Source organism: Geobacter sp., from assembly GCF_027327745.1.
GTDB lineage: Bacteria > Desulfobacterota > Desulfuromonadia > Geobacterales > Geobacteraceae > Geobacter.
Map to the genome: position 1 here is coordinate 56,288 of NZ_DAHVYG010000032.1, position 82,766 is coordinate 139,053.

The following is an 82,766-nucleotide window of genomic DNA, read 5'->3' on the forward strand; positions in this document are numbered from 1 at the left end:
TCCACCAGCAGGCCGCAGGTGTCGGGGCAGTCGTAGGGGCAGACGGAACGCGTGATCGTGGTGGTCATGGGAACCTCCGGGGAGAGATCGTAAATAATCCCCTCTCCTTCAGGGAGAGGGGCAGGGGTGAGGGGGAGTAAGCGCGCAATGCAAACTAACTCTGTTACGTGCCGAGGGTATCCCTCACCCGGCCTTCGGCCACCCTCTCCCGAGGGGAGAGGGTTTGTATTGAGGTTCGCTCTGAGAGACGGGGTGCATTTCCTCTCACCTTCGCGGCAAGGCGCAACTTTTCCCCTCTCCTTCAGGGAGAGGGGCAGGGGTGAGGGGAATAACAGGCTGCGTGCAATGCTTCCAGCACCGACTCGGTGTTCTTGAGTACATCATCATTCCAAAAACGAATGACTCTGATGCCGGCACCTTCGAGCACTCTGGTTCGTTCGTCATCATACGCCTTTTGGGCACTATCGGTGTGGGAGCTTCCGTCCAGTTCAATGGCCAAGAGTACTTCGTGGCAGTAAAAGTCCAGAATAAACCTTCCTACAGGATGCTGGCGGCGAAACTTGAAGCCGCAAAAGCGGCGATTACGCAGGAGCAGCCAGAGCAGGTTTTCGGCATCAGTCTGCCTCGTCCGTAACGTGCGGGCATTGTCAAGAACGTCGGATGGAACGGCCATGAATGGACCCTCGCTCTTCCCCCCTCACCCGGCCTTCGGCCACCCTCGCCCGAGGGGAGAGGGTTTGTATTGAGGTTCGCTCTGAGAGACGGGGTGCGTTTCCTCTCACCTTCGCGGCAAGGCGCAACTTTTTTCCTCTCCCTCAGGGAGAGGGGCAGGGGTGAGGGAGGGAAATCACTCAGGTAGCATACCGCAGGAGACGGCGTGCGGCAATGGGGAGGGCGCTACACCGCCAGGGTGGCGAAGAGCCCTTCGAGCTTGGCCGCGTCCAGCGGCTTGACGATGAAGCCTGCGGCCCCCAGCCGGCGGCAGCGGTCGAGCTCGTCGGGATGGTCGGACGAAGAGGCGATGACCACCGGCAGCTCCCTGGTGGCGGGGTTGTGCCGCAGGCGTTCGAGGACGTCCGATCCGTTCAGCCGGGGGAGCTGCAGGTCGAGGATGACGAGGGAGGGGAGCTGCGGCGCGGGGGGAGTGCCGTCCCCCTCCAGCCGGCGGAGGGCCTCGGCCCCGTCGCGGGCGATCTCAAGGCGTACCGGCCGCGACAGCTTCTTCATCGCCCGGGTGGCGAGATACCGGTCGTCGTCGTTGTCTTCAACCAGGAGAACGTTCAGTTCGATCATGCTTCGACTCCATCTAAATGCGGCATTGCGTCGTCTCTCTCCAGCGGGGGCGGGCAGGGGGGGAGGGAGAAATAGCAGGTGGTGCCGCGCCCCTCCGCGCTCTCCAGCCAGATCCGTCCCCCGTGGCGCGCAACCACCCGCTGGACGATGGCGAGCCCCACACCGGTGCCGGGGAACTCGTCCGGGCGGTGGAGTCGCTGGAAGGGCTGGAACAGCTTGCCGGAATACGCCATGTTGAAGCCGGCGCCGTTGTCCCGCAGGTAGCAGACCGTCTCGCCCCCCCGCCACGCCCGGCCGAAGGAGATCCTCCCCCGCTCGGTGCGGGCGGTGAACTTCCAGGCGTTCCCCACCAGGTTCTCCATGGCCACCCAGAGGAGCTCCGTGTCGGCGCAGACCATCACCTCCGGCTCCACCGTCACCTCCACCTCCCGCGCCGGCTCCCCCTCCGCCAGCGTCGCGGCGATGGCCCGGATCATGGCGCTCAGGTCCAGCTCCCGCGGCGCCAGCTCCCGGCGCTGCACCCGGAAGAGGGTCGACATGGCGGCGATGACCCGCTCCATCTGGCCGCTCACCCCCCTGATCCGCCGCAGGTAGTCGCGGCATTCCCTGCTCAGGGTGTCGCCGCACTCCTCCTCCAGGGCCTGGCAGAACCCGTTCAGGCGCATGAGGGGCGCCCGCAGGTCGTGGGAGGCGGAGTAATTGAACGACTCCAGCTCCCGGTTCGCCTCCTCCAGTTGGGCGGTCCGCTCCCGCACCCGCTCCTCCAGGCGCGCGTTCAGCTCGGCGATCCGCCGGTTCGCCTCCTCCCGTTCCCGCCGGCGCTGCCAGACCGCTTCCACCATCCGGTTGAACGATGCCGCCAGCTCGCCGATCTCATCGGAGGACTCCACCGGGATGGTGGCGCTTCCCCCCGCCTCCACCGCCCGCACCCCCTCCGCCAGGTGGGTGAGGGGGCGGGTTACCCCCCGGATCACCCCGTAGACGGCCCCGCAACCGGCCAGGAGAAAGAGCGCCGCCGCCAGGAAGGTCGTGGCGATCATGGAGCGGAGCCGCCGGTGGATCGGTTCTTCGTCCATGACGACCCGCACCGACCCCAGGGGGGCCAGGGCGCCGCCGGTCCCCCCGGTCTCGAAGAAGAGGTCCGATTCGCGGGTGGCCCTGGCGCTGCCGACGACCGGTTCGGAAAACTCGATCCGGCGCCCGGTCCGGCGCAGCCCCGGCTTGCCGGCGGATGCCGCCTCTTGCGCCGGTGCCGGCTCCGCGCTTCCGTCGGCGGAGCGGGTCACGGTCACGAGGGGACGGTTGTCGCGGTCGAAGATCGTGACCGAGAGGGCCCCGGGCGTTGCCATCGCCCCGTCGGCGATCTCCCTCAACTGCTCGACGTTGCCGGCGAAGAGGGCCACGCGGGCATGGTTGGCCAGGAGCCGGGCCAGGAGCCGCCCCTCGGTGACGAGCTTCTCCTCCTCGCTCTCACGGTGGTGGGTGATGAAGAATACGGCAAAGATGGTCGAGATCGCCACGATCATGGCGGCGGTCACGGTGAAGAGCTTGGCGCGGAAGCTTCCGCGGATGCTTCCGCAGATGCGGGAAATGGCGCCGGTTCGCGCCGTCGTTGGGGGGGTGCTCCGGGTTTCAGCAGTCATGCCGGCCTCCTGGGAGCTTCAAAACAATAATCATTCCCCGCCAAGGTCGCGGGTGATGCCGAGGTTGCGGGCCACCGCCCCGTTGACCCGGAGGGTGATCCGGGCCGGCGCTTCATCGGGCACTTCCCCCGGCGGGGTGCCGTTCATGATCCGGCGGGCCATGCGCCCCGCCTGGCGTCCCATGTCGGCCGGGTCCACCTCGAAGGCGGCCAGGGCGCCGTGCTGCAGGTACTTGGCGGCGAAGGCCAGCACCGGCACCCGGTTCTCCTGGGAGAAGAGGGCGATCGCCTCCAGGGTCTCGGCGGTCACCACTGTCGGGTCGGGGAGGAGCCAGAGGACGTCCACCTTCCCCCTGAGGGCGGCGAGCTGCTGCAGCGCCTGGCGGGGGGCGTGGACTTCGCGGGTCACGAGGGTGATCCCCAGGCGCTGCGCCGCCTGCCGTGCTTCCCTGGCCATGGCGCCGGTGCGCCCCGGGTCGAAGAGGAGCCCGACGCGGTGGGAGGCCAGGTCGGTGTGGGCGAAGGCGAGGTAGCGCTCCGCCGGGACCCCCATGGTGACGCCGGTCACGTTGCCGTGGGCGGCGGCCGACGGCGGGGCGGCCACCATGACGTAGACGATGGGGATCTCGCGGATATCCTTCACCCGGGCCAGGGCCTCGCGGCCGATGGCGAGCACCATCCGCGGCCGCGCCTCCCGCACGGAGCGGACCACGTCGGCCCCCCGCAGCTCGGAGAGGACAAGCCGCTCCACGGAACGGACCCCGGCCGTCGCCTCGAAGCCGTGCAGCGCGGCCTCGAAGGGTGCCATCCGCTCGCCCTGCACCACCACGACCTCCGCGGCAAGTGCCGGGAAGCCCCAGAGGAGCAGGAAGGCGAGTATGTGGAGGATGCGAGTCGTCATGCGTTCCTAGATCGTTTCCGTTACCACTTGATGCGGAGGCCGCCTTCCAGCCAGCGGCGCGGGTTGGTGAACGTTTCGTCCGGATATTGCCGGCCGTTGAACAGGTTATGGCCGGTGAAGAACAGTTCAGCGTCGATTTTCTGGCCGCGGTAAAAGCGCCAGCCCAGGTTGAGATCCCAGATGAAGTTCCTGTATTTGCCACCCCAGTCTTCAGGGGAGTTCCAAAATATTTTGTGGCCGGTGAGAGCACCACGGATGGTCTTGTCATCGTAATGGAGCCCCAGGTCCCACGTGTGGCGGGCGACATCCGGAAGGTCGGTATTGGTGCTGCGGCTTTTTGCATCGTCGAAGACATAACCGGCTGTGAGCCAGGTGTTGTAAAGGGAGGCCGTCTTGACTTCAACCTCCACACCTTCTCGCACCGTCCGGTCGAAGGGGTCTTCGGCTGTGGAGCGGAACCAGGTGCCCCGTAGCCAGAGGTAGGGGATTTCCGAAGTCTCCAGGCCGCCTTGGATGTTCCATCCTGTTTCCGGCGTCCGAAGCTCGGGTCTGAGCCTTGGGAGGCTGTATCCCTTGGCGGCAAAGGCGCGGAGAATGGTCTTGTCGGTGAGGTTGTAGGTTGCGCCGATGCTGGGGCTGAAATGGTCGCCGGTGGCGCTGGTGAGGTCATACCGAACGGCCGGGGTAAGGGTGAACGGCCCCCAGGCGATGGTGTCGTTCAGGAAGACGCCCCACTTGTCGTTTCTGACCGAGAATGCGCTGTTGAAGTCGGGCCAGAGTGGATAGGTAGTTGTTGTGTCGCTCGTGCCGTGGTCGAACTCAACTCCGCCGGTCAGGGTGTGGAGCCCCCCGCGCCAAGTGAGTAGGGTGGCGCCGCCGACGGTGGTCTCTTCATTTGCGATGAAGGCGCTCGCTTCACCGGTGCTGATGGTGCTTTCGTTCCTGTTGTAGTCCAGATGGCTGCCCTTGAGGATGCTGCTGAGGGTGAGCCGGTCGGTGAGGGCATAATCAAGAGAGAGGGTGGAGAAAAACTGACGGTTAATGAGTCGCGAAGTCGCGTCTCTCCAAGTAATGAGCCCCTCTTCGACGCCAATCTTCTGATAGTTGAGGGTCAGGCGAACGGTTCCACGGTTATCCGGGATGTCCCAGCGGAGCTTGGCGTAAAGATCGTTGCGTTCGGTGGCGTTATAGGCGCGGAACCCGTCTCCCCGAAGGTTCCCGCCGGACAGGTAGTACCCGAAAGGCCCTTTCGTGCCGGACATTTCCCCCCGGCTGTCTCTCGTGCCGTTTTCGCCCCCGGCGAACGATGCTGCCCCGCCGAAGGGGGAGTTCTTCTGCGGTTCCTTGGTGACGACATTGATCACGCCCCCCAGGGCGGAGCCCCACGCCGACGAGGCAGGTCCTTTGACGATCTCCACCCGCTCGATGTTCTGTACGGGGATTTGGCCGATAAGTGCGATGTTGTCCAGTTGGTCGTTGATCGTTACCCCGTCGATCAGCACCAGAACGTGGCTGGTTGTTGCACCAGCAAGCTCGAAAGTTGCCCCGATGCTTGGTGCCCCCCGCAGATCGACCTGGATGCCGGGGACCGTGCTGAGAACGTCCGCCAGGGTGTGGGCGTTCAGCTCCTCGATCTGGTCGGCGGTGATGATGGTGGTATTTTCGGCTCTCCGGGAAAGGGGCTGAGCCGAGCGGGTGGCACTGGAGACGAGGAGGTCCTGGGGTTCGTAGTAAAGGTCGAGCAACTCTTGGTCGCTCGTGGACTCGGCGCAGGCCGGGAGGGGGAGTCCCAGTATGAACTGGGCGATAATGAAGAAGAAAACGAGCCGCATCCCCAGCGCCAAAAGCCGCCGGAAATGCGTTCCGGCGGGTGCTGTCGCTATGGGAAGGCTCGGTGCTGGCATGGGGTTTGCTGTTTAATGAGAAAGTCTGGTTTGGGCAGGCGCCCCTGCTTATAACAAAAAAGATGCGGTTTTGTCCATTTCATTCTGTGCCTTCGGTGTTTATTCCGCCAAAAGGAGGTGAGAACTATGAGTGAGATCAAAGACGAAGTGGTGGTGTTGGATGCCGGGGCACCCAACGCTCCCGAGGGGCCGACGGCCTGCTGCACAACGGGACCCGTTACGTCAAGGGTGCAGCCTGCAGCGTAGCACAGGAGGAGAGGGCAAGGGGACCGTGTCCCCTTCTCTTCGCCCTCCCGTCATTTCGCGGGTCCCCTGCCGGAAAGTGGCCATGTCCGATTGCATCACCGGGGCGTTGCCCCGCCCCCCACGTACTTTCTTTGGCCGCCCAAAGTGGCGTATAACTCCCCCTGGCCCCCTCTTAAGCTAAGAGGGGGAATAACAGCATGATTTTTCCCCTCCCCTTAAGTTAAGGGGAGGTCGGGAGGGGTTATATCTTCGGCATTTCTCCTGATAGGAGCCTCCCCAATGATCCTCTCCCGTTACGTCAAGGAATTTCCCTCCCCCGAGGCGCCGGACCAGATCCTCCTCTTCTCCTGTCGCACCGGAGCGGTGGTGCGGGTCTCCCGGGCCACCCTCGCCGCGGCCCGGGCCGGCACCCTTTCTCCCACGGCAGCCGCTACCCTGGAGCGGCACCGGTTCCTCACCCCCGACCGCGCCACCGAGCGGGAGGAGATGCTCGCCTGGTTCCACCGGATCAACGCCGACAGGCGCCGGGCCGGCATGGTGGCGGTGCTCACCCGCCGCTGCAACCTGGCCTGCCCTTACTGTTTCGAAGGAGGGCAGGCACCGGAGGGGGACATGTCGGAGGAGACCGCTGATCTTCTGGTGGCGATGATCGGGCGGGAGTATCTCACCAAGGGGTGGCGGGTGGACCTCGATTTCTACGGCGGCGAGCCGCTGCTCCGCCCGGACCTGATCCGGCGGATTGCCACGCCGCTGCGGGCCGCGGGGGGCGAGCTCTTCCACGGCCACCTGGTGAGTAACGGCACGCTCCTGGAGCGGACGGTGATGGCGGAACTGGTCCCCCTGGGGATCGAATCGGTCAAGGTGACCCTCGACGGCCCGCCCCACGTCCACGACCGCCACCGCCCCTACGGCGGCGGCGCCGGGAGCTTCCGCGACATCCTGCGGGGGATGGGGGAGGTGGCGGATCTGGTGACGATCCACGTGGGGGGGAACTTCACGCGGGAGAGCTGGCGGGAGTACCCCGCGCTCCTGGACCTGCTGCTGGCGGAAGGGTTCACCCCGGCGCGGCTCGGCACGGTGCGCTTCACCCCCGCCGTCGGGGGGAAGGGGAGGGGGTGCGTGACCTGCGAGGAGCCGTGGCTGGCGGAGGCGGAGCTGACGCTGCGGGAGGAACTGGTGAAGCGGGGCTTCAGCGTGGCGAAGCCCGGCCCCTTCTCCTGCATGATCGATCTGGCGAGCGACCTGGCCGTGGATGCTGACGGCTCCTGTTACAAGTGCCCCGCCTTCATGGGCCACGCGGGGTACGCCGTGGGGACCCTGCGCGACGGTCTGCACGGCATTGCCCCGGCCTACGGGCATGATATCTGGCAGAAGGATGAGTGCTTCGACTGCGCCTGGCTCCCCATGTGCTTCGGCGGCTGCCGCTTCATGAAGCTGGCGGAGGCGGGGGCGGTGGACGGCGTGTCGTGCCTGCGGGAGTACCTGGACGCCACCCTGGAGACGACGGTGCGGCAGGCGGCTTGAACAAAAGGTCCCCTGCCCCCCTCCCGTCAAGGGAGGAGGAAAACTTTTTGCGAGGGCATCATATTTATTCGGCGGGTGACGGGTGGCGGGAGGCAAGATAGGCAACTACCGTTTCACGCAAATCCCTGGCGTTCTGGACCAGTTCACGGGCTTTGTGCTCCGGCACGGAATGCATGGTGCCATAATCGCCGATGTTGCGCAGGTCGAATGCATCCAGGAGATAACGGTGGAACCTCGGCTCCAGGATTCCGGTTTTGATAAAGTGCTTGCCGAACGCGGAAATGACGGCGCTATGCTTCGAAAACGCAAGTCCCTCTGCGAGAAGCAGGGCTTCGGCGGCGTAAAACATGGCGTAATAGGAACGGCTCGCGGAAAAGTCGATATATCCGTCCCTGAGCAGAAGTTCTGCTGCGTTGCTGCTCTGTTCGGACTTTTCCAGTAGATCCTGCACGTCCTTGTCCATCAGAGAGCCATCCCTTCATGGCGGATGTTGAGCAGCAGGGGGGAGCGGCGGGTGTGGAACGCGGTTGCTTCGTAGGGAATTACGGAGACGACGGTATCGTATTTGAGCGAGATGTCACTGATGGCCGTCAGGTACCGCTCGCGCTCGGTGACGATGTCCTGGAGAGTGTCCAGCACGATGATGATGTCGACATCCGAATCGTCCGTGAAGTCGCCCCGCGCGTAGGAGCCGAAGAGGATGATCTCCTTGAGCCGGGGGCCGTAAATTCTCTGGAGTTCGGAGCGAGTTTCCGCAAGCAGTTGGTCAATCTTGTCTGGAAATCGTTGTGCCATGGAAGCCGGGTGCCTCCCGTCAGATGCGTTCTCTCTATGTTTACCAGAAAAAACGCACTCTTTCCACCGTTATGCTTTGACAACGACCCTACCCCAGCAGCCTGTCCAACTGGTCGAAGTCCAGCACCTCTTCGGCCTGGGCCTTGATCAGGTCGATCTTTTCCGTGTCCTCGGCGCTGATCTTGGAGACGTGGTAGGTGAGGGTGGTGAAGACCTCGGCGGTGGTCTCGTGGATCCGGATGTAGGGGATGTTGCTGTCGTCGAGGATCTTCTGGGTGATGGCGGAGATCGGCGCGTGGCCGGGGATGATGAGGCCGGCGATCTTCTCGTAGTAGGACGGGATGTGGTAGAGGGACGAGAGGGTGACGAGGAGCTCGTCCCGGGAGCTGGTGCTGACGAGGAGCGTGGAGTCGAGGAGGTTGTCGATCACCTTCTGGGACGAGGCGGCGCCGAGCTGGATGTGGTGGATGATCCGCGTCCCCTGGCTCCGGTCCCCCCTGAGGGGATGGCCGAGGAGCCGGGAGAGGCTGTTGAGGGTCGGGTCGGCGAGGACGGGGGAGTAGTCGAAGGCGCCGACGACACTGATCCGGTCCGGCGCGAAGGCGCGGGAGAGGTACGAGAGGGAGGTCTCGCGCTTCTCGGGGACGAGCTTGTTGACGAGGAGCGCCCGGACGTCGGCCCCTTCCAGCCGGTAGAGGGGGAGGTTGAGCTGGACCGAGTCGATGACGTTGCCGATCCCGCCGCCGGAGACCATGATGACCGGCGCATCCACGAGCTTCGCCACCCGGGCGTTGTTGAGGCCGATGACCGAGCCGACGCCGCCGTGGCCGGCCCCTTCGATGATGAGGAAGTCGTTCTTCGCCTCCAGCGCCCGCACCGCCTCGGTGATTCGCTCCACCGGGTGGTGGACCGGGATCTCGCCGTCGATGAACTGTTTGGTGGCGCCCCGCCCCAGGACCACCGGCGACATCCGGGCGATGTCCGCTTCCAGTCCGTAGATGCGGGCCATGAGGGCGGCGTCCTTGTCGACGGTCACGCCGTTGAAATCCTGGCATTTGGGGCCGATGGCCTTGATGAACCCTACCCTGCCGTACTTCTTCCGCGCCAGGTGCATGAGCGAGACGCTGACGGTGGTCTTGCCCGAGTGCTGCCCCGTGGCGGCGATGAAAACCTTCCTGCACATATTTTGTAAGCGCTTTCCTTTCCGCTTCCGATAGAGACTCTTGCAAAACTACTGCGGGGCCGGTCTGCTTTGCTGACTCGGCCTTACGGCCTCGCCCTTCGGGCAGCCTGCGCTGTCCAATTTGCTTCGCAAATTGTGTCCGCTCGCTCGAAAGCTCAACGTACCGACGGGTACGCCTCGCTTCCTCGCTCACTTGCGCCGTGCATCCCGGCCTCCTCATGACGTTTTGCAAGAGTCTCAAAAATTCCCCGTTTATTCAGTATAATTTCAGTAACAGTCCCTCCGCAAGCGCGTATACGCATCGGGGGCGGGAACCGGGAGAACGGGGATGGGGAAGGGGATCCTGGCGGACATCGTCCGGGTGGAGGAGGAGATTCGCATCCGGCTGGAAGGGGAGCGGCAGCGGGCCGCTGCGCTCGTGGCGGAGGCCCGCCGGGAGCGGGACGCGGTGATCGCCGGGGAGGAGGAGCGGCTGCGGGAGGAGCTCGACCGGGCGGTGGCGGCGGCGCGGGAGGAGACGACCCGGGAGGCGCAGGCCCGGATGCGTGACGCCGCGGCGCGGGCGGCGCGGCTGGCCGCCCTGGACGACGGTTTCTTGCGGGAGAGGGTCCGAGCCCGTCTGGCCGCGCTTCTGCCGGGAGGGGGGCCATGATCGTCCGGATGGCGAAGATAGAGATTGCCGGCCCGAAGGAGCTCCTCCTCGATGTTCTGGCCCTGGTGCAAGAGCTGGGGCTTTTCCAGGTGGAGCCGGAGCCCGGCGGCTTCGTCGAGGCGGGGGTCGAGGCGAAGGTGCGGCCCCTGGTCCCCGACGAGCAGGTGGTGGCGGAGCGGCTCTTCCTCGAAAACCTCGGAAGCGGGATCGCGGGGGTCCTTGCGGCCCTCCCCCGGCCGGCGGTCGGTACGAGCCCCCTCGACCCCCGGGCCGCACTGGAGGTGGTTGCCGCCGCCGTCGGGGGGCATGGCGCCTGGTGCCGGGAGCAGGAGGAGCGACTCGCCGCCCTGCGCCGGGAACGGGACGAACTGCAGCGTCACGCCGTGATCGTCGAGGCGCTGGATCGGCTCCTGGCCGGGGTCTCCCTGGGGGAGGGGGTCGACTGCATCGGCCTGGTGCTGCGGGAGCCGGCGGCGGTGGAGCGTCTCCGGTGGCTGGTGGCCAATGGTACCGGAGGTGCCTCGGAGCTGCTGACGGCGGTGGCGGCCGACGGGACCACGGTCTGCCTGATCGTGACGGTGCGGGAGCGGGGGGCGCGGCTGCGGGAGCTCCTGGGGGCCGAGCATCTGCCGGAGCTGGAGCTGCCGGCGGCGTTCGCCGATCTCCCGTTTCCCGAGCGGATCCGCCGCCTGCGGGGGAGGCTGGCCGAGGCCGCGGCGGAGATGGCGGCCATCGAAGGGACGCTGGCGGATTTCGCCCGGACCTGGGGGGGCGCCTACCTCAGGGCCCGGGAGTGGGTGGAGAACCGTCTCTCCCTCCTTCGGCTCACCGCCCGGGTGCACGAGACGCTCATGTGCTTCGTTATCCACGGCTGGATGCCGGCCGCCGGCGTGCCGGGGCTGGAGGGGGAGCTGGCGGCGCGCTTCGGCGGCAGGGTGGTAGTGGAGGAGAAGGCGCTGCGGGAGCAGGACCTGCAGCGGATCCCGGTGGCCCTCAAGAACCCCCCCTACTTCCAGCCCTTCGAGCTCTTCTCGCGCATGCTGCCGCTGCCGCGCTATACCTCCTACGACCCGACGCCGTTCATCGGGGTCTTCTTTCCCCTCTTCTTCGGGATGATCCTCGGCGACGCCGGCCACGGGACGGTGCTGCTGCTGGCGTCCCTGGCGGCGCTGAGAATCTGGCCGGGGCGCCCCGCCGTCCGTGACGCGGCGCGGATACTGCTGGTCTCATCCCTTTCCGCCATCGTCTTCGGCTTTGCCTACGGCGAGTTCTTCGGCGAGCTGGGGGGGACCCTCTTCGGCCTGCGCCCGCTCATCGTGGAGCGGCGCACGGCCATCGTCTCGATGCTCTGGTTTTCCCTGGCGGTGGGAACGGTCCACGTCACTCTCGGGCTCTTTCTCGGCTTCCTCTCGGCCGTGCGCCGGCACACCGGCAAGGAGGCGCTCTTCCGGCTGACGACCATCGCCGCCATCCTCTGCCTTGCGCTGCTGGTCGTCTCGCTCTTCCAGCTCTTCCCCCGCAACCTGGCCCGGCCGGCCATCATCGCCCTCGTGGCGCTCGTCCCGCTGCTGCTGGCGACGGGGGGCTTCATCGCCCCCCTGGAGTTTCTGCGGACCGTCGGCAACATCCTCTCCTACGCCCGGATCATGGCCATCGGCCTCGCCTCGGTCCTCCTCGCCAGCATGGCCAATACCCTTGCCGGGATGACCGGCGACATCGTCACCGGCATCATTGTGGCGGGGCTGCTCCATACCGTCAATCTCGTCCTGGGGGTCTTCTCCCCCACCATCCAGTCCCTCCGTCTCCACTACGTCGAGTTTTTCAGCAAGTTTCTCGAACATGGCGGCAGGGCGTTCGATCCCTTCAGGAAATCGCGCACGGACAAGGAGGAAGAGTCATGGAAAAGGCACTGATAGCGCTGGCGGCGGCACTCGCCATCGGATTGAGCGCCCTGGCGACGGCGTGGGCCCAGTCCCGCATCGGCTCGGCCGGGGCGGGAACCATCGCCGAAAAGCCGGAGCTGACCGCTACGGTGATCATCATGGTGGCGATCCCGGAAACCATGGTTATCCTCGGTTTCGTGGTGGCCACCATGATCCTCTACCGGTGACCGGCGCCTTCCATGGGGAGCCGGGAACTGGCAGAGGCGCTTCGCGCCGCGGCTGAGGAGCGGGCGGCGGCGATCCGCCGCGGGGCCGAGGCCGATTGCGGGCGGATCCGGAGCGAGGCCGCGGACGCCGTCGCGGCGCTCAGGGAGGAGTATGGGCGCCGGGAGGCGGCGGCGGTTGAAGCGGCAAAAGGGGAGATCCGGGCCGCGGCGGAGCAGACGGTGCGGCTGGCGGGACTCCGCGCGGAACATCTCCTGGCCGAGCGCCTCCACCGGCTGGCGCGGGAGCTTCTCCCCGGTGTCGGGGCCGAGGGGGGAGAAGCGCTCTTCGCCTCCCTCGGCCGGGAGCTTCCCCCCGGCGACTGGGAGCGGGTGACGGTGAACCCGGCGGACGAAGCGCCGGCGCGCCGCCTCTTTCCCGGCGCCGCCATCGCGGCCGACCCGGCCGTTTTCGGCGGCTTGGAGGCGGAGCGGGGTGGCGGGAGGTTCCGGGTCGTGAACACCCTGGAGAAGCGTCTGGAGCGGGGGTGGGCGGAACTCCTCCCCGCGCTTCTGGCGGAGATCCGCGGCGGGGGGTGAGCGATGGAGCTGTTGCAGCCCATGGAAGGGAGGGGATATCCCGCCGACTATCTCCTGGCACGCCTTAAGGGGCGCCGGGGGTATCTCGTGGCCGACTGGGAGGGGGTTCTGGCCGCGGCCGAGCCGCTGGCGGCGATCCCCCCTTCCCCCTACCGTCCGCCGCTGGTGGACGCCACGGACGAGGGGGTATGGGCGGGGCTCCTGCGGGAGTACGGCTGGGTCCGGCGGCAGATGGACGAGGGGTTGCGCCGGCTCTTCGCCCCGGTCTTCGGCTGCGCCGAGCTGCGGACCCTGGTCCTCGCCCTCCGCGCCGTGGAGGGAGGGGAGAAGGAGCGGGCGGAGCGCCTCCTGGCCCATTCGCTCCTCCCTCGGCGGCTCCTTCACCGGTTGCGGGGGAGTGCCGACCTCGCCGCGGCCGTGGCGGCCGTGGCGGAGGAGACGCCCGGCGCCGCGGCGTGGCGCCGGCGGCTCGGCGAGGCGTTCCGGCGGCGGGGGGTGGCCGGGGTCGAGGAGACGCTGACGGACCGCCACCTGGCGGAAGGGGCCACCGCCCGCCACCCGGAGATCGGGGTGTTTTTCGCCTACCTCGTGGACGGGCGCAACATCGTCGCCCTCCATAAGCATCTCCGGTGGCGGATCGCCTTCCCCCTGCCGCTGGTGGCGGGGGGGAGGCTGCGGCCCGACCTTTTCCGGAATGCGGCGGCAGCGGGGGACCCGGCGGCGGTCTTCCCGCTGGTGGCGCGCCTCACCGGCCGGGAAGCGGGGCCGGAGGCGGGGTCCGTGGAGCACCTCCTCCTGACGGGGCTCACGCGGAAGCTGCGGCGGCGGGGGCGGGAGTCGGAGGTCGCCCAGGTCCTCGACTATCTCTGGCGCTGCGCCGTGGAGGCCCGCAACCTGAGCCTTCTCATCCACGGCGGGGCGCAGGAGCGGGCCGCGCTTCGGACGGAGGTGGTGCGGTGAAACGGATCGTCTTCATAACCCCCCCCGACGCCCGCTACGGCTTCAGCGTGAGCGGGTTCGCCCAGCACGTCATCGCCCCGGAAGAGGCGGAGGCGACCCTGCGGCGGGTCATGGCCGACCCGGAGAGCGGGGTGGTGGTGATCGACGAGCGGCTCATCGCCGGGATCGACGACCGGCTCTTCCGGGAGATGGAGCGGCGCTGGTACGGCATCCTCCTGGTTCTCCCCGCCCCGGCGGCGGGGGAGGCGGAGGGTGACTACGCCGACCGTCTCATGCGGCGGGCGGTCGGCTACCAGGTGAGGATCCGGCCGTGACCGGCCGCATCATCGGGATAGCCGGCCAGACGGTGACCGTCGACCTCCGGGGACTGAAGCTCTACGAGATGGTCTCCGTGGGGGATGCGGGGCTCACCGGCGAGGTGGTGCGGCTGGAGCGGGACCGGGCCGTGGTCCAGGTCTACGAAAGCACCGCGGGGCTTGCCGTCGGCGAGCCGGCGCGGGGGACCGCCCTGCCGCTCACGGTGCAGCTGGGGCCGGGGATTCTCTCCTCCATGTTCGACGGCCTGCAGCGCCCCCTGAACCGGCTGCGGGAGGCCACCGGCCCCTTCATGACCGGCGGCGGCGAGATCCCCCACCTGGATCCGGACCGCCGCTGGCGTTTCTCCCCCGCCGTGGGGGAGGGGGAAGAGGTCGTTCCCGGCGCCATCCTCGGCCGGGTGGCGGAGGGTCCCTTCAGTCACCCGATCACCGCCACCGCCTCCGGCCGGATCGCCCGCCTTGCCGGGGGGGAATTCTCCTTCGGCGAGCCCCTCGGGGCCTTCGCCGACGGCCGGGAGATCACAGCCACCAACTTTTGGCCGGTGCGCAAGCCCCGCCCCTGCCGGCGGAAGCTCCCGCCGGGGGAGCCCCTGGTGACCGGGCAGCGGGTCATCGATTTCCTCTTCCCCCTGGCGCGGGGGGGAACCGCCATCTTCCCCGGCGGCTTCGGCACGGGGAAGACGGTCCTGGAGCAGGGGATCGCCAAGTTCGCCGAGGTGGACATCGTGGTCTACGTCGGGTGCGGCGAGCGGGGAAACGAGATGGCGGAGCTTTTGGAGGATTTCGTCTCCCTCCCTGATGTGCGGACCGGCGCCTCGCTGATGGAGCGGACCATCGTCGTGGTCAACACCTCCAACATGCCGGTGGCGGCGCGGGAGGCCTCCATCTACACCGCGGTCACCATGGCCGAATACTACCGGGACATGGGGTACCACGTGCTGCTGCTGGCCGACAGCATCTCCCGCTGGGCCGAGGCGCTAAGGGAGATCTCCTCGTCGCTGGAGGAGATGCCGGGGGAGGAGGGGTACCCGACCTATCTCGCCTCGCGGCTGGCCGGCTTTTTCGAGCGGGCCGGGGTGGTGGAGACCCTGGGGGGCACTATCGGCTCCCTCAGCATGGTCGTTTCCGTCTCCCCCCCCGGCGGGGACTTCACCGAGCCGGTCACCCAGGCGTGCCTCCGGGCTGCGGGGGCGTTCTTCATGCTCGACACCTCCCTTGCCCACCGCCGGCATTTCCCCGCCGTCAACTGGTTCCAGAGCTACTCCCTCTACGGGCGGGGGGCCACGGAACATTTCGACCGTCTCGTCTCGCCCCGCTGGGGTGAGATGCAGCGGCGCTGCCGGGAGCTTCTGAAACGGGAGGAGACGCTGAGGGAGGTGGCGGAGATCGTCGGCGTGGAGGGGCTGCAGGACGCCGACCGCCTCCTGATGAAAACGGCGGAGCGGATCAGGCTCCAGTTCCTCAGCCAGAACGCCTACACCGGCGACGCCTTCTCCCCCCCCGAGGCGACCCTGGCGAGGATCGAGGCAATCGTATCGTTCCACGACCGGGCCGCCGCGCGGCTGGCGGCGGGGGAGTTCCTCGATGAAGTATTGAAGGAGTCAACCGGGGGGATGACGCCATGAGGCTTGCCGAACATCTCTACCGCACCATTTCCTCCATAAGGGGGCCGCTGCTGTTCGTGGAGGAGGTGGTCAGCGTCCGGAGCGGCGAGGTGGTGGAGATCGTCTTTCCCGACGGCGCCGTCATGGAGGGGGAGGTGCTGAAGATCGACGGCGCGACGGTGCTGATCCAGGTCTACGGCGAGACCCGGGGGCTCGATACCGGCTCGGCGGTGGTCTTCACCGATTCGGTGAAAAAGGCCCCCCTCTCCCGGGAGATCGTCGGCCGGGTCTTCAACGGCTCCTTCGAGCCGATCGACGGCCACCCCCTCTTCGTCCCCGAGCGGTGGGTGCCGGTCACCGGCTTTCCCCTCAACCCGGTGGCGCGGGCCCGCCCCGAGGAGTTCATCGAGACCGGCTGCACCGCCATAGACCTCCTCAATACCCTGGTCAAGGGACAGAAGCTCCCGATCTTCTCCTGTTCCGGGCTCCCGGCCCGGGAGATGGCCGCCGGCATCCTGCAGAACGCCCGCCTGGCGGGGGGCGGGGCGTTCGTGACGGTCTTCGTGGCCCTGGGGCTCACCCACCACGAGTATTCGTTCTACATGGAGGCGATCGAGGCGATGCGGAGCGGTTTCGTCGCCTTCGTCAACCGGGCCGACGAGCCGGTGATGGAGCGGCTCCTGGCCCCCCGCTTCGGCCTGGCGTGCGCCGAGTACCTCGCCTTCGAGGGGGGGATGGACGTGCTGGTGGTCATCACCGACATGACCAACTACTGCGACGCCCTGCGGGAGGTCTCCACGGCCCGGGAGGAGCTCCCCGGCCGGCGGGGGTACCCGGGGTACCTCTATTCGGACCTGGCATCCCTCTACGAGCGGGCCGGGCGGATCAGGGGGATGGCGGGGTCGGTGACCCTGCTGCCGGTGGTGACCATGCCCGAGGACGACATCACCCACCCGATCCCCGATCTGACCGGCTACATCACCGAGGGGCAGATCGTCCTCTCCCGCGACCTGCACCAGAGGGGGATCTACCCGCCGGTGGACATCCTGCCGAGCCTCTCGCGCCTCATGCAGCGGGGGATCGGCGCCGGGCGCACCCGAGAGGACCACCGCGACATCGCCAACCTCCTCTACCGTCACTACGCCACCGGCCGCGACCTGCGCCGGCTGGAGGCGATCGTGGGGCGGGACGGGCTGCTGGAGGGGGACCGGCTGCTGCTCGACTTTGCCGATGCCTTCGAGCGGGAGCTGGTGGGGCAGGAGGGGCGGCGGGGGATCGAAGAGAGCCTCGACGCCGGCCGGGCGCTGCTGCGGCGCTTCGGGCTGGCCGAGCCGCAGGAAGGGGGGCGGGGATGATCCATCCGACCCGGACGAACCTCCTGGGGCTGAAGGAGAAGGAACGCTCCGTGGCCGGCAGCGTCGCGATCCTCAAGGCCCGGCGCCAGGCGATGATCAGGGAATTCCTCGCCACCGTCGTGCCGTTCGCCCGTTCGCGGGAGGAGGTGAAGAAGCGCTACGCCGCGGCCATGGCGGAGATGCGTCTCGCCCTCGGCCACGAGGGTCGAAGCGTGGTGGAATCGCTGGAGGGAGGAGGGAGGGACCTGGGGGTGGAGATTACCGAGCGCAGCGTCATGGGGCTGCGCTACCGCGACGTGACGGTGCGGGAGTCTCCCGTGCGCGGGGCGGCGGAACGGGGGTACGACTACCGCTCCACCTCCCCCCATCTGGAGGAGGCGCTCTACCGCTTCGAGACCATCGTGGAGGAGATGCTCGTTGTCGCCGCCATCGAGAGCAGGCTCAAGCGGCTCGGCGACGAGATCCGGCGGGTGACGCGCCGGATCCGGGTCCTGGAGGAGCGGATCCAGCCGCAGCTGCGGGGGGAGGTGAAGGCTATCGCCCAGTATCTCGCCGAGCGGGAGAGCGAGGAGCACTACCGTCTCAAGAGGTTCAAGGAGATGGTTGTCCCGAATCCGTGAGGCCAGGAAACCTGCCTCCGCTCAGAGCGCCCTCTTTCTGCCGCTCTAAGGCTCATTGCGCTACAGCCGATCAAACTCACCCTTACGGGTTCGGACAAGATCGGCTGCGGTCGCTCCATGTCGCCAAGAGCGGCGACGAAAGAGGGCACATTCGCTCCGTCAGGCTCCCTGGCCTCACGGATTCGGGAGTATGGTTTTTTGCTTGTCCCTGCCGATTGTTGCCTGCTATAACCGCGGACATGGAAACGCGCGCGACACGGGTATCGCTCTGGGAAATCTTCAGGACCTTCCTCTACGTGGGAACCACCGGTTTCGGCGGGGGGATGGCGGTGGTGGCCCTGGTGGAACGGGTCTGCGTCCACGACAAGGAATGGGTGAGCCACGAGGAATTCATGCACGGCCTTGCCTTCGGCCAGTTCCTCGGCCCCTTTTCCCTGAACTCGTGCACCTTCGTCGGCAGCACGCTCCGGGGGAGGGTCGGCGGGGCCGTGGCGGCGGTTGGCTTCATCCTCCCGTCGTTCCTGATCGTCTCCTTCCTCTCCATGCTCTACTTCCGCTACCACGAGCTTCCCCAGCTCCAGGCCGCCCTGCGGGGGACGAACCCGGTCATCATCAGCCTCATCGCCGTGGCGGCCATCGGCATGGCGCGCAAGATCAGGGGTGTCGAGCGTTGGACCATCGCCATCCTCGCCTTCGCCCTCGCGGCGTTTCTGAAGATTAACGGCCTGGCGCTCCTCGTCGCCGCCGCCCTCTGGTCGCTGGCACGGGCCTATCTCCATCGGGAGCATCGCTGATGGCGGCCCTGGTCAAGATCGCCTGGACCTTCTTCAAGGTCGGCCTCGTCTTCGTGGGGGGGGGGTACGTCCTCATCCCGCTGCTGCACCGGACCATGGTCGACCAGTACCGCTGGCTCACCCTCAAGGAGTTTCTCGACGGGGTGGCACTCTCCCAGCTCACCCCCGGTCCCCTGGCCATCCTCGCCACCTTCACCGGCTACCGGGTGGGGGCCTTCACCGGCGCCCTGCTGGGGACGTTCTTCATCTTCCTCCCGTGCACCGCCCTCATGATCTTCCTCACCCGCCGCTACGAGAGGCTCCGCAACATCAGGCTGATCCGGGAGGTCCTGGACGGCGTCGTACCCGCCGTGGTAGGGCTCGTGACGGCCGCCGCCTGGGGGCTGGGGAGCACCTCCCTCGTCTCTCTCCGCGACTTCATCCTCCTCGCCGCCAGTTTCCTCCTCCTGCAGTTCACGAGGATCAGCCCGATGTTCGTCATCCTCGGAGCGGGGGCGCTGGGGTTCTTCTTCAACTTTTCATAGACATGGATCCGTGAGGCCGGGGAGCCCCCCTCCGCTCAGAGTACCCTGTTTCTGCTGATCCATGGCTCATTTCGCTGCGGCCGATCAACTCACCCTGGCGGGTTCGAACACGATCGGCCACTGACGCTCCATTCGCCGGGATCGGCGACGAAACAGGGCACATTCGCTCCGTCGGGCTCCCCGGCCTCACGTATATGGGATATCCAACGGTTTACTTTTTGCCGTGTTCCCTGTATTCTTACTTTGTGAATCAGGTAAGAAATTGAGCGGAGGTAAGAATTATGCTCTCTACGGTTACTTCGAAGGGACAGATCACCATTCCGAAGGAGATCCGCCGGCTTCTGAACATCAACCCGAACGATAAGGTGGATTTCGTGGTTGTGGAAGGGAGGGCCGTCCTGGTGCCTGTGAAAAGCCTGAAAAACCTGCGGGGCGCGGTGAAGGCCCGCGAGGGGAGCACCTTCGCCGAGGAGCGCGAGGCGGCCAAGCGTGCCGTGGCCGTGCGGGTCCGCGAGGAGATGTCATGAAACGGTGCTTCGTCGATACCAATCTGTTTATCCGGTATCTGACCAACGACGATACGGCCAAGGCCGACCGGGTGGAGAAGCTTCTGGACGACGCGGCAAAGGGAGCTGTCGCCCTGGTGACCACCGAGCTGGTCATGGCCGAGGTGGTGTGGGTGCTGGAATCTGCCTACGGGCTGAAAGGGGGTGAGGTTTCCCCCCTCATCAGGGGGATTCTCGCCACCCCGGGGCTGGAAGTCATTAATGCCCCCCTCGTCTCGCGGGCGCTTGAGTTCTACGAGACCCACCGCATCGATTTCATCGACGGCTACATTGCCGCGGTCATGGAAAAAGAGGGGATCACGGAGCTCTATTCCTTCGACCGCAAGCACATCTCCCGTCTGAAGAGCATCATGCGGAAGGAACCGCAGGATACGAACATATGAAACGGAAAACCCTCCCCAAGCTTCTCTACGCCGACGCGCAAGGGAACATCTTCGACCACCCGTACCTCTCCATGGCCGGCATGAGCGGCCCCGAAACGGTCCTTCCGGAGGGGGTGGAGCTGATCCCCCTCCCCGAGGGGAGCCGGCTCTTCACCATCCCTGATACCCCGCCGGTGGCGTGGGACGGGAAGAAACGGCAGTTTGTCACCGTGGCCACCGTCCGGGAGGGGCGCCGGAGCGTGCCGGTGCAGGCGGTCTCCGCCTTCATGGCGCCGGGGTACGTGCGGCTGCTGCTGCCGGCCTGCGACTATTCGAGGAAGAAAGTCCACCTCCCCCTCTGGTCCTACACCGCCGTGGGATGGGACGAGGAGACGGAGCGGTTCGTGGTGGCCGCCTCCCGGGTCGACACCAACGACAACTGGAACCCGCGGAACTACGACGACCGCCGGCTCGATCCCCTGGTGCGGAAGCTGCTGGCGGAGATGCCGGAGAACCGGCTCCTGGAGCAGCTGGCCCGCTGCGCCGTGGACTACCACTGCTTCGCCGCCAAGAACCTCTTCTTCCGCCGCTGGGAGGCGCCGCTCCCCACCTCGCCGGCGTGCAACTCGCGGTGTCTCGGGTGCATCAGCCTCCAGCCCTCGGACTGCTGTCCCTCCAACCACGAGCGGATCGGCTTCGTCCCGACGCCTGAGGAGATCGTGGCGCTGGCCCTGCCGCACCTGGAGCAGGCGCCGGAGCCGATCGTCTCCTACGGCCAAGGGTGCGAGGGGGACCCGATCATGCAGGCCGACACCGTGGCGGAGGCGACCCGACGGCTCAAGGGCGCCACGAGCCGGGGAACCGTGAACTTCAACTCCAACGGCTCCTTCCCCGACCGGGTGCGGATGCTTTGCGACGCCGGGATGGACTCCATGCGCTTTTCGATGAATTCGGTGCGGGAGGAGTTCTACGACAAGTACTACCGGCCGGTGGGGTACCGCTTCGCCGACGTGAAGGAGTCGGTGCGGCTGGCCAAGGAGCGGGGGCTCTTCGTGATGATCAACTACCTGGTGTCGCCGGGGCTCTCCGACAGCGCGGAGGAGGTGGAGGCGCTGCTTCGCTTCATCGGCGAGACCGGGGTCGACATGATCCAGATGCGCAATCTCTCCATCGACCCCGACTTCTACAACCGGCGGATGGGGGCCACGGGACGGGGGATCGGGATGTACCGGATGCTGGAGCGGGTGAAGCGGGAGTTTCCCCGGATCCAGTACGGCTACTACAACCGGACGCGGGAGAACTTCTTCCCGGAAGGGTTCGAGAAGGGGTGGCCCGTCCCTTGACCGTCACCGGCTGACGACTCGGTTGCGCCCCTCCTGCTTGGCCTGGTAGAGGGCGGCGTCGGCCCGCCGCAGGATGGAGCCGATCGTCTCGTCGTCGTCGGCCACGGCGGTGACCCCGGCGCTGACGGTGAGGCGCACCTCCCGCGTCCCGTCGTTGATGGCCTGTTCGCTTACCCGCCTCCTCACCCGGTCCGCCTGGCGGGCCGCCTCGTCGATTCCCGTTTCCGGCGAGACGAGGATGAATTCCTCCCCCCCGATTCTCCCCAGGATATCGTAACTCCGCAGCGCCTCCTTCATGGTCTCGGCGATCCGTTTCAGCACGAAGTCGCCGAAGGGATGGCCGTGGGTGTCGTTGATCTGCTTGAAGTGGTCGAGGTCGAAGATCGTGATGCAGAGCGGCTCGCCGAGGCGCTGCGACCGCTGGCTCTCCTCCTCTAGCCGCTGCATGACGGTGCGGCGGTTGGCGAGTCCGGTCAACTCGTCGGTGGAGGCCTGCTTCTTGAGCCGACGCTGGACCTTGTCGAGGCCGACGACCAAGCGCCAGGTGAGGAGGTAGGTGATGCCGATCAGGAGGCCGACAATGGCGATGGCCGAAACCATGATGAAGGTGTTGTTCTTGTCCGTCTCCCTGACGGCCGTCACAGCGGGGATGGTGACGCTGATGGCGCCGATCAGTCCGCCGACGTTGGTGGGGTGGCAGTCGAGGCAGCTTGCGTCGGCACGCAGCGGGTGGATGTAGCGGAAGCGGGGGGGAGCGCCGGCGTTCCGTTCGAGGCGGTAGACTTCGGGCGCACCCCCGTTGATTTGCAGCAGCGCCTCCCGTTCGAAGGGGTCGGGGGCGTTGTCCGGGTCGATGGGATTGAGGCTTACGGGGCGAAACCGGCTCCCCTTGCTGGCGGCGAAGCGCTGGGAGAGCTCCTTGACCATGACGGCGTGGTTGCGCAGCACAAAGACCCGCCCCCGGATGTCGCGGATTTCCGGCTCTTTCCCCAGTTCCTTCAGGAAGGGATTCACGTCCGCCTCGCTCCGCTTCCTGACGTAGACCCCGCCGTAGGAGGCGTTCCACGCCTTCATCTGGAGGATCAGCTCGGCGTAGTTGTGTGCCTGGTCCCGGAGGCGGCGGGTCAGCAGTTCGTTGTTGCGGAAGGAGAGGAAGGAGGCGATGGTGACGACGACGAGGGAGATGACGGCGCAGACGGTGACCAGGAAGACGCGGACCTGGTCGAAATACTTGAAAGGCTTGGGCCAGAGTCCGGTTCGCATGGGTCAGTACCGGATGTCGAAGCCGTCGAATTCGCCCCGGTACGGCTCCTCTTCGACGGTGACGCGGTCGACCCGGGCGCTTGGGGGGCCGTGGTGGCACCACGCCACGAGCTCCCGGACGTCCGGCTCGTACCCCTCGAAGCACCCCTGAACGTCGCCGTTGGGGAGGTTTCTCACCCAGCCGGCGACCTTTAGCTGCTGCGCCCTGCGGACCGTGTGGTGGCGGAAGGCGACCCCCTGCACGAGCCCGGAGACCGTCACGATGGCGCGGATCTTCATGGCGCCTCCTCCATCATCTTCAGGAATTCGTCCTCGCCGAGAACCGTCACCCCCAGCTCTCGCGCCTTATCCAGCTTGCTCCCCGCCTCGGCGCCGGCCACCACGAAGTCGGTCTTCTTCGACACCGATCCGGCTGCGTGTCCCCCTTCGCTCTCCACCATCCGTTGGGCCTCGCTGCGGGTGAAGCGGGTCAGTGCCCCGGTGAAGACGAAGGTCTTGCCGGTGAACCGACCGCCGACCCTCTTCTCCTCCGCGGTGGGGGTGACCCCGGCCTCCAGCATCCGCCGGATCGTCTCCCGGTTCCCTTCGTTGTGGAAGAAGGTGACGATGCTCCGGGCCACCTGGGGGCCCACCTCGCGGATGGAGAGAAGCTCCTCCTCGGTGGCCCGCTCCAGGTTGCCGATGCTCCCGAAGGCGGTGGCCAGGAGCTTTGCCGTGTGTTCCCCCACGTGGCGGATCCCCAGCGCGAAGATGAAGCGGGAGAGCTCCCGCCGCTTGCTCGCCTCGATGGCGTTCAGGAGGTTTTCCGCCAGCTTGTCCCCCATCCGGTCGAACCTCATGAAGTCGTCCCGCGTGAGGTCGTAGAGGTCGGCCACGTTCTTCACGAGCCCCAGGCGCAGGAGCTGCTCGATGTACTTCTCGCCGAGCCCCTCCATGTCCATGGCGTCACGGGAGGCGAAGTGGATGATCGCCTCCCGGATCTGGGCGGGGCAGGAGAGCCCCATGCAGCGGACCGCCACCGCGTCCGGGATCTTCACCACCTCGGAGCCGCACTCGGGGCAGCTCGGGGGGATCGGGAGGAACCGCTCGCTCCCCGACCTCTTCTCGGTCAGGACCCGCACCACCGCAGGGATCACGTCGCCGGCCCGCTCGATCACCACAGTGTCGCCGATCCGGATGTCCTTGCGCTCCATCTCCTCCCAGTTGTGGAGGGTGGCCCGCGACACCGTGACCCCCGAGACCTCCACCGGCCGGAGGTTGGCCGTGGGAGTGATGACGCCGGTGCGCCCCACCGACGGGACGATGTCCTCCACCACCGTCACCGCCTGGCGGGGGGGAAACTTGATCGCCACGGCCCAGCGGGGGGAGCGGCTCTTCTCTCCCAGCTCCCGCTGGAGGGGGAAGGAGTCGACCTTGGCCACCACGCCGTCGATCTCGTAGGGGAGGGTGTCACGCCGCCCGGTCATCTCGCGGTAGAAGGCGAGGATGCCGGCCACCCCCGCCACCCGCCGGGCCAGGGGATTCACCGGCAGCCCCCAGGCGGCGGCGGTGGCGAGAAACTCCTCCTGGGAGGGGAACGCCCTCCCCCGGACCTCCCCCGGCGCATAGCAGAAAATGGAGAGGGGACGCCGGGCGGTGATGCGGGGGTCGAGCTGGCGGATGGAGCCGGCGGCGGCGTTGCGCGGATTGGCGAAGGGGGGCTCCCCCTCTTCCTCCCGCTGGACGTTCAGCTTCTGGAACGCGGCAAGGGGGAGATAGACCTCGCCCCGCACCTCCAGGAGCTCCGGCGGCGCGTCGCAGCGCAGCCGCAGCGGGATGCTCCGCACCGTCTTCAGGTTGTGGGTGACGTTTTCCCCCACGAAGCCGTCTCCCCGGGTGGAGCCCACGGTCAGCTCCCCCCGTTCGTAGACCAGCTCCACGGCGAGGCCGTCCATCTTCGGCTCGCAGACGTAGGCGATCTCCTCACCGGGGGGAAGGCCCAGGAAGCGCTTCACCCGGTCGTCGAAATCGGCGATCTCTTCTTCGGTGAAGGCGTTCTCAAGGGAGAGCATCGGGATCCGGTGGGTCACCTGCTCGAACTTCTCCAGGGGGGCCCCACCCACCCGCCGGGTGGGGGAATCGGGGGTGACGAGGTCGGGAAACGCGTTTTCGAGTTCCACCAGCTCGCGGAAGAGGGCGTCGTACTCCGCGTCGGTGATCTCGGGGCGGTCCTCCACGTAGTAGAGGCGGTTGTGGCGTTCTATCTCGACGCGGAGCCCGCGGATGCGGTCTTCGGCGGCGGCTCTTTTCTCTGGATTCTCATTATGGGCCATAGGGAGCTTATAACACACGAAAGTGCCCATTACAACGCAGGTTGGCACGGATATCGCCGTCTTGATTCCTTTCCCCCTCTTCTGGTATCAAGGAACAAACGGCCGGGCCGACAGGTCCGGCTGTCGTGCGTCAGAGGAACTGTAATCATTTCGGGAGTATCTGTGTCCATGTTCGATCTTTCCACCCTCAACCCACCCCAGCGGGCCGCCGCGGAGCATACCGAGGGGCCGCTCCTGGTCCTGGCGGGGGCGGGGTCCGGCAAGACCCGGGTCATCACCTTCCGGATCGGCCACCTGCTGCTCGACCGGAAGGTGCGGGCCGACAGCATCCTGGCGGTCACCTTCACCAACAAGGCGGCCGGCGAGATGAAGGAGCGGGTCCGGGAGCTGGTGGGGCGTTCCAGGTGCAAGGGGATGGTCATCTCCACCTTCCACTCCCTGGGAGTGAAGATCCTGCGCCGGGACATCGAACGGCTCGGCTACAAGAAGAACTTCAGCATCTATACCACCTCCGACCAGCTGGGCCTCGTGCGCCAGGCGATGCGCGAGGTGAACGCCGACGGCAAAAAGCACGACGCCGAGGCGATCCTCTGGCGGATCTCCGGCTGGAAGAACGGCCTGATCCCCCCGGACCGGGCGCTCCCCCGCTACGACGACCCCGACGAACTCCTCGCCGGCGATGTCTATCCCATCTACCAGCGCCTCCTTCGGGCGTGCAACGCCATCGACTTAGACGACATCATCATGCTGACGGTGGGGCTTCTCCAGGGCCACCCCGAGGTGCTGGAGCACTGGCAGGAGCGGTTCCGCTACATCATGGTGGACGAGTACCAGGACACCAATGCCTCCCAGTACCTCTTCATCTCGCTCCTGGCGAAAAAGTACAAGAACCTCTGCGTGGTGGGGGACGACGACCAGTCGATCTACGGCTGGCGCGGGGCGGACGTGGGGAACATCCTCGACTTCGAGAAGGACTACCCCGGGTGCCGGGTGGTGAAGCTGGAGCAGAACTACCGCTCCACCGGCACCATCCTGGAGGCGGCGAACCACGTCATCAGGAACAATGTGAAGCGCAAGGAGAAGCGCCTCTGGACCGACTCCGGCGAGGGGCGCCCCATCGACCTGGTCACCGCCCAGGACGACGAGGAGGAGGCCTCCCTGGTGGTGGAGCGGATCCAGATGGAGCGCTACCGGCACAATCTCGCCTTCAGCGACTTCGCCATCCTCTACCGGACCAACTCCCAGAGCCGCGCCTTCGAGGAGCAGCTCCGCTTCGAGTCGATCCCCTACGTGCTGGTGGGGGGGATGCAGTTCTACGAGCGCAAGGAGGTGAAGGACGCCCTCTCGTACCTGAAGGTGATCGACAACCCCCTGGACGAGCAGGCGCTCCTGCGGATCGTGAACTTTCCCCGCCGGGGGATCGGCGACGGGACGGTGCTGCGGATCAACCAGTGGTCCCTGGAGCAGTCGTGCCACCTGATGGAGGCCTTCGGGCGGGTGGGGGAGATCGAGGGGATCAATGAGCCGACGCGGGAGAAGGTCCTCGCCTTCCACCGGCTCGTCACCGGTGCAGCGGAGGATTTCCGCCGCTCCGGCGACCTGGCGGGGAGGGTGAAGCGGCTCTTCGCCCGCCTCGGGATCGAGGAGGAGCTCTACCGGACCATCGAGGAGCCGGCCACGGCCCGGCGCAAGGTGGAGAACGTGGAGCAGATCATCAACTCCATGGCGGGGTACGAGGAGCGGATTCCCGGCGCCACCCTCTCGGGGTTCCTGGAGAAGGTCTCGCTCATGGACGAGGACCGCTTCAGCGGCAAGGACAAGAAGGAGCACGGCAGGGACGCGGTGACCCTCATGTCGCTCCATTCCAGCAAAGGGCTGGAGTTCCCCTTCGTCTTCCTGGTGGGGTTCGAGGAGGAGATCCTCCCCCACAAAAAGTCGATGGAGGAGGGGGGGACCATCGACGAGGAGCGCCGGCTCTGCTACGTCGGCATCACCCGCGCCCGCCGGCACCTCACCATTACCCGTTGCCTCCACCGGAAGAAGTACGGCAAGCTCCTGGAACGCCAGCCGTCGCGGTTCCTGGAGGAAATCCCGGAGCGGCTCGTCCAGTTCCACGAGGGAGGGGCGAAAAAGGCCGCCACCGAGGAGGAGCAGGAGGCGCTGGCGCAGGATTTCTTCGCCCGGATGCGGGCGAAGCTCGGGTAGGGGAAAAAGAAAAGGCCGCGGACGGCGATCCCGACGGCCTTTTCCGATGTCATGCAGCGGTGGCGCCGTTACTTCCCGAGGGTCTTCTCCCCCGGCTTCCACCCCAGGGGGCAGAGCTCGCCGGTCTGGAGCGCCTCCAGCACCCGGAGGGTCTCCTCGACGCTCCGTCCCACGGCGAGGTTGTTCACCACTTCGTACTGGACGATGCCGTTGGGGTCGATAATGAAGAGGCCCCGGAGGGCGACCCCTTCCTTCTCGTCGAGAACACCGTAGCGGGCGGCGGTCTCCTTCTTGCCGTCCGCCAGGAGGGGGAATTTGAGCCCCCCCAGATCCCCCCGCTTGATCCAGGCGAGGTGGGCGTACTTGCTGTCGACCGAGGCGCCGAGGACCTGGGCGTTGAGTTCCGTGAACCGGTCGAGGACCTTGTTGAAGCCGGTGATCTCCGTGGGACAGACGAAGGTGAAGTCGGCGGGGTAGAAGAAGAGGACGACCCATTTCCCCCGGTAGTCGGCGAGGCTTACCTTCTTGAACTCCTTGTTCATCACGGCGTCGAGGGTGAACGGCGGGGCCGCTTCGCCAACTTTCGCCACCATCGGTTCGCCGAGGACCATTCCCATGTGGTGCTGGACCATGAGTCCAGCTGCCCGCTCCATCTCCTCGGCCCGCTCGGCGGTTGCCCCGGCGACGCCGGCCATGAGAGCCACGGCCAGGAACGCGGCGGTGATCGGTGCGATATGTTTCATTGGATGCCTCCTTCCGTTGGGAACACTACTGAATCATATCCCATCCCCCCTCCATTGCAAGGAGCGGATTCCCGCCACTTCGCAGGAAAAGGGTTCTCGGCCCCGCCCCGTTTGTGGTACAAAAGCAGGATACCAGCGCACGAAAGGAGCAGAAATGAGCGAAGAGACCAATCCGCGCGTTCTCGTGGAAACCTCCATGGGAAACATCACCATCGAGCTGTTCAGGGACAAGGCCCCCATCAGCGTCCGCAACTTCCTCTCCTATGTGAAGGACGGCTACTATGACGGCCTCATCTTCCACCGGGTCATCAAGGGGTTCATGGTCCAGGGGGGCGGGCTCGACGAGAACATGCAGCCGAAAAAGACCAAGTTCGCCATCAAGAACGAGGCGGCCAACGGCCTGAAGAACACCCGGGGGACCCTGGCCATGGCCCGGACCGCCGTGGTCGACAGCGCCACCTCCCAGTTCTTCATCAACCTGGTGGACAACGCCTTCCTCGATTACAAGGGGAAGACCCCCGACCTCTTCGGCTACGCCGTCTTCGGCCAGGTCGTGGAGGGGATGGATGTGGTGGACGCCATCGCCCAGGTGAAGACGGGGAACCGGGCCGGGCACTCCGACGTGCCGGTGGAGAACGTCTTCATCACGTCGGCGAAGGTGGTGGAATAGCTTCAGCAGGAAAAAAGGGAAGGAAAAAGGCCGTCCGGTTCGCCGGGCGGCCTTTTTTTTACGGCTGGTTGCGGGCCACCTTCCTGAGGGGGGTCCCGTCGTCCTCTTCGGAGCCGCTGGCAATGGCGACGCGGTTTCGCCCCTCGGCCTTGGCGCGGTAGAGCGCCACGTCAGCCGCCTTGAGGAGGACGACATCGGTGCTGCCATCCTCGGGGTAGGAAGAGACCCCGATGCTGGCGGTGAGGCGCCCCTGGGGAAGGTTCTCCTCGTGGGGGAACTCTTCGCTCTCGATCGCCCGCCGGATCCGTTCCGCCACGAAGATCGACTCCTTCTTGGAGGTGCCGGGGAGGATGATGCAGAACTCTTCGCCGCCGTACCGGGTGACGATGTCCATCTGCCGGGCGCTGTCGGAGAGGATCCGGGCCAGCCGCTTCAGCGCCCGGTCCCCCGCCAGGTGGCCGCAGAGGTCGTTGTAGATCTTGAAGTGGTCCAGATCGACGAGCATCACCGTAAGCCCCACGTTCTGGCGGATGCTCCGGGAGAGTTCCTCCTCCATCCGGCGCTTGAGGAAGCGGCGGTTGTAAAGGCCGGTCAGGTGGTCGGTGATGGAGAGCTGCTCCAGGAAGTCGGCCCGCTCGATGGAGATGGCCCGTTCGATCATGATGGAGGCGTGATCGGCGAAGGTGATGAGGAGCTTGAGGTCGGCCTCGGTGAAGATCCCCTGGTTCTTCTTGTCCGAGAGGTTCAGGACGCCGATGATGTCGTCCCGCAGCCGGATCGGGATGCTGACGAACGACTTGGTCTTGAAGCGGGGGCGGTTGGGGGTGCCGATCCGCTTGTCCTTCTCGATGTCGTTCACCAGCAGCGGATGGCCGCTGGCCGCCACCTTGCCGGCGATGCCGGTGCCGACCTGGACCACCATGCTCTGGGCCAGCTGCATGTTCATGCCGAGGGCCGACTCGATCTTGAGCGTCTCGCCGTTGTCGTCGACGAACATGATGGAGCCGGACGAAGCATCGACGAGGTCGGCGGCCATGCCGAGGATCCGCTGGTGCAGCTCCTCCCTGTTCTCGGCGTGGGAGAGGGTGCTGAACAGGGTCAGAAGCTTCGCGGCCTGGGCGCTTTCCGCCGAATGCCGCTCGTCGGACTTCACCTGGTGGAGTCGCGACGCGGCCCGGCCGGTGAAGAGCTTCAGCAGCATTTCGTCCCGGGGGGGAAGGGTGGCGTCGAACAGCACCAGGATCCCGAGGAGTTCGTCTCCGGTGGCGAGACGGATGCAGGTGGCCCGGTCCGCCTCGACGTTCGGGAAGAGGGCGCGGCAGTCGTCCTCGCTGGTGATCGTCTTGCCGGAGTGATTGCGGGGGAAGATGCCCTGGGCCTTTGCCGCCGGCACGCTCCCCAGGTCGTCATCGAGCCCCCAGAGCCCCTTGAGGGCAAAGGAGCCGCCACCCTGGGGGACGAGGAGGGCGATCCGGGCGATGTCGAAAAGAATGCCGAGGGTCTCGCTCACCAAGGCCATGACATCGCCGGCGGTCGGGGCGTTGTCGATGCCGGCGGAGACCCCGGTGACGGCGGCGAGCCGCTGCATGGTCTTCTCGAAAACGAGGCTGTGGAGATTGCGGGTGAGAAGCGACGGGACGAGTTCCTGTACCCGCTGCGCCGTTTCCGTCACCTCCTGCTCGGTGACGGTGGGAAGCCGTTTCAGTTCCTCCAGAAGCGCCAAGGCGTCCGCATCGTCACCTTGGGCGACGGACTCCATCTGGGTGGGGTCGATCTCCCGGTCGCGGACTCCGCCGCCGATGATGCAGGAGAAGGGGAGGTCACCGCTTCTGACCGGCACGGCGAAGCTCAGCAGCCCCGCGTGGCAGCGGAAGACGACCGGTTGATGGCTGCCGATGGCGCGCTGCACCGCGTCTTCGAGGGTGTTCTGGCAGAGTCTGCAGCAGTGGGGGGGCTTTTCAGTGGCGCCGCAGATGGTGACCGGAGACTTGACACGCGGAATCACCCCCTCCTGATCGCAGCAGAAGCTCAGGTGGTACGGGGCGAGGAACGGGTATCCCTTGAGATTCTCAAGGAGTTCCACCGGCTGGATTGTCGTCAGTTCTGCATTGGACACGGTGCGTTCTCTGTTTCCGTCAGTCGTTCGGTGTGTCAGTCAACCATCTCTGCGCGTTGCCCGCGCGACACCGACGTCGCCTTCCGGGAAACGGCCCTGGTTATCCGGGCCATCCGTGGCCACTGCATACCATCCACCGTCAGGCGGCTCCCCCGACGGTAATTTCTTCGATCAGCATGGTCGGCTGGGCGTCGGAGACCGGCACCCCCTGTCCGTCCTTGCCGCAGGTGCCGATGCCGAAGCCGAGGTCGCTGCCGACCCTGACGATCTTTTTCAGCACGTCGGGACCGTTGCCGGTGAGGGTGGCGCCCCGAACCGGCTCGCCGATCCTGCCGTTCTCGATCAGGTACCCTTCGGAAACCTCGAACATGAAGTCCCCGCTGACGGTGTTCACCTGCCCTCCACCCATCTTCCGGACGAAGAGGCCGCTTTCCACCCCCCCGACGATCTCGGCGGGGTCGGACTCTCCCGGCGCGATGAGGGTGTTGGTCATCCGGACAATGGGGCGCACGTGGTACCCCTCGCGGCGACCGTTGCCGGTGGAGGCGCAGCCGTCCTTCATGGCGCTTAGCCGGTCGTAGAGGTATCCCTTCAGGATGCCGTTCTCCACGAGGACTGTCCGCTCGGCCGGCGTCCCCTCGTCGTCGAAGGAAAAGGAGCCCCGCGCGTTGGGGATCGTGGCGTCGTCGACGACCGTGACCAGCGGCGACGCCACCTGCGTCCCCACCTTGCCGGTGTAGACCGACATGCCGCTTTGTGCCAGGTCCGCCTCCAGGCCATGACCGATCGCCTCGTGGACCATGGTCCCGCCCGCCTCGGAGGAGAGGACCACCGGCATGAGCCCCCCCGGCGCCTTGCGGGCCGCGAGCATCATCACCGCCCGCCGGGCCGCCGCCTCGGCGACCTCCTCCGGGCCGCGCTCGCGGAACAGTTCGTAACCGATGAATTTCCCAACCGGTTCGTACCCGGTCTGGATCACGTCGCCGTCGGCCGCCACCACCTGGGCCAGGTAGAGGGTGCCGGTCCTGCTTGCTTCCGTGAATTCACCCAGTGAATTGGCGATCTGGGTTTTGAGCCGGCTGTCGCGGTAGACAACCATAACCTGCCGGACTTTATTGCTGAATTTGCGAGCTGCGGCATTGCCGCGATTCACCAAGTCGACCTTGTCCTGCAAAGGTACGCTATCCGGCGTAATTTCAATGGGAAACCCGGGGCCGATGACCTTGCTTCTCAGGTCGATGTCCCGGTCGAACACCTTTCCCGAGACCGCCCGGCTCACCGTCTCGGCCAGGGAGAGGAGCGCCGCCTCGGTGATCTCGTTCGTGTAGGCGTAGGCGGTGCGGAGGTCGGAGATGACCCTGATCCCCACGCCGCGATCGGTTCCGGCAAGGACTTTCTCGATCTTGCCGTCCTCGCAGATGACGGAGGTGTTAGCCCCCTCCTCGAAGTAAATGTCCGCGAATTCACCGCCTCCCGTGAGGGCGCGGCGGAGGATCCGGGTCAGGTCGAACGTGTCAAGCATGCGGTAAATTCTCCATGCCCGTCACCTCTTGCAAAGCAATTTCGGTGCCGAGCGCATTCAGTAGGGCGTCAAGATCTTCAGCGAAATGACGGGGATACGAGATGACGACGATGCCCTGTTCCCTATCCGCCGTGCTGAGGGTGGCAAGGCCTTCGTATGCCTCGACGATGAACTTGAGATAGACGAGTTCGCGGCGTTCAACCCGGAAATACCGGGTAATTTCGTCCTCTTCGATCACGGATGCCCCTTAAGGATAATTTACAATTTTTAACATGCAAGTATCGAAAAAACAAGACAAAAATCCGTGCGTGCAAATGCCTGTTCTGATGGGAGGTTAGGGAGGGGGTGGCTTGCCCGGCGCCGGTCGGCAGGGAAAGGACCGCCGGCGGGTAGAGTTCTCCGTCCGGAAATCCCCCGTTGCCTCGCGCCGCTTCTCCACGTACAATGGGCGACTGCCGCCAGAGGGCGGAGTGCCCTTTTTCATTTTTCCACTTCCGAGGAGTCTTCCATGGAGACCCGTTTCCGCACCTCTCTTGCGGCCCTTGCCGCCGTGCTCATCCTTCCCGTTGGTGCCGGGGCTGCCGGACTGCCAGGAGGTGCCCCGGTTGCCGCGACCGCCGGGAGTTCCTTCCGCGACCGGCTGAAGAGTGGCGGCGCCGGTCCCGAGATGGTGGGCATTCCCGCCGGCCGTTTCCGGATGGGGGCGATCTTCGGCGGCGGCGACCCGGACGAGAAGCCGGTGCACGAGGTGACCATCCCGCGCCCCTTCGCCATGGGAAGGTACGAGGTGACCTTCGCCGAGTACGACCGGTTCTGCGAGGCGACCGGCCGCGAGAAGCCGAAGGACGGCCGGCGCTGGTTCGGTCCCCTCTCCCGCAACTGGGGGAGGGGGAGCAAGCCGATGATGAACGTCACCTGGGAAGACGCGGTGGCCTATACGCGGTGGCTCTCGGAGCAGACGGGGCACCGCTACCGGCTCCCGAGCGAGGCGGAGTGGGAGTACGCCGCCCGCGGCGGGAAGGATACCCCCTACTGGTGGGGGGGGACCGTGGGGGAGAAGCGGGCCAACTGCAAGGGGTGCGGCAGCCGGTGGGACAACAGGCAGACCGCCCTTGTCGGCTCCTTCGCCGCCAACCCCTACGGGCTCTTCGATACGGCGGGAAACGTCTGGGAGTGGTGCCTCGACACCTGGCACGAGAGCTATGCCGGCGCCCCCGCCGACGGTAACCCCTGGCTCGGGGGGGACGACAGCCGCCGGGTCCAGCGCGGCGGCTCCTTCGGGAGCAAGCCCCGCTACGTCCGCTCCTCGGCCCGGGGCCGCGGTGCGCCGGACGGACAGTACGTCTACCTCGGGTTCCGAGTGGTGAGGGAGCTGCCGTGACCGGTTCCCGTACCCCCCTCGAAACGCTTCGCTCGGTCTTCGGCTACCGCTCCTTCCGCCCGTTCCAGGAAGAGATCGTCACCCGGCTGATTGGCGGCGGCGACGCCTTTGTCCTGATGCCGACCGGCGGCGGCAAGTCCCTCTGCTACCAGATCCCGGCGCTCCATCGTCCCGGGGTCGGGATCGTCGTCTCCCCCCTCATCTCCCTCATGAAGGACCAGGTGGACACCCTGCGGGAAAACGGCGTGGCGGCCGCGGCCTACAACTCCACCCTCGGGGAGCGGGAGGCCCGCCAGGTCCTGGCCCGGCTCCACGCCGGCGAGCTGGACCTCCTTTACGTGGCGCCGGAGCGGCTCATGACCGACGCCTTCCTGGAGCGACTGCGGGAGATCCCCATCGCCCTCTTCGCCATCGACGAGGCCCACTGCGTCTCCCAGTGGGGGCACGACTTCCGCCCCGAATACGTGGGGCTCGGGCGCCTGCGGGGGCTCTTTCCCGGCGTGCCGATGATCGCCCTTACCGCCACCGCCGATGTCCAGACCCGCGCCGACATCATCGCGCGGCTGGGGCTGCGGGACGCCGAGGTCTACGTCACCGGCTTCGACCGCCCCAACATCCGCTACACGGTGGTGGAAAAGCGCAAGCCCTTCAACCAGCTCATGGATTTCCTGGCAAGCCGCCCCCGGGAGGCGGGGATCGTCTACGCCCTCTCCCGCAAGCGGGTGGAAGAGGTGGCGGAGAAGCTGCGGGCCGCCGGGGTGGAGGCGGCCCCCTACCACGCGGGGCTTGCCGACGGCGAGCGGAGCCGGGTGCAGGAGGCGTTCCTGCGGGACGACGTGCGCGTCGTGGTGGCCACCGTCGCCTTCGGCATGGGGATCGACAAGCCGAACGTCCGGTTCGTGGTCCACTACGACCTCCCCAAGAACATCGAGAGCTACTACCAGGAGACCGGCCGGGCGGGGCGCGACGGGCTCCCGGCGGAGGCGCTCCTCCTCTTCGGCTACGGCGACATCCCGGTCTCCCGTTCCCTCATCGAAATGGGGAACAACCCGGAGCAGATCCGGATCGAGCTCCACAAGCTGAACGCCATGGTGGGGTTCGCCGAGGCGGGCACCTGCCGCCGCGAGGCGCTCCTCGGCTACTTCGGCGAGCGACTCCCGCAGCCGTGCGGCAACTGCGATCTCTGCCTCGACCCCCCCGAGAGCTTCGATGCCACCGAGGATGCCCGCAAGGCCCTCTCCTGCGTCTACCGGGTGGGGCAGCGCTTCGGCGCGGGGCACGTGATCGACGTCCTGCGCGGCTCGAAGAACGAGCGGATCCGCCAGCTGGGCCACGACCGGCTCTCCACCTACGGCATCGGCGCCCACATCTCCGCCGAGGCGTGGGGGAGCATCATCCGCCAGCTGATCCACCGGGGGTACCTGGAGCAGGATCTGGCCAACTATTCGGTGCTGAAGCTCACCCCGGCGGCCCGGCCGCTCCTCAAGGGAGAGGAGAGCCTCACCCTCGCCCGCCCCCGGGTGAAGGTGGCGGCGCCGAAGAAGGAGCCGAAGCGCAGGGCCGGCACCACCCCCCTGCCCGAGGGGGACGAGGGGCTCTTCCAGGAGCTCCGCGCACTCCGCAAACGGCTGGCCGACGAGCAGCAGGTCCCACCCTACGTCATCTTCAGCGACGCCACTCTGGTGGAGATGGCGGCCTTTCGCCCCGCCGACCCCCGGGAGCTCCTCCGTATCAACGGGGTGGGGGAGCAGAAGCTGGGGCGCTACGGCGCGGCGTTTCTCGAAGTAATCCAGAGGCATTCATAATTCTGCGTTGTCTCTTTCCCCCATAGGTTCGACAGGGGGGCCGGGGACTCTCCCGGAGAAAAAAGTCCCGCAAAAAAGCTCGATGTCCGTGCGGAAGGAAACCGGCACAACCGGCTGATCCGGTGATGCGGGCGAATGACGGTGACGCTTGAGTTTTTTCGGAGGGAGAGTCCCCGGCCCCCCCTCTCCACTGCCCTCCCGATGTGACAGGGCAGAATCCAATTTATCCCGACAGCAGAGAAAGGTTTCCCCATCATGACCCTCCAGAGCATGCTTCCCTACGTGGCGCCGCCGGTGGTCGGCGCCGTCATCGGCTACGTGACCAACGACATCGCGATCCGGATGCTGTTCCGCCCCCTGAAGCCGTGGCGTATCCTCGGGGTTCGCGTTCCCCTCACCCCGGGGGTGATCCCGGCGGGGCGCCACGAGTTTGCCACCACCATCGGCCGGATGGTCGGCACTCATCTGGTGACCGGGGCGGACGTGGCCCAGGCCCTGGGGAAGGATGCCTTCCGGCGGGAGCTGCGGGAGACGGTGAGCGGCAAGCTCGACGAGCTCCTCGACCGGGAGCTCGGTCCGGCGACCTCTCTGGTGCCGCAGGGGCTCGAACGTTGGCTCCGCGACGTCGCCGACCTCGTCCGCCGGCAGGTGACGGACGGGCTCTTCGCCCACCTGGAAGGGGAGGCCTTCCGGGGCGAACTGGCCGCCTGCGTCCGAAGCCTCGAAGAGCGGGTGATCCCCCGGGAACTGGAGCTTTTCCTGGAGGGGGAGCGGGGTGAGCGGCTTCGCCGCGACGCCGGCACCGCCCTGGCTGCGCTGCTGCACTCCCGCGGAGTGAGCCGCACCGTGGCCGAGGCGGTGGATGCAAAGGTGGAGGAGTTTCTCGTCTCGGACCGTCCCCTGCGGGAGCACCTGCCGGCGGAGATGGTGGAGCTCGTGGCCGCTCAGATCGACGAGGCGACGGTGCCGCTCCTCGAACGGCTTGGGGAGCTTCTGCAGACCCCCGAGTTCCGTGCCGGGCTGGAGGAGCGGCTCAAGGAGGGACTCCAGGGATCGCTCCACAACCTGAAGGGGGCCCTCGGCTTCATGGCGGGGCTCATCAGCGTCGACAAGCTGATGGGCTTCTTTCCCGGCCTCATGGGGAACGTGTCGGAGGAAATCGCCCGCTGGCTCCGGGAGGAGGAGACCCGGCACCAGGTGGTCGGCGTGGTCCGCAGTGAGCTCGACCGGCTCCTCGACCGCCCCCTGGCCGCCACCCTGGAGCGGCTCCCTTACCGGCGGGTCGCCGCCGGCCGGCGGGTGGTCCGCCGGGTAGTCCTCGGCCTCGTGCGGAGCCCCGCCACGGCCGAACTCATCGTCTCCCTCGCAGAGCGCCAGGGGCGCCGCCTGCTCCTCGACGCCCCTCCCGGCCCCCTCCTGGAGCGGCTCGTGCCGGAGGCGGAGGCGGGGCGGCTGCGGGAATCCCTGGTGGAGTGGCTTGCGGCACTGCTGCAGGCGCCGGAGAGCCGCGGGGCCGCGGAAAAGCTCGTGGCGGAGCGGATCGAGGGATGGCTCTTCCGCACCCCCCTGGGGCGGCTCTCGGATCGCATCCCCGCTCACGCCCGCCGCGACCTGGACGACGCGGTCCACCGCCAGGTGGCGGAGCTCCTGGAGCGGGAGGTTCCCCCCCTGGTTGACGCCATCGACATCAGCCGGATGGTGGAGGAGAAGATCAACGGCCTCGACCTCCTGGCGGTGGAGCGGCTCCTCCTCGACATCATGGAGAAGCACTTCCTCTACATCAACCTCTTTGGCGCGCTGCTCGGCTTCCTGATGGGGTTTGCCAACGTGGGGCTCATGGCCCTCGGGTGGCAGTAGGTGTTCTGACATTTCATTAAAGCTCATGAGGTACCCATGCCCGTAACGCTCGACGAGGTCAGGCAGGTGATGAACGAGGCCGACTGCCTCTTTACCGGCGAGGAGGTGGAGGCGGCCATCGACCGGCTGGCGGGGGGGATCTCCGCGCGGCTCGCCGACAGGAACCCGCTCGTCCTCTGCGTCATGTACGGGGGGCTGGTTGTGACCGGCAAGCTCCTGCCGAAGCTCCTCTTCCCCCTGGAGGTGGAGTACCTCCATGCCACCCGCTACGGCCACCATTTCTTCGGCAAGGAGCTCGACTGGCGGGTACGCCCCAACGTGGACCTGCGGGGGCGGACGGTCCTCATCGTCGACGACATCCTCGACGAGGGGGCGACCCTGGATGCCATTGCCGCCTGGTGCGGGGAGGAGGGGGCCGCCGAGGTGCTGACCGCCGTCCTCGTCGACAAGGAGCACGACCGCAAGGCCCGCCCCGGGCTCAAGGCCGATTTCACGGGGGTCGTCTCCCCCGACCGGTTCCTCTTCGGGTTCGGGATGGACTACAAGGGGTACTGGCGGAATGCGCCGGGGATCTATGCGGTGAAGGGGTACTGAAAGGGCGGGAGTGGGCGCATATTTTTTACATGCACCACTGCCATGGTGTAAAATCCGGATATTTCAGCGTGGTACGGGAGGGGCGGCGGTGGGGATTGCTCATGGCTCATCTGTTGTCCCTCACCCGGCCTTCGGCCACCCTCTCCCTCGGGGAGAGGGTTTGACTTTTCCACTCGCCCTGAGGGAGAGGGGCAGGGGTGAGGGGGAAAGTGTCAGCTTGAAAGCAATTTTGAATGAGAAGACGCGGCGATTGACAAGAGCACCTGGGGAGCAATAAAGTAACCGGGTGCGCTGGGAGGGAGCTCTCCTGGCGCACCGGAGGTTTGGATGCTGACGACGCGAACGAAAATCACGCTGGGCCTGGTGGCGACGATCGTTTTTCTCATCCTCGCGGTGACGGGGGGATGGAGAAGCCGGGGGCAGGCCGCCGACACCGATGCGGAGGCCCTGAAGCTGTTCCGCGAGGTGCTGCACCACGTCCGGACGAGCTACGTGGAGGAGGTGGATCGGAAGAAGCTCATGGAGGGGGCGGTGAACGGGATGCTCGCCTCCCTTGATCCCCACAGCGCCTACCTCCCCCCGGAACCGTTCACCGAGATGAAGGTGGAGATGGCGGGGTCCTTCGGCGGGCTCGGCATCGAGATCACCATGAAGGATGGGAAACTCACCGTCGTCTCCCCCATCGAGGATACCCCCGCCTGGCGGGCCGGGATCAGGAGCGGCGACCAGATCGTGAAGATCGACGGGACCTCGACCCATGGACTGACCATCACCGAGGCGGTGAAGCGGATGCGCGGCGAGAGGGGGACCCGGGTCACCCTGACGATCCTGCGCGAGGGTGAGGCGAACCCGCTGGTGGTGACGCTGGTACGCGACATCATCAAGACCAGGAGCATCAAGGCCCGGACCCTGGAGCCCGGCTACGGCTATCTCCGCATCGGCCATTTCCAGGAGCGGACCGGTGAGGACGTTGCCGCCGCCCTCGTGAAGCTGCGGCGGGAAAATGGCGGGAATCTCAGGGGACTCGTGCTGGATCTGCGGAACAACCCCGGCGGACTCCTCGACGCGGCGGTAGCGGTGGCGGGGCACTTCGTCGGCGACCGGCTCGACAACGGCCTCATCGTCTACACCGAGGGGCGGGAGCCGTTCGCCAACCGGAAGTTCAGCGCCACCGTCGGCGAGAAGGAGCCCCCGTATCCGATGGTCGTGCTGATCAACGGCGGCAGCGCCAGCGCCTCCGAGATCGTGGCCGGGGCGCTGCAGGACTACGGCCGGGCGGTGATCCTCGGAACGACGAGCTTCGGGAAAGGGTCGGTCCAGACGGTCATCCCGATGCGCGACGGCGCCGGCCTCAAGCTGACTACCGCCCGCTACTTCACCCCCAGGGGACGCTCCATCCAGGCCAGGGGGATCGTTCCCGACATCTTCGTCGAGAGCGCCGAACTGAAGGGGGTGAAGGACGGGGATGATTTCCACGAGAAGGACCTGGACAATCATCTCGATTCCGCGGGCGAACCGGCGGCGAGGGAAGGGGCGAAGAAGCCGCTTGCTGCTGCCGCTCCCCTCGACGAGGCGAAGAAGGATTACCAGATGGTGCGGGCCCTGGATCTCCTCAAGGGGTGGGAGGTGCTGCGGACGGTGGCGGCAAAGAAATAGCGGCGTCCCGGGTTCCCATCCCGGAACCTTCCCGAAACGAGTCCCCCCGCAGGGTGCGGAGCTTTTCGATCTGTCGGTCGAGGGCGATAAGGCCAGGGACGGTGAGGAGCCTGAAAATCATGGCGGTCGGTCTCCTTTCGCGGGTGGAAAAATCGTCTGGAGACCACGGTAGCAGGGGAGTGTGAAAGAAGTGTGACGGAGAAGTAACGTGTTGGCGCGCGGTGAAATAAAAGGGAGTCTTGATCGAAGGGGCGCAAGTGCGCCCCTTCGTCGTTTCTACGCTGCCGTGGTCGGCGGCGTGGTGTGGCGGATGTCCTTCCCTTTCAGCATGAAGATCACCATCTCCGCCACGTTGGTGGCGTGGTCGGCGATCCGCTCCAGGCATTTGGAGATGTAGTTCAGCTTGATGGCGCGGGAAATGGAGGAGGGGTCCTCCATCATGAAGGTGAGGAGCTCCCGCTGGATCTGGTCGTTCAGGTCGTCCACGAACTGGTCGTCGCGGCAGACCTTGATGGCGAGGTCGGCGTCGCCCCGCACGAAGGCGTCGAGGGACTCCTTCACCATGCCGCCGGCACAGGTTGCCATCCGGGGGAGGTCGATGTAAGGCTTGAGCGGCGGCTCCTCGTTCAGCTCGATGGCCCGCTTGGCGACGCTGGTGCACTGGTCGCCGATCCGCTCCAGGTCGGTCACGATCTTGAGCGCCAGGGTGATGAAGCGCAGGTCCCGAGCCGCCGGCTGGCGCAGGGCCAGGACCTGGAGGCACTTCTCGTCGATCTCCATTTCGAGGTGGTTGATCTCGTGGTCGAGGGCGATGGTCTTGCGGGCCAGGTCCGAATCACGCTCCACGAGGGCCTTCATGGAGTCGGTGATCATCTTCTCCACCCTTCCCCCCATCTCTAGGAGCTTGGCGCGGATGTCGTTCAGTTCGGTGTCGTACTGCTTGAAAATGTGTTCTCGTTCCATTGGTTCTGAGTTCTCCTCGGTGATGTCGGCATGGGGTCCAGGGGGCGGCGCAAGGTTACCCGAAGCGGCCGGTGATGTAGTCCTCGGTCTGGCTCTTCTCGGGGTTGGTGAAGATTTTTTTGGTGGTGTCGCACTCGATGAGCTCTCCCATGTAGAGGAATGCCGTGTAGTCCGACACCCGGGCCGCCTGCTGCATGTTGTGGGTGACGATGACGACCGTGTAGCGCTCCTTGAGCTCGTTGATCAGCTCCTCGATCTTGACGGTGGAGATCGGGTCGAGGGCGGAGCACGGCTCGTCCATGAGGATCACCTCGGGCTTCACGGCGATGGTGCGGGCGATGCAGAGCCGCTGCTGCTGGCCGCCGGAAAGCTCCATGGCGCTGCTCTTGAGGCGGTCCTTCACCTCGTCCCAGAGGGCGACCCGCCGCAGGCTCGATTCCACGATCTCGTCGGCGTCGCTCTTCTTCAGCCTGCCGATCAGTTTGTACCCTGCGATTACGTTATCATGAATCGACATGGCGGGGAAAGGGTTCGGTTTCTGGAAGACCATCCCGATCCGGCGGCGGATGGCGACCGGGTCGACGCCCCGGTCGTAGATGTCGCCGCCGTCGAGAAGGACCTTCCCGGTGACCCTCGCCTGGGGGAAGAGGTCGTGCATCCGGTTGAGGGAGCGGAGCACCGTCGACTTGCCGCAGCCGGAGGGGCCGATGATGGCGGTGACGGTGTTCTCCGGGACGTCGATGCTGACCCCCTTGACCGCGTGGGTCGAGCCGAAGTGGACGTTGAGATTGTCGATTTTTACCTTGGTGTTCATTCAAATACCTCGGGTGGTGATGGCGAAGGGGCGCGCGTCAGCTTTGATATTTGTTCCGCCCCAGATAGCGGGCGGTGAGGCTCAGGGCGAACATCAGCGTCACGAGGACCAGTGCCCCCGCCCAGGCGAGCCGGTGCCAGTCTTCATAGGGGGAGATGGCGAAGTTGAAGATCTGCAGCGGCATGGCGGCGATGGGCTCGGTCAGCTTCCTGCTCCAGAACTGGTTGCCCAGGGCGGTGAAGAGGAGCGGCGCCGTCTCGCCGGATATCCGCGCGATTGCCAGGAGGACCCCGGTCAGGACCCCCTTCATGGCGCTGCGCAGCGTAACCCGCAGGCTCGTGCGCCAGAGGGGGACCCCCAGGGCGAGGGACGCCTCCCGCAGGGTGTCGGGGACCATCTTCAGCTGTTCCTCGGTGGTGCGGAGCACGATCGGGATCATGATGAGCGCCAGGGCCACCGCGCCGGCAAGGGCCGAGAAACTCTTCATCGGCACCACCATCAGGGTGTAGGCGACCATGCCGGTGATGATGGAGGGGACCCCGGAGAGGACGTCGGCCGCGAACCGGATGACGTTGGAGACGCGGCTGCCGCCGTACTCGACGAGGTACATGGCGCCGAAGACCCCCACCGGGATCCCGAGCCCCGAGGCGAGCACGATCAGGATGCACGAGCCGGCCATGCCGTTGGCCATCCCCCCGCCGCTCTCACCGGTCGGCTTCGGGATATGGATGAAAAAGTCGGGAGAGAGGGAGCTGAACCCCATCTTGACGATATGGGCGAAGATGAGGACGAGGGGGAGAAGGACCGCCAGGGTTGCCGACGCCATGAAAAGGGTCATCATCCCGCTCTTGAGCCCGCGGATGGAAGGGATTCTCATTTGGCACCTCCCCTGGCCCCCCTGCGGGTCATCCCCCAGAGGAGAAGCCGGGCCAGGACGTTAATGACGAGGGTGACCGCCAGGAGGATCAGGCCGATCTCCATGAGGGCGGCGCCGTGGAGCGCAGAGGAGGCCTCGGCGAACTCGTTGGCGATGACGCTCGGCATGGTGTAGGCGGGGGAGAGGAGCGACAGGGATATCTGCGGCGTGTTGCCGATTACCATGGTTACCGCCATGGTCTCGCCGATGGCCCGGCCGAGCCCCAGGATCACCGCGCCGAGGATGCCGGAGCGGCCGTAGGGGAGGACCGCCATCCGGATCATCTCCCAGCGGGTGGCGCCGAGGGCGATGGCCGCCTCGCGCTGGCTCTGGGGAACGGCCAGAAGCACCTCCTTGGTGATGGAGGTGATGATCGGGACCACCATGATCATCAGGATGAAGACGGCGGCGAGCATGCTCACCCCGTAGGGTGCCCCCTCGAAAAAGGGGAGAAAGCCGAAATGGTCGATAAGGTAGGGCTGCACCGTCTGCTGCAGCCACGGCGCCATCACCAGCACCCCCCAGAGGCCGTAGATGACGCTCGGGACCGATGCCAGCAGTTCGACCAGGGCCGCCACCACGGCGCCGAATCTCTTCGGGGCGATCTCCGTGACGAAGATGGCGGTCCCGACGGAGAGCGGCGTGGCAAGGAGGAGGGCGAGGATCGACGAGACCACGGAGCCCCAGATGTAGGGGAGGGCGCCGAAGGATTCCTGGACCGGATCCCACTCCCGTCCGGAGACGAAGCTCCAGCCGAACTTCCTGATGGTGGGAAGGCTCTGGTCCACCATCTCCACGACCATGACCGCGATGATGACGAGGATGCTGAAAGCGAAGAGGACGGTTACTCCCTTGAAGATGAAGTCGCCGCTCACTCCCCGTTCAGGCTTCAATCTGCGGAAGGCTGCTTCCGTTGACACCGTATCCTCCCTCTTCCCTGAAGCCCGATTGATGGATGCTTCTGCGGGGTTGCTGTTCATTGGGGTTCCCGGATCCGAACAGGTTGTTTCCTGTTGTTGCGTTCGTTACGTATTCTTAACACGATCGTAATAATGCCGCGCACAGAAGAATGGCCCGGACGGACGCCGCTCTGGTAAGCGGGCCGGCCGGGCCTTCGGCATCAGTACTTGATGGTCTTGATGGTTTTCCCGACCATCTTCTTGACGTTTTCGGGAAGCGGCGCATAGAGAAGCGGAGCCGCCATCTTCTGCCCCTTCTCCAGCTCCCAGTTCAGGAACTCCACCAGTCTCCTGCCGGTCTCGCGGTTCTTCTGCTGCTGATAGATCAGGAGGTAGGTGAAGCCGGCGATCGGATAGGCGTTTTTGCCCGGCTGGTTCACCAGGGAGATGCGGTAGTCGGCCGGCATATGTTTGACGGCGCCTGCTGCGGCGGCGCTGGTGCTCTGGATGGAGGGCTCGACCCAGTAGCCGCTCTTGTTCTTCAGGGTTGCACAGGGGAGCTTGTTCTCGAAGGCGTAGGCCAGTTCCACGTAACCGATGGAGTTGGCGGTGGTCTTAACCTGGCCGGCCACCCCTTCGTTCCCCTTGCCGCCGAGACCGACGGGCCACCTGACCGAGGTCCCCGTGCCGACCTTGTGGGCCCACTCGGAGCTCACGCCGCGGAGGAAGTCGGTGAAGATGGCCGTGGTGCCGCTTCCGTCGGAACGGTGCACGACGATGATCGGCGCATTGGGGAGCCGTACGCCCGGGTTGTCGTCGGCGATGCGCGGGTCGTTCCACTTGGTGATCTTGCCGAGGTAGATGTCGGCCACGTCTTCAACCTTGAGCTTCAGCCCCTTCGGTGCGCCGGGGACGTTGTAGGTGACGACGACGGCGCCCATGACGGTCGGGATATGGAGGAGCTTGCCGGGGGCCGCCGCCAGCTCCGCATCGGAGAGGGGCTTGTCGCTGGCGCCGAAATCGACGGTCTGGGCGGTGATCTGCTTGATCCCGCCGCCGCTGCCGATGGACTGGTAGTTGAATTTCACCGACGGGTTGATCTTGGCGTACTCGCTGAACCACTTGGAGTAGAGCGGGTAGGGGAAGGTGGCCCCGGCGCCGTTGATGAGGGTCTCGGCCCCTGCCTGACCCGCCACCGCGGTGGTCGCCAGAAGCGCCAGAAGCGTGATCGCTTTGCGTACGACGTTGAACATTGCTGCCTCCTTGGAGTTGTTGTTCATCTGCCCTGGATTATACCCGGACAATTGTTACAGACAGGTTACGGCTATTGAAAGAATGGGTGAACTTGTGAAACATTTCCTCAGAGGTCCTCGTGCCGGCCCCGGGGCGAGTACCGCACCGCGATGATCCGCACCGCGGCCAGGGAGAGGACCAGGGCGATCACCATGGCGATCTTTTCCCAGGTCATCTCACGGTACCAGAACGCCATCACCTCGGTGAGGACCGTGACGAGGACCGTGTCGATGATGTAGGTTACCTTCACCCTCCCCTCAGAGAAGTAGGCAAGGGCCGTCCGGAGGATTTCCACGATGGCGAGGACGGTCAGCACATCCACGAGGATCGTCCTGAACGCCCCGTGGAAATCGGCGGAAAAGACCAGCCGGATATCGTAGAAGGTCCAGGCGATGCCGGCCAGGATCGCCAGCAGGATGGCGGTGATGAGCAGGCTCAGGAGCGCCCGCGCCGAAATCTCGAAAAACTTGGTGAGCTTCAGGTCCAGCACATCTTCTCTCCACATCTCGTTCTCCTCTCTCTTGGTGTCAGGCAGCAGGGTAACCGCCCTCTGTGACAGAAGGGTGTCCCCCGGGTGAGGAGTGGGAAACTATTGACATTGCTAGCTTTCGCGCTATTGTGCCGGTGAAGGAAAAAGCAGGGAGGCAATCCATGGACAAGGTCATAACCCATCTGCGGGGACGGTTCGTGACGGGGCTTTTCATCGTCATCCCCCTCGGAATCACCATCTTCATCCTGAAGTTTCTCTTCAGTTTCGCCGACGGCATCTTCGGCACGTACCTCGATGATCTCTTCATCGCCCTTACGCACCACAACTACTACTTCCCGGGGCTCGGGATGATTACCGGCGCCGTGGTGATCTACCTGACCGGCGTTCTCGCCGCCAACGTCATGGGGACGCGGCTCATCCGCTGGTGGGACGGGCTTCTGTCGCGCATCCCCCTGGTGAAGTCGATCTATACCTCCAGCAAACAGCTGACCCAGGTCTTCCAAGAGGGGAAAACGTCGTACCGCCGGGCGGTCTTCGTGGAGTGGCCCCGCAAGGGGGTACGGGCGGTGGGGTTCGTCACCGCCGAGGTGGAGCGGGACGGGGAGCGGCTCGTGGTGGTCTACGTGCCGACCATGCCGAATCCCACCTCTGGCTTTGCTCTCTTTTTCCGGGAAGAGGAGGTGACGGAAAGCGGCATGTCGGTGGAGGATGCGGTCAAGTTCGTCGTGTCGGGAGGGGTGGTGGTGCCGTAAGCGGTGCGCGCCTTACGCCTTCTTCAGCGTGAACCAGAAGGTCGATCCCTTGCCGTGCACGCTTTTGACCCCCACGGAGCCGCCGTGGAGCTGGACGATGTGCTTGACGATGGAGAGCCCGAGGCCGGTCCCCCCCTCCTCGCGGCTGCGGGCGGCGTCGACGCGGTAGAACCGCTCGAAGATCCGCGCCAGGTCTGCCGGCGGGATGCCGATGCCGGTGTCCTTCACCCCCACCTTCACCATGGCCCCCTCGTCGGAAACCATGAGCGAGACGGCACTCCCGGAGGGGGAGTACTTGATGGCGTTGTCGAGGAGGTTGATCAGCACCTGCTCCAGCCGGCCCGGGTCGGCAAGGACCGTCGGGGCCCCCACAAGGGGGGCACAGTCGATGGTGATCTTCTCGACGGCGGCCTTCTGCTCCAGGAGTCCGGCCACATGCCGGGCGACCCGCTCCAGGTTCACCCCGGTCAGCTCCAGGCGGAGCATGCCGGATTCGAGCCGGGAGAGGGTGAGAAGGTCGCCGATCAGGGCCGCGAGCCGGTCCGAGTGGCTGTAGATGATCTCGATGAACCGCCGGGCCCGTGCCGGGTCGCTCTCCAGCGTCCCCCCGATCAGCGCCTCGGCATACCCCTTGATGACCGTCACCGGGGTCCGCAGCTCGTGGGAGACGTTGGCGACGAAATCGCGGCGGATCTTTTCGAGCTTCTTGATGTCGGTGATGTCGTGGAAGACCGCCACCACCCCGTGGAGCTTCCCTTCCTCGGTGAGAGGGACCCAGTGGGTCAGCACGTGCCTCTCCTCTCCGAGGCCGAGGGTAAGCTCCTCCAGCCGCTCGCTCCCCGAGGCGACGACGGATCTGAACGCGTCGTGGAGGGCGGGATGGCGGGTGATTTCGATGATGTGGCGCCCCTCGACGTTTTCCGAGAGGGCAAAGAGTTCGAGGAAAGCGGGGTTCACCAGGGTGATCTCCCCCCTGGCGTCGGAAACCATGAGCCCCTCTCCCATCCCGCGAAGGATCGTGTCGAGCCGGGCCTTCTCCGCCGAGATCTGTTCCATGTGGTGCTCGATCCGGGCCGACATCTCGTTCATGACCCGGGCCAGCTCGCCAACCTCATCGCGGGTCGTCACCGGGATGCGGCGGGTGAACTCCCCCGAGCCGATCTGGGTGGCAAGGGTAGTCATCGTGCGGAGCGAGCGGGACGTGACGCGGGAGAGGATATAGCTCAGCACCAGGGCGATGGCGAGCCCGATGAGCAGGGACGCCGCCAGGAGTGTCCGGATGCTTGCCTTTGCCTTCTCCAGGGAGGTGAGGGGGAGCGCCAGGCGCAGGATCCCGCCTTCGCCGGCAGCGGTCTTCAGTGGAACCGCCGTGTAGAGCATCGGGGTCCTGATGGTAGCGGAATACCGCACCGAACTGCCGCTGCCGCTTCTGAGGGCCGCCTGCACCTCGGGGCGCTGAAGGTGGTTTTCGAGGGTCCCGAGCTGGTCGGGAGGGACCTCCGAGTCTCCCACCACCACTCCGTCGGCTAGGATGATGGTCACCCGTGCCCGGATCTCGTCCGAGATGGTGGATGCGGTGCGGGGGGCATCCCGCCGCATGTCCCCGATGTTGCGCTGTGCGATGAGCCGCGCCAGGCGGGTCTCGCTGGCGAGGTTTTCCCGGATCTCCTCGGCCAGGTGGGTGTCGAGGGTGTAGGAAAGATAGGCAAAGAAGACCCCGCCGATGAACAGGACGAGGACGAGGTAGGACGCCATCAGCTTCCACTGGATCCGGAATCTCACGGCTCCTCCATCTTGTAGCCGAAGCCGCGCACGGTCCGGATCAGGTCGCCGGCCGGCCCGAGCTTGGTCCGCAGGCGGGTGACGTGGGTGTCGACCGTGCGGGTATCACCGACGTAGTTGTAGCCCCAGACGTTTTTCAGCAGCAGGTCCCGGCTCTGGACACGGCCGAGACGCTCGGCCAGATTCAGGAGAAGCTTGAACTCGGTGGTGGTGAGAATAACCTCTTCGCCGGCCACGACCACCTGGTGCCGCGCGGTATCGATGGTCACCGGCCCGATGGAGAGAATTTTCCCCTCGGGCCGGTCGGGAAGGGAGCGGCGGAGAACCGCCTTTACCCTGAGCAACAGTTCCCTGGCGGAGAACGGCTTCACCACGTAGTCGTCGGCCCCGACCTCGAAACCGACCACCCGGTCGATCTCTTCCCCCCGCGCCGTCAGCATGATGACCGGAATCGTCGCCGTCTTTTCGGATTTTTTCAGCATCTTGCAGACGTCGATCCCCATGACGCCGGGGAGCATCAGGTCAAGGATGATCAGGTCCGGGTTTCGGGTTCGCGCCGCTTCCAGGCCGCTGGCGCCGTCGAATGCCGTGACGGCCTGGTACCCTTCCTTTTCCAGGTTGAACGCCACCAGCTCCGCCAGGTCTCGTTCGTCTTCAATGATAAGGATTGTCTTCATGGGGTTCCGTCCTCCTCGCTGCAGAGCGTAGCGAAGAGATATTGCAGTTGTGTTACAGTTGTGTAAAGTAGCAGTAAAATCGCAACTTACGCGGCTTTCCACAAAAAATGTGGATAGAGTTGTGGATAAAAATGTTGGTACGTCATAAAGCTGAAATAAAACAAATGCAAATAGCGAATTGCCCAAATTTTAGGCATGGTCCGAGGAAGCCGTTTTGGGCTAAAAACCTAACTATAACATATACTTATCGTAAGGTGTTGAAATGAAAGTGGTATCGACTTGTCAAGAATTATTGTGACAACTGTAACACGAAGTGTAAAACCGGTAAAAAAATAATACCCTGTTTGAATAACTTGACTTGCCACCAGAGGCATGGTAATTCGTAAAACCTCAAAAAATCAATAAGTTGTTTGCTTGAAATGAAATTTGAACCCCCGAAACTCAGGAGGATGGTGCATGTCGCAACCACTTGAATTCACGGTTGGAGGACTGCTCGACTCGGTGGCGGTCCGGTATCCGGACAACGATGCCCTCGTCTATGTCGACCGGGGGATTCGCTACAGCTACCGCGAGTTCAATGAGATCTGCCGCCAGGTGGCCAAGGGGCTCCTGGCTCTCGGGATCCGGAAAGGCGACCACGTATCCATCTGGGCGTACAATGTCCCCGAATGGGTCATTCTCCAGTTTGCCACCGCCAAGATCGGCGCGGTTCTGGTGACGGTCAACACCAACTACAAGTCGGCGGAACTAGAATATATCCTCAAACAGTCCGACTCCAGGGTCCTCTTCCTGGTGAGGTCGTTCAAGGATACCGATTACGTCGCGACGCTGAACGAGGTCGTGCCGGAGCTGGCGAGTTCCCGCCCCGGCGATATCGCCAGCGCGTCGGTGCCGTATCTAAGGCATGTCGTCTTCATTGGCGATGAGACGCCCGAGTGGATGATCAATTTCGACCGCATCGTCGAGCTGGGGAAAGGGGTCCCCGATGAGGATCTGGCGGTTGTCGAGCGCTTCCTTGACCGCAACGACGTGATCAATATGCAGTACACCTCAGGGACCACCGGTTTCCCCAAGGGGGTGATGCTCACCCACCGCAACATCGTCAACAACGGGTTCCTGATCGGCGAATGCATGAAGTTCACCGAGAAGGACCGCCTCTGTATCCCCGTCCCCTTTTTCCACTGCTTCGGCTGCGTCCTGGGGGTCCTGGCCTGCGTTACCCACGGAGCCGCCATGGTGCCGGTGGAGCTCTTCGATCCGCTGACGGTCCTTCGCACCATTGAAAAGGAACGATGCACCGCCGTTCACGGGGTGCCGACCATGTTCATCGCCGAACTGGAGCATCCCGACTTTCCGAAATTCGACCTCACGAGCCTGCGGAGCGGGATCATGGCCGGTAGCCCCTGCCCCATCGAGGTGATGAAGCGGGTGATCCGCGACATGCACGCTTCCGAGATCACCATCGCCTATGGACAGACCGAGTCGTCCCCCGTCATCACCCAGACCCGCACCGATGATCCGATCGAGCTGCGGGTGGCCACCGTCGGCCGCGCCCACCCCGACGTGGAGGTGAAGATCGTGGACATCGAAACCGGTTCCACCCTTCCGCCGGGCAAGCAGGGGGAACTCTGCACCCGGGGATACCTGGTCATGAAGGGGTACTACAAGATGCCCGAGGAGACCGCCAAGGCCATCGATCCTGGGGGATGGCTCCATACGGGCGATCTGGCCGTCATGGACGAGAACGGCTACTGCAAGATCACCGGCCGGATCAAGAACATGATCATCCGCAGCGGGGAGAATATCTATCCCCGCGAGATCGAGGAGTATCTCTACACCCATCCGAAGATCTCCGACGTGCAGGTTTACGGCGTTCCCGACCGGAAGTACGGCGAGCAGGTCATGGCGGCGATCATCCTCAAGAAGGGGGTCGAAATGACCGAGGAGGAAGTCCGGGAGTTCTGCCGTGGCAGGATCGCCAACTACAAGATCCCCCGCTACGTGAAATTCGTCGAGGCGTATCCGATGACCGCGTCGGGAAAGATCCAGAAATTCAAACTCCGCGAGATGGCCATCCGCGAGCTGCAGCTCGAAGATGCCGGCGAGACGGCATAAGGGGGATTCGGCGATGAGAGAGAAGGCACTCGGTATCCTCCTCGGTCTCTTCGTGGTCTGTTTTGTCGCGATCATCGTGGAGGAAGCGTTTCTCGGCGGCCGTCGCCGCCGCAGGCTGCAAAGAGAGGCGAGGCTGGCCCGCTCGCCCGAAGAACATCCGTAATCCCGGGAGGAGTCAGTGCGCATCACACCGAAAGAAGAGCTCGAACACCGCATTTCCCGTCTGCAGTCGCTGATGGCGAAGGAGGGGCTCGACGCCGTCCTCGTTCTCCAGAACGCAGACCTTTTCTATTTCACCGGTACGATTCAGTCGGGGTGTCTCTATGTCCCCGTGGCGGATGAGCCGGTCTACCTGGTGCGCAAGGAATTCAGCCGTGCCCGGATGGAGTCGGGGCTCCGGGAGATCGTGCCGTTCTCTTCCATGAGGGAGATTCCCGCCCGTCTTGCCGATTACGGCTATCCGCTTCCCGTCAGGATCGGGATGGAGCTCGACGTGATCCCGGTCAATCTTTTCGAGCGGTATCGTGCCGTATTTCCCTCATCCGCCGTCAGCGACGCCACCCCCCTCATCCGGCGGGTCCGGATGATCAAGAGCAAGTACGAAATCCACATCCTTCAGGACGCCGCCGTGCAGATAGACAAGGTCAACCGCAGGGCCCGCGAGGTTATCCGCGAAGGGATGACGGATCTGGAGCTGGCCGCCGAGCTGGAGTTCACCGCCCGGAAGGAAGGACACCAGGGACTGGTGCGGACGCGTGCGTTCAATGCCGAGCTGTTCTACGCCCATGTCTTTTCCGGTGCCGACAGCGCCGTTCCCGCCTATGTCGACACCCCCCTGGGGGGGCTGGGACTCAATCCATCCTTCGGACAGGGGGCCGGCCTCAAGCGGATTGAGCGGAACGAGCCGATCATTGTCGACTTCGCCGGGTGTGTTGACGGGTACCTCGTCGACCAGACGAGGGTTTTTTCCCTCGGGGATATCTCCGGCCTTCTGCGAAAGGCCTACTGCGATATGCTCCGGGTCCAGGAGCGGATGATGGAACTCATCAAGCCGGGAGTGCCATGGGGAGCCGTTTATGATGAATGCCTCGCACTTGCCGTGGAGCTTGGCTATGCCGACAGCTTCATGGGGAACAAGGGTGCCCAGGTCTCGTTCATCGGTCACGGGATCGGCATCGAGATCGACGAATATCCGTTCATTGCCCGAGGCTTCGGCGAAATGACCTTCGAAGCCGGCATGGTCTTCGCCTTCGAACCGACGGTCGTCGTTCCCGGTCAGGGAGCCATCGGCATCGAAAACACCTTCTACCTTTCCCATTTTGAAGGACTCAGGCAACTCACCTGCTCCGATCAGGAATTGACGTGCCTCTGATCCCCCAAGTCGCTCCATTCCCTTAAAAAAATTTTGTTGAAATTAACCAGAGAGGGTGTTATAAGCCTTTACAACAAAAACTGTATACAGTATACTAAAAAGCAATTTCCCCGCACCGTAAACTTTCAGCAGTATTTTCCCCGAAGCACCCTTGTTCCGAATCGGCGACAGCCGGATTAAACCGCAGCAGAACCGAATAACTTACCACTTGAAAGGAGGAGAGAGGGTGCGAGTATCACGGGAATAGGTTAGATTTTGTTTATTAAATTACAACCAGTCGAAAGGAGAGTCATTATGTCTAAACTCAAGGATAAGCTTGCACAGAAAGTTCAGGAGCACCGTCCCCGCACCACCAGACTCGTAAAGGAATTCGGCAAGGTCATTATCGACCAGGTGACCATCGACCAGTGCATCGGCGGTGCCCGCGACATCCGCGCCCTCGTGACCGACATCTCCTACCTCGATCCCCAGGAAGGGATCCGTTTCCGTGGCAAGACGATCCCCGAAACCTTTGCAGCGCTTCCCAAGGCTTCCGGGTCCGAGTATCCGACCGTCGAGGCGTTCTGGTACATGCTCCTCACCGGCGATATCCCGACCCAGGACGAGGTTGACGAAGTTGTGGCCGAGTTCAAGGAGCGGGGTAAGGTTCCCTCCTATGTATTCGACGTCATCAAGGCTCTCCCGAAGGACAGCCACCCCATGGTGATGCTCTCCGCCGGTATCCTCGCTCTCGAGCGGGAGTCCGAGTTCCTCAAGTTCTACAACTCCGGCAAGTTCAACAAAATGACCTGCTGGGAGCCGATGTACGAGGATGCCAGTAACCTGGTGGCGAAGATTGCACCGATCGCTGCCTTCATCTATCGCTACAAGTATAGGAACGACGAGCAGATTGCTGCCGATCCGAAGCTCGACTTCGGGGCAAACTTCGCCCACATGATCGGCCAGAAGCCTCCCTATGATGATGTGGCCCGGATGTACTTCATCCTCCACTCCGATCACGAGTCGGGCAACGTCTCCGCCCACACGACGCACCTCGTCGCCTCGGCCCTGTCCGACGCCTACTATGCCTACTCCGCCGGCCTCAACGGCCTTGCTGGACCGCTCCACGGCCTTGCCAACCAGGAAGTTCTCGCCTGGATCATGGAGTTCCAGAAGAAGCTTGGCGAAGGGGTCGAGCCAACCAAGGAGAACGTCACCAAGGCCCTGTGGGACACCCTCAATGCCGGTCAGGTCGTCCCGGGATACGGTCACGCCGTTCTCCGCAAGACCGACCCGCGCTACACCTCCCAGCGCGAGTTCTGCCTCAAGCACCTGCCGAATGACCCGCTCTTCAAGCTCGTCAGCATGATCTTCGAAGTTGCCCCGGGCGTCCTGATGGAGCACGGCAAGGCGAAGAACCCCTGGCCGAACGTCGATGCCCAGTCCGGTGTCATCCAGTGGTACTATGGCGTCCGCGAGTGGGACTTCTACACCGTCCTCTTCGGTATAGGCCGCGCCCTTGGCTGCATGGCGAATATCACCTGGGACCGCGCACTCGGCTACGCCATCGAGCGTCCGAAGTCGGTCACTACTCCGATGCTCGAGAAGTGGGCTGAGGAAGGCGGCCGGAAGTTCTGATCCAATACGACGGAGGCACCGGTGAAGGTGCCTCCGTTAAAGTGCCGTTGAAAGCAAAATGGGGAGATGTGCATTGACATCTCCCCATTTTGCTTTGCATCGTGATCGGTGATTGTTGTCGGTTAACCGAATACCTGTGCGCTGAAGACGTAGATATCGGCACCTTCCTCCCAGTCGTTTGCCCTGAGGCCTGCCTTGATGCAGGTTTGGCTGAGAAACGTGTTCCGGTCCCACCCCTGTTCCGTGGCAACCTGCGGCAGGAGTACCCCGCGGCAGAAGTTTTTTTCCAGATAGATGCCGTGGGTTCCGATCTTGATCTCGTCGCACGAATTTATCTTGACGAGAGGGCTCAGGATGGAGATTTCTAGCGAGAAATCAGCGAGGTCTTCGGTTTTCATCGGATAGAAGCGGGGATCCCGGGTCGCTGCCGAGACCGCCATCTCTTGTACAAGCTGGAACAACGGCTTGTCGGATATGAAGTTCCCGATGCAGCCGCGCAGATTCCCGTCTTTTTTGATGCAAACGAAGCATCCTCCTCTTTCGTTGAGGTTCGCGGCCGGTGCCTGCGTTTCCGATACGATGCCGTTTGCGACGTAGTTCACCACAGCTTCACGGGCAATCAGGAGGAGTTGCTGCTTGTCGGAATCCGAAAGTTCGCGTGTCACACTGTCACCCCTTGCGATAGAATCGACTAACGGTTTTTTAAATTACAATAATTGCGTTGATTGTGACAAGGGTAAATCCAGGTTGAGGAGGTTCCATGGCAAAACGTCACCGGGTTTTGATCGGCGGGGAATGGGTTGGCGACAACCGTTCGGAGATCAATGTTACCAATCCTTACGATGATTCGATTGTCGGCGTGGTTCCCGAGGCTACCGATGAAGATGTGGAATTGGCAATAGTTGCCGCCCGGAGAGGGTACCAGGAGATTTCGTCGTTTCCTGCCTTCCGGCGCTCGGAGATTCTGGCAAGAGCGTCCGATCTCATAGTGCGGGACCGGGAGGAGATTGCGGAGATCATTGCCCGTGAGGCGGGAAAGACGTGGAAGTACGCCCTCGCAGAGGCAGACCGGAGTGCTGAGACGTTCCGCTTTGCCTCCCTTGAGGCGCGAAACGAACATGGCGAACTCGTACCGATGGATGCTTCCCCCGTTTCTGCCGGCAGATTCGGGTTCTATCTGCGAACCCCCATCGGGGTGATCGGAGCCATCACCCCCTTCAATTTCCCTCTGAATCTGGTTGCGCACAAGGTTGCCCCAGCCATTGCCGCAGGGAATTCCCTTGTTCTCAAGCCTGCCACGAAGACACCGCTCACCTCGATCAAGCTCGCCGAGCTGTTGACGGAGGCGGGACTGCCGCCCGGTGTCCTCAATGTCGTTGTCGGGAGCGGGAAGACGGTTGGCAATCGCCTGGTGGCCGATGATCGGCTAGCAATGATCACCTTTACCGGAAGCCCTGCGGTGGGAGCGGAGATCAAGGCCCGCAGCGGGCTAAAGCGGGTCACGCTGGAGCTCGGCTCAAATTCCCCGACCATAATTGATGAAGATGCCGACGTTAATGCCGCCGTCTCGCGCTGCGTTGTCGGGAGTTTTGCCAATTCCGGGCAGGTTTGCATCTCTGTCCAGCGGATCTTCGTGCATCGGAGGCGATACGATGAGTTTCTGTCGAAATTCGTGGCGGCAACGAAAATGCTCAAGGTTGGTGACCCCATGGACCGGGATTCGGATATCGGTCCGATGATCTCCCGCGTCGAGCTTGAGCGCGCCGTGTCGTGGCTCGATGAAGCGAAGACGCTGGGAGCGGTGGTTGAGACAGGGGGGGGCGTCATCGGCAACTGCCTGGAACCGACGATCCTGAGCGGGGTGACGCCGGAGATGAAGGTCGTCTGTTCCGAGGTGTTCGCGCCGATCGTGTCGGTGCTCCCCTACGACACATTCGAGCAGGCCCTGGAGATGGCTGACGACTCGGTGTACGGGCTTCAGGCGGGGGTGTATACCCGTGACATCGGAAAGGCGTTTCAGGCGGTCAAGCGGCTCGATGTGGGGGGAGTCATCATAAACGACATCCCCACTTTCAGGGTTGACCATATGCCTTACGGGGGGAACAAGCAGAGCGGGCTGGGTCGCGAGGGGGTCCGTTATGCGATGGAGGAGATGACGAACATTAAACTTGTCTGCATCAATCTCTGACTCAGGTGATAAATTTTTTCGACAATTTAACGTAACAGGCTGAAATTATGTGATAGTAATACGATTTTGAACGTTAAAAAACGCTTGACTTTATTTTGGAAGCTAGTATATTCCCGTTCTGTTGCGTTACGTAATACCTTGCGCTGAGCGCACGAATGAAACTCAAAAAAGAAAAGAGGTGAGAACGTCAATGAAAAAACTGCTTTCTCTGACCCTGTGTCTTGCTATGGCCGTGGCTTTCGCCGCTGGCTGCAAGAAGAAAGAAGAAGCTCCTGCTCCGGCTCCGGCTGAGCAAGCTGCTCCGGCCGCTGCTCCGGCTCAGGCTCCGATGACCTCCGCCAAGGCTCCGGCCCCGGAGGCCCCGGCTGCTCCGGCTGAGAAGAAGTAATTTCGGTTACTTTTTCGCCAGTGAAAAGCCTGCAGAACCTAGGTTCTGCAGGCTTTTTTCATGTCTCCGGGATGGGGATTCAGGTTGACAAGCGCTGGGTCGCATGCTATCTATAACGGTCTTTTTATCAAGCAAATAGATTGACGGAGGTGTCTCGTGGAAAGAACATTTGCCATTATCAAGCCCGATGCGGTTGAACGCAATATCGTCGGCAAGGTGCTCGAAAAGGTGGAGACTGCCGGCTTCCGGATCGTCGGCATGAAGAAGATTCAGCTTTCCAAGAAGGAAGCGGAAGGATTCTACTACGTTCACAAGGAGCGGCCGTTCTTCGGTGATCTCTGCTCTTTCATGTCTCGCAGCCCCGTCGTGGTTATGGTCCTTGAGCGTGAGAACGCAATTGCCGGATGGCGTGAGGTCATGGGAGCCACGAACCCGGCCAATGCCGATGCAGGCACCATCCGCAAGGAGTTTGGCCTCGGTATCGAGGAGAACACCGTCCATGGCTCCGATTCCCCCGAATCTGCGGCATTCGAGATCCCCTACTTCTTCAGCCAGCTCGAGCTTTTCTAGCCGGGCGGCAGTAGAACGTCACCGAAGCCCTTCGCGCGAAGGGCTTTTTTTATAGTCGACAGGTATGGAAACTAAAGCAGATCTGAAAAATCTGAGTCTCGAAGAGCTGGAGCAATTTCTGGCCGGAAAGGGGAAGGAACGTTACAGGGCCCGTCAGATCTTCAAATGGATGTACCAGAAGGGGGCCACCGATTTTGAGGTGATGACCAACCTTGCCAAGGAGCTGCGGCAGGAGCTGGAACAGACAGCGGTTATCAGTACGCTGTTTCCCGAACTGACGGAGGTTTCCCGCGACGGGACGAGGAAGTACCTTTTCCGGCTTGCCGACGGCAATACCGTCGAAGCTGTCCTTATTCCAGAGGAAGATCGCAGCACGCTTTGCGTCTCCAGTCAGGTCGGTTGCGCGATGGGGTGCGAGTTCTGCCTGACGGGGACGTTCAGACTGACCCGCAGCCTTACCACGGCGGAGATCGTTAATCAGATCTGTGCCGTGATGCGGGAAGTGCCGTTCCGCAATATCGTATTCATGGGGATGGGGGAGCCGCTGGCGAACCTGGATAACGTCATCCGTGCCCTCAAGATCATCACCCACGATGACGGGCTTCAGTTTTCGACCCGACGGGTAACGGTCTCGACTGCGGGGCTGGTGCCGGAGATGGAGCGGCTTGGACGCGAGGTTACGGTCAATCTGGCGGTCTCGCTCAATGCGACCACCGATGAGGTCCGGAACAGGATAATGCCGATCAATCGGCGGTATCCGCTGCGGGAGCTTCTCGATGCCTGCCGGCGTTTTCCTCTGCCTGGCCGCCGGAAGATTACCATCGAGTACGTGATGATCAAGGGGGTCAACGATTCCCTCGAGGATGCCAAGCGGCTCGTGAAGCTGCTGAGCGGAATCCCTTCCAAGATCAACCTGATCCCCTTCAACGAGCATGAGGGGTGTTCATTCCTAAGCCCCGACCAACAGTCGGTCGATCAGATCCACAGCTTTCTGCTTGCAAAGCATTTTACGGTCATCACCCGGTCGAGCCGCGGGGCCGATATTTCGGCTGCCTGCGGGCAGCTCAAGGGGAAGCTCGAACGCGGCGGCGGCACGTAGAGACGGGGGGGCAGTATCTCAACATCAGGTGCGAATTCTTGGCGAGGTGAAGCGACATGACTGAACAGATTATCGGCGTCATCGGGGGGAGCGGGCTCTATGAGATGGAGGGGCTCTCGGATATCGGGCAGGTAAAGGTGGAGACTCCCTTCGGAGAGCCTTCGGACGAGTTCATTACCGGCGTGCTCGATGGAGTGAAGATGGTTTTTCTCCCCCGGCACGGCAAGGGACACCGCTTCCTCCCCTCGGAGGTGAATTTTCGCGCCAACATTTACGGCATGAAAAAGCTCGGGGTGACCCGCATTATCTCGGTCTCGGCGGTGGGGAGCATGAAAGAGGAGATTATCCCCGGCCATATCGTCATTCCCGACCAGTTTATCGACCGTACGAACGCCACCCGGACCAATACGTTCTTTGGCAACGGCGTTGTAGCCCATGTGCAGTTCGCCGATCCGGTCTGCACCGATCTCTCCGGCTGGCTTTACGAGGCGGCTGTGGAGGCGGGGGCGACGGTGCACCGCGGCGGAACCTATATCTGCATGGAAGGGCCTGCTTTCTCGACCCGCGCCGAGTCCAACATGTATCGTTCGTTCGGGGTCTCGGTCATCGGGATGACCAACATTCCCGAGGCGAAGCTGGCCCGTGAGGCTGAACTCTGTTACGGCGTCATCGCGCTTGCGACCGATTACGACTGCTGGCACGAATCCCATGAGGATGTGTCGGTCGAGGCTGTTCTCGCCATCATCAGGAAGAACGTGGCCATGGCCAAGGCAATCATTAAGAATTCCGTGAAACGTATCGCGGCTGAAAGGGCGTGTCCCTGTGCCTCGGCCCTTCAGTACGCCATCATAACCGATAAGCGGGTTATTGGGGATGAGGCAAAAGAGCGGCTCGACCTTCTCATCGGTAAGTATCTCTAGACATAACAAAGGAGAGCGTTCATGGGAATACTCGTTGTCGGTTCGGTCGCATTCGATTCGGTGGAAACCCCCTTCGGGAAGGTGGAAAACGTGTTGGGCGGTTCAGCAACCTATTTTTCGACGTCCGCCAGTTTTTTTACCGACGTGAATCTGGTTGCGGTGGTCGGCGACGATTTTCCCCGGGAACATGTCGATTTTCTCCGGTCGCGCAACATCGATCTTGCCGGACTCGCACGCGAGTCGGGGGAGACGTTCCGCTGGAAGGGGAAGTATGGGTACGATCTGAACGAGGCCCAGACCCTCGCGACTCACCTGAATGTCTTCGAGAGCTTCAAACCCCGTATCCCGGTTGAATACCGCGATGCCGACTACCTGTTCCTCGCCAATATCGATCCCGAGCTGCAGATGGAGGTCTTGAGCCAGGTCGAGAAACCGCGGGTCATTGCCTGCGATACCATGAATTTCTGGATTTCGTCGAAGCCGGAGGCGCTACGGCGGGTCATCGAGAAGGTCGACATATTCATCATCAACGAGGGGGAGGCCCGCCAGTTCACCGGCGAGGTCAACCTCGTGAAGGCCGCGCGGGCAATTCTGGGGCTGGGGGTCAAGACCCTCATCGTCAAGCGGGGCGAGTACGGGGTCCTCATGTTCAGCGACACGTCGGTCTTTGCCGCTCCGGCGTATCCGTTGGAGGAGGTCTTCGACCCGACCGGCGCCGGCGACACGTTTGCCGGGGGCTTCATGGGCTACCTGGCGAATACCGGTGATGTGTCCGAGGCCGGCATCCGGCAGGCGATCATCTTCGGAAGCGTCATGGCCTCGTTCAATGTGGAGGATTTCAGTCTCGAACGGTTGAAACGCCTTGGCTATCACGAGATAGAGAACCGTTACCGCAGCTTCAAGTCGCTTACCCACTTCGAGGGGCTCACGGAGGGGGAAGGAGCCCTTGGTTGAGCGCTTTCGCCGCCCCCCCTCGCGTTGACAACAAGGGGTAAATCTGCTACGTTCCACGCTACGAGACGGGGCGGCCGAAGGTGGCCCCGTCTCCGTGCCGAACCTGTCCTCATCCCCGCTGCCATGAGGTGGTCATCGTGAAACGTCACCTGGTTCTTTCCTCCCTTCTTTTCCTTGTCCTCCCTGCGTGTGCGATGAACGGAGCCGCCAAGAAGCAGGCATCCTACCATTACCAGATGGGACTCTCCTTTCTCGGCGAGAACGACGCCACGCGTGCGCTTGCCGAGTTCATCGAGGCCGAAAAGCTGGACCCGGATGACCCTGTGGTCCTGAACAGCCTTGGCCTTGCCTATTTCTACAAGAAACGGTTCGATCTGGCCGAGCAGTCGTACCTCAAGGCGATCGAACTCAAGCCCGATTATTCGGAGGCGCGCAACAACCTCGGGGTGAATTACCTGGAAATGCAACGCTGGGATGCAGCCATAACCCAGTTCACGGTGGTGCTGGCGGACCTCCTTTTTGTCGATCAGGATAACGCCAGGATCAACCTCGGCCTTGCCTACCTCGGCAAGGGTGATTACCAGCAGGCCTACGGTACGCTGCGCCAAGCCGTCGCAGCCAACCCGCGGAGCATCGACGCCCGGGTGGGGCTCGGCCGGGTTTATTTCTCCATGGGAAAGAGCGACCTTGCAGTCGAGGAGTTTCGCAAGGCGATCGAACTGAACAGGAATTCGCAGAACGCCCACTATTACCTGGCTCTGGCTTATCTCAAGGGAAAAGACTATGTTGCTGCGGCAGAAGCGTTTCGCGAGGCAATCCGGATCGCACCCGATTCGGAGAAGGGCCGCCTGGCACACGAGTACCTGGATTCCATGAAGTGAGAGGGCAGCTTGTCTGAAGCTTCAACCCCTGAAGCGGGGAATCAATCGGTCGGAACGTTGTTGCGCGAGGCTCGCGAGTCCCGTGGCCTTGCCCTCGACGATGCTGCCAGGGCCACCCGTATCGGCAGGAATTATCTTTTGGCGCTGGAGGACGAAGCATTCGGGAAGTTGCCTAGTCCCGCCTATGTCAAGGGATTCCTGCGGGCGTATGCCAACTACCTGGGACTCTCTTCCGACGATGTGGTGAGATGCTATGAGGCGGCACTGCAGCCGACGATTTCACCGGAAGAGGGGAGGGGTGCCTCCGTCACTCCGCCGGTACAGTCACCGAGGATTCCGGTCCGCAACCGATGGGCCATTCCCTTCTCCCTTCTCTTTCTGGTCATTGCCCTGTCGTACCTCACCCGCGAGCGGGAAGAGCAACCCCTTCGGCGCGAGCCCCCTTCCTCGACCAAACGAGTCCTTGCTCCATCTCCTCCCGTTCAGCCTGTGATTTCGACGGCGTCACGCGTTCGAACGGCACCACACCTTCAGCCGGACGGCGCCGCGGTTGCGGTTACAGGAGATGAACGTCCTTCCGGCACAAGCACGGACGGAATAGTGCTGAAGCTGAAAGTCAACCAGGACTGTTTGCTGAATATCACCATTGACGGAACGCTCTCCCAGCAGTACGAGCTCAAGGCCGGCGATCTGATAGAATGGAAGGGGGAGCGGGTGTTTTCCCTCGACCTCAACGACGGGGGAGGAGTGGAGGCCGAGTTCAACGGCAAGACGTTACCCCCCTTCGGCGCTTCAGGTAGTCCCGTACACGTCGACCTCTCAGCCGACGGAAGCGACGAGTAGCAGTACCAACCTTACTTTATTCAATTCAAGGAGAAGGTCTTCATGCATCTGGCACGCTGCAGAAAATGCGGAAAAGTTATGAAGAGTGAACGGATCGACACCTACCGGGTCAAGCTGAGCTGCAGCTGCGGTTTTTCCGATTTCCGCACCCTCACCGACAAGGTTAAGACGGTCAATCCTTTTTTTCAGAAAGCGAGCTTCACTCCCTTGCTCGAGAGCGAAAAGGGTAAAATGGTTCTGACGATGCAGCGGGCCAACCGCGAGCACCTGGAGATCATCTCTCTTGAAGAGATAAGCATGCTTGTCTCCTCTGATTTCGACCTGCCGGATGTCCTGCAGCTCGTGACCCGGAAGGTGGCAGCGCAACTCAAGGTGAGCGTCTGCAATATCTACCTGCTTGAGGGCGACGAGCTGGTACTTGCCGCCACCAACGGTTTCGACCCCTCGTACATCGGTGTGATCCGGATCAGGATGGGGGAGGGGATTACCGGAACCGTGGCGAAGGAGCGCCAGTACATTTCGCTCAGCCATGCATCGCAGGACCCGCGGTACAAGTATTTCCCCGAGCTCCAGGAGGAGAAGTACAATTCCATGCTCTCTTTTCCCCTCAGTGACAAGAACGATGTCTATGGCGTTATCAACCTCAACAGTACTTCCATCAAGTCGTTCCAGGAGGACGAAATCTATTTCGTCTCCATTATCGCCAATCTGATTACGACGGCGATCAAGCTTCGGAGACAGGTCGCCCTGGGGAAGAAACCCGCGTAACTGCCTGCTTGACAGGGGAGGACGCCATGTTAGACTCAAACAAGTTAACATTGATTGCAAACACGGGGTTGATCATTGGCGGAACAAGTGAAAAAGAGAATTCTGGTTGTCGACGATGAGGAGAACGCCCGGATCGGGCTGTCGAAGCTCCTCGAAAAGGAAGGGTTTGAGGTCGAGAGCGTAGCGAACGGATTCGAGGCCCTCAATTATCTGAACCACCAGCAGGTAAATCTCATCGTGACCGATATCAATATGCCGGAGATGAACGGCATAACCTTTCTGAAGGAACTCAACAAGAACTTTCCCCAGAGCAACGTGATCATGATAACGGCATATGGCGGGGTCGAGTCTTACATCGAGGCAATAAATCTGGGTGCGTTCGAGTATATCAACAAGCCGGTCAAGATTGACGAGCTGAAATCGATACTGAAAAAGATCTTCGCCGAGGGGTGCCATTAACTACCGCTGCCAGGGGGAATGAGATGATTGCCTTTACTACGATTGTTTTCCCAACCGATTTTTCCGAAAATTCCGAGTATGCATTTGAGCATGCCCTGACCCTTGCCAAGCAGTTCAACGCCCGGCTTGTCGTCATCCACGTGATCAACGAGCCGGTGGATCTCAGGGGGTTCTATGTCCCCCACGTTTCATTCGAGAAACTGGAGGAAGAGATCGTGGCCGCTGCCGAGAAGATGATGGAGAAGTTCTGCCGGACCAAGATCAAGGATTACACCAACTTCACAAGCTGCATCGTCTCGGGGATCCCCTACGACGAGATTCTCAAGAAGGCGGCCGAAGAGCAGGCGTCCCTCATCGTCATGGGGACCCATGGCCGCAAGGGGATCGATCATTTCCTGTTCGGGAGCACTGCCGAACGCGTGGTGCGCAATGCCAAGTGCCCTGTCATGACCGTGCGTCCCGCCGAGGTGTAACAACTTCCCGCCCCCGCTCCGGGAGCTGACAACAGGGGCAGCGTTTGCTGCCCCTTGTTTTTTCGGTGCAAAACCTCAACAGGTGTGCCAGATAGATAGACAGAATCAGGTTAAGGAGGACCGGCAGATTCCGATGACAACCGAACCCCTCTCCTCTAAAGGAACGATTCTCATTATCGACGACGAAAAGGTGATCCTCGATCTTACGTCGATCGTCCTCAGAAACCGCGGCTATACCGTATTCACCGCGTCAGACGCCATTGCAGGCCTGAAAGAGCTGGAGCTCCACCAGCCACAGCTGGTGCTTCTCGACTACATGATGCCGGTCATGGACGGACTCACCGCTCTCAGGGAGATCAAGGAGCGCTTTCCGGACAGCTATGTCATCATGTTCACCGGCAAGGGAAATGAAGAGATTGCCGTGGAGCTGATGAAGGCCGGTGCTTCGGATTACATCCTGAAGCCGTTCAATAACCAGGACCTCGTCGAACGGATCGAGAACGTGCTCCGGATTCGTAACGTGGAGTTGCGAAATCGCGAGCTTACCATGGAGCGCGAGCGTCTTCTGGCCGAGATCGAGGAGTGGAACCGCCAGCTGGAGGCGCGGGTCCAGGAGAAAACCGATGCTCTCCAGCGCGCCCAGGCCGAGATTGTCCAGTCCGAGAAGCTGGCATCGCTCGGGTACCTTTCCGCCGGCATGGCCCATGAGATCCGCAACCCCCTCAACTCCATCACGCTCTTCGCACAGCTCATCAAGAGCGGCTTCGACGATCCGGAGCGGGTTGGATATGTCGACAAGATCCTGAAAGAGGTGGATCGGATCGACGAAACCATGCGCAAGCTCCTCGATGCATCCAAGCGTCCCCGCTATCAGTTGAGCGAGGTGCGAATCGACCGGATCATTGAGGCGACCCTCGACGTGTTCAAACCCCAGGCATCCCTCTACCATGTCGATGTGGTCCGGGACTTCAGGAATATTCCTCCTTCTTTTCAGGCCGATCAGGCCGAGATCGAGCAGATTTTCACGAACCTCTTTCTGAACGCCATCCACGAGATGCGCGACGGGGGGGTGCTGACGGTCTCCCTCGATCACGACGGGGAGGAGCTCTCCGTCCGGGTGTCCGACACCGGTGGTGGAATTCCCCCTGAGAATCTCTCGAAGATCTTCGATCCCTTCTTTACCACCAAGGCGAGCGGGAGCGGACTGGGGCTTGCGGTGGTGCTGCGGATCGTCAAGACGTATCACGGCAGAATTTCGGTCGAGAAGAGCGATTCCTCCGGCACCACCTTCCTCATCCGACTTCCTCTGGCCGCCGATTGAGTGCCCCTTTACCCTTTCCTTTGCCGGCTCGGTTTTGTTATGATGACCGTCATTTCGCCACGAGAGCGAAGGAATTCGATGCCGCTTCTGATTCGCAATCTTGTTCTTGCCCCCGGAGAGGGGGATGAGCTGCTCCGCACCACGTTGACGCGGCGTTTTGCTCTTCGCGACGATGATATTCGGGATCTGCGCCTGGTACGCAAGAGCGTCGATGCCCGGAAAAAGCCCCAGGTGAAGTTCGTCTGCACGCTCCGGTGTACGCTGGCCGACGAGGCGGGCTTTCTCGCCCGGTATGGGGACGATCCGGATGTCCAGGTGGTCATGGAGCCACCGCGGCAGACGTTTCCACGATTGGTGCACCCCGGGAGGATTCTGATTGCCGGCATGGGACCGGCGGGGCTCTTTGCGGCGTTGAGGCTCGCCGACTACGGCCTCTGTGCGACGGTTCTGGAGCGGGGCAAGCCGGTGGAGGACCGGACCCGTGACGTACAGGCGTTCTGGGCGCGGGGAGAACTCGACCCCGAGAGCAACGTCCAGTTCGGTGAGGGGGGAGCGGGGGCCTTTTCGGACGGCAAGCTCACCACCCGTGTGAACGACCCGAATATTTCCTACGTCATCGAGAAGCTCGTTGCATTTGGCGCTCCGCCGGAGATCGGTTACCTGGCCAAGCCCCACATCGGCACTGACCGGCTCTGCACCGTCGTGGCCTCCATCCGCCGGTTTCTGGAGCAAAGAGGCTTCGATATCCGCTTCAGGAGCTGTCTGACCGATCTCGTTTCGCGAGGGGGGCGGATCGGTGCGGGGGTGGTGAACGGAACCGAGGAGATCCCTTGCCGCTTTCTCGTGCTGGCGCCGGGGCACAGCGCCCGCGACACTTACGCGATGCTTGCGCGGCGCGGAATCCTGATGCAGCAGAAACCCTTCGCCGTCGGAGTGCGGGTCGAGCACCCGCAGCCGCTGATCAACCGGATCCAGTACGGGAAGGGACACCATCCGTCGCTTCCCCCCGCAGACTACGCCCTTGCCTACAACGATCGCGCGACCGGTCGCTCCGCCTACTCCTTCTGCATGTGTCCCGGTGGTGTGGTGGTGGCGGGGAGCTCGGAAGAGGGAGGGGTGGTCACCAACGGCATGAGCACCTATCTGCGCAATTCGCCCGCCGCCAACAGTGCTCTGGTGGTGACGGTGGGGCCGGCCGACTTCGGCGACGATTCTCCCCTTGCCGGGGTGGAGTTTCAGCGGTTTCTGGAGCGGAGGGCCTTTGCCGCCGGCGGAGGGGGGTACCGGGCCCCTGCCCAGAACCTCATGGCGTTCGTGGAGGCGAAGACGGGGGGGAGGGTTGCTTCCAGCTACCGCCCCGGTGTCCGGGAGGTGCCGCTGGGGGAGATCTTCCCGGCCGCCGTGACCGACACCCTGCGGGACGGCATCCGGTTCTTCGACCGCAAGATGCGGGGGTTCCTGACAGCCGAGGCAACGCTTACCGGCGTGGAGACCAGAACGTCGGCCCCCGTGCGGGTCGGCCGCGGGGAAGATTTTCAGGCGGTGGGCCTCGCGGGGCTCTACCCCGCCGGAGAAGGGGCGGGGTATGCCGGCGGGATCATGAGCGCCGCCCTCGACGGGATCAGGGTGGCCGATGCCATCGCGAACCAGATATCAGCCCAGGAAGGGAGTTCCATTTGAACAAGGTTTTTGTCAGCAGCATCCGTGAACGCGACCAGATCGAATCGGTCTTTCTCGTCAAAGACAAGATCATGGCCATGGCCAAGAACGGCAAACCGTACATGACGCTGCGGCTCATGGACAAGAGCGGCGAGATCGAGGGGCGGGTCTGGGATAACGTCGACGAGCTTGCCGCCACCTTCGACAAGGACGACTTTATCGCCATCCGCTGCAAGGCGACCGTCTACCTCGGCAAGATGCAGCTCATCATCTCCGAGCTCTTCAGGGTTCCCGAGCACCAGGTTACCCTGGCGGATTTCCTCCCCGAGTCCGAGCGGGCCATCGAGGAGATGGAACAGGAGTTGACGGCGCTGGTGGAGAGTCTCGCCGACCCTCACCTGAAGGGGCTCATGAAGGCGTTTTTCGACGATCCGGCGCTCATGCCGCTGTACCGGGTCGCTCCGGCCGCCAAGGGAATGCATCATGTCTACCTGGGGGGGCTCCTGGAGCACTCCCTTTCGGTGGCACGGCTCGTGGACGCCATCATCCCCCTCTACACCGGGCTCAACCGCGACCTCCTCGTGGCCGGGGCCCTGCTCCATGACGTGGGGAAGGTCCGGGAGATGACCTATCTCCGCTCCTTCGACTACACGGACGAAGGGAAGCTGCTCGGCCACATCACCATCGGCGTCGAGATGCTGCAGGAGCGGATCGCCTCCCTTCCGGGATTCCCGGCCGATCTGACGATGCTCCTCAAGCATATGCTCCTCTCCCATCACGGTCAGTACGAGTACGGTTCTCCCAAGCGTCCCAAGACGCTGGAGGCGACGATCCTCAACTACCTGGACGACCTCGACTCCAAGATCAACGGCATCAGGACCCATATCCGCAAGGAGGCGGAGAACCAGAGCCGCTGGACCTCCTACCACCGGCTCTACGACCGGTACTATTACAAGGAGGGGTACTCCCCCGACGAGGAAGCGGAAGAGCTCCGCGAAGAACCGGTTCTCCCCGAACCGGCGGCTCTCGCCCCACCGGCCGAGCCGCCGGTCGAGCGCCGCCGGGAGGAGCCGAAGAAGGGATTCCGCAACAATCCCTTCGAGCAGCTGCAGGGGAAGAATCTTGACCTCTTCTAGCGAACAATTCCACACGGAGACGTTGCCATGATTTTCGATACCGTTGTCGTCGGCCCGCTGGGGGTCAACTGTTTCATCCTCGGGTGCGAGGAGACCGGAGAGGGGGTGGTGGTCGATCCCGGCGCCGATGCCGGACGGATCCTCGAACACGTCCGCTCCCGGGGGCTCGCCATCCGGTACGTTGTCAACACCCACGGGCACTTCGACCATGTGGGAGGAAACCGCCCCGTGGTAGAGGCGACCGGAGCGAAACTCCTCATCCACCGGGACGACGTCCCCTTTCTCGGCCGTGCGGCCGACGTGGCCGCCATGTACGGCCTTACGACCGAGAACTCTCCCGAGCCGGACATCTTTCTTGAGGATGGCGCGACGCTTTCCTTCGGGAACTGCACGATGGCAATCCTGCACACCCCCGGCCATACCCCCGGCGGGTGCTGCCTCTATCTGGAAAAGGAAGGAAAGGTGATCACCGGCGACACGCTTTTTGCGGAGTCGGTGGGAAGGACCGATTTCCCCGGTTCCTCCCACGAGGCATTGATGGCCTCGATCCGGACGAAACTCCTGACGCTTCCGGACGCCACCCAGGTCTTTCCCGGGCACGGCCCCTCCACCACCATCGGCCGGGAGCGGCTCTACAATCCCTACATCGCCGGTTAGCGCGCGGAGGGCGTGCCGAACCGTGGAGGCGCAATGCTCAACGGCAAGCAGATCGTACTCGGGGTGACCGGCGGCATCGCCGCCTACAAGGCGGTGGAGCTGCTGCGCCTGCTGACCAAGGCGGGAGCGACGGTTCACGTCATCATGACCAGGTCGGCCACGGAATTCGTGACCCCGCTCACCTTTCAGACCCTCTCCATGAACCCGGTCAACACGGAGCTTTTCAATCTCATCTCCGAGCGGGAGATCGGCCACATCTCCCTGGCCGACCGGGCGGATCTGTTCATCATCGCCCCGGCAACGGCCAACGTCATCGGAAAGCTTGCCGGCGGCATCGCCGACGACATGCTCACCACCACCGTCATGGCGACCAGGGCGCCGGTACTCATCGCCCCCGCCATGAACGTCAACATGTACCAGAATCCGCTTTACCGGGAGAACGAGGAGAAGCTCCGCCGCCACGGCTTCCGCCTCGTGGAGCCGGCACGGGGGATGCTCGCCTGCGGCTGGGAAGGGGAGGGAAAGTTCCAGGAGCCGGCGGTGATCGTCGAAGAGGCACGGCGGGCGCTTGCGCCCCAGGACCTGGCCGGCGAGCGGTTTCTCGTCACCGCCGGTCCCACCCGCGAGGAGATCGATCCGGTCCGCTTCGTCAGCAACCACTCGTCGGGGAAGATGGGGTACGCCATCGCGCGGGCGGCATGGCGGCGGGGGGCGGAGGTCGTTCTGGTCTCCGGCCCCACCTGCCTTGAGAATCCCTGGGGGATCGAGACGGTGCGGGTCGAATCCGCCGTGGAGATGCGGGACGCGGTCATGGCCCGGTTGCCGGCGTGTACGGTCGTGGTGAAGGCGGCGGCCGTCGCCGACTACCGCCCGGCCACCCGCAGCGCCGGCAAGATCAAGAAAGGCGCCGAGACGATGGTGCTGGAGCTGGAGAAGAACCCCGACATCCTTGCCGAAGTGGGGAGGGCAAAGGGTGACCGCGTGGTGGTCGGCTTTGCCGCCGAAACCGGTGAACTGCTGGAGAACGCCCGCATGAAACTCAAGGAAAAGAACGTCGATCTCATGGTGGCGAACGATGTGAGCCAGGCGGGGGCAGGCTTCAATGTCGACACCAACATCGCCAAAATCCTTCACCGGGATGGTACCGTCGAGGAGCTCTCCCTCATGGAAAAGGAGCTGATGGCGGAGGCGATCCTGGATCGGGTTGTGGCCTTGCGGCTGAAGATGACGCGAGGGGAGGAGTGAGGGAAGGACGTGACGGAGTTGCCGGAGGCTATTCGGCGGAGAGGATCTGGAGAAGCTTCTCCGGCGCCCAGATGGCTTCCCGCAGCCGCCACTTCATGGTATCCACCTGGGAGAAGGCGTCGTCCTTGCCGAGTTTGCCGCTGCGGTAAAGAAGGCGGAGGTTTTTCCTTACCGCCTCAGCCGTAGCGAGGGCCCGCTCCCCCGTCGGGTCCGCCAGGTAAAAGCGCGAGTGTTCCACCCGGTTGAGGAAGTCGAAGACCGCCTCCTCCGCAAGCCCCAGGTACTCGGCACGGTCCTCTTCCTCAAGGACGTAGCTCGACGACTCCGAGAGGGATTTCAGCACCTGTTGCCATTTTTCGAGACGGCTCACCAGGAGGATCGAATTGAAGATCCGCTTGTTGGTCCCGAAGGAAAAGATGGTGTCCGAGAGGACGTTACGCAACAGCGCATCGTTCGCCTTGTAATTCTCCCGGGCCACCTGCTTCCCCGTTTCCCAGATCTCGCGCTCCACGAAGGTTTCGAACCGCATCTCCCAGTAGGCGTGCTTGAGGGTGAGCGCTGAGAAACTCCGCATTACCTTGAAGGGAACGAAATAGTTATGGGCCACCGTGTCGGCGGCGAGATGGGAAAGATAGCCGTAGGCGCAGGCCTTCTGGGGCGGGTTCCATGCATATTCCAGCACCTTCATGCCGATGCGCCAGCGATGGCAGTGCTGCAGGTAATGGGTGAACTTCTTGCCGAGGGTGATGTCCGCCGCGATGCAGCCGTAGAGGAAGTCATGGGGGAATTCGCCGATGACCGCGGCAATGGCCGGGTTGATCACCTGCAGGTTGTTGATGACTGCGGTCCCGATCTGGAGATGGATGCCGGCCCCCCACGCAAAAGCTTCGGTGGGAACGAATAATGCGGCCACGAGGACCGTTAGCGGAAGAATAAGCATATGTATAAAAATATTGGAGAGTTAGTGAAAAGTAAAGGGATTTGCCATGGGGCCCGATGACAGTTATTTCGAGACAATCGCATCCCTCAGGCGTTACCTGGAGGAATTGAAGGAGAGTGGAGTGGACGGGCTTCCGCTGTTACCGGAAGCGGGAGTTCCCGGCCCGGATTCCGTGGCACCGTCTCCTCTGTCTGGTACTGGTGCCGCCGACTCCCTCTCCATGGCTGAAGCGGCCGGGTCCGCGGCGGCAGTGCCGCTGCCGGGAGGGGAAACCCTCGGCGAGATCCGGAGCGATCTCGGCGAGTGCCGGCGCTGCGCCCTCGGTGCCGGGCGCACCACCCTTGTTTTCGGCGTCGGCAACCCGAAGGCGCGGCTTCTCTTTGTGGGGGAGGCCCCGGGGCGCGAAGAGGACCTCCGGGGGGAGCCGTTTGTGGGCGAGGCGGGACAGCTCCTGACCAGGATCATCAAGGCCATGGGTTTTGCGCGCGAGGAAGTCTACATCTGCAATGTCCTCAAGTGCCGGCCCCCGGGCAACCGCAATCCTCTCCCCGAGGAGGTCGAGGCCTGCAGCACGTTCATGCTGCGGCAGGTGAGGGCCATCGCTCCCGAGGCGATCGTTGCCCTCGGCACCTTCGCCGCCCAGGCCCTCCTCGGCACCAAGGAGCCGATATCGAAGCTTCGCGGGGTCTTCCACGATTACCACGGCATCCCCCTCATGCCGACATTCCATCCGGCGTTTCTTCTGCGTAACCCCGAGCGCAAGCGCGAGGTCTGGGAGGACATGAAGCAGGTCATGGGAAGACTGGGGATCGCGACAACACCGCACAAAGGCTGACGAAAGGTGCCTGCACCTATGTACGAACATCTCTATGATGAGCCGATGGTAGAGGGGGCGCCACTGCCGTTCGCCCTGCCGGGGTGGATCGCCTGCGCTCCCTTCGAGGAGTACCTGGGGATGACCATCGAGGAAGCGGCTGCCGGCCGGGCGGTTCTCTCCATGCCGTTTACCGTGAAGCTCGCCCAGGGGAAGGGGCTCATGCACGGCGGTGCCGTGACGGCACTGGCCGACACCGCGGTGGCGATGGCGATCAAGAGCATGCTGCCGGAGGGGACCCACTTCGTGACCACGGAGATGGCGCTCGTCTTCCACGCCCCGATTCGCGGGGGAAGGGTGAAGACGGTGGCGGCCGCACAGCGGGAAGATGAGCGGACGATCCGGGGGAGGGCCGAGGTCTTTGACGATAACGGGGTAAAGGCGGCGAGCTTCACGGCGCTGTTCCGGATAAAGGCCGGCCGGGTCTGACGAAGGAAGGAAGTGACGAAGCGCCGGGAAACGACGCCCGGATGCGGTGAGTTTAGTTTTCACCGGCGGCCGGGCGTTGGTGTTTCTGCGCTATCTGTGGCGCTAGGAGCCTGTCGGACCTAGGAATGAATCTACTGCGAGAACGGCAAATCGGTCCATATTTCCGGGAATTCTTGACGAATAGAACCACTATTCGCCTTCAAATTCCCGAAAATCTGTCCTCGATCTGCCATTCTCCCGCTACGATCCCCTAAGTCCGACAGGCTCCTAGAGCGGCATGCCGAGCCGCCGCATCTTCTCCACAAGGGTTGTGCGGTTCAGGTTCAGGAGCGCGGCGGCGCGGGCCTTTACCCCGTCGGAAAGAGCAAGGGCGTCGTTGATCATGCTCCGCTCAATCTCGGCGAGGGTCTTGACCAGATCGACCCCCTTTTCGGTGACGCGGGTGAGGGATTCTTCCCGAATGTTGGGGGGGAGGTCCTGGAGGGCTATGGTGTCACTCTCGGTCAGGGCCGCAACCCGCTCCATGAGGTTTTCGAGCTCCCGGACGTTTCCCGGCCACCGGTAGCTTTCAAGGGCTTCCAGACCATCCTTGGCCAGGGTCATGGGGCGGCGGTGCATCTCTTTGCAGAACTTGGCGAGGAAGTGCTTCGCCAGTGGCAGAATGTCCTCGACCCTATCCCGCAGAGGCGGCAGCGGCAGCGGGATGACGTTGAGCCGGTAGAAGAGGTCTTCCCGAAAGGTTCCCTTTCTTACCTCCTCGACCAGATTCAGGTTCGTGGCGGCAACGATCCGGACATCGATCTTTACGGGACGGGTGGAGCCGACACGCTCCACCTCCTGTTCCTGGAGCACCCTCAGGAGCTTGGTCTGGAGCTGCATTGCCATGGTGCCGATCTCGTCCAGGAAGATGGTCCCCTGGCTGGCCGCCTCGAACTTGCCGATCTTGTCCCGCACCGCCCCGGTGAAGGCCCCCTTCACGTAGCCGAAGAGTTCGCTTTCGAGGAGGTTTTCGGGAATGGCCCCGCAGTGAACGGCGACGAAAGGCTTGTCCCGGCGCTGACCGTTGAAGTGGATCGCCTTGGCGACGAGTTCCTTGCCGGTCCCCGATTCGCCCGTGATGAGCACGGTGGAGTCGGTCTTGACGATCCGCTTCATGAGCGCGAAGACCTGCTGCATCGACGGCGAGGCCCCAATGATGTTGGCGAACTCGAATTTGTCGCGCAGCTGTTTCTTGAGGTAGACGTTCTCCGTGAGGAGGCGGCGCTTCTCGACCGCCTTGCCGATGATGATCCTGAGTTCGTCGATGTTGAGGGGCTTTGTGATGTAGTCGAAGGCCCCTTCCTTCATGGCGCGAACGGCCGTTTCGGCGGAGGCGTGCCCGGTGATGAGGATCACCTCGGTCAGAGGAGAGTCTTCCTTCACCTTCTTGAGGATGTCGATGCCGTTGGTGTCGGGAAGGAACAGGTCGGTGATGATAATGTCGAACTTTTCCCTGGCGAGCAACTGGAACCCCTCTGCCCCCGACGCGACACTCCTTATGTGGTGGCCCGCTGCCTTGAGAAGAAGGGTAAGGGCCTCTCGTCCCGCCTCTTCGTCGTCGATGAGAAGGATCTTTGTCCGTTCTTTCATGAAAACCCTCCGCTTGGCCAGAAAATAGCATTAATAGACCGGTTTTGGCAAGGTTCCTCTCCCGTTTGTCTTTGCAATCGAGGCAGCCCTTTGCTAGTATAAACCGGTTTATGAAGATCAAACGTCTCGAAATATCAGGGTTCAAATCGTTTGTCGACCGGGCGTCGCTCGATTTTCAGCAGGGGGTCACCGGGATCGTCGGTCCCAACGGCTGCGGAAAGTCCAACGTGGTCGACGCCATCCGCTGGGTCATGGGAGAACAGTCGGCCAAGAACCTCCGGGGACGGTCGATGGAGGATATTATCTTTGGTGGAAGCGAGTTCCGCAAGCCGGTCGGCATGGCCGAGGTCTCCATGGTCTTCTCCACCGAAGACGGCCGGGTTCCGGCAAAGTACCTGAACTACAGCGAGATTCAGGTGACGCGCCGTCTCTATCGTGACGGTGAGAGCGAGTATTTCCTCAACAAGACCCCCTGCCGGTTGATGGATATCACCGAGCTGTTCATGGATACCGGCGTCGGCGCCCGGGCCTACTCCATCATAGAGCAGGGAAAGATCGGGATGATCCTCCACTCCAAGCCCGAGGAACGGCGCTTTCTCATCGAAGAGGCGGCCGGGGTCACCAAGTTCAAGGCCAAGAAGCAGATTGCCCTCAAGAAGATCGACGTCACCCGGCAGAACCTTCTGCGGATCGGCGACATCCTCGCCGAAATCAAGCGCCAGCTCAACTCCCTCCAGCGGCAGGCGAAAAAGGCCGAAAAGTTCAGGGAGTATCGGGAGGAGCTGAAGGAAATAGAGATCGTCGCCACCGTCCGGCACTTTGTCTCCCTCGATGCCGAGAAGGAGCGGGTCGAGGAGTTGCTCCGAAGCGCCGTATCCCGGGAGGGGGAGCTCGCGGCCGATCTCGGCCGGCGGGATCTTCTCCTGGAGGAGAGACGCATTTCCCTCATCGAGCGTGAGCGGGGGGTTGCCGAGGCCCAGGAAGAGATCTTCAGTCGCAAGAGTGCGGTGCAATCATCTGAGAGTCGCATCGAGTTCCAGCGCAAGGAGCTTGCTGCCCTGGAGCGCCAGGAGGAACGTCTCGCCACCGAGTTGGCCGCTCTCGAAGGGGAGGTGGCCGCCTCCGAGGAGGAGCAGAAGCGCCTGCTGGAGCAGAGCGGAGCCTTTGCCGTCGAGGCTGCCGGTGAAGAGGAGAACCTGCAGACCCGGGAGAAGGAGCTCGAAGAGATTGTCGATGGCGAGCGGGAACTCGCCTCTTCCCTGGAAGAGGTCCGGCGCGAGCTCTTCTCCGTCCTTTCCGAGGTGACCCAGCTCAACAACCAGCGCAGCACCGCAGCACGGCACCTGGAAAGCCTGGCGGAGCGCGCCGAACGGAACCGTCGCGAGGGGACCCTTCTCCAGGAGCGGCTTGTCGAGAGTTCCGGCCGGGCCCACGAGCTCGAAGGGGCGGTCGGCGCCCTTTCCGGCCGCAAGGGGGAGCTTCAGGAGCGGATTCCGGTTCTTGCTCGCCGGGAAGATGAGCTCAAGGCCCGTCTCGCCGATCTCGAACGGGAGCTGGCCGGGCGGCGCGAGGAGCTCTCCCGTGTTTCTTCGCGTCTGCACTCGCTGCAGGAACTGGAAGCCCAGTTTGCCGGTTACGGCCAGGGGGTGCGGAATCTCCTTCTCGCCGAGCGTTTCTCGGGGCGGTTCGGGGGGGTCCTGGCCGACGTCGTGGAGACGGAAGGTGAGTTCGAAGCAGCCCTGGAAGCGGTTCTTGCCGAGCGCCTTCAGTATGTCCTATGCGGAGGCGATGCCGATGCCCTGGAAGCGGTGGCGTTTCTGCGGGAGAGCGGCGGTGGACGCTGTGCCCTCGTCGCCGCTCCTCTCGTGCCGGTCGACCGTCCGGCCCCCCTCCCCGATACCGTGCCGCTTCTGTCGCGGGTGGCCATAAGTGAGCCGTGGCGCGGGGCGGTGGAACCTCTTCTGTACGACGTCTATCTGGCCGAAGATCTGGCAGATGCCGTTTCGAGCTCCCGGCGCTTTCCCCGGTGCATGTTCGTCACGCTGCACGGCGACCTGGCATATGGTGGCGGGGTTGTGCACGGCGGTTCGACCGAGGGTGCGGGGCAGGGGCTCGTCCACAAGAAGCGGGAAATCCGTGAGCTTTCGGGGACGACCGAACGGCTGGCCTCCCGGGTCCGGCAATTGGAGGGCGAGCGCAACGGGTTGCGCGAGGAGCGGGCGCGCGGCGAAGAGGAACTGCACGATCTGAGACAGGAGCTTCATCAGACCGATCTGCAGCTCGTGAATGCGGATAAGGATCTGCAGCGGGTCCGCGAGGAGTGTCAGCGGATCGAGGAGCGGATTGCGGTCGCCGGCATGGAAGACGATCAGCTCCGGGAGGAGCGGGATAGCCTTGAAGCCGAGATGGCCGATGCCGACAGCCGCCGCTGCGCCCGGGACGAGCGGAAGGTGGTGCTTGAAGAGGAACTCGCCCGGCTCCAGGAGAGTCTTGCGGTCCGCAAACGGCAGATAGATTCCGCCCGTGAGGCGGTTACTTCCCTCAAGGTTCGCAGTGCGCAGCTCCGGGAGAAGAAAGAGGCGGCAAACCGCGCCATGAGACGAACCGAGGAGCTTCTCGGCGACCTGCGGATGCGGATCGAGCGTCATCGGCGCGAGCGGGAGGTCTGCGGCACCGAGCGGGAACGGGTGGCGGCCGCGCTCGCGGCGGGCGAGGAGGAGCTCAAGTCGCTTCTTGCCGACCATGCCGAGGCGGAGGTCGCCTGTGCGGCAGTGAAGCGGGAGTTCGAGGCGCAGGCGGAACTGCTCCGCTCCGAGGAGGGGAGCCTTCGGGAGCTGCGCACGAGTTGCGAGGAGGCGAAGGGACTTGTTTCCGGCCATAAGCTGAGACTCTCCGAGCTGACCCTTGAGCTAAACCACCTCGTGACCTCTCTTGCCGACAAGTACCGGCTGGAGCTCCAACCGCTCCTCGACAGATATGCCGACCACCCCTTCGACGCGGATGTGGCCGGCCGGAGGCAGGCAGAGCTTGCCCGCCTCATCGACGAAATGGGGGAGGTAAATCTTACCGCCATCGAGGAATACCGGGAGCTGGAAGAGCGCTTTACCTTCCTGTCGGGGCAGAAGGATGACCTGGAGGAGTCGCTTCATGCTCTCCAGCAGGCAATTCAGAGGATCAACCGGACTACGCGCAAGCGGTTTCTGGAGACCTTCCATCAGGTAAACGAGAAATTTCAGGAGGTCTTTCCGCGTCTCTTCTGCGGTGGGCGGGCCGAGCTCAAGCTGACCAACGAGGAGGATCTCCTGGAAACCGGGATTGACATCATCGTCCAGCCCCCCGGCAAAAAGCTCCAGAATGTGACGCTCCTCTCCGGTGGAGAGAAGGCTCTCACGGCCGTAGCACTCATTTTTTCCATCTTCCTGATCAAGCCGTCCCCCTTCTGCCTTCTCGACGAGGTGGATGCGCCGCTCGATGATGCCAATATCGGGCGGTTCAATGATATGGTCCGGGAGATGAGCGAAATATCGCAGTTCATCATCATCACTCACAACAAGGCGACCATGGCGGTTGCCGACACCCTCTACGGGGTCACCATGGAGGAACCGGGTGTCTCCAAGCTTGTTTCCGTCAAACTGAACTGAGGAGAGTGCATCAGTGCCATTCAAAGCGATTCTGGCTGACCTCGTTGAGTCGGTCCCCGGCGCGACCGGTGCGATACTGGCCGACTGGGAAGGGGAAGCGGTGGAGCAAACCGCTCTCCATGACGACTTCGAGCTCAAGGTTGTCGGTGCCCACAAGGGGATCATACTTAACCAGATGAAGGATCTGCAGAGCAAGCTTTCCGGTGATACCGTAAGGGATGCCATAATCACCACCGCGCACCAGCACGTAATCGTGGGTGCAGTGGGGAAGGATTACTCGCTGGTCATGACGCTGGTCCGCGAGGCGATTCCCGCAAGGGCGCTCTTCAGGTTCCGGCAGACGATTGAGCTCTTGGCGAAGGAGATATACTGATGTTGGAGGAAAAAAAAGGTTTTTTCAAGGGACTCTGGGGAAAACTCGCCGGAGGTGGCGAAAACGGAGAAGGCGCATCGCCGCCGCTGCAAGCAGAGTCCCTTCCGCCATCCCCTCAGGGCGAAGGTGAACTCCCCGAGGCCGGTTTCTTTGAACGTCTCAAACAGGGACTGAGCAAGACCCGTGACAGCCTCGTGGGACGAATCGACCGCTTGGTTTTCGGGAAGAAGGAGATCGACGCTGATACGCTGGAGGAGTTAGAAGAGATCCTGATCACGGCGGATCTCGGCGTGCAGACCACGGTGGATCTGATCCGAACACTGGAGCAGCGCCTTTCCCGCAACGAGCTCAAGGATGGCGCCGCCCTCAAGGAGGCCCTCAAGGAAGAGATTCTGAAGCGTGTCGCCCGCGAGGCCGCACCCCTCGACATAACCACGGCGACTCCTTTCGTCATCATGGTGATCGGCGTGAACGGCGTCGGAAAAACCACCACCATCGGTAAACTTGCGGCCCGGTACACACAGGAGGGGAAGAAGGTCGTTCTGGTCGCGGGGGACACATTTCGGGCCGCGGCAGCAGAGCAGTTGCAGGCTTGGGGTGAGCGGGCCGGTGTGGACGTAGTCCGCCACCAGGAGGGGGCCGACCCGTCGGCGGTTGTATTCGATGGTATCAAGGCCGCCGTCGCGCGTAAGGCCGACATACTGATTGTCGACACGGCGGGGCGGCTCCACACCAAGGTGAACCTCATGGAGGAGCTGAAAAAGGTCCGTCGCATCATGTCCCGAGAACTCCCAGGTGCCCCCCACGAGACATTGCTTGTTCTGGACGCGGCCACGGGACAGAACGCCATTTCACAGGCCAAGCTCTTCAAGGAGGCGGCCGAAGTTACCGGTATTGCACTGACCAAGCTTGATGGTACCGCGAAGGGAGGGATCGTTGTGGCGATCTGCAACGAGTTTCGGATCCCCGTCCGCTACATAGGTGTAGGAGAGGGGGTCGAGGACCTTCGAGACTTTGATCCCGCCCAGTTTGTGGAGGCGCTTTTCCAATAATGCCTTGACTTAAGGGGGGGGCTGAAATATTATTTGATTCCAAAAAAAGGTGCTCCATGGATAAGGAATTGTTTGCCGCCCTTGAGGGCCGTATAGAAGCGCTTATCGAAAAACATGCCTCGCTGAAGCACGAAAATGAGATTCTGCGGGAGGAAAACAGTCGGCTTGTTCGTGAGCGCGACGGCATAAAGGAAAGGATTGACCGTATCCTCAACAAGCTTGAGGGGATCTGACGACCATGAAGTCGTCTCATCGCATCAAGGTGCTCGGCAAAGAGATAACGGTCAGAAGCACCGCTTCCCCCGAGCAGGTGCAGAAAATCGAATCCCTCGTGAATATGAAGGTGGCCGAAGCCCAGGCTTCGGTGCCGGTAGGCGATCCTCAGATACCGATTATCCTTGCGCTCATGAATCTGGCGGAAGGGTATCTCTCTCTCGCGCAGGAAATGGAAGAGCGGAAGCGCCTTGAGCTAGATGTGGTAGGCCGGTTGGGTAAGCGGATCGACAGTGTATTGCTGTAACATAGGCTGGAATCCCATCGGTGTTGCAGTTTGCTACAGTCTCCTTCGGGAGATTTAACCATAGAGCGGTCTGGAAGGTTTGTTCAGTGCCTACAGGCGAGTTTGCGTTGCGAGTGAAAGCAGGCTCGGCTGTCTGCCGATAACATCTGCAGAATTCATCCAAACGGAAAGGGTAAATCTGTCGCCGTAACGAAACAGCCGTCACGTCAAATCCGTTACCCTTGAGCCGGTCCCTTTTCTGCAGCGCAAGCATTTCACCCCTTCCGGATCCCCCCTGCGGCGGGTAGTCCCCGCTCTATGTGGCCCATCGTGGCTTCGTTCGTCCTTAACCTTCTATGCCTAAAAGAGCCCTGAGGCAGTATCTGATTGCCAGGCGCAAGTCTTTACCTGTCTGCGAGGCACAGTGCGCGGGCCAGCGTGTTCAGCGAGCGTTCATGGCGACCCCGGAGTTTGATTCGGCCCGGAGAATTATCCTGTATTCGCCGATACATGGCGAAGTGGATACACGGGAGGTCATGGAGACTTCCTGGGCTGGAGGCAAGGACGTGTATCTCCCCGCGGTTTGTGGTGCAGAGCTGCGTTTTACAAGGGTTACCGCCGAGGACAATTGCAGAAGAGGGGCTTTCGGAATTCTCGAACCATGCCCGACTGGCGATGTGTTGTTGCCGGAACTGGCCGATGTCATCGTAGTGCCTGGGGTAGCTTTCGATCTCTCGGGCAGACGAATCGGTTATGGCAAGGGATTCTATGACCGGGCACTTCACCGGTTGGAAGGGCAGGGAAGGTTCGTCGGCTTTTGTTACGATTTTCAGCTGGTCGACGAAATTGCCGGTGAACCTCACGATGTGGCCGTAGACGTAATTATTACCGACAGGCGTATGATTCGCCCGTCCGTTACCAATAGATCAGAGGAGGTACAGGGAAATTGAAGATAGAAATCGCCATTATCCTTATTCTTGCCGCTGCGGGAGCAGGTTTTTTTATCGGCAACATGCTGCGTCGGAAGCTTTCCGACTCTCTTGTCAGCAAAGCGGAGGAGCTTGCATCCAAGATAGTCGACGACGCAAAACGTGAAGCGGAAACCATCACCAAGGAAGCCGAACTGCAGGCCAAGGATGCGATCTATCAGTCAAAAGCCGAGGCCGAGCGGGAGTCCAAGGAGAAACGCAAGGATCTCCAGGCCCTCGAAAAGCGGCTTCAGCAGAAGGAAGAAAATCTCGATAAGAAAATGCTTCTTTTTGATCAGCGCGACGCCGATTTGACCAAGAAGGAGCAGTCGCTTCTTAACCGCGAGCAAATGCTGGTGCAGAAAGAAGAGAGGCTCGATGGGCTGATCGCGGAACAGCGGAGCAAGCTGGAGAGCATTTCCGGCATGACCTCTGCCGAAGCCAAGAAGGTCCTGATGGACAACCTGGAAAGCGAGGCGAAACTTGATGCAGCCAAGCGCATAAAGGCCATCGAGGAGGAGGCCCGCGAGATCGCCGACAAGAAGTCCAAAGAGATTATCTCCCTTGCCATTCAACGCTATGCCGGTGAATATGTCGCGGAAAAGACGGTTTCCGTCGTCGCACTTCCCTCTGATGAGATGAAGGGGAGGATTATTGGCAGGGAGGGGCGCAACATCCGTGCCCTGGAAGCGGCAACCGGCATCGATCTCATTATCGATGACACGCCGGAGGCGGTCATCCTCTCAGGCTTCAATCCCATCCGGCGCGAGGTAGCGAAGATCGCACTCGAAAAGCTGATTGCCGACGGGCGTATTCACCCGGGCCGCATTGAGGAGGTAGTGGCTAAGGCCGAAGAGGAGGTTGAGCTGGCCATCAAAGAGGCTGGTGATCAGGCCGCCTTCGATCTTGGTGTACATGGAATCCATCCGGAGATTTTGAAGCTGATCGGTCGCCTCCGGTACCGTACCTCCTACAGTCAGAACGTGTATCAGCACTCGCTCGAAGTGGCGTTTCTCTGCGGCATCATGGCGTCGGAGCTCGGGATTAACGTCAAGCAGGCAAAACGCGCAGGTCTTCTCCATGACCTCGGCAAGGCGGTCGACCACGAGGTGGAGGGATCCCATGCCGTTATCGGTGCAGATCTGGCAAGGAAGTATGGCGAATCTCCGAAGATTGTCCATGCAATTATGGCACACCATGAAGATGAAAAACCGTCGTCGGTGCTCGCAGTGCTTGTACAAGCCGCGGATGCGCTCTCCGGAGCACGTCCCGGTGCGCGTCGGGAAATGATGGAGACATACGTAAAACGTCTGGATGATCTCGAAAGAATAGCGGGGTCGTTCACCGGGGTTAATAATTCATTCGCCATTCAGGCCGGCCGTGAAATCCGTGTCATGGTTTCGAGCGACGAAGTTAACGATGAGCGGGCAGTCCTCCTCGCAAAGGATATCGCCAAGAAAATAGAGGCTGAAATGACATACCCCGGGCAGATCAAGGTGAATGTCATCAGGGAAACCCGGGCGATCGAATATGCCCGTTAAGATCCTTTTTGTAGGAGACATCGTGGGAGCACCGGGCAGAGAGGCCCTCTCCCGCGAACTCCATCGCCTGGTCGACCATCATTGTGTTGATCTTGCCATTGCGAACGGCGAGAACGCTGCCGGAGGTTTTGGTCTCACCGAGGATACCGCACGGGAACTTTTTGCCCTCGGGATAGATGTACTTACGAGCGGGAATAACATCTGGGACAAGAAGGATGCACTCCCTTTCATCAGGCGGGAAGAGCGCCTCGTTCGTCCTGCAAACTACCCCCCTGGTACTGCAGGAAAGGGTAGCGTCGTCGCCCGTACCGCAGGGGGGGTAAAAGTAGGCATCCTCAATCTCGAAGGGCGCGTCTTCATGAGCAATCTCGATTGTCCGTTCAGGGTTGCGGACCGTGAGATTGAACTGCTCCGTGAGCAGACGGGAGTAATTATCGTCGACTTTCATGCCGAAGCCACATCGGAAAAGATGGCACTCGGGTGGTATCTCGACGGGCGCGTAAGCGCCGTATTGGGGACGCACACGCACGTGCAGACCGCTGACGAAAGAATCCTTGCGGCCGGGACCGCATATCTCACGGACGCGGGCATGACCGGGAGCTTCGATTCAGTCATCGGAATAAAGAAGGAACTTGCGATTGAAAAGTTTGTGACGCTCATGCCGACCCGATTCGAGGTGGCCAAGAAAGACCTTCGCCTGAACGGTGCGGTGATCGAGATTGATGAGACAAGCGGCAAGGCGCTCGGTATTGAGCGTATCTCACTCTTGTGTTCCTGAGGAGAGAAATGGTTATGTCTGTTGCAGAGCAGATGATGGTTGTTAAGCGGGGTGCGGTTGAAATTCTCCTCGAAAAAGAATTGAAGGAAAAGCTTGCCAAGTCCGTAAGGACGGGTATTCCCCTCAAGATAAAGGCCGGCTTTGATCCGACCGCGCCGGACCTTCATTTGGGGCATACGGTTCTTCTCCATAAAATGCGTCAGTTTCAGCAGCTTGGGCACGAAGTGTATTTCTTGATCGGTGACTTCACCGGGATGATTGGTGACCCGACCGGAAAGTCGGAAACCCGCAAGGCACTCACCCGTGAAGATGTCCTGCGTAACGCTGAAACCTACAAAGAGCAGGTTTTCAAGATCCTCGATCCCGAAAGAACTAAGGTCGTCTTCAATTCCCAATGGCTTGGAGCTCTTTCGGCAACGGACATGATTGGACTTGCTGCAAAATATACCGTAGCACGGATGCTAGAACGTGATGATTTTGGCAAGCGCTTTGCGACCCAGCTTCCCATCAGCATCCATGAATTTCTCTATCCACTCATTCAGGGATACGATTCCGTGGCCATGAAGGCCGACGTTGAACTTGGCGGTACCGATCAGAAGTTCAACCTACTCGTGGGGCGGGAACTTCAACGAGAGTGGGGGCAGGAGCCTCAAACCGTCATCACAATGCCGCTTCTAGAGGGGCTGGACGGCGTAAATAAGATGAGCAAGTCGCTTGGTAATTATATCGGCATCAACGAGCCGGCCGACGAGATATTTGGAAAGATAATGTCGATCTCTGACGAGCTGATGCTTCGCTATTATGAACTTCTCAGCGATATGACACTGAGCGAACTGGACGGGCTCAAGGCTGGCATCAGGGAGGGGGTGGTGCACCCCATGGAGGCGAAAAAACGGCTCGGAAGGGAGATAGTTGCTCGCTATCATGGCTCTGCCGCCGCAGTGTCGGCAGAAGAGAATTTTGTGAAGCGGTTCCGCGACAACCAAGTGCCCGACGAGTTGCCGGAAGTATGCATCAATGCGGTCACGGATTTGAATGAAGCAAAAGTGCCTCTCTGCAGACTCTTGGCTATGACATTACTGGTCAAGTCAAATGGCGAAGGACGCCGGGCGATACAGCAAGGAGGGGTTAAGGTCAATGGGGAGCGCGTAGCTGACGATTCAGCGGAAGTATCTTGTACTGGTGAGTACGTACTTCAGGTTGGAAAGCGTCGCTTTGTTAGGGTGAAATTTGTGTAATTTTTAATCTTTTTCCTCCTTGACCCTCACGGGACGATTTGTTATAAACACACCTCCCTGACGCAGGAGGGGGAGTTGAGAAGAAAGAGGCGTCCCCTTGAAAAAAACAATTGACAGGGTAATCTGGTTGATGTAGATTGCGAAGTCTGCTGCGAGAG

Annotated in this window: 81 protein-coding genes (1 of these 81 cut by a window edge); 54 read left to right on the top strand and 27 right to left on the bottom strand. The window is 63.0% G+C overall.

The genetic code is table 11. From position 1 onward, the window contains the following. From M6689_RS06005 to M6689_RS06030, 6 genes are all read right to left on the bottom strand, one after another. Positions 1-68, bottom strand: partial view of a molybdopterin oxidoreductase family protein gene (locus M6689_RS06005; RefSeq protein ID WP_298269056.1) — the beginning only. 1,954 nt of this gene lie to the left of the window's left edge; the window shows 68 of its 2,022 coding nt (coding positions 1-68); it begins with the start codon at positions 66-68; the stop codon falls past the left edge of the window. 233 nt (positions 69-301) lie between these two features. After that, a complete protein-coding gene (locus tag M6689_RS06010; protein ID WP_298269058.1) occupies positions 302-673 on the bottom strand; it encodes an endonuclease domain-containing protein in 372 nt (123 codons plus the stop codon). Positions 674-897: 224 nt separating this feature from the next. Next, on the bottom strand, positions 898-1,293 hold the full coding sequence (locus tag M6689_RS06015; RefSeq protein WP_298269060.1) for a response regulator: 396 nt from the start codon (positions 1,291-1,293) through the stop codon (positions 898-900). Further along, complete coding sequence (locus M6689_RS06020) at positions 1,290-2,936, bottom strand: ATP-binding protein (RefSeq protein WP_298269062.1); 1,647 nt, start codon at positions 2,934-2,936, stop codon at positions 1,290-1,292. The genes M6689_RS06015 and M6689_RS06020 overlap by 4 nt, the downstream gene beginning before the upstream one ends. A gap of 30 nt (positions 2,937-2,966) precedes the next feature. Continuing rightward, positions 2,967-3,836, bottom strand: coding sequence for an ABC transporter substrate binding protein (locus M6689_RS06025; protein ID WP_298269064.1), 870 nt, complete (start codon positions 3,834-3,836; stop codon positions 2,967-2,969). 20 nt (positions 3,837-3,856) lie between these two features. Continuing rightward, positions 3,857-5,740: a TonB-dependent siderophore receptor gene (locus M6689_RS06030; RefSeq protein ID WP_298269066.1), complete on the bottom strand. Its 1,884-nt coding sequence runs from the start codon at positions 5,738-5,740 to the stop codon at positions 3,857-3,859. A gap of 525 nt (positions 5,741-6,265) precedes the next feature. Here M6689_RS06030 and gptM point away from each other — a divergent pair. After that, positions 6,266-7,510 (top strand): geopeptide radical SAM maturase, encoded by a 1,245-nt coding sequence (gene gptM / locus M6689_RS06035; protein WP_298269067.1) that lies wholly within the window; start codon positions 6,266-6,268, stop codon positions 7,508-7,510. Positions 7,511-7,574: 64 nt separating this feature from the next. Here gptM and M6689_RS06040 read toward each other — a convergent pair whose 3' ends face one another. The 3 genes from M6689_RS06040 to M6689_RS06050 form a co-directional block, all read right to left on the bottom strand. Then, positions 7,575-7,973 carry a HEPN domain-containing protein gene (locus M6689_RS06040; protein WP_298269069.1) on the bottom strand — a complete coding sequence of 133 codons (399 nt, stop codon included), beginning with the start codon at positions 7,971-7,973 and terminating at the stop codon, positions 7,575-7,577. Further along, positions 7,973-8,305: a nucleotidyltransferase domain-containing protein gene (locus M6689_RS06045; RefSeq protein ID WP_298269071.1), complete on the bottom strand. Its 333-nt coding sequence runs from the start codon at positions 8,303-8,305 to the stop codon at positions 7,973-7,975. Before M6689_RS06045 ends, M6689_RS06040 begins: the two co-directional genes overlap by 1 nt. An 88-nt stretch (positions 8,306-8,393) precedes the next feature. Continuing rightward, positions 8,394-9,488: an AAA family ATPase gene (locus tag M6689_RS06050; RefSeq protein WP_298269073.1), complete on the bottom strand. Its 1,095-nt coding sequence runs from the start codon at positions 9,486-9,488 to the stop codon at positions 8,394-8,396. Positions 9,489-9,816: 328 nt separating this feature from the next. Between M6689_RS06050 and M6689_RS06055 the strand changes: the two genes are divergently transcribed. The 14 genes from M6689_RS06055 to M6689_RS06120 all read left to right on the top strand — a co-directional run bounded on the left by M6689_RS06055 (position 9,817) and on the right by M6689_RS06120 (position 21,271). Next, positions 9,817-10,140: a hypothetical protein gene (locus M6689_RS06055; RefSeq protein WP_298269075.1), complete on the top strand. Its 324-nt coding sequence runs from the start codon at positions 9,817-9,819 to the stop codon at positions 10,138-10,140. Beyond that, entirely contained in the window at positions 10,137-12,053 is a 1,917-nt protein-coding gene (locus tag M6689_RS06060) for a V-type ATP synthase subunit I (protein ID WP_298269077.1), read from the top strand. Before M6689_RS06055 ends, M6689_RS06060 begins: the two co-directional genes overlap by 4 nt. Then, positions 12,038-12,250 (top strand): ATPase, encoded by a 213-nt coding sequence (locus M6689_RS06065; protein WP_298269079.1) that lies wholly within the window; start codon positions 12,038-12,040, stop codon positions 12,248-12,250. Before M6689_RS06060 ends, M6689_RS06065 begins: the two co-directional genes overlap by 16 nt. A 12-nt stretch (positions 12,251-12,262) precedes the next feature. Then, a complete protein-coding gene (locus M6689_RS06070) occupies positions 12,263-12,826 on the top strand; it encodes a hypothetical protein (protein WP_298269081.1) in 564 nt (187 codons plus the stop codon). A 3-nt stretch (positions 12,827-12,829) separates the two neighbouring features. Beyond that, positions 12,830-13,786, top strand: a complete 957-nt coding sequence (locus tag M6689_RS06075) for a hypothetical protein (protein WP_298269084.1) — start codon at positions 12,830-12,832, stop codon at positions 13,784-13,786. Beyond that, the gene (locus M6689_RS06080; protein WP_298269087.1) at positions 13,783-14,100 is read left to right on the top strand and encodes a V-type ATP synthase subunit F; all 318 of its coding nucleotides are present in this window, start codon (positions 13,783-13,785) and stop codon (positions 14,098-14,100) included. Before M6689_RS06075 ends, M6689_RS06080 begins: the two co-directional genes overlap by 4 nt. Next, positions 14,097-15,728, top strand: coding sequence for a V-type ATP synthase subunit A (locus M6689_RS06085; RefSeq protein WP_298269089.1), 1,632 nt, complete (start codon positions 14,097-14,099; stop codon positions 15,726-15,728). The genes M6689_RS06080 and M6689_RS06085 overlap by 4 nt, the downstream gene beginning before the upstream one ends. Next, entirely contained in the window at positions 15,725-17,062 is a 1,338-nt protein-coding gene (locus M6689_RS06090) for a V-type ATP synthase subunit B (RefSeq protein WP_298269092.1), read from the top strand. Before M6689_RS06085 ends, M6689_RS06090 begins: the two co-directional genes overlap by 4 nt. Further along, a complete protein-coding gene (locus M6689_RS06095; RefSeq protein WP_298269094.1) occupies positions 17,059-17,682 on the top strand; it encodes a V-type ATP synthase subunit D in 624 nt (207 codons plus the stop codon). Before M6689_RS06090 ends, M6689_RS06095 begins: the two co-directional genes overlap by 4 nt. A 239-nt stretch (positions 17,683-17,921) precedes the next feature. Continuing rightward, a complete protein-coding gene (locus M6689_RS06100; RefSeq protein ID WP_298269097.1) occupies positions 17,922-18,476 on the top strand; it encodes a chromate transporter in 555 nt (184 codons plus the stop codon). Continuing rightward, positions 18,476-19,000 (top strand): chromate transporter, encoded by a 525-nt coding sequence (locus M6689_RS06105; protein ID WP_298269099.1) that lies wholly within the window; start codon positions 18,476-18,478, stop codon positions 18,998-19,000. The genes M6689_RS06100 and M6689_RS06105 overlap by 1 nt, the downstream gene beginning before the upstream one ends. A 281-nt stretch (positions 19,001-19,281) precedes the next feature. Then, a complete protein-coding gene (locus M6689_RS06110; protein ID WP_298269102.1) occupies positions 19,282-19,527 on the top strand; it encodes an AbrB/MazE/SpoVT family DNA-binding domain-containing protein in 246 nt (81 codons plus the stop codon). Further along, positions 19,524-19,949, top strand: a complete 426-nt coding sequence (locus M6689_RS06115; protein WP_298269104.1) for a PIN domain-containing protein — start codon at positions 19,524-19,526, stop codon at positions 19,947-19,949. Before M6689_RS06110 ends, M6689_RS06115 begins: the two co-directional genes overlap by 4 nt. Further along, positions 19,946-21,271 carry a radical SAM protein gene (locus tag M6689_RS06120; protein WP_298269106.1) on the top strand — a complete coding sequence of 442 codons (1,326 nt, stop codon included), beginning with the start codon at positions 19,946-19,948 and terminating at the stop codon, positions 21,269-21,271. Before M6689_RS06115 ends, M6689_RS06120 begins: the two co-directional genes overlap by 4 nt. A gap of 3 nt (positions 21,272-21,274) precedes the next feature. Here the strand turns inward: M6689_RS06120 and M6689_RS06125 are convergent, their stop codons facing one another. From M6689_RS06125 to ligA, 3 genes are read right to left on the bottom strand one after another with little or no spacing between them, the layout of a single operon-like run. Next, a complete protein-coding gene (locus M6689_RS06125) occupies positions 21,275-22,534 on the bottom strand; it encodes a diguanylate cyclase (RefSeq protein ID WP_298269109.1) in 1,260 nt (419 codons plus the stop codon). 3 nt (positions 22,535-22,537) lie between these two features. After that, a complete protein-coding gene (locus M6689_RS06130) occupies positions 22,538-22,813 on the bottom strand; it encodes an acylphosphatase (RefSeq protein ID WP_298269111.1) in 276 nt (91 codons plus the stop codon). Continuing rightward, positions 22,810-24,846, bottom strand: coding sequence for an NAD-dependent DNA ligase LigA (ligA, locus tag M6689_RS06135; protein WP_298269114.1), 2,037 nt, complete (start codon positions 24,844-24,846; stop codon positions 22,810-22,812). Before ligA ends, M6689_RS06130 begins: the two co-directional genes overlap by 4 nt. A 168-nt stretch (positions 24,847-25,014) precedes the next feature. On the opposite strand from ligA, the gene M6689_RS06140 reads away from it, so the two are divergent. Further along, the gene (locus tag M6689_RS06140; protein ID WP_298269240.1) at positions 25,015-27,051 is read left to right on the top strand and encodes an ATP-dependent helicase; all 2,037 of its coding nucleotides are present in this window, start codon (positions 25,015-25,017) and stop codon (positions 27,049-27,051) included. A gap of 68 nt (positions 27,052-27,119) precedes the next feature. On the opposite strand, the gene M6689_RS06145 is transcribed toward M6689_RS06140, so the two are convergent. Beyond that, positions 27,120-27,683: a peroxiredoxin gene (locus tag M6689_RS06145; RefSeq protein ID WP_366949732.1), complete on the bottom strand. Its 564-nt coding sequence runs from the start codon at positions 27,681-27,683 to the stop codon at positions 27,120-27,122. A 265-nt stretch (positions 27,684-27,948) separates the two neighbouring features. On the opposite strand from M6689_RS06145, the gene M6689_RS06150 reads away from it, so the two are divergent. Next, complete coding sequence (locus tag M6689_RS06150) at positions 27,949-28,464, top strand: peptidylprolyl isomerase (protein WP_298269118.1); 516 nt, start codon at positions 27,949-27,951, stop codon at positions 28,462-28,464. Between the two features lie 58 nt (positions 28,465-28,522). Here the strand turns inward: M6689_RS06150 and M6689_RS06155 are convergent, their stop codons facing one another. The 3 genes from M6689_RS06155 to M6689_RS06165 form a co-directional block, all read right to left on the bottom strand. Beyond that, positions 28,523-30,580 carry a diguanylate cyclase gene (locus M6689_RS06155; protein ID WP_298269120.1) on the bottom strand — a complete coding sequence of 686 codons (2,058 nt, stop codon included), beginning with the start codon at positions 30,578-30,580 and terminating at the stop codon, positions 28,523-28,525. A gap of 139 nt (positions 30,581-30,719) precedes the next feature. Beyond that, positions 30,720-32,102, bottom strand: coding sequence for a TldD/PmbA family protein (locus M6689_RS06160; protein WP_298269123.1), 1,383 nt, complete (start codon positions 32,100-32,102; stop codon positions 30,720-30,722). Next, a complete protein-coding gene (locus M6689_RS06165; RefSeq protein ID WP_298269126.1) occupies positions 32,095-32,340 on the bottom strand; it encodes a DUF4911 domain-containing protein in 246 nt (81 codons plus the stop codon). Before M6689_RS06165 ends, M6689_RS06160 begins: the two co-directional genes overlap by 8 nt. Positions 32,341-32,610: 270 nt before the next feature. On the opposite strand from M6689_RS06165, the gene M6689_RS06170 reads away from it, so the two are divergent. From M6689_RS06170 to M6689_RS06190, 5 genes are all read left to right on the top strand, one after another. Then, complete coding sequence (locus M6689_RS06170) at positions 32,611-33,483, top strand: formylglycine-generating enzyme family protein (RefSeq protein ID WP_298269128.1); 873 nt, start codon at positions 32,611-32,613, stop codon at positions 33,481-33,483. Further along, the gene (gene recQ, locus M6689_RS06175; protein ID WP_298269130.1) at positions 33,480-35,288 is read left to right on the top strand and encodes a DNA helicase RecQ; all 1,809 of its coding nucleotides are present in this window, start codon (positions 33,480-33,482) and stop codon (positions 35,286-35,288) included. The genes M6689_RS06170 and recQ overlap by 4 nt, the downstream gene beginning before the upstream one ends. A gap of 255 nt (positions 35,289-35,543) precedes the next feature. Then, positions 35,544-37,145, top strand: coding sequence for a DUF445 family protein (locus M6689_RS06180; RefSeq protein WP_298269132.1), 1,602 nt, complete (start codon positions 35,544-35,546; stop codon positions 37,143-37,145). A 36-nt stretch (positions 37,146-37,181) separates the two neighbouring features. After that, on the top strand, positions 37,182-37,739 hold the full coding sequence (locus M6689_RS06185) for a hypoxanthine-guanine phosphoribosyltransferase (RefSeq protein ID WP_298269134.1): 558 nt from the start codon (positions 37,182-37,184) through the stop codon (positions 37,737-37,739). Positions 37,740-38,066: 327 nt separating this feature from the next. Next, a complete protein-coding gene (locus tag M6689_RS06190) occupies positions 38,067-39,395 on the top strand; it encodes a S41 family peptidase (RefSeq protein ID WP_298269135.1) in 1,329 nt (442 codons plus the stop codon). 276 nt (positions 39,396-39,671) lie between these two features. Here M6689_RS06190 and phoU read toward each other — a convergent pair whose 3' ends face one another. The 6 genes from phoU to M6689_RS06220 form a co-directional block, all read right to left on the bottom strand. Further along, entirely contained in the window at positions 39,672-40,358 is a 687-nt protein-coding gene (gene phoU, locus M6689_RS06195) for a phosphate signaling complex protein PhoU (protein WP_298269137.1), read from the bottom strand. 55 nt (positions 40,359-40,413) lie between these two features. Next, on the bottom strand, positions 40,414-41,172 hold the full coding sequence (pstB, locus tag M6689_RS06200; RefSeq protein ID WP_298269139.1) for a phosphate ABC transporter ATP-binding protein PstB: 759 nt from the start codon (positions 41,170-41,172) through the stop codon (positions 40,414-40,416). Between the two features lie 37 nt (positions 41,173-41,209). Beyond that, positions 41,210-42,049, bottom strand: coding sequence for a phosphate ABC transporter permease PstA (pstA, locus tag M6689_RS06205; RefSeq protein WP_298269141.1), 840 nt, complete (start codon positions 42,047-42,049; stop codon positions 41,210-41,212). Beyond that, positions 42,046-43,008 carry a phosphate ABC transporter permease subunit PstC gene (gene pstC, locus M6689_RS06210; protein WP_298269143.1) on the bottom strand — a complete coding sequence of 321 codons (963 nt, stop codon included), beginning with the start codon at positions 43,006-43,008 and terminating at the stop codon, positions 42,046-42,048. The genes pstA and pstC overlap by 4 nt, the downstream gene beginning before the upstream one ends. 200 nt (positions 43,009-43,208) lie before the next feature. Beyond that, positions 43,209-44,240 carry a phosphate ABC transporter substrate-binding protein PstS gene (pstS, locus tag M6689_RS06215; RefSeq protein WP_298269145.1) on the bottom strand — a complete coding sequence of 344 codons (1,032 nt, stop codon included), beginning with the start codon at positions 44,238-44,240 and terminating at the stop codon, positions 43,209-43,211. Between the two features lie 107 nt (positions 44,241-44,347). Beyond that, positions 44,348-44,785: a phosphate-starvation-inducible PsiE family protein gene (locus M6689_RS06220; RefSeq protein ID WP_298269147.1), complete on the bottom strand. Its 438-nt coding sequence runs from the start codon at positions 44,783-44,785 to the stop codon at positions 44,348-44,350. A 146-nt stretch (positions 44,786-44,931) separates the two neighbouring features. Here M6689_RS06220 and M6689_RS06225 point away from each other — a divergent pair, with 146 nt between their 5' ends. Then, positions 44,932-45,522 (top strand): DUF502 domain-containing protein, encoded by a 591-nt coding sequence (locus tag M6689_RS06225; RefSeq protein WP_298269149.1) that lies wholly within the window; start codon positions 44,932-44,934, stop codon positions 45,520-45,522. A 12-nt stretch (positions 45,523-45,534) separates the two neighbouring features. Here the strand turns inward: M6689_RS06225 and pnpS are convergent, their stop codons facing one another. Together pnpS and M6689_RS06235 are read right to left on the bottom strand one after the other, a co-directional pair. Next, complete coding sequence (gene pnpS, locus M6689_RS06230) at positions 45,535-47,304, bottom strand: two-component system histidine kinase PnpS (RefSeq protein WP_298269152.1); 1,770 nt, start codon at positions 47,302-47,304, stop codon at positions 45,535-45,537. Continuing rightward, positions 47,301-47,981, bottom strand: coding sequence for a response regulator transcription factor (locus M6689_RS06235; protein ID WP_298269154.1), 681 nt, complete (start codon positions 47,979-47,981; stop codon positions 47,301-47,303). Before M6689_RS06235 ends, pnpS begins: the two co-directional genes overlap by 4 nt. Before the next feature lie 456 nt (positions 47,982-48,437). Between M6689_RS06235 and M6689_RS06240 the strand changes: the two genes are divergently transcribed. The 4 genes from M6689_RS06240 (at position 48,438) to M6689_RS06255 (ending at position 53,085) form a co-directional block, all read left to right on the top strand. Continuing rightward, complete coding sequence (locus M6689_RS06240) at positions 48,438-50,096, top strand: AMP-binding protein (protein WP_298269156.1); 1,659 nt, start codon at positions 48,438-48,440, stop codon at positions 50,094-50,096. Positions 50,097-50,109: 13 nt separating this feature from the next. Continuing rightward, entirely contained in the window at positions 50,110-50,259 is a 150-nt protein-coding gene (locus M6689_RS06245; RefSeq protein WP_298269158.1) for a hypothetical protein, read from the top strand. A 15-nt stretch (positions 50,260-50,274) separates the two neighbouring features. Further along, complete coding sequence (locus tag M6689_RS06250) at positions 50,275-51,468, top strand: Xaa-Pro peptidase family protein (protein ID WP_298269160.1); 1,194 nt, start codon at positions 50,275-50,277, stop codon at positions 51,466-51,468. 294 nt (positions 51,469-51,762) lie between these two features. Beyond that, a complete protein-coding gene (locus M6689_RS06255; RefSeq protein ID WP_298269162.1) occupies positions 51,763-53,085 on the top strand; it encodes a citrate (Si)-synthase in 1,323 nt (440 codons plus the stop codon). Positions 53,086-53,207: 122 nt separating this feature from the next. On the opposite strand, the gene amrA is transcribed toward M6689_RS06255, so the two are convergent. Further along, positions 53,208-53,750 carry an AmmeMemoRadiSam system protein A gene (amrA, locus tag M6689_RS06260; RefSeq protein WP_298269164.1) on the bottom strand — a complete coding sequence of 181 codons (543 nt, stop codon included), beginning with the start codon at positions 53,748-53,750 and terminating at the stop codon, positions 53,208-53,210. Positions 53,751-53,845: 95 nt separating this feature from the next. Between amrA and M6689_RS06265 the strand changes: the two genes are divergently transcribed. The 16 genes from M6689_RS06265 to coaBC all read left to right on the top strand — a co-directional run bounded on the left by M6689_RS06265 (position 53,846) and on the right by coaBC (position 68,646). Beyond that, on the top strand, positions 53,846-55,273 hold the full coding sequence (locus M6689_RS06265) for an aldehyde dehydrogenase family protein (RefSeq protein ID WP_298269166.1): 1,428 nt from the start codon (positions 53,846-53,848) through the stop codon (positions 55,271-55,273). 190 nt (positions 55,274-55,463) lie between these two features. Further along, positions 55,464-55,661, top strand: a complete 198-nt coding sequence (locus tag M6689_RS06270) for a hypothetical protein (protein WP_298269167.1) — start codon at positions 55,464-55,466, stop codon at positions 55,659-55,661. 156 nt (positions 55,662-55,817) lie between these two features. Then, positions 55,818-56,231, top strand: coding sequence for a nucleoside-diphosphate kinase (ndk, locus tag M6689_RS06275; RefSeq protein WP_298269169.1), 414 nt, complete (start codon positions 55,818-55,820; stop codon positions 56,229-56,231). A 64-nt stretch (positions 56,232-56,295) separates the two neighbouring features. Then, positions 56,296-57,330 carry a 23S rRNA (adenine(2503)-C(2))-methyltransferase RlmN gene (rlmN, locus tag M6689_RS06280; RefSeq protein WP_298269171.1) on the top strand — a complete coding sequence of 345 codons (1,035 nt, stop codon included), beginning with the start codon at positions 56,296-56,298 and terminating at the stop codon, positions 57,328-57,330. A gap of 56 nt (positions 57,331-57,386) precedes the next feature. Next, complete coding sequence (gene mtnP / locus M6689_RS06285) at positions 57,387-58,250, top strand: S-methyl-5'-thioadenosine phosphorylase (protein ID WP_298269173.1); 864 nt, start codon at positions 57,387-57,389, stop codon at positions 58,248-58,250. Positions 58,251-58,271: 21 nt separating this feature from the next. Continuing rightward, positions 58,272-59,204, top strand: coding sequence for a PfkB family carbohydrate kinase (locus M6689_RS06290; protein WP_298269175.1), 933 nt, complete (start codon positions 58,272-58,274; stop codon positions 59,202-59,204). A gap of 137 nt (positions 59,205-59,341) precedes the next feature. Next, positions 59,342-60,085, top strand: coding sequence for a tetratricopeptide repeat protein (locus M6689_RS06295; protein ID WP_298269177.1), 744 nt, complete (start codon positions 59,342-59,344; stop codon positions 60,083-60,085). Between the two features lie 9 nt (positions 60,086-60,094). Beyond that, positions 60,095-60,928 carry a helix-turn-helix domain-containing protein gene (locus M6689_RS06300; RefSeq protein ID WP_298269179.1) on the top strand — a complete coding sequence of 278 codons (834 nt, stop codon included), beginning with the start codon at positions 60,095-60,097 and terminating at the stop codon, positions 60,926-60,928. 78 nt (positions 60,929-61,006) lie between these two features. Further along, positions 61,007-61,696: a GAF domain-containing protein gene (locus M6689_RS06305; protein ID WP_298269181.1), complete on the top strand. Its 690-nt coding sequence runs from the start codon at positions 61,007-61,009 to the stop codon at positions 61,694-61,696. A gap of 75 nt (positions 61,697-61,771) precedes the next feature. Next, positions 61,772-62,155 carry a response regulator gene (locus M6689_RS06310; RefSeq protein ID WP_366949730.1) on the top strand — a complete coding sequence of 128 codons (384 nt, stop codon included), beginning with the start codon at positions 61,772-61,774 and terminating at the stop codon, positions 62,153-62,155. Positions 62,156-62,178: 23 nt separating this feature from the next. Beyond that, positions 62,179-62,628 carry a universal stress protein gene (locus tag M6689_RS06315; RefSeq protein WP_298269186.1) on the top strand — a complete coding sequence of 150 codons (450 nt, stop codon included), beginning with the start codon at positions 62,179-62,181 and terminating at the stop codon, positions 62,626-62,628. 133 nt (positions 62,629-62,761) lie between these two features. Beyond that, complete coding sequence (locus M6689_RS06320; RefSeq protein ID WP_298269189.1) at positions 62,762-63,949, top strand: response regulator; 1,188 nt, start codon at positions 62,762-62,764, stop codon at positions 63,947-63,949. 78 nt (positions 63,950-64,027) lie between these two features. Further along, on the top strand, positions 64,028-65,629 hold the full coding sequence (locus M6689_RS06325; protein WP_298269191.1) for an NAD(P)/FAD-dependent oxidoreductase: 1,602 nt from the start codon (positions 64,028-64,030) through the stop codon (positions 65,627-65,629). Next, positions 65,626-66,744 (top strand): HD domain-containing protein, encoded by a 1,119-nt coding sequence (locus M6689_RS06330; protein WP_298269194.1) that lies wholly within the window; start codon positions 65,626-65,628, stop codon positions 66,742-66,744. Before M6689_RS06325 ends, M6689_RS06330 begins: the two co-directional genes overlap by 4 nt. Positions 66,745-66,771: 27 nt before the next feature. Beyond that, positions 66,772-67,401: an MBL fold metallo-hydrolase gene (locus M6689_RS06335; protein WP_298269198.1), complete on the top strand. Its 630-nt coding sequence runs from the start codon at positions 66,772-66,774 to the stop codon at positions 67,399-67,401. Positions 67,402-67,434: 33 nt separating this feature from the next. Further along, positions 67,435-68,646 carry a bifunctional phosphopantothenoylcysteine decarboxylase/phosphopantothenate--cysteine ligase CoaBC gene (coaBC, locus tag M6689_RS06340; protein WP_298269201.1) on the top strand — a complete coding sequence of 404 codons (1,212 nt, stop codon included), beginning with the start codon at positions 67,435-67,437 and terminating at the stop codon, positions 68,644-68,646. Between the two features lie 28 nt (positions 68,647-68,674). Here coaBC and M6689_RS06345 read toward each other — a convergent pair whose 3' ends face one another. Next, entirely contained in the window at positions 68,675-69,586 is a 912-nt protein-coding gene (locus M6689_RS06345; RefSeq protein ID WP_298269203.1) for a zinc dependent phospholipase C family protein, read from the bottom strand. Positions 69,587-69,632: 46 nt separating this feature from the next. On the opposite strand from M6689_RS06345, the gene M6689_RS06350 reads away from it, so the two are divergent. Both M6689_RS06350 and M6689_RS06355 read left to right on the top strand, forming a co-directional pair. Further along, complete coding sequence (locus tag M6689_RS06350) at positions 69,633-70,421, top strand: uracil-DNA glycosylase (protein WP_298269205.1); 789 nt, start codon at positions 69,633-69,635, stop codon at positions 70,419-70,421. 18 nt (positions 70,422-70,439) lie between these two features. Beyond that, positions 70,440-70,889, top strand: coding sequence for a PaaI family thioesterase (locus tag M6689_RS06355; protein ID WP_298269208.1), 450 nt, complete (start codon positions 70,440-70,442; stop codon positions 70,887-70,889). Between the two features lie 267 nt (positions 70,890-71,156). Here the strand turns inward: M6689_RS06355 and M6689_RS06360 are convergent, their stop codons facing one another. Beyond that, positions 71,157-72,518 carry a sigma-54 dependent transcriptional regulator gene (locus tag M6689_RS06360; protein WP_298269211.1) on the bottom strand — a complete coding sequence of 454 codons (1,362 nt, stop codon included), beginning with the start codon at positions 72,516-72,518 and terminating at the stop codon, positions 71,157-71,159. 110 nt (positions 72,519-72,628) lie between these two features. Between M6689_RS06360 and smc the strand changes: the two genes are divergently transcribed. The 9 genes from smc (at position 72,629) to tyrS (ending at position 82,608) form a co-directional block, all read left to right on the top strand. Next, positions 72,629-76,159 carry a chromosome segregation protein SMC gene (gene smc, locus M6689_RS06365; protein ID WP_298269212.1) on the top strand — a complete coding sequence of 1,177 codons (3,531 nt, stop codon included), beginning with the start codon at positions 72,629-72,631 and terminating at the stop codon, positions 76,157-76,159. Positions 76,160-76,172: 13 nt separating this feature from the next. Beyond that, entirely contained in the window at positions 76,173-76,532 is a 360-nt protein-coding gene (locus M6689_RS06370; RefSeq protein ID WP_298269215.1) for a roadblock/LC7 domain-containing protein, read from the top strand. Further along, positions 76,532-77,584 (top strand): signal recognition particle-docking protein FtsY, encoded by a 1,053-nt coding sequence (gene ftsY, locus M6689_RS06375; protein WP_298269219.1) that lies wholly within the window; start codon positions 76,532-76,534, stop codon positions 77,582-77,584. The genes M6689_RS06370 and ftsY overlap by 1 nt, the downstream gene beginning before the upstream one ends. Positions 77,585-77,640: 56 nt before the next feature. Further along, the gene (gene zapB, locus M6689_RS06380; RefSeq protein WP_298269222.1) at positions 77,641-77,817 is read left to right on the top strand and encodes a cell division protein ZapB; all 177 of its coding nucleotides are present in this window, start codon (positions 77,641-77,643) and stop codon (positions 77,815-77,817) included. Between the two features lie 5 nt (positions 77,818-77,822). Next, the gene (locus M6689_RS06385; protein ID WP_298269224.1) at positions 77,823-78,104 is read left to right on the top strand and encodes a cell division protein ZapA; all 282 of its coding nucleotides are present in this window, start codon (positions 77,823-77,825) and stop codon (positions 78,102-78,104) included. A gap of 335 nt (positions 78,105-78,439) precedes the next feature. Next, on the top strand, positions 78,440-79,033 hold the full coding sequence (locus tag M6689_RS06390) for a 5-formyltetrahydrofolate cyclo-ligase (RefSeq protein ID WP_298269227.1): 594 nt from the start codon (positions 78,440-78,442) through the stop codon (positions 79,031-79,033). Further along, positions 79,030-80,592, top strand: coding sequence for a ribonuclease Y (gene rny / locus M6689_RS06395; protein WP_298269229.1), 1,563 nt, complete (start codon positions 79,030-79,032; stop codon positions 80,590-80,592). Before M6689_RS06390 ends, rny begins: the two co-directional genes overlap by 4 nt. Beyond that, positions 80,582-81,370, top strand: coding sequence for a TIGR00282 family metallophosphoesterase (locus M6689_RS06400; RefSeq protein ID WP_298269231.1), 789 nt, complete (start codon positions 80,582-80,584; stop codon positions 81,368-81,370). Before rny ends, M6689_RS06400 begins: the two co-directional genes overlap by 11 nt. Before the next feature lie 14 nt (positions 81,371-81,384). Beyond that, complete coding sequence (gene tyrS / locus M6689_RS06405; protein WP_298269234.1) at positions 81,385-82,608, top strand: tyrosine--tRNA ligase; 1,224 nt, start codon at positions 81,385-81,387, stop codon at positions 82,606-82,608. Positions 82,609-82,766: the final 158 nt, after the last annotated feature.

What these genes read in the sequence shown, in the direction of transcription:
- M6689_RS06130 (WP_298269111.1), bottom strand. Translation starts at nt 22,813, where the DNA reads ATGAAGATCCGCGCCATCGTGACGGTCTCCGGGCTCGTGCAGGGGGTC.
- M6689_RS06180 (WP_298269132.1), top strand. Translation starts at nt 35,544, where the DNA reads ATGACCCTCCAGAGCATGCTTCCCTACGTGGCGCCGCCGGTGGTCGGC.
- smc (WP_298269212.1), top strand. Translation starts at nt 72,629, where the DNA reads ATGAAGATCAAACGTCTCGAAATATCAGGGTTCAAATCGTTTGTCGAC.
- M6689_RS06400 (WP_298269231.1), top strand. Translation starts at nt 80,582, where the DNA reads ATGCCCGTTAAGATCCTTTTTGTAGGAGACATCGTGGGAGCACCGGGC.
- pstS (WP_298269145.1), bottom strand. Translation starts at nt 44,240, where the DNA reads ATGTTCAACGTCGTACGCAAAGCGATCACGCTTCTGGCGCTTCTGGCG.
- M6689_RS06220 (WP_298269147.1), bottom strand. Translation starts at nt 44,785, where the DNA reads ATGTGGAGAGAAGATGTGCTGGACCTGAAGCTCACCAAGTTTTTCGAG.
- M6689_RS06030 (WP_298269066.1), bottom strand. Translation starts at nt 5,740, where the DNA reads ATGCCAGCACCGAGCCTTCCCATAGCGACAGCACCCGCCGGAACGCAT.
- phoU (WP_298269137.1), bottom strand. Translation starts at nt 40,358, where the DNA reads ATGGAACGAGAACACATTTTCAAGCAGTACGACACCGAACTGAACGAC.
- M6689_RS06345 (WP_298269203.1), bottom strand. Translation starts at nt 69,586, where the DNA reads ATGCTTATTCTTCCGCTAACGGTCCTCGTGGCCGCATTATTCGTTCCC.
- mtnP (WP_298269173.1), top strand. Translation starts at nt 57,387, where the DNA reads ATGACTGAACAGATTATCGGCGTCATCGGGGGGAGCGGGCTCTATGAG.
- rlmN (WP_298269171.1), top strand. Translation starts at nt 56,296, where the DNA reads ATGGAAACTAAAGCAGATCTGAAAAATCTGAGTCTCGAAGAGCTGGAG.
- M6689_RS06390 (WP_298269227.1), top strand. Translation starts at nt 78,440, where the DNA reads ATGCCTAAAAGAGCCCTGAGGCAGTATCTGATTGCCAGGCGCAAGTCT.
- M6689_RS06225 (WP_298269149.1), top strand. Translation starts at nt 44,932, where the DNA reads ATGGACAAGGTCATAACCCATCTGCGGGGACGGTTCGTGACGGGGCTT.
- M6689_RS06110 (WP_298269102.1), top strand. Translation starts at nt 19,282, where the DNA reads ATGCTCTCTACGGTTACTTCGAAGGGACAGATCACCATTCCGAAGGAG.
- M6689_RS06040 (WP_298269069.1), bottom strand. Translation starts at nt 7,973, where the DNA reads ATGGACAAGGACGTGCAGGATCTACTGGAAAAGTCCGAACAGAGCAGC.
- M6689_RS06170 (WP_298269128.1), top strand. Translation starts at nt 32,611, where the DNA reads ATGGAGACCCGTTTCCGCACCTCTCTTGCGGCCCTTGCCGCCGTGCTC.
- M6689_RS06095 (WP_298269094.1), top strand. Translation starts at nt 17,059, where the DNA reads ATGATCCATCCGACCCGGACGAACCTCCTGGGGCTGAAGGAGAAGGAA.
- ftsY (WP_298269219.1), top strand. Translation starts at nt 76,532, where the DNA reads ATGTTGGAGGAAAAAAAAGGTTTTTTCAAGGGACTCTGGGGAAAACTC.
- M6689_RS06090 (WP_298269092.1), top strand. Translation starts at nt 15,725, where the DNA reads ATGAGGCTTGCCGAACATCTCTACCGCACCATTTCCTCCATAAGGGGG.
- M6689_RS06145 (WP_366949732.1), bottom strand. Translation starts at nt 27,683, where the DNA reads ATGGTCCAGCACCACATGGGAATGGTCCTCGGCGAACCGATGGTGGCG.
- M6689_RS06125 (WP_298269109.1), bottom strand. Translation starts at nt 22,534, where the DNA reads ATGCGAACCGGACTCTGGCCCAAGCCTTTCAAGTATTTCGACCAGGTC.
- pstA (WP_298269141.1), bottom strand. Translation starts at nt 42,049, where the DNA reads ATGAGAATCCCTTCCATCCGCGGGCTCAAGAGCGGGATGATGACCCTT.
- M6689_RS06320 (WP_298269189.1), top strand. Translation starts at nt 62,762, where the DNA reads ATGACAACCGAACCCCTCTCCTCTAAAGGAACGATTCTCATTATCGAC.
- M6689_RS06235 (WP_298269154.1), bottom strand. Translation starts at nt 47,981, where the DNA reads ATGAAGACAATCCTTATCATTGAAGACGAACGAGACCTGGCGGAGCTG.
- M6689_RS06270 (WP_298269167.1), top strand. Translation starts at nt 55,464, where the DNA reads ATGAAAAAACTGCTTTCTCTGACCCTGTGTCTTGCTATGGCCGTGGCT.
- ligA (WP_298269114.1), bottom strand. Translation starts at nt 24,846, where the DNA reads ATGGCCCATAATGAGAATCCAGAGAAAAGAGCCGCCGCCGAAGACCGC.
- M6689_RS06025 (WP_298269064.1), bottom strand. Translation starts at nt 3,836, where the DNA reads ATGACGACTCGCATCCTCCACATACTCGCCTTCCTGCTCCTCTGGGGC.
- M6689_RS06015 (WP_298269060.1), bottom strand. Translation starts at nt 1,293, where the DNA reads ATGATCGAACTGAACGTTCTCCTGGTTGAAGACAACGACGACGACCGG.
- M6689_RS06335 (WP_298269198.1), top strand. Translation starts at nt 66,772, where the DNA reads ATGATTTTCGATACCGTTGTCGTCGGCCCGCTGGGGGTCAACTGTTTC.
- gptM (WP_298269067.1), top strand. Translation starts at nt 6,266, where the DNA reads ATGATCCTCTCCCGTTACGTCAAGGAATTTCCCTCCCCCGAGGCGCCG.
- M6689_RS06150 (WP_298269118.1), top strand. Translation starts at nt 27,949, where the DNA reads ATGAGCGAAGAGACCAATCCGCGCGTTCTCGTGGAAACCTCCATGGGA.
- M6689_RS06265 (WP_298269166.1), top strand. Translation starts at nt 53,846, where the DNA reads ATGGCAAAACGTCACCGGGTTTTGATCGGCGGGGAATGGGTTGGCGAC.
- M6689_RS06120 (WP_298269106.1), top strand. Translation starts at nt 19,946, where the DNA reads ATGAAACGGAAAACCCTCCCCAAGCTTCTCTACGCCGACGCGCAAGGG.
- M6689_RS06360 (WP_298269211.1), bottom strand. Translation starts at nt 72,518, where the DNA reads ATGAAAGAACGGACAAAGATCCTTCTCATCGACGACGAAGAGGCGGGA.
- M6689_RS06245 (WP_298269158.1), top strand. Translation starts at nt 50,110, where the DNA reads ATGAGAGAGAAGGCACTCGGTATCCTCCTCGGTCTCTTCGTGGTCTGT.
- M6689_RS06355 (WP_298269208.1), top strand. Translation starts at nt 70,440, where the DNA reads ATGTACGAACATCTCTATGATGAGCCGATGGTAGAGGGGGCGCCACTG.
- M6689_RS06305 (WP_298269181.1), top strand. Translation starts at nt 61,007, where the DNA reads ATGAAGAGTGAACGGATCGACACCTACCGGGTCAAGCTGAGCTGCAGC.
- M6689_RS06315 (WP_298269186.1), top strand. Translation starts at nt 62,179, where the DNA reads ATGATTGCCTTTACTACGATTGTTTTCCCAACCGATTTTTCCGAAAAT.
- M6689_RS06070 (WP_298269081.1), top strand. Translation starts at nt 12,263, where the DNA reads ATGGGGAGCCGGGAACTGGCAGAGGCGCTTCGCGCCGCGGCTGAGGAG.
- M6689_RS06350 (WP_298269205.1), top strand. Translation starts at nt 69,633, where the DNA reads ATGGGGCCCGATGACAGTTATTTCGAGACAATCGCATCCCTCAGGCGT.
- M6689_RS06160 (WP_298269123.1), bottom strand. Translation starts at nt 32,102, where the DNA reads ATGCTTGACACGTTCGACCTGACCCGGATCCTCCGCCGCGCCCTCACG.
- M6689_RS06065 (WP_298269079.1), top strand. Translation starts at nt 12,038, where the DNA reads ATGGAAAAGGCACTGATAGCGCTGGCGGCGGCACTCGCCATCGGATTG.
- M6689_RS06045 (WP_298269071.1), bottom strand. Translation starts at nt 8,305, where the DNA reads ATGGCACAACGATTTCCAGACAAGATTGACCAACTGCTTGCGGAAACT.
- M6689_RS06325 (WP_298269191.1), top strand. Translation starts at nt 64,028, where the DNA reads ATGCCGCTTCTGATTCGCAATCTTGTTCTTGCCCCCGGAGAGGGGGAT.
- tyrS (WP_298269234.1), top strand. Translation starts at nt 81,385, where the DNA reads ATGTCTGTTGCAGAGCAGATGATGGTTGTTAAGCGGGGTGCGGTTGAA.
- M6689_RS06105 (WP_298269099.1), top strand. Translation starts at nt 18,476, where the DNA reads ATGGCGGCCCTGGTCAAGATCGCCTGGACCTTCTTCAAGGTCGGCCTC.
- M6689_RS06190 (WP_298269135.1), top strand. Translation starts at nt 38,067, where the DNA reads ATGCTGACGACGCGAACGAAAATCACGCTGGGCCTGGTGGCGACGATC.
- pstB (WP_298269139.1), bottom strand. Translation starts at nt 41,172, where the DNA reads ATGAACACCAAGGTAAAAATCGACAATCTCAACGTCCACTTCGGCTCG.
- M6689_RS06240 (WP_298269156.1), top strand. Translation starts at nt 48,438, where the DNA reads ATGTCGCAACCACTTGAATTCACGGTTGGAGGACTGCTCGACTCGGTG.
- M6689_RS06290 (WP_298269175.1), top strand. Translation starts at nt 58,272, where the DNA reads ATGGGAATACTCGTTGTCGGTTCGGTCGCATTCGATTCGGTGGAAACC.
- M6689_RS06020 (WP_298269062.1), bottom strand. Translation starts at nt 2,936, where the DNA reads ATGACTGCTGAAACCCGGAGCACCCCCCCAACGACGGCGCGAACCGGC.
- zapB (WP_298269222.1), top strand. Translation starts at nt 77,641, where the DNA reads ATGGATAAGGAATTGTTTGCCGCCCTTGAGGGCCGTATAGAAGCGCTT.
- M6689_RS06255 (WP_298269162.1), top strand. Translation starts at nt 51,763, where the DNA reads ATGTCTAAACTCAAGGATAAGCTTGCACAGAAAGTTCAGGAGCACCGT.
- M6689_RS06115 (WP_298269104.1), top strand. Translation starts at nt 19,524, where the DNA reads ATGAAACGGTGCTTCGTCGATACCAATCTGTTTATCCGGTATCTGACC.
- M6689_RS06100 (WP_298269097.1), top strand. Translation starts at nt 17,922, where the DNA reads ATGGAAACGCGCGCGACACGGGTATCGCTCTGGGAAATCTTCAGGACC.
- M6689_RS06185 (WP_298269134.1), top strand. Translation starts at nt 37,182, where the DNA reads ATGCCCGTAACGCTCGACGAGGTCAGGCAGGTGATGAACGAGGCCGAC.
- coaBC (WP_298269201.1), top strand. Translation starts at nt 67,435, where the DNA reads ATGCTCAACGGCAAGCAGATCGTACTCGGGGTGACCGGCGGCATCGCC.
- M6689_RS06075 (WP_298269084.1), top strand. Translation starts at nt 12,830, where the DNA reads ATGGAGCTGTTGCAGCCCATGGAAGGGAGGGGATATCCCGCCGACTAT.
- M6689_RS06060 (WP_298269077.1), top strand. Translation starts at nt 10,137, where the DNA reads ATGATCGTCCGGATGGCGAAGATAGAGATTGCCGGCCCGAAGGAGCTC.
- M6689_RS06010 (WP_298269058.1), bottom strand. Translation starts at nt 673, where the DNA reads ATGGCCGTTCCATCCGACGTTCTTGACAATGCCCGCACGTTACGGACG.
- M6689_RS06385 (WP_298269224.1), top strand. Translation starts at nt 77,823, where the DNA reads ATGAAGTCGTCTCATCGCATCAAGGTGCTCGGCAAAGAGATAACGGTC.
- M6689_RS06050 (WP_298269073.1), bottom strand. Translation starts at nt 9,488, where the DNA reads ATGTGCAGGAAGGTTTTCATCGCCGCCACGGGGCAGCACTCGGGCAAG.
- M6689_RS06055 (WP_298269075.1), top strand. Translation starts at nt 9,817, where the DNA reads ATGGGGAAGGGGATCCTGGCGGACATCGTCCGGGTGGAGGAGGAGATT.
- M6689_RS06140 (WP_298269240.1), top strand. Translation starts at nt 25,015, where the DNA reads ATGTTCGATCTTTCCACCCTCAACCCACCCCAGCGGGCCGCCGCGGAG.